Origin of the sequence: Roseinatronobacter bogoriensis DSM 18756, from assembly GCF_004366635.1 — a bacterium.
In the GTDB taxonomy this organism is placed as follows: Bacteria; Pseudomonadota; Alphaproteobacteria; order Rhodobacterales; family Rhodobacteraceae; genus Roseinatronobacter; species Roseinatronobacter bogoriensis.
On record NZ_SORN01000009.1, the window covers coordinates 1 to 113,269 of the forward strand.

The window sequence follows — 113,269 nt, forward strand, 5'->3', positions numbered from 1 at the left end:
TTTTGGGTTCGCACTTTATCTGGTTCAGGTTCGCAGTTTGGGTGTGTGAAAACCAAGGTGCGCGCATGGTTCGCAGGGCTGATTTTTACTTGGTTCTAGATGACTTATTGGCCTGCTCGTGCGCTTGCACTGCGCCTAGGGCTTCAACCAGAAGAGCGTTTAATTCCGACTCCGTGAGGGTCCGGCCTTCGTCCTTCAGTGCATGCAGGATTTTTCCGCTGACTTCTACAACCTGTTCTGAATCAGGGTAGGCGCATAAATGGTCAAAAAGGCGCTGAAGTGTCACCTTCCGAGATTCCTCAATTGGCGCCGGGTACCTCTCTTCCAGCGCCCACACAATCTCTTGCGATAGGCTTCGGCGATTCCTATCCGCACTCGCTTCAACCCGTGTCTTCAGGCCAGCGGGCAACATCAGTTTAAACTGAACCAGTGCATCTGCTTTCATGGTTATAATTTGGACAAAATTTGTCCTTGACGCTATGGACATTTTATGTCCATTGTTAGGGACACAAAATGTCCGTGGGGATTGTATGAATAAGCCGATTCAATTCAAGCTTCTGCTGCCAGTCGATGTGAAAAAGTGGCTGGAGCAGCAAGCAACGAAGAATGTTCGGTCCCAAGGGGCTGAAATCGTCGCGCGCCTTCGTGATGAAATGGAGCGCGACAAAACCGAGATCGCCAAACCGTAAAGAGGTCTACCAAATGAAAAAGCCAATGAATAACCCCCAGACGGGGGGCGGTGAAGAATTGCCGCAAACAATGAACCTTCTAGAATTTTCACGAGTTGTGATGGCGTCAGAAAACATCACAGAGCAAGAATATATCGATCTTATGCGGCGAGTGTTGCCGCTGCACGAGTTGCCAAAACTTAATCGGGAAGAGGTTCGGAACTTCGCAGGTGCCGCATGTTGGCTCTATGATCTGTCGATACTTTTGAGTGAGCGCATCGAGCGCGAAGAACATGGCGTCGCTAATTCCCATCTTGGCAGTCCCTGTGTCCCTGGAGGGCATTTCTTTGTCGATAATATTCTGACACGCGCCGGTGATGAGCCTGATTTCTCGCTTCTCGACAGACTCTCTCGGGGGACAATCCAGTGAAACACCAGATCAAGAATTTCGAGTCCGGAACTGAAAAAAACCAGCCGATCGATCCTGTCGCGGCCGCCTATGCCGACTGGCTGCAGGCCCGCAAAGACTGGCGCGATATGATCAATATCGAAGGCGGTGAAGACTTCAGTCATCCGTTGCAGCTTGAAGCTCAGGGCCGCGAGGATGCAGCCGCTGACATCATGCTACAAGAAAAGCCTGTCTCGATGATGGGATTCGCGGGTCTGGCAGCGTTGGCCTGGTGTTTCAACGCGCCGGGTGAACCGAAACCGGAAGAACTTCCGGAATTGGCGCAATCGGTGGATTGCGGGCCCATTCTGGCGATCTGGCGGGCCTGTACTGGCAAAGACGGCTTCCCAGAGACTTGACATATAATTTTGACAAGCTCCTAATGTGATCAACTGATCATATTTGAGGGTTGAATCATGAGAATTGGCGGTGCCTTGGCCTTGAGCGGCATGGAGCGCGGACGGCTCACCACTTTGCTGACACGGCAGCAGGTACCTTTCGCAGTGTCATCCAGTGGCAGCGGGATCAAACACCGCCAGTTCACAGTATCCGAGGCCCTTTCTTTGCGCTTGATGGTGATGGTGGGGGCCGACCGCGACTTTTCAGGCCTTGGCCCGAGTGACTCGGCACGGCTGATCGCAAATGCGCTAGGCAAGGCCCGCGAGAAGTATGGGGCAGGGATCGAGGCCGTGATCACAAACCCATCTGTCTGGATAGGTGGCATGGAGTTTCGAGGGGAAACCAGATGCGGCGAGGTCGAGACTTGGTTCGAATGGTTTGCAGGGCCGCTTCACTCGATCGAAACCTGGTGCGGCAATTGCCTTGAGCCATGGAACGAAACTTACAGGCGCGCGAGCCCAGTGCGGATTCTTGCGCTGGTGAACCTTACAGCGGCTGCCGAGTATGTGATCGAGCGCGCCCAAGATATGGAAATTCCGATAAATGAGTGAAAAGCGCGTCTCAGTTCGCTTTGCCGCCCAAGGTGGGGGCCAGGTTCGCGCCGAATTCAAGGGTGTGGGTGATTCCGGCACGCGAGAGTTCAAGCGGATCGAGGACCAGGCAGACGCTACTGGTCGCGTTCTGACCCGCGTCATGGGCATTCTGGCCACTGCGGTCAGTGTGCGCGAGCTGGTGCGCTATGCCGATACCTGGACTGATCTGCGATCGCGCGTGGATCTGGCCACAGGCAGCCAAGAGGCTGGCGCGGCGGTCATGGACCGGCTGGCCGAAATGGCGCGCCGCACCTATTCCGACTTGGCGCAGACCACAGAGGCTTTTCTCGCAAACGCAACGGCGCTGGGTGAGTTGGGAATGTCAACTCGCCAGCAGCTGGACTTTACCGAAGCGCTGAATAACGCAATCGTTGTTTCTGGGGCCCGGCAAGAAAGGGCAGCCCAGATCAGTAACGCGCTGTCGCAAGCAATGGCGCTGGGCGCGCTGCGCGGGCAGCAGCTGAACACCGTAATTCAGAACGGCGGGCGGGTTGCCGAGTTGCTTGCTGCGGAGTTGGGGGTAAATGTGAACCAACTGCGCGAAGTTGGGGCGCAGGGGCTGATTACGGGAAATGTCATCAACAGGGCGCTTGTCGGCAATCTCGAGCTATTGCGCGAGGAAGCAGAATCGATGCCGGCGACCATCGGTGATGCCTTTGTTCTGATGGGGAACATGGCCTTGCAACTGGTGGGGCAATTCAATGAGACTACCCGCGCCAGTGCGGTTGTCGCTGACACGCTGATCTTCCTAGGCGATCAGATGGCGCGCCTGGTTACATACGCGGGAACGCTGGCAGCCTTCATGGGGGGGCGATATGTCGCGTCATTCGTTGCCGCGAGGGTGGCCATGATTGCTGCGACGGGTGCGCTAGAAACTTTCAGGCTGGCTTTGGTGCGCTTCTTGCCGGTTGCGGTAATCGTGGGTGTGGGGGAGCTGGTCGCACGTCTCACCGGGCTTACTGGACGGGCCGCCGAGGCGCGCCGTGCGATCGATGATCTGAACATATCGCTGGGCAATGAGTTGCGCGCCCTCGACCTGCTGAATCCAGCAATGGGCCTTGCAACTCAAATGTCGGTGGATCAGGCGGTCGCAAAGCTGCGCGAAACAAAAGCCAGACACGAAAACATTGTCGCTATCATGGCAGAGCAGCGCGCTCTCGCCCAAAGCACCGCCGAATATGGCGCGATCGCGCGCGAGATCAGCGGTGTGATGACAAGAATCGGTGCCCTGCAGAACACCGGCCGAGATGGCGGGATCTTCGCGCCGCAAGCCAATAGGGCAGATATCGAATTCTGGAACAAAGAGCTCACTCGACTGGCAGAGCTGCGCGGTGATCTCTTGCAGTCGCCAGAGCAGACAGAAGCACTGCGCGAAGCTGAAAGTCAGATCAGGCGCATTGAAGATGCGATCGCAAACGCTCGCGATGGCGTGGTTACCTTCGGCGAAGGGTTCGGCCCGGTCATCGATGGCGCAATTGGTGTGACCGGTGCATTGAGGCGAGTCGGAGAGGCCGCGACGGGCGCAGGGAATACAAACACAAACGCGGCAGAAAAGGTGCTAGAGGGTTGGGCTGCGGTCACAGCGCAGCTTGACGAATATGCAAAGGCTTCGGCGGATTGGGGCAAGGGCATTGGGGATGCGCTGACCGGCGCGTTCACTTCGGCTGAAAACGCCTTTGCCGACTTTGTGACGACAGGAAAGGCAGATTTTACCAGCCTTGCCAACTCGATCCTTGCCGATCTGGCGCGGATCGCGGCACGCCAGTTCATTCTCGGCCCGATTGCCAATGCGCTGAGCGGCGCGCTGGGCGGGCTTGGGGGCGCGCCACTGAATGCCATGGGCAGCGGGCCTCTCGCCAGTTTCGATGGTGGTGGGCACACAGGCTTTGGCGCGCGCTCGGGCGGGCTGGATGGGCGCGGCGGGTTTCTGGCGGTCATGCATCCCAATGAAACGGTGATTGACCACACTAAGGGGCAGAGAGGCGCGGGTGAGCCTGTGCAGGTCGTGGTCCGCGTTCTGCCTTCAGGAGAGTTTGACGCCCGCGTTGAAAACACTGCGCGCGCTGTCGTGCGGGTCGAGACGCCGGGCATGATTGGTGGTGCCTTCAAGCGCGCGAGAGAGCAGCGGGGGTTTGATTGATGCCGGTCAATTGGCACTTAGCCGCAAGATCGCTCACGGGGCTCGTGTCTTCAGAAAGGCTGCCTTGGGCGGCAGGCGGGAACCCGTTGCACTGGCAGAGCGGCGAGGTGTCCGGCGCGGCTTACGGGCAGAGGATCATGTGAAAGGAAAACGAACCATGAAATCACCTATGGTCACGCGCGCGGCCAGCATCGCGAGAAGTGATGACAAGCAGCGCACAGTCGATGTGGTCTGGACTACTGGCGCACGCGTGGCGCGCTATTCCTGGGCGCGGGATGAAGAGTTTGACGAGGAGCTTGTGGTCGAGCCATCGGCACTTCGCCTCGAGCGGCTGAATTCTGGCGCACCATTCCTCGACACCCATCGCAGTTATGGCCTTGATTCAATTCTGGGGGTGGTGGTGGAAGGGTCTGTCCGGATCGAGGGCGGCAAAGGTTACGCGACCATCCGGCTTTCTGATCGCGAAGAGGTCGAGCCGATCTGGCGCGACATGCAAGCCGGGATCATTCGAAATGTATCTGTCGGATACAAGGTCCACAAATACGAGCGAACCGCGAAGGCCGATCGCAAGGATGGCGGCAAACGGGCGCTTTACCGGGCTATCGAGTGGGAACCCATGGAGATTTCGGCAGTCGCAATCGGCGCCGATGCAGGCGCGCAGTTGCGCGAAGAGGCAAACACCGGCGTTGGGCCGGTGATCATCGAGAAAGGACGAAAAATGCCAGACGGCACGAAGACGCCCAGCGCGGGCGATGAGAAGCAGATTCGGGCGCTCTTCACCCGGAACGGCTTCGAGAGTGAGGCACAGGCCGCGATCGAGCGCGGCATGAGCGTAGAAGATGCGCGCGAGCACCTGCAGGAGCTGCAGGCAACCCGCGATGCCGAATTCGGGCCGGTGAGCGAGCCTGACCTGTCTGGTATGCAGCGCGGGGGTGCGAGCATGGCAGAGGCGATGCAGGCGGCGCTGGTCCATCGGCACAGCCAAAACACAACGCTTCCCCAAGAGGCGCAGCGCTTCGCAGAAATGACCGTACCGGAGCTCGCTGTCGAGTGGTGCCGATCGATGGGAATCAACTATCGCGGCGGGAACGCAGGCGCGATCGATGCAGCGATGCAGACGCGCGGTGCAGTGGGTTACCACTCCACCAGCGATTTCCCCTCGATCCTGTCCGGTGCGATGGGCCTTCTTGTCCTCGACCAGTATCAGGTGGCGCGGTCAGCGGTTATGCAGGCCAGCAGGGAACGCACATTCGATGATTTTCGCGAAGTCACAGGCGCGCGCATCTCAGGTTCAGTCGAATTCGACAAAGTCCTCGAGTCAGGTGAATACAAGTATGGCCAGGTGAAAGATGGCGGCGAAAAGATCAAGCTGGCCACCTATGGCAAGATCCTTGCTGTCACCCGCCAAGCACTGATCAACGACAGTGCGGGCGCTTTTGAACGCTTGCCCCAGATCATCGGGACCGGCGCGGCCGAGACAGAAGGGAACCTTCTGGCGGGCATGTTTGCTGAAAACAGCGGCGCTGGGCCTGTCCTGTCGGATGACAACCCGGTTTTTCATGAAAGCCGCGACAACATCGGCACCGCGGCAGCGATCGACACGGCGAGTCTGTCAGAGGGCTTTGTTAAACTTCGGCGGCAGCGCGGCCTGGGCGGCGAGGTGTTGGCGATCACACCCACTTTCCTGATCGTGGCACCTGAAAAGGAAACCGAGGCCCTGCAGGCCGTTGCGGACCTGTACGCGGCAAGCAGCGAAGATGTGAATGTCTTCGCACGGCGGCTGCAAGTCCTGGTCGAGCCCCGGTTCGAGGATCCGCTGCGCTGGTATCTGGCAGCGGCACCAGGTCGCCCGGAATCGCTGGTCCATGGCTATCTGCGCGGGCAGCGCGGGCCACAGATCACCACCCGCGTGGGGTTCGAGGTCGATGGCATGGAAATCAAAGGCAGCATGGATTTTGCCACAGGCTTCATGGATTGGCGCGGCTGGATCATGAATCCGGGCGCAACTGCAGACTGATTTCACGTCAATTCGGCGGCGTGGAGGGCCCAGCAGGCGGTGGCTTAAAACACCTGCAACAGCGGCTTGTTTCCTCTTTCAAGTGACGCTGGGCGCGGATGGCCGCGCCTGAGAATTGTCGGCTGGTCAGCTTTGGGCTGGCCAGCCGGGAAAACGACCGAGGTGGACAATGGACAATTCCGCAAAAGCGCTCACAGCTGATATCAAAGAAGCTGCAGCCGAGCTTGGCGTGCCTGAAGGCGCGTTGCGGCGCGTTGCAGCTGATCACGGTTTCCTGCTCAAGTTTGGCAGGAATCATCGGATCGCTCGCGCGGATTACGAAGGAATTATTTCAGCATGCCGCGACCAAAAAAAGGCGCGCGCCTCACACAGCGCACGGACGGAAGATTTTACATCAGAGACTCGGACGGCACCCAGATTGCATGCCGCACACGCGACCGCCGAGCGGCTGAAATCGCTCTCGCGAAATACATCGCGCAACGCGGCAGGCCAGCTGGTCCAGCTCCAGCAGCAGAAATGACCGTTGCGGCAGTACTGGACTATTATGGGGCCGAGCATGCGCCGCACGTGGCGGACCCTGCGCGCATCGGGCACACGATCGACGCACTTCTCGCTTTCTGGGCTGACCTTCCAGTTTCGACGATCACCGGTGAGACCTGCAGGCGCTATGCGCGCAGCAGGTTCAAGAAATCGACGGGCGGTGCTGACCCTGTGCCGGTGGCTGTCGGCACAGTGCGGCGTGAGCTGGCAACCCTGCAGGCAGCGCTGAACCACTGCGCACGCGAGGGCTATCTTCTTGGCGCACCGAAAGTCACCCTTCCACCCAAGCCGGGACCGCGCGAGAGATGGCTGACGCGCAAGGAGGTCGCGCGCCTTCTTCGGGCAGCATGGCGCAACCCTCGCGCGCACCATCTGGCGCGCTTCATCCTGATCTCGATCTACACCGGCACCCGAAAGTCGGCAGTCCTCAATTTGCGCTGGTCGGCGCATGTGTCAGGGGGCTGGATAGATCTGGAACACGAGATCATGCACCGGGCTGCAGAGGGGACCCGGCGCACGAAGAAACGACAACCCCCTGCTAAATTGCCGAGGCGGCTTCAGGCGCACCTGAAGCGCTGGGTGCGAGACGATGCGCGCTTTGTCGTGACCGATGGCGGGCAGGGCGTGGGCAGCATCCGCACGGCTTGGGCAACGGCCTGTGCTGCAGCTGGTCTCGAGGGGATCACCCCGCATGTTCTACGCCATACAGCTATCACCTGGGCGATGCAGCGCGGCGCGAACAAGTGGGACGCCGCATCATTTTTCGGCGTCAGCCTGGACACGCTCGAGCGGGTCTATGGGCACCACCACGAAGATCATCAGAAATCGGCCATCGCGGCCATGGATAGGAGGCGATAATGCACCGTAGTGCAGAAACAGGCGCACGAGCAGGCGCGAAACTGCGAACTTTTCAGGGGTTTTTCGGGAACAGAGGCCGAATTTCACTTCCTGCAAGGTCTTCGGGAGGCAGGGGCCGGAGGTTCGAATCCTCTCACTCCGACCAATTCAAGAAACGAATATTCCCCAAAAGGGTGCACGAGACCGCTCAGCGCAGTCGGGTGGAACTTCTGCGCGGCTGATTGGGTGTCGAGCGATGACGGAAGTGTTAGAAAAACGAAGGTCAGGTGACGGGGGGGCAGCCGGCGCCAGCCAAACGGGGACGGCTGAACCCTTCACTGCTGGCGCAGGTCTTGAAATTACGACTTTGTGTCGCCGTCGCGGCCAAGGATAATCTCGCGCGAGGCAGAGGAGAATTCACGGCTCCAGACGACCCATGCGGTCACCGCAACGCCAACCAGCAAGACCAAAGCCCCACCGAGCCAGGCCAAAGCGCAAAGCGCAAAATACATCGAGCGCAAGCCTGCATTGAAATTCATGGCGGCGCGCCCGTTCAGTTTCCCGGCCTTCAGGGCGAGTGGCATAGATTGCGGATTGTCAGGATCATCCGGCACAGCGCCCATCACGACCGAACAGTATCCGAACACGCGATTGGACCAGACAAATTTCAGGAATGCATTGCCCAGCATGAACAGCGACAGAAGCAGTTTCGTCTGAAGCACCGCAGCGCTGGCCTCAAGACTGGTCAGGCGCATTGCGATCCCGCCCAACAGGTCCACATTCCCGATCATTGCCAACAGCCCGCCCATTGCCAAAAGGCATGTGGAGGCAAAAAACGATGTGCTCTGCCTGAGACTCATCATGATCTGTGAATCGAAGATGCGCGGCTGGCGGGTTACCATGACCTCCATCCACTGCAACCGGTAGGCAGACATCAAAACGGTCACCGACGGGCGCGCAGCAGAAGGATGACCAATGCGCCAACCAAGCCATAGCCAGGTCGCAAAAAAGACAGCGACCGCAAAAGCATCGAGCCAGTCCAAGCCATGTGTCGCGTTAAGCAAGTTCATGATCTTACATACGCCAGGTCGCATTGGATGATCTATACCCTATCGCAGACGCCATCAGTTTTCCGGCATATGGACAGATACATCCCATGATGTGTCGTTATCATTCCTGCGAAAGGGTCGCACCATCAAACCGTGGGATCAAACACTAGAGCGTGTTGCGCTCAATCAGTTTCATACCCTGCGGCCTTGAAGAAATTACAGCACTCCTGCGCGGTGAAGTCGTCGCAGACATTCCATGAGACCCACCATACCTTGTCAAGGCCCAAGGCGGTTATGAAGGTCCGGGTGCTCCAGTGACCGAAAGGCTTATCGTCGATCAGCAATGCGCCCTTTGCAGACCAGCCTGTGGTGTTGGTTATGTTCGTTTTCAGAGAAGTCTCGTCGATTAACCCTATGCGTGACAGCATGTTACGCATGAAGGACTAGCGACGCATGACCCTGCTATGGCGGACCTTGCGAACCTCAAGCCGCTTCTGTTCAATGGCTCGCGCCATGCTGCATCCCCGTATCTTCCATGCAATCAATGAATTACCGATCAGCGCTCATGGGAAGCCTGAACCGGATACGCCGAAACGCACTTTAGGAGATTTCAGTTTCATGACATCGTCCCAAGTGCGCTGCTGCTGTATCGCCTTGAGTTTCTTGCGATAGGCGCGCAACTCGGTCAGATCCAGATCTGCCACAGGTGTTGTTTCTACCCACTCTGTTGCGGCCAGCTGCCGTTCGACAAGTATCTCAGCAAAGTTGGGCGCGGTCATGATAGCTTTCTTGATGCTTCTTCCCAAACGCGCAGGGCTTACGGAGGATCCGGCGCAGGAGATCATTCTTGGATGCCGCAGTTTGTTAACTGTTTAACGCGTCGGCAGACCGCTATACTCCGCCAAGAAGCAAAAATGCAAACTTTCTGGCGGCATTCAGGTCGTTTCCTTTTCACAAATAGCTTGGAAACCAGAACGCAGACCAGCCATGCAATTCCCTATATCGCCTTTCGCAACACTGTGCGGCGGGCTACGGTATAGCATGGCCCGGGTCAGACCCGGTTCCAAAGAATGGAATGAAACCGGAATTGCACAGATGTCTGACCAGAAACGCTACGATGAAATTGCACAGCAACTTCCGCCCTTTGGGCAGATCTTCGGGTTGCGGGTTTTGCAAGCGCATCCCGATTGCCTGCGTGCCGAACTTCTTGTGACCGAGGCGCTTAGCAACCGCAACGGCGTGTTGCATGGCGGTGCGATCATGGGCTTGGCAGATAATCTGGGCGGGACAGCAACCTTTCTGAATCTGGCCGAAGGGCAAGGCACGACGACGATCGAAAGCAAGACCAATTTTCTGCGCTCTGTCGCAATTGGAGAGACGCTGACAACCGAAACAACCCCGCTGCATCGCGGGCGCAGAACCCATGTCTGGCAAACACGGCTGATCCGCAGCGACGGCAAACTGGCCGCAGTTGTGACCCAGACCCAGATGATCCTGAACGCGTCAGGTTGATATTTGCCTGACGAAATCAAACTCGTGTTCGCCGCCTCACACAAGATACCGTGTGACTGCGGGGGGGGGCGTTGCGGACATTGGATGTTAGCGCGAAGCCGCGCAGCGTCGGGCCGCGGTGCGGCGATACAAGATTCGATCTGTAGCGCTTTATGCTGGCCAAATTCGCAAAAGATCAAAGCTATGCGCTGGTGGCAGCCAAATCGCCGTGGCGCAGGAACCATTCGTCAGGTGGCGAACACTAGCCTGGTGTGAAGCAGGAATATTCCAGGGATCAACTCTGGTCAGGCGCGCATTGTTTACCTAAGCAAAAAATTCATGGCCTTGCTGGATTGCTACATCATCAGCCCGGTGATGCGATCCGATTGGAGAGATTCCGCCGACACAAAAAGGTGAAGGCTTGCCCCTCTGGGATGGTCCGCGCGTCTGGAATAGAGCGCCGGAGGAATGAAACGATCCCGGAGTTCTACATGCCTCTCGACGACCAGCGCCCCGCCATTGACAGGCGCGCATTTCTGTTTGGTGCTTCAGCCGCCGCAACCTGCCTGACCGCAAGCCCCGGCCTGGCTTTGCCATTCCTGCGCAGATCCAGTCCAGAACCGGCTGGCGCGCCGCGCAGCCTGATGATGATCCATCAGCAATCAGAGGAAGTGTTCAACGAGGTCTATTTTGATGGCAATATCTACGATCTGGATGCGCTGAAGCGCTTCGCGCATTTCGCCCGCGATCTGCGCACCAATGAGGTGGGCGAAATGAACCCCCATCTTCTTGATCTGGCATCCGAAATCCAGCAACATGCCGGGGCTGACGCGCCATTGATCCTTACTCATGGCTTTCGGTCATCCTCGCGCAATGTCCGGGGTGGTGCCGCGAATTCGCACCATTTGCATGGGCAGGCCCTCGATATCGCGCATTACAGCCTGAGCATAGGCGCATTGCATCAACATGCCGCGAAAATTGGTCGTGGCGGGCTTGGGCGATATTCCACCTTCATTCATATCGACATTGGTGAAACGCGCCGTTGGTGAAGTCGTCCGCGCCTTTCCCCATGCGCGAGCATGAACAGCCAGAATTCTGGGGTCAGGGGTACAAAATGCCGCGGACAGGCATCAATATGCCGCTGTGCGGCGTGTCGCTTTCACCAGCTTGGGCATGTTGGCTTTACTCAACATAGCCCCAAGGTCGCGCCTGATGTCAAATGATCCGCTGATGCAGCCCTACCGCCTGAAACACCTGACCCTGCGCAACCGGATCATGACCACCGCGCATGAGCCCGCCTACCCCGAAGACGGCATGCCCAAAGACCGGTACCGCGCCTATCACGAGATCCGCGCAAAGGCCGGGGTGGCGCTGACAATGACAGCCGGATCAGCCGCCGTTTCGCGCAACTCACCGCCCGTGTTTAACAACATCCTCGCCTATAAGGATGAGGTTGTTCCCTGGATCAGACGCCTGACGGATGCCTGCCACGAACATGGCTGCGCAGTCATGATCCAGCTGACCCATCTGGGCCGGCGCACCCATTGGGCAAAAGGTGACTGGCTAAGCGCCGTTAGCCCCAGCCACCAGCGCGAAGCCGCGCACCGTGCCTTTCCCAAGCAGTTGGAAGACTGGGATATTGCGCGCATCATCACCGATTATGCCGATGCTGCGGAACGCATGAAGGCTGGCGGCATGGACGGGATCGAGTTGCAGGCCTACGGCCATCTGATGGACCAGTTCTGGTCGCCCCTGACCAACACGCTGGACGGCCCCTATGGGGGCGATCTGGACAACCGCCTGCGGTTCACATGGGATGTGCTGGACGCGATCCGCGCGCGCGTGGGCGATGAATTCATCATAGGCATCCGCTATACCGCCGATGAAACGCTTGAAGGCGGCATCTCGGTCGCTGAAGGGCTGGAAATCTCTCGCAGGCTGGCGGATAGCGGCAAGGTCGATTTCCTGAATGTCATTCGCGGCCATATCGATACCGATGCAGGCCTGACCGATGTGATTCCGGTGCAGGGCATGGCTTCTGCCCCGCATCTGGATTTCGCAGGCACGATCCGGCGCGAAACAGGTATGCCCACCTTTCACGCCGCGCGCATTCCCGATGTGGCAACCGCGCGCCATGCCGTTAGTTCCGGCTTGCTGGACATGGTGGGGATGACTCGTGCGCATATGGCCGACCCGATGATTGTGCAAAAAATCATCGAAGGGCGCGAGCACGACATCCGCCCCTGTGTCGGCGCGAATTACTGCCTTGACCGGATTTATGCCGCCGGTGACGCACTCTGCCTTCACAACCCCGCCACGGGCCGCGAATTGACCATGCCGCACGAAGTGACGCCCGCATCTGTCCGCAAGAAGGTGGTGATTGTCGGCGCCGGTCCGGCAGGGGTGGAAGCCGCACGCGTGGCCGCCGAGCGCGGGCATGATGTGACCGTGTTCGAGGCCCAGCCAGACCCTGGCGGACAGATCCGTCTGACCGCGCAAAGCCCGCGCCGCCGAGAGATGATCGGAATCATCGACTGGCGTATGGCGCAATGTGCCGCGCGCGATGTGGTGTTTCACTTCAACACCTATGCAGAGGCAGAGGATGTCATCGCCCTGAACCCCGATGTCGTTATCATCGCCACTGGCGGCCTGCCCCATACCGAAGTATGCGCCACCGGCAATGCGTATGTTGTCAGTTCATGGGATATAATCGCAGGCGATGTGAAACCGGGCACGCGCGTGCTGGTCTATGATGATGCGGGCGACCATGCTGGCCTGCAGGCCGCAGAGATTATCGCCAAGTCAGGCGCGCATGTCGAAATCATGACCCCGGACCGCAGCTTCGCCCCCGATGTAATGGCGATGAATCTGGTGCCCTATATGCGCAGCCTGCAAGCGCTGGATACCCGGTTCACCGTCACCTACCGGCTGCACGATGTAGAGAAATCCGGCAATATGCTGACGGCGGTGATTGGCACGGATTATTCCAACCATCTGGAACGGCGCGACTTCGATCAAGTCGTGGTCAATCACGGCACCCTGCCAATGGATGAGTTGTATTTCGAGTTAAAGCCGCAATCGCGCAACCTTGGTGCGCTGGATCAGGATGCTTTTGTCGAGGGTCGCCCCCAGCCCGATGGCCCGAATGCAGAGGGCCGCTTTTCCCTCTACCGCATTGGCGACGCTGTCGCCGCCCGCAATACACATGCCGCAATCTATGACGCGTTGCGGCTGCTCAAAGATATCTGAACCCCACCCCTCGCAAGGTCTACACCCATGATCAGCAATTCCGACCTTCTTTATCTGCTCATGTCCCGCAAACCGTGGCATTCGTTGCCGCAACCTTTCTATAACGATCCTGACGTTTATCAGGCCGATCTGCGCAACATCTGGCAAAGGGACTGGATCTTCGCCGCGCCCAGCGCTGAATTGCCGAAAACCGGCAGCTATATCACGCTGGAAATTGGCGAAGCATCGGTGATCATCGTGCGCGGTGCAGACCGCATCATCCGCGCGTTTCACAATTCATGCCGCCATCGCGGCAGCCGGATATGTGCAGCGCATAAGGGCACAGCGCCAAAGCTGGTCTGCCCCTATCATCAATGGACTTATGATCTGGATGGCAAGCTGCTGTGGGCGCGGGAAATGGGCGATGATTTCGACCCGTCCGCGCATGGCTTGGGCCTTGTCCACTGCCGCGAGATTTCGGGCATGGTCTATATCTGTCTGGCTGAAGATGCGCCTGATACCAGCGCACTGGAAACACAGGCCGCACGCTATTTGGGGCCACATGACGTGGCGAATCTGAAGGTTGCGCATCAATCCAGCATCATTGAGCAGGCAAACTGGAAGCTGGTGCTGGAAAACAACCGCGAATGCTATCACTGCTCTGGCTCGCACCCTTCGCTATGCGTCACATTCCCGGATGACCCGAACCTTGTGGGGGCCGATGACAGCACGACCAGCAATATGGGCCGCGCCCATGTGGACCGCTGCGAAGCCGCCGGCTTGCCTTCGAAATACGTGATCGACCCGTCCGAACGGTGGCGTTTCGTGCGCATTCCGTTTCTTGGGCAAGGTGTCAGCTATACACTGGATGGAAAGGCGGCAGTCAGCAAGCGTATTGGCAGCGTGCCTTTCGACAATGCCGGATCATGCCTGTTCTTCCACTACCCCAACACATGGAATCACTTTCTGTCAGACCATGTACTGACCTTCCGCGTACTGCCCATCGGCCCACAACAAACGCAGGTCACAACCACATGGCTGGTCCACAAGGATGCCGAAGAAGGGCGCGATTATGACCTGAAGCGCCTCACCGAAGTCTGGATCAACACCAATGACGAGGACCGCCGGATCGTCGAGGAAAACCAGCGCGGGATCAATTCGCCCGCCTATCTGCCCGGCCCCTACAGCAAGGCGCAGGAAGGTGGCGTGAACCAGTTTGTCGACTGGTATTGCCGCACGATGCACACGGCCCTAATGGGCCCGGCCCGGATCGCGGCGGAGTAAATCGAAATGATTCCTATGCCCACCAAGGATAGCCCGGTCTGGCGCGACAGCGAAGACCTGGAATGCGTGGCCGTCCTGCCAGAAGCGCCGGGTGTAAAGACCTTTGTTTTTCGTCCACCCTCGGGGGCCATGTTTGTCTATCGCGCGGGGCAGTTCCTGACGCTGGACCTGCCTCTGCCCAGCGGCAATGTGCAGCGCACTTTCACGATTTCATCTTCACCCGTGACGGCAGCTTATGTCAGCATAACAGCCAAGGTGCAGCCCGACTCGATCGGGACGCGCTGGATGCACGAACATCTGCAAGCCGGAATGCGATTGCGCGCTTTCGGGCCTGCTGGCTTGTTTCACCTGCCCCCCCAACCTGACGGCAAATATCTGTTCATCTCGGCCGGGTCAGGCGTTACGCCCATGATGTCGATGGCGACAACGCTGTTTGAACGCGGCGAAGACCCCGATATCTGTTTTATCCAATGCGCGCGCAGGCCCAGTGACCTGATTTTCCGGCGCAGGCTGGAATATATGGCCTCGCGCGTGGCCGGGCTGGGGCTGCATTTCGTGGTCAGCAAGCCTGAACCCTATGAAGTCTGGACGGGCTATCGCGGGCAGTTCAACCAATTGATGCTGGGGCTGATGTGCAATGACTATCTGGAACGCGATGTCTATTGCTGCGGTCCGGAAGGGTTCATGACCTCTGTCCGAGAGATCCTTATCTCTCTGGGCTATGATATGGAGCGCTATCATCAGGAATCCTTCCACGCCCCAGCCGAAAGCGTGGCCGAGATCAAGGAATTTGATGACCCTGTTCCTGATGAGGGTGCCGATGCAGAGATTGTCTTTGCCCGTTCGGGGCTATCGGTCCCATGCACCGAAGCTGACACCGTCATGCAGATGGCCCGCGCCAATGGTTTGCCTGTCGCTTCTGGCTGCAATTTCGGGCTGTGTGGCACCTGCAAGATCCGCAAAATTTCGGGCGAGGTGCATATGGTGCATAACGGCGGCATTTCGGACGAAGATATCGAGGATGGCTATATTCTTGCCTGCTGTTCCAAACCGATAGGCCGGGTCGAGGTCGAAGCCTGATCACCCGCGATCAGCCGGGGACCGGGGCAGGTATGAGCGCTTGACCCTGCTGAAGGAATGAAATCACCTCCCCCTCCGGCAGCTTTGATGCGAACTGCACGCCGCAAAAGTGTTTGTTACACCAGACAACCTTTGCCTCAATGGTCGTGCGCCCCAATGTAAGGAAAGATTGCGCGCCCACCTTCACACCTGTCGCTCCAAGCGACAGGCGACACCCTTCGGCGTTGATATCAGTTATTCGAACCGGCAATTCCGGCCCACTGTCTTGGCACAAGACTGCGGGAATATCACAGTTGTATCGGCGCAAGCGTCGGCGGTTGCGCCGATCAGCCCTTCCCGCCCACCAGACAATTCCCCCAAGCAGAAACAACCCACCGGCGAAGACCGCAAACACCATCCACGAACCAGATGCCTGAACCGCCCATACCTTGATAGTTGGAAAACGAACCGAGTTCTGTTGCGCCGCGCTTTGCCCAGCGGTTTTTGCGGTCAGTCCGATATCTGCGTCAGATATACCTGCGCTTTCCAGACACGCGCCATAGGCTTGTTGCAATGGGTCGCTATCACTGAAGATCAGATCTGCCAAATCTGTGTCATTGTCGCGCAACGCCAATGCGCTCAGCCGGATCTGTGTTGGACTTAATCCAAGGGTTTCGCCGTGTCGTTCAATGCGGCGGGCCATGGCATCGCGCGCATCAAGGTCCATGTCCGATATCTGTTCATCCAACGACAGAACATGCGCAAACGCCGCACAATCCAGCATACTGACTTCGGCGCGCAAGGGCATCAATTGCAGGCACAGTATTGCGACAGTTACGAAAATACGGATCCAGAAACGCAAAGGCCGGAATTCAGCTAACCTGTATTGTGGCCTGATGCACATCACCAAATCTCGTCATTCTCTCTCGCCACAAAGATTCAAGAAAGTGTATTTCACCCAAATGTGACTACCCTAGATCACCGATCAGTCTTTCTTTTGCGTAAACAGACACACAGGAGTTAAAGGAATGCGGGATGATTAGAACACTTGCGGCATTGGTGTTGATATTGGCGGGGCTACCCGCGACAGCCCAGCAAACCGAAACAGCATTGGTTGCCGGCGGGTGTTTCTGGTGCGTGGAATCCGACTTCCGGCGGGTGCAGGGGGTGACCGATGTCCGCGTTGGTTTCGCTGGCGGCACGACACCTGACCCCACCTATGATGATGTGGCACGCGGGCGCACCGATCATCTGGAAGTGGCCCTGATCACCTATGACACAAGCCAGATAGATTACGACCAGATCCTGCATCTGTTCCTCAGATCCGTCGATGTTCTGGATGATGGCGGGCAGTTCTGTGACAGGGGCGCGCATTACGCGACAGCAATCTTTGCAACGCCTGACCAGATGGCACAAGCACAGGCCGCAATAAACGCGGCAGAGGCAGAGCTTGGGCAAAGCATTGTCACACCTGTGCGCGAAGCAGCCCCATTTTACGAAGCGGATGAGTTTCACCAGAATTATGCCAATTCCACAGAGCGCACCCTGACCCGTTTCGGATGGGTCGAACGCCGCGTTGCCTATAAAGGTTACCGCGAGGGGTGCGGGCGTGACCGGCGCGTGCGCGAACTTTGGGGTTCATCCGCCGCGTTCGTGAATTAAGTGTCGCAACCTTGGCATTTCTTATGTGACGACATGGCCTGCAGGATGAGGATAAGCAGGTTAGTTATGCGGGACAAAGGGGACATAGACGTGCGTGGAATCGAGGCCGAAGGCCGCCGCGACTCAAAGGGCCGCCCCCACGGCACGGCGATGCGCGGCTTATCACAAACATCCGCTATCTCGTCTCAGGTCGTCAGAACAAGCCTCTCGATTTCGGCGCGCCTTGGCATTGCGGCAGAAGTGCCGGGCCGTGAAACCTGAATAGCCGCCGCCGCCGCCGCAAACTGCATCGCTTCATCCGGCGCAGCGCCCATCGAGAAGCTGGCCGCCAATGCACCCGTAAAACAATCACCCGCCCCGGTCGTGTCCACGACAGTGGTGGGCAGTGCGGGCACAAAAATATCTGGCGTGCCGCGTGCATGCCAGCTTGCCCCCTCTGCCCCGCGCGTAATGACAACCGCCTCAACCGGCAGATCCTCGAATGGCACATCAAGTGCTGCGCGCAGCTGGGCGGCCTCGACAGCGTTCATTACCAATGTATTGACATATGGAAGAACGGCCCTCACCGCCGCGATCTCGAATGGCGCTGCGGAATAGATAACCTCCATTCCCCGCCCCATCGCTGCCTCGGCAATCTCTGCCTGAAAGGCCGTCTCATTCTGCAACAACAGTATATCGGCCAGATCCACCTGCTCCATTGCTGCAAGGATCGGCTCCAAGGCCATTTTCCGGTTGGCACCCGCCTCTATGATGATCGAATTCTCACCGTTTTGGTCCAGCATGATCACCGCATGTCCGGTCGCCCCGTCAACCCGTTGGATATAGTCGCAATTCACCCCTTCGGCCAACAGTGCGGCCAAGGCGCGGTCGCCATCCGCCCCAATGGCCCCCAGATGGCGCACAGATGCACCCGCCCGCGCTGCCGCGACGGATTGATTGGCCCCCTTGCCACCCAGTTCAACCCGATAGCCGGATGCAGCCAGTGTCTCACCTGGCGCGGGTAAATGGCCAAGATTGTAAAAATGGTCAATATTGATAGAACCAAAGCACCAGACAGTCACAGCAACCCCTTTCAGACAATCTCGCAAGCGGCCATGACAGCCATGTTGACAATGTCATTCACTGTCGAACCTGTCGAGCAGATCTGGATCGGCTTCGGGACACCTGCAAGGATCGGGCCAATCACCGTTGCACCGGCCATTTCCTGCATCAGCTTCACCGAAATAGAGGCCGAATGCCGCGCCGGAACAACCAGCACATTGGCAGGCCCGGACAGCCGCGAGAACGGGTAATGTGCCGCTGCAGCCGGGTTCAGCGCCACATCCACAGTCATTTCCCCTTCATACTCGAAATCCACGCCCCGCGCGTCGAGGATATCGGGCGCAAGATGCATCTTCTCGGACCGCTCTGATACCGGGTAGCCAAAGGTCGAAAAACTGACAAAGGCCACACGCGGCTCCAACCCCAGATGCCGCGCGACGGAGGCGGCGCGCGTTGCAATATCTGCAAGATCCGTGTCGCTTGGCCATTCATGCACCAGCGTATCGGCAATCAGCACGATCCGCCCGTTATGCAACAGTGCTGTCACCCCGGCCACGCCATCCTTGGCGCGCGCATCGAATACATGGTTGATTAGCCCAAGAACATGCGCCGATTTGCGCGTCGCCCCGGTGACCAGCGCATCCCCATGCCCATGCGCCAGCATCAATGCCGCAAAGACATGACGATTGCGCGCGGCCAGCCGGTGGACATCCTTCATGTCATGCCCCTGACGTTGCAAGCGCTCATAGAGGAAGGTTTTATATGCCTCCAGATGGCGCGTGTTGCCCGCATTGACGACCGAGAGTTCGCGCACGGCATCGCCAAGGCCCGCAGCCTCCAGCTTGGCGCGCACATCATCTTCGCGCCCGACAACCAGCGCCTGCCCGTATCCGCCGCGCTGGTAATTGACCGCTGCGCGCAAGACGCGCTCGTCATCGCCTTCGGCAAAGATCATGCGCGACTGCTTCTGCTTGGCGCGCGCATGGATGGATTGCAAGATACTTGCGGTCGGGTCCATCCGCGCTTTCAGTGCCTGAATATAGCCGTCCATGTCGATAATGGGACGGCGCGCCACACCAGTATCCATGCCGGCCTTTGCCACCGCTGGCGGAATGGTATGGATCAGACGCGGATCAAACGGCGTGGGGATAATGTAGTCACGCCCGAAACTCAGCTTGCGCCCATAGGCCATAGCCACTTCATCAGGCACATCTTCTCGCGCCAGCTCTGCCAACGCGCGCGCGCAAGCGATCTTCATCTCGTCATTGATCGCGCGCGCATTGATATCCAGCGCCCCGCGAAACAAATACGGAAAACCAAGGACATTGTTCACCTGATTGGGATAATCACTGCGCCCTGTCGCCACAATCGCATCAGCACGCACCGCTTGTGCCTCCTCCGGAGTGATCTCGGGGTCAGGGTTCGCCATGGCGAAAATTACCGGGTTATCGGCCATGCTGGCCACCATCGCAGATGTGACAGCACCTTTGGCCGAAACACCCAGAAACACATCCGCCCCCACCATCGCATCTTCCAGCGTGCGCGCATCCGTACGTGCGGCATGGGCGGATTTCCACTGGTTCATCCCCTCGGTCCGGCCCTGCCAGATCACACCCTTGGTGTCGCACATCAGGCAGTTGTCGTGTTTCGCACCCATCGACTTGATCAGTTCCAGACAGGCAATACCCGCCGCCCCTGCCCCGTTCAGAACAATCCGACACTCCTCAATGCGCTTGCCCGACAATTCCAGCGCATTGATCAGCCCCGCCGCACAGATCACCGCTGTGCCGTGCTGGTCATCATGGAATACCGGAATATCCATGATCTCCTTCAACCGGCTTTCAATAATAAAACATTCCGGTGCCTTGATATCTTCCAGATTTATCCCGCCAAAGGTCGGCCCCATCAGCCGCACGGCTTGAATAATCTCTTCAGGGTCTTCGGTGTCCAGCAATATGTCGATCGCATTCACATCGGCAAAGCGCTTGAACAGCACCGCCTTGCCTTCCATCACTGGCTTGGATGCCAGCGCGCCAAGATTGCCCATACCCAGAATGGCTGTCCCGTTCGAGACCACAGCGACCATATTGCCCTTGGCCGTGTAATCATACGCCGCCTGCGGGTCATCCGCGATGGCCTGCACCGGAACCGCCACACCAGGGCTATAGGCCAGCGACAGATCGGCCTGCGTCGCCATCGGCTTGGAGGCTGAAATCGCGTATTTCCCGGGTATCGGCAAATGGTGGTAGGCAAGTGCTTCTTCGGTGGTAAATTTGTTGCGGGACATCGCGCGCCTCCTCCTGAATTGCACTGTCATATCGGTTGCTGCGCGTCTCCACAACAAAGCGCCGCGCCTGTTACCGCCAACAACCTACCCATTTTCTTGCGAGAAATACTCTCAGGGGGTGAATTGAGGCGTAGCCGAAAGAGGGGGCGCGAGCGCCCCCTTCCCCCCGCTCTCTGCTTTCGTTACCAATCAGGTGAAATCACGACCCTAGCCAAAGGACACTCGCGGTGAGCACTGTCACCCCAATGATGGCCCAATATCTCGAGGTGAAAGCCCAGCATCCAGACGCGTTGCTGTTCTACCGCATGGGCGATTTCTACGAATTGTTCTTTGACGATGCCGTCGCCGCTGCCGCCGCGCTGGACATTGCCCTGACCAAACGCGGCAAGCATCTTGATGACGATATCCCCATGTGCGGGGTGCCCCATCACGCCGCCGAAGGCTATCTTCTGACGCTGATCCGCAAAGGGTTCCGCGTGGCCATTGCCGAGCAGATGGAAACCCCCGAACAGGCCAGAAAGCGCGGCCATAAATCGGTTGTAAACCGCGATGTGGTGCGGCTTGTCACCCCCGGCACACTGACCGAGGACACGCTTCTGGATGCGCGCCGCCACAATTTTCTTGCTGCCTTCGCCGAGCTGCGCGACGAAGGCGCGCTGGCCTGGGCCGATATCTCCACTGGTCAGATACGCGTCATGCCCTGCACCCGTACACGCCTTGGGCCGGAACTTGCCCGCTTGGCCCCGCGTGAATTGCTGGTCACCGATACCCGCGCAGAAGCGATCCGCCCTGTTGCCGAAGATATGGGCACCGCTCTGACAGGGCTGGCGCCCTCCAGCTTTGACAGTCAGGCCGCCGAGGCGCGGCTTTGCAAGCTATACAAGGTGCAGTCTCTGGACGGTTTCGGGCAATTCACGCGGGCCGAGCGCGCGGCCCTTGGGGCGCTGGTCGATTATCTGGACCTGACCCAGCGCGGCAAGCTTCCATTGCTGCAGGCCCCCGCCCGCGATACCGCCGAGGAACTGGTCCAGATCGACGCAGCCACGCGGCGCAATCTGGAACTGACACAATCACTCTCCGGCACCCGCGAAGGCGCGCTGCTTCACGCGATTGACCGCACGGTGACCGCGGCAGGCGCACGACTTCTGGAACGCCGCCTTGCCTCGCCCTCGCGCAGGCTGGACACGATCATGGAACGTCAGGCCGCCGTGACTTTCCTGCATGGAAATAGCCGACTGCGCGGCGATTTGCGCGCCGCGCTGAAAGAAGTCCCCGATCTTGACCGCGCATTGTCGCGCCTGTCACTGGATAGGGCGGGGCCGCGTGATCTGGGCGCGATCCGAAACGCAATTGCGCAAGCGCTGGACATCGCCGCCCTTCTGGACCAGCAAGAGGGGCCACCCCTGATGCACAATGCGGCTCAGGCATTGCAAGGCCATGACGCGTTGCTTGACCTGCTGGACACGGCGCTCATCGCCGCGCCCCCACTTCTGGCGCGCGATGGGGGTTTTATCGCACCCAGCCATGACCCGGACTTGGACGAGGCCCGCAAGCTGCGCGACGAAGGACGCAGCGTAATTGCCCAGATGCAGGCTGATTACGCACAGGATACCGGCATCACATCGCTCAAGATCAAGCACAACAATGTGCTGGGGTATTTTATCGAGGTGACCGCCACCCATGCAGAGCGGATGCTGTCAGAGCCGCTCTCGACCCGCTACATTCACCGCCAGACAACGGCCAATCAGGTGCGCTTCACCACAGTTGATCTGTCCGAAATGGAAACCCGCATCCTGAATGCCGGGGCACGCGCGCTTGAGATCGAGAAGCGGTTGTTTGTCGAATTGCGCGATGCAATTTTGGCACGGGCAGCGGAACTGGCACAGACCGCGCGCGCGCTGGCCGAAATCGATCTGGCTGCCGGGCTGGCCGACATTGCGCAGGCGGCTGACTGGTGCGCGCCAAAGCTGGATCAGACCCGCAGCTTCAGCATCACCGGCGGCCGTCACCCTGTTGTGGAGGCCGCCCTTGCCAAAACAGGCGACCCGTTCATTGCAAATGATTGCGACCTTGGTGCGGAAAACACTGCCGCGATCTGGCTGCTGACCGGGCCAAATATGGCCGGTAAATCGACCTTTCTGCGCCAGAATGCCGTGATTGCCATTCTGGCGCAGATGGGCGCATGGGTTCCGGCGAAAGCTGCGCATATCGGGCTGGTCAGTCAGGTTTTCAGTCGCGTGGGGGCCAGTGACGATCTGGCGCGCGGGCGGTCCACCTTCATGGTGGAAATGGTCGAGACGGCCGCAATCCTCAATCAGGCGGATGACCGCGCTCTGGTGATCCTCGATGAAATCGGTCGCGGAACCGCGACATATGACGGTCTGTCCATCGCATGGGCCACACTGGAACACCTGCATGATGTCAATCGCGCACGCGCGCTTTTTGCAACCCATTACCATGAGATGAGCGCGCTGGCCGGGCGTCTGGAAGGCGTTGAAAACGCAACCGTGACCGTCAAGGAATGGGAAGGCGAGGTGATCTTTCTGCACGAAGTCAAGCGCGGGGCGGCAGATCGCAGCTATGGGGTTCAGGTGGCGCGGTTGGCAGGGTTGCCTGATACGGTCATCGCCCGCGCACGCGAAGTCCTCAGCGCGCTGGAACAGGGAGAGGCAGGCACCAAGCCCAAGGCGCTGATTGATGATCTTCCGCTATTCTCTGCCGCGCGTGCGCCTGCACCGGCCACACCCCAGACGCCACCTGCACTGGAAAAACTGGCACAGATCAACCCGGATGAACTCAGCCCGAGAGAGGCGCTGGATCTGATCTATGAACTGCGGGCCTTGGCCAAGCGCTGATCTTCACTTGCAATACACAGAAACGCCGCGCCGCGTCAGCGCGCATTTCGGTTCGTAAACGGCCACAAAAAAGGGGGGCAGACCTGCCCCCCTCTCATAACACTCCTTCAACCGCCTAATTTGCGGGCGTGGAAGACACACCAACATGCGCAGGGCGCAGCAGTTGATCATGCAGCATGAACCCTTCGGCCATGACCTGAATGATCTGGCCTGCCTTGAAATCGGGTACAGGCGCTTCGAACATGGCCTGATGTGAATGCGGGTCAAACATCTCGCCCACTTCGGGGCTGATGCGCTGCACCCCATGCTTGCCCAGAATATTGGTCAATTCGCGCAAGGTCAGCTCGACCCCTTCAACCAGGCCGGGGGCCGCGGCGCGTGTCTCTTCGGTCACCGCACCCAATGCGCGGGTCAGGTTGTCATAGACCGGCAACATGTCGCGCGCGATCTTGGAACCACCATATAGCTGTGCATCGCGGCGGTCTTTTTCGGCGCGCTTGCGGCTGTTTTCAGCATCCGCCAACGCCCGGATCATCCGGTCGCGCATTTCGTCACGCTGTGCAACAAGCGTGTCAATCTCAGCTTCCAGCGCAGTGATCGGGTCTTGCTGTGCCTCTGTTTCATCCTGCACATCAAGGCTGGCATCGTTTTGCATATGTGGGTCTTCTTCGGGGCTTGGCTTTGCGTCGGCCATCATCTTCCCTTTTCCTTCGTTACTCTGTGCGCCGGTCCGTCAACATCCGGCCAACAAGCTGCGCTGTATAATCAACAATCGGTACGATCCGTCCGTAATTCAACCGCGTCGGCCCAATAACGCCGACAGCACCGATGATCTTGCGTTCTGCGTTCATATAAGGGGAAACCACCAAAGTTGAACCCGTCAGCGAAAAAAGTCGGTTCTCTGCACCGATAAAGATGCGAACGCCCTCGCCCTGCTCTGTCAATTCAAGAAATTCCGTGATGTCACGCTTTCTTTCCAGATCATCAAACAAGGTTCGGATCCGCTCGATATCTTCAGCAGGCGCCCCTTCGTCAAGCAGATTCGCACGGCCCCGAACAATCAGCCGCTCCTGCAACTCGCCTTCGCTTTCCCAAACGGCCAGACCTTGTTCCACCAATGTGGCGGCCAAAGCATCAATTTCACGCCTGTTGCGCGCAATCTCGGACCGGAACCGCTCCAGTAGCGACGAAACAGTTGCGCCATCAATCAAGGAATTCAGGTAGTTTGCCGCCTCGCGCATGGCAGAGGGCGTCATGCCCCTCGGCGGGGTGAAGATTCTGTTTTCAACGTGTCCATCAGCAAAAACCAGAACCACAAGCGCCCGGTCCGCGCTGAGAGAGACAAATTCAATATGCCGGATCGCGGCTTCGTGCTTTGGCGACAGCACCAGCGACGCGCCTTGCGTAATCCCACTCAGCGCCCCGCCAACCTGTTCCAGCAAGCCAGAGACATCGCGCTCATTGCTGCCAAGGGTCGAGTCAAGCTTCTCACGGTCACGCTGGTCAAGCGGCGAAACTTCCAGCAAGGAATCCACGAACAGGCGCAACCCCAGATTTGTCGGAACACGCCCGGCAGAAATATGCGGACTGTCCAGAAGCCCAAGATATTCAAGATCCTGCATGACATTTCGGACAGTCGCGGCAGACACCTTCTCGCTCATGTCGCGGGTCAATGTACGCGACCCGACAGGCTGACCGGAATTCAGATACCCTTCGACCACGCGGCGAAACACCTCGCGAGAGCGGGAATTCATTTCGTCTAGCAACTGTTGTGCATCGGGTGTGTTCCGCATTCAATACTCCAGCGGGGTGGACTTGTCCCCTTCGCCCAGAGCACTTGAAAACGGCACCAGTTTCAAGGGCAATCAGGCTTGCATCCGCCCTGTTCAGACCTGTATCGAGGCACAGAACCCAAACAAGGATATCCCATGCGCCCGTCAGGAAGAAATTTAGACAGTATTCGCACGATTTCAATCGAACCGGATGTTACCAAGCACGCCGAAGGGTCGTGCATGATCTCGATGGGCGATACCAAGGTATTGTGCACCGCATCGCTCGAAGATCGCACACCGCCATTCCTGCGCAATACCGGGTTGGGCTGGGTCACGGCGGAATACGGCATGTTACCACGCTCCACCAATACGCGGATGCGGCGCGAGGCTGCATCGGGTAAGCAGCAGGGTCGAACAGTGGAAATTCAACGCCTGATCGGGCGTGCATTGCGCGCCTGTGTCGATCGCTCGGCCTTGGGTGAACGGCAGATCACGATTGACTGCGATGTGATTCAGGCCGATGGCGGCACGCGCTGCGCCGCAATTACCGGGGGCTGGGTGGCCTTGCGTCTGGCTGTGAACAAACTGCTGAAGGCAGGGGATGTGGTGTCTGACCCGATTACCGATCATCTGGCGGCCGTGTCTTGCGGCATTTACGCGGGCCAGCCTGTTCTGGATCTGGATTACGCCGAAGACAGCACCGCCGGTGTAGACGGAAATTTCATCCTGCTTGGCACGGGTCGCCTGGTCGAAGTCCAGATGAGCGCCGAAGGTGCCACCTTCTCTCGCATGGAAATGGACCAGCTTCTGAACCTTGCTGAAAAAGGGGTCAGCGAGTTGGTCGCCGCCCAGAAGGCTGCCGTTGCATGAGGCGGTTTGACGGGAAAACCCTTCTTGTTGCGACGCATAATGCGGGAAAACTGGAAGAGTTTCGCCAGATCATGGCGCCTTTGGGAATTAAGGTCACCTCTGCTGCCGAACATGACCTGCCAGAACCGGTGGAAACCGAAGATAATTTTATCGGAAACGCGCGCATCAAGGCGCATGCCGCAGCCACAGCAACAGGCCTGCCGGCACTTGCAGATGATTCTGGGCTGGAAGTCGCCGCCCTGAACGGCGCTCCGGGTGTCTATACAGCCGATTGGGCGGAAACCCCGACCGGCCGGGACTTCGCAATGGCGATGGAAAAGACCCACGCCAAACTGACCGAGCGTTCTGCCCCGCAGCCTTGGGATGCGCGGTTTTGCTGCACATTGGTTCTGGCTTGGCCGGATGGACATGACGAAGTCTTCGAAGGCTATGCCAACGGGCAGCTTGTCTGGCCCATCCGCGGCCTGGTGGGTCATGGCTATGACCCCATGTTCCAACCAGCGGGTGATACGCGCACATTCGCGGAAATGAGTGCAGATGAAAAGAACGCCCTCTCTCATCGTGGTGCAGCAATCAAAGCATTGTTAAAGGGCTGCTTTGAATGACCCCATTTTCTTGCTCTAAATACTCGCGGGGGTCCGGGGGCGGCAGCCCCCGGCGCTTTGGCTGAAAAGGAACCAGCATGAAACGTATCTCTACAGGCTCTCCGTTTGAAAAAACCCTTGGCTATAGCCGCGCTGTCGTCAAAGGCGAATGGTGCTTTGTATCCGGCGTCACCGGCTATGATTACGCCACAATGACCATGCCCGACAACGTCGCGGATCAGGCACGGAACTGCTTTGCGACGATCGCCAATGCGCTCGCCGAGGGCGGTTTTTCCATGCAAGATATCGTGCGCGTACAATATACATTGACCGTTGCCAGCTTGCTCGAAGCGGTCACCCCGGCCCTTGGCGAGGCCATGGGCGAAATTCGTCCTGCCGCCACCATTGTCATCGCTGGACTGATCAAACCTGAAATGCTGATCGAGATCGAGGTCACAGCATTCAAGGGGGCGTGATGGATGACTGGCAGAATGGCGGGTTTGGCCTCTATATCCATTGGCCATTCTGCCAGTCCAAATGCCCTTATTGCGACTTCAACAGCCATGTTGCGACATCGATCGATCAGGATGCATGGGCGCGGGCGTATTTAGCCGAAATTGACCGCGTGGCAGAAGAAACCAAGGGGCGGTTGCTGAATACCGTGTTTTTCGGTGGTGGCACACCCTCATTGATGAAACCCGAGCTTGTCGCCACATTGCTGGACCGGATCGGCGCATCGTGGACCCGCGCCAATGACTTCGAGGTGACATTGGAGGCCAACCCCAGCTCTGTCGAAGCGGGGCGCTTCCGGGGCTTTTCCGAAGCTGGGGTGAACCGGATTTCAATGGGCATTCAGGCGTTGAATGACGCTGATCTACGCCGCCTGGGGCGTCTGCACAGCGCCACAGAGGCCAGAGCGGCATTTGACATCGCACGAGACCAGTTCAGCCGCGTCAGCTTTGACCTGATCTATGCGCGGCAGTTTCAGACCTTGCAGGACTGGCAATCTGAACTGCAAGAAGCGCTCTCGATGGCAGTCGATCACCTCTCGCTCTATCAATTGACGATAGAACAAGGCACGGTTTTTGGCGCGCGCCATGCCAAGGGTGGTTTATCTGGCCTGCCCGATGACGATATTTCGGCTGATATGTATCTGGTGACACAAGATATATGCGCGAAATACGGAATGTCCGCTTATGAGATTTCCAACCATGCAAGGCCAGAGGCCCAGTCGCGCCATAACCTGATTTATTGGCGCTACGGGGATTATGCCGGAATAGGGCCCGGTGCCCATGGACGGTTAACCCAGCAGGGCAAACGTTTCGCCACACATACCCCGCTGTCCCCACAAATCTGGCTGGATCAGGTAGAACGCGTTGGTCACGGAGAGCAAACACGAGAGGTAATCCCCTCGCCTGAGCAGGCGCTGGAATACCTCATGATGAGTCTGCGCCTGACAGAAGGCAGTGATCTACAAAGATACCAAGCGCTTGCGGGGGCTCCACTTGAAGTTTCCCGCATCACCAGCCTTGTAGATCAGGGCTTTTTGTTGCGCCAGGACGGAAAGATCATGGCAACAGAACAAGGACGGCCGGTGTTAAACGCCGTATTGCGAGAGTTGATTACCTGACCGGATTACCCAGAATCCCGCAAAGCCGGTCCAGCTGCTCCATGTTCTGGAAACTGATGGTTACTTTGCCTTTGCCGCCAGCATAATCCAAGTCTACCGACATCCCCAGATTTGCCGAAAGGTCATTTTCCAACGCCCGAGTATCGGCATCTTTAGGCAAGCTCTTTGACTTTTTCTTCTTGCTTGTGCTTGGCGCTGAATTCGACAGGCTTTCGGTCTGGCGAACAGACAATCCCTCCAGCACCACCTTTCGCGCCAGCATTGCCGGATCTTCGGCGGTAATCAATGCCCGAGCGTGGCCTGCTGTCAGCTTCCCTTCTCGCAGCAATGCCTGAACCTCATCAGGCAAGTTTAGCAAACGCATGAGGTTGGCAATATGCGAGCGGCTTTTGCCCATCGCCTGCGAAAGCTGTTCCTGCGTATGGCCAAAACGTTCAATAAGGGCACGATACCCCATCGCCTCTTCCACAGGGTTCAGATCAGCGCGCTGGATATTCTCGATGATACCGACTTCCAGAACCTCGGTGTCAGTGAATTCTCTAACAATTACAGGGACTTCGTGAACCTGAGCACGCTGCGCGGCGCGCCAGCGACGTTCGCCCGCAACGATTTCGAAAACATCACCCTTAGGGCGCACGATCAGAGGCTGTATGACGCCCTTTTCACGGATAGACACAGACAATTCCGCAAGCGCGGTATCGTCAAAATGACGGCGCGGCTGGTCAGGATTGGCGACAAGCTTTTCGATCGGCAGGTTCTGCTCTCGCCCGCGCTCGTAGCCCGCGCTATCTGTCGATTCAACCGATACCTCGGCCATCAAGGCCGACAAGCCCCGCCCCAGACCTCTGCGTTCGGTCTTGCGATCTGTCATTGTGCCGCTCCCTCGGGCTGAAGTTTACTATGTTTTACAAGCAGCTCTGTTGCGAGGTTGCGATATGCAATCGCACCTTTCGATGTCGAATCGTAACTCAATACCGGGAGGGCATAAGATGGCGCTTCGCTCAGACGAACATTTCGGGGAATCATCGTGCGCAGAACCAGGTCACCAAGATTGGCCCGTGCATCCGCTTCAACCTGCTGCGCGAGATTGTTGCGGCGGTCGAACATTGTCAGCAAGATGCCCTCAATCCGCAGCCCTGCATTGGCAGTTTCGCGCAACTCTCGCACCGTCAGCATGAGTTGTGACAACCCTTCAAGCGCGAAGAATTCTGCCTGCAAAGGCACCAGAACCGACTGTGCCGCGACCATTGCGTTGATCGTCAAAAGATTCAGCGATGGCGGGCAATCAACCAGAATGTAGTCATATTTTGCATCCTTGACGTGCGGATGACGCAAAGCATCGTGCAGCAAAAAGCTACGACGTGCGCGCGACATCAACTCTATATCTGCCGAAGAAAGATCCGTTGTTGCCGGGATGACCGACAAATTCTCGTGCTGCGTTGTTATGATTATCTCGGACGGGTTGATCTCTGAAAACAGGAAATCATACGTTGTGTACTTCCGGGCGGAAACCTCAAGCCCCAACCCTGTCGAGGCATTTCCCTGCGGGTCAAGATCAACCAACAGGGTCTTCTGACCACGCTCAGCCAAGGCTGCCGCAAGGTTGATCGCTGAAGTTGTCTTGCCAACGCCACCTTTTTGATTCGCGATAGCGATTGTGCGGGTGGTCGTCATATCAGACACGTTTTAGATCCTTTAAAATAAGCAGTTTTGCCAGCGGGTCGGTCTGACTGTCGATTATGGCAATGTCAAATTGCCACTCTAACCGAACCGCCGCAAGCTCTTCGTTGTAATTTCTGCCTTTCGGAAGCAAGGCAACGCCACCTTTAGCGAGATGTCGCGCAACAAGAGGCAACAACTGTGGTAAAGATGCAAGGGCACGTGCTGAAACCACATCTGCCGCTTGTGGTTCTGTCGCTTCGACACGCGATGTCAGAACTCGTGCATTCAGACCAAACTCGCGTATTGCTGTCGTCAGAAAAGCCGCTTTTCTGGCGTCACTCTCGATCAGAGTGAACACCCGCTCAGGTGAAAACTCTTGCGACAGGATTGCGCAGACCAGCCCTGGCAGCCCCCCGCCAGAACCCAGATCAACCCAGCTTACCGCGTTCTCAGGTGCATGTATGAAAAGCTGTGCTGAGTCGACAATATGCCTGTCCCAGAAATCCGGAAGCGTGGATGCTGCAACAAGGTTTATCTTGGCATTCCACTTTTCAAGGAGGGCTGCATAGCCCTGAAGACCATCCATTGTTTCACGTGAAACATGCAGTCCGCAAAGTTCGTTCGCTGTCATGCTGACGCGCGGTCCTTGCGTTGCTGGATACGCGAGAGCAACAGCACCAAGGCTGCGGGCGTCATTCCATCTATGCGTGAAGCCTGAGCAAGCGTCTCTGGTCGTACCCGCGAAAGCTTACTTGAAAGCTCATGCGACAACCCACTTACCTTTGTGAAATCAAAGCCTTCTGGAAAACGCCGCTCCTCATCTGCTTGCAACGCCTTGATCTGCGCATCCTGACGATCAAGATATGTGTCATACACCATCTCTTTCTCGATCTGGCGCTTTGTTGCGTCATTGATGCTGGTTAGTTCGGGTGCAAGCCGCTCCAAAGCTGCAAAATCAAAACCCTGCAAGCCAAGCAATGTCAGCGCGTTGCGCCGGGTTCCATCCTCTGACACTTTATGCCCAAAGCGGTTTAGCTGACTTGGGGTAAAACTGAACGCGCGCAACTGGTCTTTCGCACTTTCCAGTTTTTCCAGCTTTTCATCGAAAATGCGCTGTCGGGCTGACGTAATACAGCCCATCGCAACACCCTGCGGGGTCAGACGCTGGTCTGCATTGTCGGCCCGCAACGATAGCCTGTATTCCGCGCGCGATGTGAACATACGATACGGCTCTGTCACGCCATTCAAAGTCAGATCATCGATCATAACCCCGATGTACGATGACGCCCGGCTAAAAGTTACGGCATCTCTTTCCTGGGCATAAAGCGCGGCATTCAAACCCGCCACCAAGCCTTGGGCCGCGGCCTCTTCATAGCCAGTCGTGCCGTTAATCTGCCCAGCAAGATAAAACCCCTGTAAATCCTTCAACCGAAGGGACAAGGTTAATGCGCGCGGGTCTAGATAGTCATATTCAATCGCATATCCGGGTTGAAGAATGCGGACGGATTCCAGCCCGTCAATCGTCCGGACATATTCCTCCTGAACCTCTGCCGGTAAGGATGTGGATATCCCGTTGGGATACACGGTATCATCGTTCAGGCCTTCTGGTTCCAGAAAAACCTGATGCGATGATTTATCGGCAAAGCGGGTTATCTTGTCTTCGATAGACGGGCAGTAGCGAGGGCCAACCCCCTCGATATGACCGCCATACATGGCAGAGCGCGCAATATTCGCGCGCACGATTTCATGTGTTCGCGCATTCGTGTGGGTAATGGCGCAGGGGACTTGTTGCGCGGAAACTTCGTTTGTGAGAAAAGATAGAAACACTGGTGTGTCATCACCAGGTTGTTTTTCCAGCTTCTCCCAGTCGATCGTCTTGCCGTCCAGACGAGGCGGCGTTCCTGTCTTGAGCCGACCTATTGGCAGACCCAAACCCCTAAGCTGTTGCGCCAGAACGCTTGACGCGGCATTGCCCATTCTTCCAGCAGGAAAACTCTCATCACCGATGAAAACCCGGCCACCCAGAAACGTGCCGGTCGTCAGCACCACCGCGCGTGCGTTTACTTCTGTGTCACCGTTAAGCTGCACCCCGGTGACGCTTGTCCCAAGCTGCAAAAGAGCGGTAACTTCAGCCTCGATCACCTCTAACCCCGGCGCTTTCAGCACCTCGCGCGCGATTATCTGGCGATAGCGCTTTCGGTCGGCCTGCACACGTGGCCCCTGAACTGCTGGGCCTTTGGACCTGTTAAGTAGCCTATATTGAATCGCTGCGTAGTCGCCCGCGCGGCCCATAATGCCATCGAGCGCATCAATCTCTCGGACCAGATGCCCTTTCCCCAAACCGCCTATAGCCGGGTTGCAGGACATAACCCCAAGATCATCTTTCTTGAAAGTAATGAGCGCCGTTGCTGCCCCCATGCGCGCAGAAGCCAACGCTGCCTCTACACCAGCATGTCCACCACCAACAATTATCACGTCGTAATGTTTCACGTGAAACACTCCTACTTCCCGATACAAAACGAGGCAAAGATATCGCCCAGCAGATCCTCGACATCTACCTTACCGATCAGGCTATCCAGCGCTGTCATCGCTTGCCGAATATCTGCCGCCACCAATTCAGCGATATAACCCTGGTCGCGCAGTTTTTCAATCGCACTGTCAAGCGCTGCCTTGGCTGATTGCATCGCAACCAGATGCCTATGACGAACACTCAGGCCATCTCGCGCTGTCAACTTCGAGAGCCGCTGAGTGATCTGGTTTAGCAGGTCATCCAACCCGACTCCTGTAATTCCCGATACCCCACCCGCGACCGCGTATTTGTCTGCCTTGCTGAAAGTGACTATATCCAAAGGGTTGGCATCTACTGGTGGTGGTATTCCAGGCCCATCACACAATATAATGTTAAAATCAGTAGTCGCAGCGCGTTTCTGTCCGCGCGCGATACCAATGCTCTCTATTTCCTCTGCGGTTTCTCTCAATCCCGCTGTATCAAGAAGGGTGACAGCATATCCGCCGATATCCATGCGCAATTCAATCACGTCGCGCGTTGTTCCTGCAATGTCAGAGGTAATCGCCGCCTCTCTGCCAGCAAGAGCATTCAACAATGTGGATTTTCCCGCATTCACAGACCCAATCAGCGCAATCTCGAATCCGCTCTGAACCCGTTCCCGTGCCGCCTGCCCCGCTATCTCTGTTTCAAGCTGCGAATGAACGGCAAGCAGTTCGGCCAAAATCATATCATCAAAGTTACCTACATCTTCTTCTACAAAATCAATCGATGTCTCAACCAGTGCCGCCGCCTTGACCAAATGGCTACGCCACCCCTCAACCAGCCTGCCCAAGGCACCATCCAGCACTTTCATAGCCTGCCGACGCTGGCTTTCTGTCTCGGCCTCCAGCAGGTCACTCAACGCCTCTACCTGGGTCAGATCAAGCACGCCGTTATCTAACGCGCGGCGCGTGAACTCCCCCGGCTCTGCCATGCGCAACCCGTGTTCATGCGCCAAGCAGTTTTCCAGCGCCGCAATCGTCGCGACACTGCCGTGTGTCATGATCTCTACAACATGCTCGCCAGTGAAGCTTGCGCCGCGATCAAAAGCGACAACCAGCGCCGAATCTAGCAGCGCGCCATCGGCGCGCCGCAGTTTCCGCAGCGACATGCGGCGCATCTCAGGCAATCTTCCAGCCAGTTTTTCAAGAACGCCATGCGCATCCGGACCCGATAGCCTGATAACGGCAACACCCGATTTTCCACGGGCCGAGGCCAGTGCAAAAATCGTGTCCATATCAGGAATTCATCGAATCGAAGAAATCGCTGTTTGTCTTGGTCTGTTTCAGCTTCGAGATCAGGAATTCGATAGCATCTGTAGTGCCCATCGGGTTCAGGATGCGGCGCAAGACAAAGGTCTTTTGCAGATCGTTCTTCTCGATCAGCAAATCTTCCTTCCGAGTGCCGGATTTTAGGATATCCATAGCCGGGAACACGCGCTTATCCGCGACCTTACGATCCAACACGATCTCGCTGTTGCCGGTGCCTTTGAATTCTTCAAAGATCACTTCATCCATACGCGACCCGGTGTCGATAAGGGCCGTCGCAATAATGCTTAGCGAACCGCCTTCTTCAATATTCCGGGCGGCGCCGAAAAAGCGCTTCGGGCGTTGCAACGCATTTGCATCCACCCCCCCGGTCAACACCTTGCCAGAGCTTGGCACCACTGTGTTGAAGGCACGGCCCAGACGTGTAATCGAGTCCAGCAAGATAACGACATCGCGCTTATGCTCGACAAGGCGTTTTGCCTTTTCGATCACCATTTCAGCCACTGCGACATGTCGTGTTGCCGGTTCATCAAAGGTCGAGGCGATAACCTCGCCCTTGACCGAACGCTGCATGTCAGTGACTTCCTCTGGCCGTTCATCGATCAGCAGAACGATCAGGTAGCATTCCGGGTGATTTTTTGCGATGCTATGCGCAATATTCTGCAATAACACGGTCTTACCCGTGCGCGGCGGCGCCACGATCAAGGCGCGCTGCCCTTTGCCCAGCGGAGAGACAATGTCGATAATCCGCGCAGACCGATCCTTTGTCGCCGGATCGTCGGTTTCCATCCACAAACGCTGGTCAGGATAAAGCGGTGTCAGGTTATCGAAGTGAACCTTGTGGCGGGCGCGTTCCGGGTCATCAAAATTGATACGTGTCACCTTGGTGATCGCGAAGTAACGCTCGTTCTCGGCCGGGGCCTGAATGACCCCTTCGATCGTATCGCCCGTGCGCAGCGAATACTGGCGGATCACATCGGGGGAGACGTAAATATCGTCAGGACCTGGCAGATAGTTCGCTTCTGGTGCACGCAGAAAGCCAAAACCGTCCTGCAACACCTCCAGCACACCTTCGCCAGAAATGGTCCAGCCTTCCTCTGCGCGTTCTTTCAGGATTGAGAACATCATCTCGCCCTTGCGCATGGAGGGCGCGTTCTCGATATCCAGCTCTTCGGCCATAGCCAGAAGCTCGGCAGGGCTTTTGACCTTCAGGTCTGCCAGATTCAGCGTTTCTTCGCTTTCTGGACGGTCTTCGATTACCATATCAGACATTTTTGCACCCTACTTGCCCGCACCAAGTGCAGGAGATCTGGTCATTGCTTCGAATGAAACACATCCCGCCGGACGGCAGGTGTCCCATTCGTTTATAAAAATAAGGTGCCAGAGTCAATCCGACTTCAGAATTTCACCACGACTGACAGAACGATCACCACCATCATCACAGTCGGGACTTCGTTCATCATCCGGTAATTGCGCCCGGTAAGTGAATTTGCCCCTTCTGCAAAGATCCGACGGCGCCGCGCACACCACATGTGAAACCATGTCATGCCGATCAAGCCGATGAATTTACTCCAGGGCCAGACGGATGACCAGTCAACCACACCAGGAATGGACACCATCATAAGCCCGGTAACCCATGCAACGATCATGGCAGGGTTCATGATGACCCGAAGCAGCTTTTCTTCCATTGTCTGGAAAACAGCATCCATCTTCGCACCTTCAGACCGTTCAACATGGTAGACGAATAATCTGGGAAGATAGAACAACCCTGCCATCCAGCTGATCACAGCCATGATGTGCAGTGCCTTGATCCAGAAGTAGAAGTCACTCAGCATTTTAGCCTCTTCACTGTTCGGCTATTACTTAAATAAAAAAGATAGAGAAGGGAATGATGTAGTAGTAAGGGCTGTGGATATGGGGATAAGTTTTCCATTCACAGAGTTATCCACAGATGCTCTCGGTTGAAATAATAGCTTTGATAAAAATATCTCATTTTATATCATAGACTTAGTTTGGAACGAATCGCGAAAAGATGTCAATCTCTGTTTGGCTTTAGCATTTTTGCACAGCAGGGCGGTGCTGACTTATCCCGTGTGGACAATTCGCCAGGAAGGCTTGCGATATTGACCGCGACATGCCAGCACTCTTCTGGCGTGGGGATATCCCATCAGATAGCAACCGTTTATCACTCTGCTTGATCACAAGGTTATCCACATGGCGCTTGTCCTGGCTTCAGGTTCGGAAATCAGACGCATGATGCTGGAACAGGCTGGCTTCTCGCCAGAGGTAAGTGTCGCGCACGTGGATGAAACAGCGATTATCGCGGCATTGATCGCAGAGAAAGCCAGTCCACGAGATATTGCCGACACTCTCGCCGAAGCCAAGGCACGCAAGATTTCAGGCAAGATTCCGGGACGGCTGGTGTTGGGCTGTGATCAGGTGCTCGCCCATAAGGGCGCGATCTTTGAGAAGCCTTTGACCATTGAAAGTGCGCGTGATCAGTTGCGTTTGCTTCGTGGTGGCACGCATCAGCTTTTGTCGGCGGCGGTGCTGTACGTGGACCACGAACCCGTCTGGCGGCATGTTGGTGTTGCGCGACTGACGATGCGGAATTTTTCCGATACCTATCTGGAGGGGTATCTGGCCCGCAACTGGCCGGCCATTGGCACTTCTGTCGGTGGGTACAAGTTGGAGGAAGAGGGTGTGCGGCTGTTTGCGCAGATTCAGGGCGATTATTTCACTATTCTTGGGCTGCCCTTGCTGGAATTGTTGAATTATCTGGCCTTGCGAGGAGAAATTGAAGGATGAGCAAGATTCCATTGGCCGGCGTCATCGGCTGCCCTGTCGCGCATAGCCGCTCGCCTGTTTTGCATGGTACTTGGTTGCGTCAATATGGGCTGAAGGGGCATTATGTGCCGCTGCATGTTGAAAAAGACGATTTGCCGCAAGTTCTGCGCGCGCTTCCGCAAATGGGGTTTGTAGGGGTCAACGTTACCATCCCCCACAAAGAAGCGGCATTGGCATTGGCTGATATAGTATCTCCAATGGCACGCGCTATTGGTGCCGCCAATACGCTGACTTTTGAAGAAGGTCAGATTCGTGCTGATAATACAGACGGTTACGGGTTTCTTCAAAACTTGCGCGAGGGTGCTCAGGATTGGCAGCCGACCAACGGCCCCGCGCTTGTCCTCGGTGCGGGAGGTGCTGCGCGCGCTGTAATTGTGGCCTTGGCAGATGCAGGGGTGCCCCAGATCTGGCTGAGCAATCGCACTCGAACCCGTGCAGAAACGCTACAGGCTGAAATTTCTGCACCTATTACACTCATTGATTGGGCAGACTGGACGCAAGCTGCGCAGGATGCGGCATTGATTATCAACACCACCTCTCTGGGTATGGCTGGCCAGCCCGCGCTGGACCTTGCCGATGGCCTGTTCAATTCCGGATCAGTGGTCACAGATCTGGTCTATACACCGCTGGAAACCGAGTTCTTGCGACAGGCGCAGAAAAGCGGCTGCGTCACCGTTGATGGGTTGGGCATGTTGTTGCATCAGGCCGCGCCGGGGTTTGAGCGTTGGTTTGGACATAAGCCAGAAGTAACCGAAGCCTTGCGTGCTGCGGTTCTGGGCAAATGAAGCGCCCTTACCGCCTTGGGCTGACCGGCTCTATCGGGATGGGGAAAAGCACCACGGCCGGGTTTTTCCGGGATATGGGCGCGCCTGTCTGGGATGCCGATGCGGCTGTTCATCGTCTATATGCCAAAGGTGGCGCGGCAGTTGCCCCGGTGGGGGCGCTTTGCCCGGAAGCCGTAATTGATGGGGCGGTAGACCGCACCGTCCTGAAAGACTGGATAGCGGCAGACAAATCCGCGCTGCCGCAGCTTGAATCGGTCGTCCACCCACTTGTAGCACAAGACCGGGAAGCCTTTGTCGCAAAAGTGAAAGGGCCGTTGGTGGTGCTGGACATTCCGCTGTTGTTCGAAACGGGGGCACAGGTTGACGGGGTTCTTGTCGTGACAGCGCCCGAAGCCGTGCAGCGCGCCCGCGTGCTGTCACGACCGGGAATGGATGAGCAGCAATTTGACTCGATCCTGGCGCGGCAGATGCCGGATGCCGAAAAACGCGCCCGTGCAGATTTTGTGATACAGACCACAGATATGGACACTGCACGAGATGAAGTTACAAAGCTCGTGGCAAGACTGGAGGCAGAACATGCGTGAACTGGTGCTGGATACTGAAACCACAGGGTTTGAGCCCAGCGAGGGACATCGCATTGTCGAGATCGGTATTGTCGAACTGGTCAATCTTATGCCGACAGGCAGGACGTACCATCAATATATCAACCCGAAACGGCCAATGCCGACCGAGGCCTTTGAGGTGCATGGGCTTGGTGATGACTTTTTGCGTGACAAGCCCCTGTTCGAAGAGATTGTTGATGCATTTCTGGAGTTTGTCGCTGGTGACAGGCTGGTTATTCATAACGCGGCTTTTGATATGAAATTCCTGAATGCCGAACTGGAATGGTCAGGTCGACCGGTGCTGCCATTTGATCGCGCCTTTGACACGCTGACTCTTGCGCGCAAGAAGTTTCCGGGCTCTCCGGCGTCGCTGGATGCGCTATGCCGTCGATTTTCCATTGATAACTCGGCCCGCTCAAAACACGGCGCGCTGCTTGATAGTGAAATTCTGGCTGAAGTGTATCTGGAACTGGCTGGCGGACAGCAGCCGGATTTCGGGCTGTCATCGCAGCCCGCGCAGGGCAGTGTCAGCGCACAACAGCGCGCGGCCCCATTGCCGCGCAGGCCGCGCCAATTGCCATCGCGCCTGACCGAAGCAGAAGCGCAGGCACATGCGGCATTTGTTGCAGCACTTGGCGAAGAGGCTGTCTGGAAGAAATACCACAGCACATGAAAAAGCCCCCGGCAAAGGGGGCTTGATCGGTAACGGAATAAGCAGCCTCAGTTGGCAACCGGCGCATCGCCTTTTTGTGCCTGAAGCGCTGCCTGGCGCTGCAATTCCTGTTTGTAAAGTGCAAGGAAATCAACAGTATCCAGATTCAGTGGCGGAAAGCCCCCATCGCGGGTGACGTCCGAGATGATGCGGCGCGCGAAGGGGAAGATCATGCGCGGGCATTCGATAAGAAGGAATGGGTGCAGTTGTTCTTGCGGCACGCCTTCGATCTGGAACAGGCCGACATAATCAAGCTCGATGATGAACAAGGTCTGCCCGTCTGATTTGTTCTTTGACGTGATCTTGAACTTCGTGCCGATTTCGTACTGGTTTTCGGTTTCGCGCTTGTTGGCGTCGAGGCTGACTTGCACCTGAATGTCGGGCTGGACGTTCGAGCCTTGCAGCTTCTTCTGTGCCGCCACATTCTCGAAGGACAGATCACGCATGAACTGTGCAAGGATGCGCATGTTCACTTTCGGGGGTGTTGCAGCCGCGGGCTGGGTTCCATTACCCTTTGGGTCGGTTTCAGTCATAAAAAATGCTCCTTACATATGTTCATCTGTGCGTCTTGACTGGCGCAGCTTGTAGCAGTGCGCCCGGTTCGGCTCAATCCCGCTTTTCCTGATCGTCCAGCCGCCGGTTTGTCGGGATGTCCGTGTCGGGGCGGTGTTCAAACTCACCCTCGATAATCACTGTTTCCTCGCGGCGATGCGCGGCACGCAGATTCTTGAACAACTGCGTCAGGACAAGCGTCCGCACCGGGGGCAAAAGCAGCAGGAAACCGACAAGATCAGTGAAGAACCCCGGCAACACAAACAGCACAGCACCAATCATGCGAATGGCGGAATGGGCCATCGGGCTGGCGGGGCTGGCATCGCGGTCCAATGCTGCGCGCACGTCATGCGCATTGCGGTGCGGTTCCAGTCTGATCAGAACCAGCCCTATCGCAGCGGTTGCAAAAATCTCGGCCAGTGTCCCGATCACACCGAGTTGTGCGCCAATCTGCACAAATAAGGCGATTTCAAGGATAGGAATGGCCAGAAAAACCAGTAAAATCCACATTACTTCGTCCTTCTCGCAGGTGACATGGTCGCATGTGGTGGACTTGACCCGCAACCCACCTTACATAGGCATGGCACCCGCCATACCAACCCTTGGCCGAGGAAACAATGGAACCTGCCGTGATCCAGCTACTTATTCTTGCCGGAATAGCTGTCTTTTTGATTTTGCGTTTGCGATCCGTCTTGGGATCGCGGGATGGCTTTGAACAAAAACCTTTGCCGCGACAGGGGTCTGAACCTGATGCCGTTGGCAAACCTCGCTTCGAAGTGATCGAAGGTGGCCCCGATACCGATATCACAGATCATGTGCCAGAAGGGTCTGATATGGCCAAGGCGCTGGCGAGGATGAAGTCGGTTGACCCAGATTTCAGCGTTGATGAATTCTTGCAAGGCGCGCGTGGGGCATATGAAATGATCCTTATGGCGTTTGAATCATCGGATCTTGACCCGATCCTGCCATTCTTGTCGCGCGATGTGTTCAACAGCTTCGACGAAGTTGTTCAGCTGCGCGAGAATGAAGGCTTGCGGGTGGACGCCACATTCGTTGGCTTGCGCGAGTTGAGCATTGTTGATGCCGTGTTCGATGAAGCCACCAAGGAAGGCGAGATCACGATCAAGTTCATTGGTGAACTGACATCGGTGGTGCGTAAGGCCGATAGCGGCGAAGTCATCGAGGGCGATCCGAACGAGATCAAGCGTCAGAAAGACGTGTGGACATTTGCCCGCGATATGAGCTCGGACAGCCCCAACTGGAAGTTGGTGGCAACTGGCGAATGAACCGCCGTCGGCGAGGGTTATCGCCGGAAGATCAGGAACTCTGGGGCCGCGTGGTGCAAACTGCGCGGCCTTTGAAATCTGACTACAAGCCGGCACCGCAGCCAGAGCCTGCGCCCAACCCGGTACCACCAAAAAAGCCCGCCTTGCGCGCAACGCCAGAGATGGCGCGCGGCAGTTTTCGCCCTACGCCGTCCCGGCCGCCCCCTGGCCACGATTTGGCGCACCCCTTATCTGAGGCGCTGGCGAAAGTGCCAGTGCGCATGGACAAACGGAAATTCCAGCGCCTGAGCCGGGGAAAGCTAGACCCGGAAGCGCGGATCGACCTGCATGGCATGACCCTTGCACAAGCGCATGGTGCGTTGAATGGGTTCATCTTGCGTGCGCAGGCGCAGGGGTTGCGGCTGGTTCTGGTGATTACGGGAAAAGGGAAAACCGTAAGCGACGATGGCCCCATTCCGCGCAGACAGGGGGCGCTGAAGCATGATGTGCCGCAATGGCTGCGCATGGCGCCTTTGAATGGCTGTGTGCTTGAGATACGCGAGGCACATGCCCGTCACGGTGGCAGCGGCGCGTATTATGTGTATCTGCGCAAAACGCGCGCGTAGCGGCTTTGTGCGCGGGGGCGTCGCCCACCCGCCCACCCGCTTGCCCCCGCGCACAAAGCCGCTTTGGTCCAGCGGCGGGGTTTGAGTATTTTCAGCAAGAAAATGTACAAGGCTTGGCAAAGCACAAGTTTTGCGCCAAACGGACACAAGAAGAGGGCAGGGTACATGGGTTTCAGTTTCAAGATTTCTGCGCGTGACGGGCGTGCGCGAACAGGCGCGATTTCGACACCGCGCGGCGACATACGGACCCCCGCTTTCATGCCAGTGGGAACGGCAGCTACGGTCAAGGCCATGATGCCGGAGTCTGTGCGCGAAACAGGCGCCGATATTCTGCTGGGCAACACCTATCATCTGATGCTGCGCCCCACATCCGAGCGGATTGCAGCGCTTGGCGGTTTGCACAAATTCATGAACTGGGATCGCCCGATCCTGACGGACTCAGGCGGCTTTCAGGTCATGTCGCTTGCATCATTGCGCAAGCTGACGGAAGAGGGGGTCCGCTTTTCCAGCCATATAGACGGGTCGCGCCATTTGCTGACGCCAGAGCGGTCGATGGAAATACAGCGCCTGCTCGGGTCTGATATCGTCATGTCCTTTGATGAATGCACCCCCTGGCCTGCCGATGAGAAAACGGCGCGTGCGTCGATGGAATTGTCGATGCGCTGGGCGAAAAGGTCGCGCGATGCCTTTGGGGACCGCCCCGGTCATGCCTTGTTCGGAATACAACAGGGTTCTGTCTACCCTGATCAGAGGGCCGAAAGTGCCGAAAAGCTGCGCGCGATTGGTTTTGATGGTTATGCAATCGGTGGTCTGGCTGTGGGCGAGGGGCAGGAGCTGATGTTTCAGGTTCTGGATTATGCGCCGGGCCAGCTGCCAGATGACAAGCCGCGTTATCTGATGGGCGTGGGCAAACCGGATGATATTGTGGGTGCAGTCCAGCGTGGTGTTGACATGTTTGACTGTGTGCTTCCGTCACGTTCCGGGCGGACAGGGCAGGGCTGGACCGCGCACGGCCCGGTTAATTTGCGCAATGCCCGTCACCGTGACGATCCGCGCCCTCTGGAAGAGGGGTGTTCCTGTCCGGCCTGCCGAAATTACAGCCGCGCCTATCTTCATCATGTGATCAAGAGCGATGAGATCATCGGCTCCATGTTGTTGACCTGGCATAACCTGACCTATTACCAGCGCCTTATGCAGGGGTTGCGCGATGCGATCGCCGCTGGCACGCTTGAACAGTTTGTGGCCCGTTTCCATGCGGAACGCGAACAGGGCGACATTGACCCCGCAAACTAGATTGAAGGAAGCCAAATGGCCGCTGACATGCTCTCGACAGTGATCAAGCCGATCCACAAGGAAGGCTACAAATTCATTGGTATCTTTGCTGCGGTGACAGTCTTGCTGTTCCTGTTATGGCAGCCATTAGGTTGGATAGGCGTCGTGCTGACGGTCTGGTGCTACTATTTCTTTCGTGACCCGGATCGCCAGACCCCCATACGCGATGGTTTGCTTGTCAGCCCCGCCGATGGCGTCATCTCATTGATCGAGCCTGCTGTCCCCCCGGCTGAGCTTGAGATGGGGGAACAGGCATTGACCCGTGTTTCGGTGTTCATGAACGTGTTCAACTGCCATGTGAATCGCGCACCGATTGGGGGCAAGATTGCCAAGATCGCCTACCGACCCGGCAAGTTCCTCAATGCTTCTCTGGACAAGGCAAGTGCTGATAATGAACGCAATTCACTTGCAATCGAGATGCCCGATGGCCGCAAGATTGCCGTTGTCCAGATCGCTGGTCTGGTTGCACGGCGCATATTGTGTGAAGTCAAGGAAGGGCAGGCGCTTGCGACAGGTGAAAGATTTGGCATGATCCGGTTTGGCTCTCGGGTCGACGTCTATCTGCCGGAAGGGGTCGAGCCGATGGTTGCCCTGGGCCAGACAATGATCTCGGCAGAGACGGTCATTGCAGACCTGAGCATCGCAGAGCCACGCCGCTTGGCCGAGGTCCGCTAGACATGACGCGAGAGCGTTTGCCCCTTTTGCAGCTTGTGCCCAATCTCGTGACCATTTTGGGAATGTGTGCCGGGCTGAGTGCCATTCGCTTCACTTTTGACGAAAGATATGAACTGGCCGCAGCACTGATCATATTCGCGGCGGTTATGGATGGGTTTGACGGTATCCTTGCGCGCAAACTCAACGCGGCAAGCTCCTTCGGGGCAGAGCTGGACAGCTTCGCAGATTTTGTCAGCTTCGGGGTCGCTCCGGGCATATTGGTATTTGGCTATGCTCTTGCTGGGCCAATGGCCGGTGTAGGTTGGATTTTCGTTCTGGTCTTTGCGGTCTGTGCCTGCCTCCGGCTTGCCCGGTTCAATATTTCGCGCGCCGCGCCAGACGGAACGACGCAGCGCCATTTTGTCGGCGTTCCGGCCCCTGCCGGGGCCATGTTGGGGCTTTTGCCGGTCTATCTGGGCTTGTCCGACTTGCTCGATCCGTCCCAAGCGCCGGTTTTGGTCGCTTTGTATCTGGCAGGAATCGGCTTGCTGATGGTGTCTCGCCTTCCGACCCCATCACTCAAGGCAGTGCGGATTGCGCGGGAAAATGCGATCTGGATTCTGATCGGTATGACAGCATTCATCGGGTTTCTGTTTTTACGTACATGGATCACGTTGGTGGTTGCCGATATCGCCTATCTTGCTGTTCTGGGCTGGCTTGCGTGGCAACGAAAGCGCGGCAAGCAAAGGACCTGATTTTTGTGTCAGCATCGTTGATTTTTGCAGCTTTGTGCTTGACGCCGGAATACGGATTGCCTAAACGGCCCGTATCGCGCGGTTGTAGCTCAGTTGGTTAGAGTACCGGCCTGTCACGCCGGGGGTCGCGGGTTCGAGCCCCGTCAACCGCGCCACTACAAAAACCCCCGTCTGATGACGGGGGTTTTGTTTTTCAGGACAACGACATCATGCGATTGTCCTTTTGCGAAGCCTCTGGTCGTGACACCCTTGCAAGGGCCGAACAACAAAGATTGAACCTGCCATGAAACGATCTCAGATCAATTCAATCCTGGCTGAAGCAAATGCCTTCTTTCGCAAACATGGCGTGTCTCTCCCTCCTTTTGCCCATCTCTCGCCAGATGCCTTGAAGGCATATGATCACAGCCTGATTGCCCAACGGCGTTTGGGCTGGGATGTAACAGATTATGGTATGGCTGATTTTGCCCGCCTTGGGCTGGTCTTGTTCACACTGCGCAATGGCACGATGGAAGACCTGCAAACAGGCCGGGGCATGGTCTATGCAGAGAAACTGCTAATCAGTCGCCTGTCGCAGATCAGCCCAATGCATCGGCATGTGCTGAAAACCGAAGACATTATCAACCGCGCAGGCGGCACGCTTGTGTTACAGCTTTTCGCATCGACACCAGATGGCAGCCGTGATCCGCAAGCACCCGTCAGTGTTGTGTGTGACGGGATCGTGCGCAGGGTTCCGGCGGGCGGCAAACTTAAACTATCCCCGGGTGAGAGTGTCACCCTGCGCCCCGGAGATTGGCACGCTTTCTGGGCCGAAGATGAAGACTGCCTTGTGGGAGAGGTCAGTACCGTCAATGATGACGAAACCGACAACATCTTCAACCCGGTTCTACCGCGCTTTGCAAGGATCGAAGAAGATGTGAAACCATTTCGCCTTCTGGTCAGCGATTATCAACATTTTCTTGCCTGAAATACTCGCGGGGGAACCCGGCCATCAGGCCGGGTGGGGGCGGCAGCCCCCTGAAGAAAAATCTTGCGAAGCTCATTTCAGTCATCGGCTGGACTTTGGCCTGCGCAACGCCACATTTCCCGATATGCGAAACGACTCCATCATCTCTGCACGTGCTGTCCCACAACGCGCCATTGCGCGCAATCTGCGGATGGGCGGCGTTGCAGGTGGCATCCTGGGGTCAACACTTGGGGTTTTGACTGCTGATTTGTTGCGCGGGCGCAGGCCTGATCTTGCGCAGGCGGCACTGACCCCGGCAAATGCGCTGCGCCTTGCGGGCGGGCTGGGGCATTTGCGGGGCGCTGCTATGAAGCTGGGGCAGATGATGTCCATGGAGAATGGCTTTGCGCTGCCGCCCGAACTGGCTGCAATTCTGGGCCAGTTGCAGGCAAATGCGCCAGCTATGCCGCCAAAACAGCTTAAATCCGTCCTCAGTTCCGAATGGGGCCCGGACTGGCACAAGCAGTTTGCGCGTTTTGATGTGCAGCCGATTGCTGCAGCCTCGATCGGGCAGGTGCATCGGGCGCAGTTGCGCGACGGCAGTGATTTGGCGGTCAAGGTGCAGTTTCCCGGTGTGGCCGAAAGCATAGACAGCGACATTGCCACTTTGGGCAGACTGATGCGCCTGCCCGGTGTCTTGCCAAAGGGGATGGAGATCGCATCCTTGCTGGAACAAGCCCGCGCCCAGTTGCATGAGGAGGCGGATTACACCCGCGAAGCCGTCGCTCTGGAGGGTTTCGGGGCATCTATGCAGGGCGATGACGCCTTCATTGTTCCGCGCTTCCACGCGCGTCACAGCACTTCGCGCATTCTGGCGATGGATTTTGTGGAAAGCACCCCGATAGAAGCTTTGGCCACCGCGCCTGAGGAGGACCGTAACCTTGCGGTGTCTCGGCTCATAACTCTGGTGCTGCGAGAGATCTTTGATTTTGGGTTCATGCAGACGGACCCGAATTTTGCCAATTACCGGCTGGCCCCGAATGGGCGCATAGTTTTGCTTGATTTTGGTGCAACGCGTCGGATCGCGCCGGAAGTCGCCATGCAATACCAAACGCTACTACGGGCTTTTCTGGCGCAGGATCGGCCTGCCATCTGGCAGCAGATGCTCTCGTTGGGTTATTTTTCCCCCGACCAACCCGAAGCGCGGCAGGCGCTGATTGTTGATCTGGCCATTCAGGCCAGCGCACCCTTGCGGCAGGATACACCTTATGATTTCGCGCGCAGCACCCTGATAGAGGATCTGGCGCTGGCCGGCGCCGAACTGGGTGCCGAGCGAGAGTTCTGGCATGTTCCGCCAGCAGACCTGTTGTTCATGCATCGCAAGATTGGCGGCATGTTTCTTCTTGCCCAGCGTTTGCGGGCGAATGTGGCGCTGCGCCCCTTGCTGGAGGGTTGGGCCTGAGAACACCGGGCATTTGTTTGCCCGGTGTCAGCGCGATCTGATCCGCTATTCAGCAGCCTTGAGCGGGGTTTCAGGCGGTAGCGGGTCACCCAGTTGCAGGGGCAACTGCTTCTCCTGGGGTTCCGGGGGCGAATCCCAGATCAGCTCTGCCCCACGTATCGTGCGCAGCTTGCGTTCCAATGCGTGGTCCCGACGCGCGATTGAATCTTGCGCAGAGAATATTCGCACCAGTCCGAAAGCCCCGCGATACGCCCCTTTTTCGACCCAGACGCGGAGTGCCAGTAGCGCGGGCGTCAGCAATAGCGTCAGCACTGTCGCCACACCCAGGCCGAAGACAACGGCCGTGGCCAGCTGCTTCCACCACAGCGCGGTCGGGTTGTCGATGGAATAACCACCATTGGCAAAGTCTATGGACAGCCCCAGCATCATTGGCGTCAGCCCCGCCATGGTTGTCGTGGTGGTCATCAGAACCGGGCGAATGCGCGCCTCGACCGTGCGGATGATCGCTTCGATCCTAGGCATGATCTTGGCATAATTCTGGTAGGTGTCGATCAGGACAATGTTGTTGTTCACCACAATCCCGGCCAGCGCCACGATGCCCGTCCCGGTCATGATGACAGAGAATGTCTGGTCCATGACCAGCATCCCGATCAGCACCCCGGCAGAAGACAATACAACGGCTAGTAGGACCAGTACCGAGTTGTAGAAGCTGTTGAACTGCGTCAGCAGGATCACGAACATCAGCCCAAGGGCCGCGCTGAAGGCGACTGTCAGGAATTGCGTGCTTTCTTCCTGATCCTGTTGTTCACCCGTCCATTCCCATCCGATCGAGTCAGGAAGCGGGTTTTCGCTTTCCAGCCAGGTGGTCAGTGTCTCAATCCGCTCTGTGGCTGTGATTGGCACCTGCCGCCAGCCATTGCGCTCTATCTCGGCAAGGGTCTCGCGCACGCGCTGATATTCGGCAGTGCCCGTTTCATGTTCGCGGGGGACGATCTCTGTGCGTGTCAGCACGCGTATTGTCTGGCCGTCACGATCCGCGATCCGCACAAGCCCGGAACGGACATCTGCCAGCACGTCGTAATAACGTTGCTGGTTTACCCGATCGATCTGACCGCGCGAGGCGACAGTCTCGCTGGTGATGAAGTTCGACAGCGGAACCAGCCCGAAATTGGTCTGCACACGCAATGTGTCCAGCGTTGAGAGAAGGCGGTCCCCTTCAGGCAGGCGCACACGAATATCAATTTCCTCTTCCGAGGTGTCGACCCGCATCGTGTCCAGCAACAAGCCGCGCGTTACCAGTTGTACCATGCCGCCAATGGTTGCCACATCTGCACCGAAACGGCCTGCCATTTCTGTATCGACATTGATCTGCCAATCAATGCCCGGCACGGGGCGCGAATCTTCCAGATCAAACAGACCGGGTGTTTCGGCAAAGCGGTCGCGCACAATCTCGACAGCCGTTTCAAGTTCGGCAAAGTTGTCGCCGGTCAGGCGCAGATGCACAGGCTTGGCCCCGGCCGGGCCGCCAGACGCGATCAGGAATTCGGTATATATCCCCGGAAGCTGTGCAAACTGGCTTTCAAGCCGGTCAAGAATGGCCTGTCCTGTCAGATGTGGTTGTCCCTGACGGTCGCGCCAATGTGCCAGCTCGAACTGAATCTGGCCTATTGCATCGCGGGGCGGGCCTTGGCCTGCGGTATTAGTATTCAGGCCGCCATCGCCCGCAAAGGCAAAAACAGACGAGATTCCATCCTCTGCAAGGGCGATCTCTTCGACCTGCCGCACCAGATTGTCTTTCTGTGTCAGCGAAAGATTGCCGCGCGCGCGCACAAAGATAATGCCCTGCTCTGGCTCTGTCTCGACAAAGAATTCTACCCCGCGGTTGTTTTCGCCGTAGTACTGAAACACACCCATGACAAAGGCGGCGACAGCCACAATCAGAACGACCGGCATGATCGGGTTCCCGACAAAGAGTTTGGCAACATAGCCAGCCGGGGAATAGTGGCGTTCGGCCCTTATCTTCTTGGGTTTTTTCTGTGGTGTTATGGCTGCGAAACTGGTGGAAATGCACATTGCAGACAGCGCCATCAACACTGCCCCCGGCAACATCTGTCCAAGTGATTGTGCCGCTTGGGTGCCCCCTGTCAGCAGGCCGGGGTTCAACAGCATCAACCCGCCCAGAAGCAGACCAGCAACAGACGCCGCTGCCAGTGTCAGGCGGATAGCGAATGGCAGCTTGCGCAGGGCCTCTGTGACATAGCTCAGTTTACGCGCGATGCGCCCTGTGATTCCGCCCAGCACCGGCAGGAAGATCAGTGCGACAACAAGCGAAGCCGTCAGAACGAAGATCAGCGTGACAGGCAGCAGCCCCATGAATTCGCCCGCGACACCAGGCCAGAACAGCATAGGCAGAAAGGCACAAAGCGTCGTTGCTGTGGAAGCGATGACGGGCCAGAACATGCGCTTGGCGGCCTTGACATAGGCTTCCATCGGGCCGTCCCCTTCGGCCAGCCGCTTGTCGGCATATTCCGTGACCACGACCGCGCCATCTACCAGCACACCCACCGCCAGAATAAGCCCGAACATCACGATATTCGACACCGCGACATCCATCAGTCCCAGCAAGATGAAACACAGCAGGAAGGATGTCGGGATCGCCAAACCGACCAGCAGCGCAGAGCGCGCGCCAAGCGCGGCCAGCACCACGATCATCACCAGCGCGATAGCGGTCATGACCGAGCCTTCGAGCTGGGTCACCATCTCACCGGTCTGGATCGAGGTATCCAGCGCCGGGGTGATACGGATAGCGGCCTGCAATTCTTCCGGCCAGGATGCGCGCTCTGCCTCGATCGCTTCGCGCACCTGAGCAGTGGAATCGATGGCGTTAAAGCCCTTGCGCTTGACCACCTGAATGGCAAGGTTCGTCTCTCCGTTGAAGCGGGCAGTCCCTTCGCGGTCGGCAAATGTCTGTCTGATCTCTGCCAGATCGCCCAAGGTCACGACGGAATCGCCATTCACCTTGATCGGCAGGCGGTAAATATCTTCAGGACTGTTGAAGCTGGAAGGGACAGTGACAGAAAAAGCGCCAAGGTCGGTTTCAACCTCGCCCGCGGCGACCAGTTGATTGTTCTGCGTTACAACGCGGATCAATTCACCTGCCGTCACATTATAGGCTTCCAGACGCAGCGGGTCGATCAGCACTTCGACCATCTCGTCGCGCGACCCGGCGATTTCCGCCTCAAGAACCGAATCCAGCCCCTCTATGCGCGATTGCAGATCGCGGGTGGCGCGCAGAAGCGTGCGTTCTGAAACATCGCCAGAAACAGCCACAATGATGATCGGGAACTGCGAGAAGTTGATCTCGGATATGGTGTAATTCTGCGCCCCTTCAGGAAATTTGCCTTCCGCTCGGCCCATCGCATCGCGGATATCGGCCATGGTGGCGGTTTTGTCCCAGCCGAATTCAAACTCCAGCACGGCTGCGGCAAACCCGTCCGCCGAGAAAGCGCTGAGGGTTTTCAGCCCGTCAAGGTCGGACAATTCCGATTCCATCGGCTTGACCAGCATCGTTTCGCCATCGACCGCCGAAATGCCGGGAAAGGGAACAGTGATGATGACCGCGGGAACCTCGATATCGGGTTCACCCTCTTTTGGAAGCGAGATATAGGCAGCCGTTCCTGCCACCAGCACCATCACCAGCAGCGCCAGCACCATGCGCGCGTGGTTGGCGGCCCATGTGACGATTCCGATCATTGCGGCGCCTGTGCGTTATCATCCCATGTCACATGCACCCGTGCCCCTTCGCGGGTGAATTCCTGACCGACGGTGATTGCGCCAATTTCGTCCGGCAGCCCAGCCAGCCAGATGCCATCGCTACTGTCCCGCAAAATCTGGGCGGGGGCGAAGCTGACCAGCCCATCGTCATCTACCAGACGCAACCCCAATTCGCCTGCATCATTCAGTGTCAGGGCGGAACTTGGCAAAAGGTGACCAGTTTGTTCCTGAGCCTGAATAATGATGTCGGCGCTTTGTCCGTCACGTATGCTGCCCTCAGGGTTGGGGATCGTGACATCCACCCGGAAAGTGCGCGTTTGCGCATCGGCGGAGCGCGCAATAAAGCTGACAGTGCCCATAACCTCGCGACCAGAGGCCAGCCGTGCGGCGGCTGGTGCGCCCGTTTCCAGCAGGTCAACCTGCGCTTCTGTTGCAAAGCCGACCAGCTTGATCGGGTCCATCTGGATCAGTGTTGCGCATAAAGCGCCGGGTTGCAGCAGGCTGCCCAGCTCTGCCGTGTCGGTTTCCAACAACCCGTCAAAGGGCGCGTGCATGACAAGCCTTGCCATTTCCTCCACGGCGCGATCGACGCCGGCTTGTGCCGCTTGCAGGGCAGCGCGGGCATTGGCCAGCCTTACGTCGGTTGAAAACCCGCTTTCCGACAGGCCGGATGCTGCGCGGAAATTGATTTCAGCCTCAGCCAAGCGCGCCTGCGCTTCATCCAGTGCTGCCTTGCGCACGCCGGGTGCGACTTCACACAGTCTGTCGCCTGCCTTTACGCTTGCGCCACGACGCAACGGGTCTGATGTGACCAGACCCGAGGTTTCGGAGCGAATCTCGACCTGACGCTGCGCTTCGGTCCTGCCCCGCAGGACAACGGTGCTGGCGACTGGCTGGGCGATAGAACGCTGCGCAAGAACACGCACACGCGTTGCTTCTTGCGCGTCGGTATCAGTGTGCTCCTGAACCTCATCACCAAGGACACCGGCGAATCCCAGAAGGGCTTCGCGTTCCATGATGGAAAGATACAGCACGATGGTTACGAAAAGCGCTGTAACCAGTGGAAAAACGCGCATGTTGGCGACTCCGGTGGGCTTTTGGGTGAAAGTAACTTATCTACGCTAAACTGACCAGTTCAGATTAATTTCGCAGTTGCAGAAAAATACGTGGTCATATGTGCCGTTTCCCCACGGTTTTTACAAGGTCCTGACAGGCTGAGGCGATTCTATGCTTGCAGGGCTTGGCAATAAGCGGTGCTTCGCGGTATGAGAGGCGTAGTTTTTGGCAGAGGTGGCGCGTGAGCAATCCCGACAGTTTTCTAAACGAGGTGACAGAAGAACTGCGCCGCGACCGAATGATGGGCTATCTGCGCAAGTATGGCTGGATAGCTATTCTTGCGGTTCTGCTTATCGTCGGCGGCACAGGCTGGAACGAGTGGCGCAAGGCCACAGAACGGGCCAATGCCGAAGCCTTTGGCGATGCCGTATTGGCAGCGCTTGAGAATAATGACCCGTCAGCGCGCGTCAACGCACTTGCGCAGATTGAGACAACAGGCGCGCAGGCGGGTATGATCCAGTTGCTCAGTGCCGGTGAATTGATCGAGACAGATCGCGCAGCCGCTCTTGCGGCGCTGTCGGCGGCTTCGGAAGATACGGCGCTTCCAGACGCATACCGTCAGCTTGCAGCACTCAAATGGGTCATAGCAGGCGGCACTGACATTCCGATAGCAGAGCGTGAAATGATTTTGGCGGGCCTGACGCAGCCGGGTCAGCCACTGCGCCCGATGGCGCTGGAGCAAACGGCGCTTTTGCAACTTGAGCAGGGAAATCCTGAAACAGCCATTGAAATCATGACTGACTTGTTGTCTCAATCAGATGTATCTGACACGTTGCGTCGCCGGGTGACGCAGCTTGTGGTCGCGTTGGGCGGCGAAGTTGCGCCTCGCTGAGGTGCTTCCCGCCAGTATGATGTATAGTCTAACAAATCCCGAATGTTGCGGGCTGGAGCGATAGGAGCAAATGGTGAAACTCTGGACCTGCGCAAGCCTTCTGGCGATTGCCACATTCGTATCTGCCTGCAACCGCGAATTCATTCTGGAAGGCGAGCGTTTTCCCTTGCGCGCGCCCTTTTCAGAGACTGCGGGTGAAGCCCCGGAAAACCGCGCATTGCCCATATCATTGCCGGCCAGCGCGACGAATGCAGAATGGACGCATCGGCTTGGTTCCCCATCGACGCGCATTGCGCATCCGGCACTTGGCGGCACATTGCAGCAGGTTTGGTCAGTCCCTATTGGCCAGGGTGACGGGCGGCGGCACCGGATTACAGCCGAACCGGTTTCAAGTGGTGGGCTGATCTATACCCTCGACAGCCGCGCGCAGGTGACAGCGGTGACGACCAATGGCGAAGTGGCCTGGACCCGTGACCTGACCCCCGGTTTCACGCGCAGCGCAGATTCGGCTTCTGGCGGTGGTTTGGCGATTGCTGATGGAAAGCTGTTTGTCACTTCGGCCTTTGGGATGCTGTGGGCGCTGGACCTCGCAACAGGGGCGGAAGTCTGGTCCAAACGCTTTGACGCACCGCTTACAGCCGCCCCAACGATTGTGGGCGGCGTGGCTTATGTTGTTGCCAGTAACAGCACAGGTTGGGCGCTGGATGCGTCGACCGGTCAGACCGACTGGCAGATTTCAGGCGCGCCTTCGCCCTCGGCGATGGTGGGCGGCGCGGCCCCGGCAGTTGCCGGTGATTTGGTCCTGTTCCCCACATCGGGTGGCGAGTTGATCGCGGCACGCCGTGATACCGGGCAGATCATGTGGCGCCGTGCGGTGGCGGGCACGCGAATCGGGATGGCCTATGCCTCGGTTACCGATGTGACGGGCGACCCGATTGTGCAGGGCGATGTCGTATATGTCGGCAATCAGTCGGGCCGGATCATGGCATTGAACCGCAGTGACGGGCGCATCATCTGGACAGCGGATGAGGCCGCTTACGGCCCTGTCTGGCCGGTTGGCGGGTCAGTGTTCCTGATGTCGGATCGCAACCGGTTGATCAGACTGGATGCCAGCACAGGTGAATTCATTTGGGGCGAGGCTTTGCCGTTGTTCACCCAGACACGCGAGCGCCGCCGCGCAGAGGTATTCCCGCATTATGGCCCGGTTTTGGCAGGCGGGCGCTTGGTTGTCGGGTCCGGAGATGGGGTGTTGCGCAGTTTTGACCCCGTATCTGGCGCGCTTGTCTCAGAAACAGAGCTGCGCTCCGGCGCAGCCATCGCGCCGATCGTTGTGGGTGGAACGCTGTATGTCGTGTCCCGCGATGGTCGGTTGACGGCCTATCGTTAAGGGCCATTATCAGGTATTGGAACTGCATGGCCCCTGAGTGGGGCCATGTTTGCGTTCAGGAGCATGAAGAGAAATGAGTTTCACCCTGGCCATTGTCGGCCGCCCGAATGTCGGTAAATCGACCTTGTTCAACCGTTTGGTGGGCAAGCGTCTGGCGCTGGTGGATGACCAGCCCGGCGTCACGCGCGACCTGCGCGAAGGTGATGCGCGGTTGGGCGATCTGCGCTTTACCGTGATCGACACAGCCGGGCTGGAAGAAGTCACTGACGAAAGTCTGCAAGGCCGGATGCGGCGGCTGACAGAACGCGCGGTCGACATGGCAGATATCTGTCTGTTTCTGGTAGATGCCCGCACTGGCATTACCCCCACCGACGAAATGTTCGCCGAGATTTTGCGCAAACGCGCAGATCACGTCATTCTTGGCGCCAACAAGGCCGAGGGGCGCGCGGGTGAGGCGGGCGTGCTGGATGCCTATGCGCTTGGGCTGGGTGAGCCGCTGCGCCTCTCTGCCGAACATGGCGAGGGGATGGATGAACTGTATCACATCCTGCGCCCCATCGCTGATGAATTTGCCGAACGCGCTGCGGTAGACGCCCCCGAAACTGACCTTGATGTCAGCGAAGACGCGCCTGAGGATTTCACCCCAAGCGCGAAACGCCCGTTGCAGGTCGCTGTTATTGGTCGTCCCAATGCGGGGAAATCCACGCTGATCAACACCATTCTGGGCGAAGACCGGCTTTTGACTGGCCCAGAGGCCGGGATCACACGCGATTCGATTTCCGTTTCGCTGAACTGGATGGGCACACCCACGCGGATTTTTGACACGGCAGGCATGCGCAAGAAGGCGCGTGTGACTGACAAGGTCGAGAAACTCTCGGTTGCTGATGGCCTGCGCGCTGTGCGCTTTGCCGAGGTGGTTGTGGTGCTGCTGGATGCGGCGATCCCCTTTGAACAGCAGGATCTGCGTATTGCCGATTTCGCCGAGACTGAAGGGCGCGCCGTGGTCATCGCGGTGAATAAATGGGATATCGAAGAGAACAAGCAGGAAAAGCTGAAAGCGCTGCGCGCGGGCTTTGAAAAGCTGCTGCCGCAATTGCGCGGTGCGCCTCTGGTTACCGTTTCCGCCATGACCGGCAAAGGGCTGGACAGATTGCACGCTGCGGTCCTACGCGCACATGAAGTCTGGAATCGTCGCATCTCGACCGCCAAACTGAATACATGGCTGGGCGCTATGGTCGAGGCACACCCACCCCCCGCGCCGGGCGGAAAGCGCATCAAGCTGCGCTATGCGACGCAGGCCAAGACGCGCCCCCCCGGTTTTGTGATCATGTGTTCCAACCCCGAAGAATTGCCCGCCAGTTACACGCGCTATCTGGTGAACGGCTTGCGGGACCATTTTGACATGCCCGGAACCCCGATCCGAATGTTCATGCGGTCGCAAGCAGAAAAGAACCCCTTCAAGGGCCGGAAGAAGGCACCACCATCCAAGCTTCGCAAGCACCTTCAGGGCCGCAAGCCGGACTGAACCATGCGCCATTGCAGCGGTCACATGCGTGAATGCTGCAATGGCGACTTGGCATTTAGCGGTTTTCAGCTTGGCATCGCGCGTTTAAACTAACGCTTGGATGTGGTCGGAGTAAGCAGCGTGAACAAATCCATTCTTGCCCGTCTGGAAGCGCAGGGCCTTCGTATGACAGACCAGCGCCGCACGATCGCGCGCGTTATAGAATCTGCCGAAGGTCACCCAGATGTCGAAGAATTGCATGCCCGCGCCAATGCGCTGGATGCGCGCATTTCGCTGGCGACCGTCTACCGCACGGTGAAATTGTTGGAAGAGACAGGCATTCTGGACCGGTTGGAATTTGGCGACGGGCGTGCGCGGTTCGAAGACAGCGAACGCGCGCATCACGATCATCTGATAGACATGGACACGGGCGAAGTCATCGAGTTCTGCGACCCCGAGATCGAAGCGCTACAGGAAAAAATCGCGCGACGTCTGGGCTATCGGCTGGAAGGGCACAGGCTGGAATTGCTGGGGCGCAAGCTGAAATAGGGCCGCAACCGGCTACGATCTGTGACCCGGTCATATCAGTCATCTTCTATCAGGCGGACCAGACAAAGACGCACCGATATAAGCGCGTAGTGACGCGGGTGGGTTGTCAAGAAGATGCGCGGTTTCAAACGGGCCTTCAGCAACCCCATCGGCCACCAGAATTGTCTGATCCGCTATTGCACGCGCATCGCTGATATCATGTGTCACCATCAGCAATGTCGCGCCCGTCTCGGAACAGATATCGGCCACGAGTTGCAGCATTTCAGCCTTTAGCGCCGGGCCAAGCGCCGAGAATGGTTCATCCAGCAGGACAAGGGGCTTGCGCTGCAACACCACGCGCGCCAGTGCAACGCGGCTTTGTTGCCCACCAGATAATTGGGCGGGACGGCGCGCTTCATACCCGCTCAGCCCGACCCGATCCAGCGCCGCCATGACCTGAGCGCGCTCTGTCTTGGTCAGGCGCAGCGAAGGGCGCAAGCCAAGCGCCACATTGTCAAACGCCGACAGATGCGGAAACAGGTTGTTGTCCTGAAACAGAACGGAAATTGGGCGCAAAGCAGGGCTTTGCCCCGAGATATCGGCATTTGCCCAGATGATGCGCCCTTCGGCCAAGGGTACGAAACCGGCAATGGCCCCAAGCAGCGTGGACTTTCCGGCCCCCGATGGCCCGATCACAGCGACACGCGCGCCCGCCGTGATCTGCAACGCGGCGCAAAGCAGGAAGTCGTCCTGCCGGATTGTCACGGCGTCAAGCGTCAGCAAATCGGCGCCCCCATGCGTCAAATAACCAGAATAGTGCAAGGCTGGACCCTAGCAGAACCAGCGCTGTACCGGCTGCATCGTCCAGCCGGTAGGCGGTCATCAGGCGATAAAGCTGCATGGGCAGGGTTGCGCCTTCGCGTTCTGCAAACAGCATGATCACACCCAGATCGCCCATCGACAAGGCTGCTGTCAGACCGGCAGCGAAACCCAAAGAACGGCGTAGGCGTGGCAGGGTCACGATGCGCAGTCGCACCCAACCATGTAGTCCAAGGCTGTCTGCCAGCCTGCCTTGACTCACCACCACCTCGCGCAGGCCGGGCAGGATAAGCCGCAGGGCAAAAGGCAGCGCCATCCCGGCATTTACAAGCATTGTCACGACCAGCGCGAAATCGCGCGGGTTGCCAAATGGACGGATCAGCAGATACAGCCCTGTTCCGATTACAAGCGGCGAGGCTGCAAGCGCGGCCAGTCCCAGCCATTCCAGCATTGCACCGCGCCCCGGCCCGACCGCTATCACGGCATGGGCCAATGCCAGTGTCATGGCCAAGGTCACACCGGTTGCGCCCAGCGCCACCAGAAGTGACCTGCCCGCCGCCTGCCAGACCTCTGGTGGTAGCCCTGCGACATGTGGCAACCCGCGCAAGGCAACAAGTGCCAGTGGCACCAGCAGAAACAATGCCCCCGCGACAATCAGTGCACCATCCCACAGACGCAGGCTCAAGGTGCCGGTATCAAATCGCTGTACCGGCCGGTCCATTCCGCTACCAAGACCGGATGGCAAGGACACCCGCCATGCCAAAAGCCCCGCGCAGGCGCACAGCCCGAATTGAACCAATGCCAGCATCGCGGCCCGGCCCATATCGAAATCAAACCGGAATGCCTGATATATCGCCAGTTCTACGGTCGTCGCGCGCGGGCCGCCGCCCATTGTCAGCGCAACGGAAAAGCTGGTCAGGCAGATCAGGAAAATGACCAGAAACGCCCCCGGTACCAATTCGCGCAGCATCGGCCATTCCAACTGGCGGAAGTTTTCGCGCGGACCAAAGCCAAGCGTTGCCCCAAGGCGGAACCGTTCGGCTGGAATCGTGGCCCAGCCTTGCAACAGAATGCGCGTGGCCAGCGGCAGATTGTAGAAGACATGCGCCAGAACCACGCCTTGCAGGCCAAAGATGTTCAGTCGACCGAAGCCCAGCCCCTCCAGCCCCTGATTGACCAGCCCGGCGCGCCCGAATACGGCCAGCAAGCCCAGCACCGCCACCAGTGTCGGCAGGATGAAGGGCGCGCCCATCAGCATGATCAGCGCACCGCGCCCAATGAAGCGTCGGCGCGCAAGTGCACGTGCAATCGGGATGGCCAGCAAGACCGACAAAGCCGCAGACCATAGCGCTTGTATCAGGGTAAAGCGCACAGCCGCCCAATCTGCACCGCGCAAGGCAGTCAGCCCTTCGGCGCGCCATGCCACGGCCCCCAGCGCACCGAAATTCAGCACGATCAGCCATGCCGCAACGCCCCCGCCTGCCAAGAGGACAAGAAGGCGCGCGGTCAGGGCCGGGTCGCGTGTCACCGAGTCATGCCCTCCAGCCAATGGGCCAATGCAGGAGAGCGGCGCGCATCGGCCTCATCCTCGGACAGGAAGATTGCAGTTTCGGGCAGGGGAAGGTCGCGGAACACCTCGGGCCATTCGTCGCGCGGAAGGGCCGAAGGGTAGGACCAGTTTGCCGTTGCGATCATCTGCTGAAACTCGTCCGACAGAATATAGGCCATGAAATCACGCGCCAGATCAGGCTGTGCAGCCCCGGCCAGCACACCCGCCGCTTCGGCGATGAAATAATGACCCTCCTCAAAGATTGCCGCAGCCTTGGTGTCATCATCTTCGGCCATGATGTGATAGGCGGGCGATGTGGTATAGCTGAGCACCATGTCAGCCTCGCCATTGGTGAACATGCCATAGGCTTCTGACCAACCCGCTGTGACCGTAACCGTCTTGGCCGCAAGGTTTTCCCAGATGGCTTGCGCGTCATCGCCATAAAGCTGGTCAACCCAAAGCAATAGCGCCAGCCCCGCCCCTGAAGAACGCGGGTCTTGCCAGATCAGCGAAATGTCATCGCGTTCGACCAGTTCGGCAAAGCTGCCGGGTGGTGTTTCCAGCCGCGTGGTGTCATAGACAAAGGCAACATGGGACCAGTTGAATGGAATGAAGATGTCATCTGCCCATTCAACTGGCAGGCTAAGGCAAGTTAAATCCTGCTGATGGTCCGTGAACAGGCCGGTATCGCGCGCGCGCAGCAGTTCATCTGTGCCAAGCCCAATGATCACATCGCCTTCCAGACGCGCGCCGTCCAGCATCAGGCGGGGCAGAACATCGCCCGTGCGAAATTCAACTGTGCAATCACACTGTGCCTCGAACCCCTCTTTGATCGCAGGTCCTGGCCCCCAACTGGACCCGAAATAATCCGGGGCAAGTACGGTCAGCGTATCGGCCTGCGCAGCCCCCGCAAGGGTCATTGCGGCGATGGTCACATAAAGGGGACGTGTCATCTCATTTCTCCATCTCTCTTGCGACAGGCGAAGAATGACACGGGCATATCGCCCGAACCTTCCCTCCGCCGGTCCGAACCGGTTCAGGTTCAACGGGTTCGCAAATACGCATCTCAGCCCTGTTCAGGCACCCCGAGGTGACCAGACAGGTAATCGCTTTCTCACGTCCCTACAAGAGCAGTGCTTGAGCATGGCGCACCTTGCCGCTAAGTGTTTGCCCCAAAGGAGTGCCTGCGCATGAGCTTCAACACATTTGGTCATCTGTTCCGTGTTACCACATGGGGCGAAAGCCACGGGCCGGCCCTTGGGGCCACGGTCGATGGGTGCCCACCCGGTGTGACGCTCGATGCGGGCATGATCCAGCACTGGCTGGACCGGCGCAAACCCGGCCAAAGCCGCCACACGACGCAGCGGCGCGAACCTGACACTGTGGAAATCCTGTCCGGGGTGTATGAAGGGCGCACGACCGGCACGCCGATTCAGCTGATGATCCGCAATGTGGACCAGCGCTCCAAGGATTACGGCAATATTCTTGAGACTTTTCGGCCCGGACATGCCGATATCACCTATTTCCAGAAATACGGGCTGCGTGACCCGCGCGGCGGTGGACGATCCTCTGCGCGCGAGACGGCCGCGCGCGTTGCCGCAGGTGGGATTGCGCGTGAGGTTCTGAAAACCCTTGCGCCGAATGTCACGATCACCGGCTATATGGTGCAGATGGGGCCACACCAGATTGACCGCGCCCGCTTTGATCTGGCGGAGATCGCGCGCAACCCGTTCTGGGTGCCTGATGCGCTGGCGGCCAAGGAATGGGCCGATGCGCTGGACCAGATCCGCAAGGATGGCAATTCGGTCGGTGCCATGATCGAGGTGGTGGCGTCAGGCGTGCCAGCGGGTCTGGGTGCGCCGATCTATTCGAAACTGGATACAGAGCTTGCGGCTGCGATGATGTCGATCAATGCGGTCAAGGGCGTCGAGATTGGCGCAGGTATGGCGGCTGCCAGCCTGACGGGCGTTGAAAATGCCGATGAAATCGAGATGGGCGCTGACGGCCCGCGCTACCGCAGCAACAAGGCGGGCGGCATTCTGGGTGGCATTTCAACCGGGCAGGAGGTTGTTGTTCGTTTTGCGATCAAGCCTACATCATCCATCCACACTCCGCGCGACTCGATCACGCGCGACGGTCAGCCCACAGAAGTGGTGACCAAGGGCCGCCATGACCCCTGTGTTGGCATTCGTGCTGTCCCTGTTGGAGAGGCGATGATGGCCTGTGTCTTGCTGGATCAGATCCTGCTGCACCGGGCGCAGACAGGGGCAACCGGACCAGTGGTCCAGATTGGGCAGGGCGCGGCGGATTAGTGCGGCATCGCACGTGTCGGGCTGCCTTGCCATATCTGAACCGGGATCAAAGCCGCGCAGCGTCGGGTCGCGGTGCGTTTCTTTTCTGTCCACAACACCCCCCGAACTGTTATCGGGTCGCTTCTGTCAAGTGACACGCATCAATGCGTCTGTGGGCGCTGCGTTGGCGGTAGAAAAGCACGCGCGGCGTCAAGGCCCGCCAAGGTCATCTGGGTCGCGTCATGCAGGGAAACGGGCACTGACAGCCGTGCACAAGCATCGGCATAGGTCTTGGCCAGACCCTCGGTCCCAATGATCGCCACCTGCTGGCCCAACCAATAGGGTTTTGAGGCCGCTAGTTCTGCGCCGATCAGCAATCCGGACAAGCGCGCGCGGGCGAAGGCCGGGTCTTGCTGTTGCAACACAGAGTGCGCGCGGATCGAAAACAGACGCGCCATAAGCCGCTCTGGTCGTTCGATGCTCTCATCCAGACCTTGTGTAAATCCGGCAGCGTCCCAGCCCGCGACCGAGTGGCGCAGGATTGAATGGTCGGACAAAAGCTCAAACAACTCTCCGGTAAGAAATGTCTGGAAACTGACCACTTCGCCCGCGCTGATATGCGCCCATGTGCTATGGGTGCCGGGCAGGCAGATCACACCGTCCCAGCCGGGGTTCTGTTGCAGAAAGCCCGCGATCTTGGTCTCCGCACCGCGCATCAAATCTGGTGGCGTATTCTGCTGCAAACCCGGCACAATATGCAGTGACACGCGCAAGTCGCGTATCTCGGCCTGCACCAGTGCGCTGCCCAACGGTGTAGCGGGTACAGAACGGTTTTTTACGCCGAACCAGTCCTTCGGTCCCGCCAGCATTCCGCAGACGATTATGGGTGTGACCTGTCCTTTGGGCAGCCAGGTTTCAATCAGTGCCAGCAAGGCGGGTTCCAGATCTGACCGCGAAAGCTGGTCCATGCCCTGATCTGATTGCGCGGCATGAATAACAGTCTGTCCGCCAAGCCCCCAGACACGCAGGTGCGATTGGCCCCAATCCGCTGCTATCCAGTCGAGTTGTGTCATCTGCTCACCATTTTCGCTGTTTGTTTGTGGGGATTTCGGTCAACCCCGATGAAAACGCACTGGCTGTACGCTGGTCAGGTATCACGGTTTCGAGGATTGGTTGCAACGGTACCCATTGCCCGTCGAAGCACGCCCCCCGATTGGTCAAGTGCAGCGTTCGCTTGCACAGGGCTTTCCCCAAGGGCAACAAGAACGGCAGGCTTGATGCGCCAATCGGCTTGCTCAAGGGCGGCTTGCGCCACATGGTCCGAAACCCCTGCAATTCGCGCAACCATGTCGCGGGCGCGGGCGCGCAGTTTCGCGTTCTGGGGGCGCATATCGACCATCAGCCCGTCATGCACATGCCCTAAACGCACCATGATCTGCGTAGACAGCATATTCAGCACAACCTTTTGCGCAGTGCCTGCCTTCATCCGGGTAGAGCCTGCGACGACTTCGGCGCCTGTTTCCACTAAGACTGCGTAACGTGCGGCCCTTAGCAATGCGGTGTCCGGGTTGCAGGCGATGCCGAGAGTCAAGGCACCTGCGGCACCTGCGGCTTCCAGTGCGGCGACGGTGAAAGGGGTGCGCCCGCTGGCAGCAAGACCGATCACCAGATCATTTGGCGACAATTCAGCCGCTGCTACCTGCGCGCGCGCAGACGCGGTGTCATCTTCGGCACCCTCAACGCTTTGCATAAGGGCCTTTGGCCCGCCTGCAATCAAGTAAACTGTTCGCGTGTCGGGCCAGTTGAATGTGGGGCCAAGTTCTGTGCCATCCTGCACCGCGATGCGGATAGATGTGCCCGCCCCGACATAGACCAGACGCCCGCCCGCCCTCAGTCCGGGCAATGCCCCTTCGACCGCCTCGGCTAGTACAGGCAGCGCAGGACGAATGCTTTCGACTGCCGCAAGCTGGCTTTCCCATATGGCGGCAAGCGCGGTCTGGCTGTCCCAACTGTCAAGCATGCGGTAGCGTGGGTCAGCGAGTTCTGTCATCGGGATGGCCTTTGTACTTCATGGAACGCGCTGTGTATGTGTCGCTTGTCTGACCTTATCAAGCCCCGCCCTGCTTGGAAATCGGCCCGACGCAACCGGGCTATCCCTCAATGTGCAAAAACACCTTTTCATCCGTGTTTTTTTTGGCATGTGTGATGGCCAAGGGGGAAAGATGCGGATTTATATCGGGCTGGATGGTGGTGGGTCTGGCTGCCGCGCGCAGGTTGAGTTGGCAGATGGGCGCAGGGGCGCGGTTCTGACCGGTGGCCCGGCGAATGTCGCCACTGACTTTGATGGCGCATTGCGCGCGGTATCGGACCTGCTGGGGCGGTGCATTGCGCAGGCAGACACTCACGCGCGGCTTCAGCCCATCATCGCGCTGGGCCTTGCAGGCGCGACAGAGTCCGGGGCAATCGCGCAGATCAAGGCGCGCTTGCCGTACCCAGATCTGGAGATCGTCGGTGACATCGAGATTGCGTTGATGGGGGCATTTCCACGATCCGATGGGATCGTGATGGCTGTCGGCACGGGGTCTGTCGTGGCGCGGAAAGCGGCGGGTACTGTACAGCGCCTCGGCGGTTATGGTTTGGTGCTTGGCGATAACGGAAGCGGCGCATGGATCGGGCGAGAGGCGCTTCGACATAGCCTGTTGGCACATGATGGTCTGGCCGAGTCTGGCAGTTTGACCGATCTTGTCTGGGCGCGATACGGCTCAGTGCAGAAAATGATCGGCTTTGCCGCAACAGCGCGCCCTGCCGATTTCGCAGCCCTTGCCCCGCTTGTGCTGGAACAGGCGCAAGCGCATTGTCCGGTTGCCGGGGCAATTCTGGATGCGTCATCCCGCTATCTGCGCGGTGTAATCCGGCAATTGCAGGCAGGTCACCCCGATTTGCCGGTGGCCGCGCTGGGTGGCTTGGGGCCTGCCCTGCTGGCGCGTATGATAGGGCAAGGCAGTGCGGATTTGCACTGCACAGAGCCAGCGGGAACACCCCTCGACGGCGCTTTATGGTATGCGCGTCGGTGTGAACAGAGGAAGTTGCCATGACCCTTGTGCTGAAAGCTGCGCAGGTTTTTGACGGCACGCAAATGCACGCGCATGCGCATGTTGTGCTGGACAGCCGGGGGCGGGTTGCCGCGCTTTTGAGCGATGCGGCAGATATCCCCGATGATGCCGATGTGCAGGATTTGGGCAATGTTGTGCTGGCACCGGGCATGGTTGATGTGCAGGTGAACGGTGGCGCGGGCGAGATGGTCGGCGCGCTGACCGATGTGGCGCAGCTTGGTCGTATTTGTGCCGCGCATACTGCACTTGGGGCCAGTGCCATATTGCCCACATTGATCACAAACACGCCAGAGGTAACGCGTCAGGTCATTGATGCTGGCCGCGCCGCTGCGCGTGAGGGGGTCAAGGGTTTTGCGGGGTTGCACTTGGAGGGGCCACATCTGGACCCCGCCCGCAAGGGTGCCCATGATGCGCAACTGATCCGCCCGATGCAGGACCGCGATCTGTCAGAATTGCTGTCCGCGGCCCAAGACCTGCCTGCCTTGATGGTCACCCTTGCACCCGAAGCCGTGACGCTGGACCAGATCAGTCAGCTTGCGCGCGCAGGTGTGATTGTCAGCCTTGGGCATACGGGGTGCAGTGCATCAGATGCGCAGCGCGCATATGATGCCGGCGCGCGCTGTGTCACGCATCTTTACAATGCCATGAGTGGAATGCAGGCCCGCGCGCCGGGGCTCATCGGGGCGGCACTGACAACAGGGTTGCAGGCCGGGATCATTGGCGATGGTGTGCATGTTGCGGCCGAACCCTTGCTGGTGGCATTGGCAATGAAAACCCCTGACGGGGTGTTTCTGGTCAGCGACGCGATGGCCGTAGCGGGCACTGACTTGCAAGCGTTCAATCTGGATGGGCGGCGGGTCATACGTACAAATGGCCGACTTACGCTTGAGGATGGAACGCTTGCGGGCGCGGATGTCAGTTTGCCGCAATCTGTGGCGCATCTGGTTGGGCTTGGTGTTGCGATTGAGCGTGCTTTTGCGATGGCCACACGCATTCCCGCGGATATTATCAATGCCAGCGATCGCGGCAGGATCAGTGTTGGCGCACGGGCTGATTTCACCGTTCTGAAACCCGATTTGTCAGTGCACTCTATCTGGCAGGGGGGCGAGGTTTTCTGGCGACACTAACGCTATTACAGGTGCAACGGCGGCTTGGATCTGCCGCCGTTGCATTATGTCGAAGGTCGTCGCGAAAACCTGTTAGTCTGCGTCCATAGCTTCGGTATCGGTGATCAGACCAGCTTCGCGTGCCGCGTCATATTCTTCCTCAGACACCTCGCCGTCGCCATCAGTGTCGATCAGGAAAAAGGCTTCTGGTGTGACCTCTGGATGGGCATCCATGAAGGATTCCATGCTCAGGGGGAAGTCATGCTCTGCGTCATGGTCATGCGTGTCAGCCAAGGCCGGTACAGCAGTCAGTGCAAAGAAGCTTGCGACCAGTGCGATATGCTTTTTCATCTTTCATCTCCTCGATATGTTCTAAGGGTGTTTGCAGCTGCACAGATGAAACGGATGATCGGAACCGCTGGTTCCTTGCCGGTACCGGCGCAAGCAAAACACCGCTTGTCTTGATCTGCGCGCAGGACTTGCGGTGTGCGAAATTATGGTTCTTGTCGCCTTTCGCGCGAAAGTCATCATTTCGCCAAAATGCATTTTTACGCTGCGTATCAGACGCGGTGTGAAGATTGGCACGCGTTTTCTGAAGCGATGGAAGAAAGGAAAAATCATGTATCTGCTTCGTCGATCAGGGTCAGAGTCAGGACTTCACGCGTTCAGGGCATGGACTGACCAAGCGATGAATTGTCCGTTTTCAGAAAACACTAAGTTAAAATCCAACGATCAGGTTCCTATATGACGCCCATCGGTGAAAAATCGCTCAAGAATTTTACGCGCGTAGACTTTTTGTTCTTTCAATGATAATTAAGAAAGCCTTGGTAGTGAATGAACGTTGCTATACTTACCCCCCGCAATTACCCCCTGCCCCAATAAGTTAAGAGCTTGCAATGCACGTGATCCGTTTCTTAATCATAATGCTGGCGAGTGCGCTTGCTATGGGCGTATTTATCCGCATGTCGGGCGGGTCTTGGGGTCAGACGGCTGCGATGGTTGTCGGTACAATGGTGTTTCTCCAGTTCCTGTACCTGACATTAATTTTTTATCTCACATGGCACAGATCGCAGCGAAAGTCGCAACCTGTTCGAGATAGCCGAAACGCGATAACGCGCAGCGGTGCTTGATCGCGCTCAGATCAGCATTTCTCATTCTTTTGTATTTGAGTTCCAGACGTAGTTTGAAGTCCTTGGACAAAACCGGCGTTGCGGTTTTGATCCCGATAATTCTCGAACAACCGGCGGACAAAACGAAAATAAGAACCTGGCCCTTTTCGTGCGATTTTTCGCAATCGGGCGGTGGTATTTGGTTGGATCATAGATCGGGTTTCCATACAAAGCACCGGCTTTCCAGAAGCGTTTGCAATATCTTTGGCCTGCCATGCGCAGCTTTCAATGAATAAACCGGAGTCGATGCTCTTATAGAAATTTCCCTTGAAGTGCCCGATCCCCCCATTTGCTTTGCGTTCTGCGTTGCTATCGGCTGGGTGCATGATCAGTTTGTCATAGGTAATGCCGTGCTTGTGTAGCCATGTTTCGGTCACGGCGCGGTATTTTTCCAGTCTGCCAGTGACAAGCCAGCCAATGCGCGATGTTGGCAGGTAAAGTGGCTCTGCCGAGTGTAGAAAGCGCGCATAGCGTTCTGCTTCGTCATCCTCCTCTAGGGTGCAGTCCCTGCACAAGACACCGTCGATATCGACGCACCATTGATTGATCGCACTGTGATGCATGACATTCCATGCAAAGAAATGCCGCAAGACCGGAACGGTTTTTCCATAAAAATCAACAAGTGGCGCGCCGGTGGGTGTGGCATAGATAACGGCAATCTGAATCCTGTGGGGCAGCGCCCGGCGTTCCAGTTCGGCGCGGATCTCGCGCATTTGCGCACCAGTCCCGACGCTGTCATCGACGATCAACACCTTTAGCGGCGTTTCATCGGTTTCAGAAACCGATTTCCGCAACTTGCGATGGCCCGAAGCGATCAGCCGCCCGTCAAACAACCCTTCGAGATCGGTCACAGGCAGGTTCAGATGAAGCGCAATCATACTGGCGGGCACCAATCCGCTGCGCGGCACTGCAACAATCAGATCAAGATCACGTGGCAAGTTCGGCAACATGCGAACAACATCGGCTTCAAGATCGGCGTAGCTTTTGAATTCCATGAAAATCTCTCGGGCTAGATGGTAGCGGTGCGTTTGGTCTGAGGGGTGCGCCTGGCAGGGCGAAGTTGTGGCAATTCACGCGCGGCCCGAAGGCCGTAAACCAGCGATGCAAGCGTCATGACAGAGAGGGCATGAAACTCGAAGAAAACCGGCACTTCGACCAATGACAGGACAAGCACGAAACACAGTGCCATGAAGCAGAACATCGCGGGCGCCCCGCTTGCGTGCAAAAGCCAACGGCTGCAAAGCACAAAGGCAGGCGCAAGCAGGCTGAGTTGCAGCAGCACCCCGATCAGTCCGATTTCGACTGCATTTGACAGATACAGATTGTGAAAATTGAACCCCGATTTGGAACCGATGTGAAACTCTGCCCAGATGGATTCTGCGATTGCATTGCCTTCGACCCAGAAAGCGCTGTAGCCACTGCCCAGAAAGGGCGACCGCGCAATCTGGTCTATTGCCACCATCCACAGATCAGTTCTGCCTGTAAGCGACGGGTCCTTGCCCGTCACCTCGAACACAAAGTTCATGATCATGTCACTCAGTGCGAGTGCGACCAGCACGCCCGCAATCGCAAGGGTCCAAAGCCACTTTATGCGCTGCGTTCTGCGTGCAGGTGGTAGTTTATGAGAACGTATGATGACCAGTGCAACAGCCAGCACGAAAAGCGAGGCAATGGCCGCCCCGGCAGATTCTGCCATGATGATCTGAGGGATGCCCATAAGCACGCCGCCAAACCCGGCCAGCCGCCATGCCTTGGTCTGGCTGGCATCCATGACCAGCGCAAAGGAACACAGGGTCAGCGCGACCATTGTGAAGGCATAATAGTTCTTGCTGTCGAAAATGCCGATCCAGATGCCATCGGCCCGTGTGTCGCCAATCAGCAGGCTGGCGATGCCAGCAGTTGCCAGTGCAATAAAGAGGATGCGAAGAAACACAATGGGCGACAGGCGCTGCGCCAGGGTGACTGCGACCATGAATGTCACAAGAAGCTGTATGCCATGCCGAAGCGATAGATGCGGATGCTCTGACCACAGAACGCTAAGGATACACCACAGCGGGAACAGCCAGACCCACCAGTATTCGCGCACCTCGCGCAAGGTCAGGTCCAACCGCCGCGCCAATAGTAGAACGCCGGTCAACAGAAAAATCAGCACACCGTTGCGCCCCAGATGGGAAACGAACACCAGCGAGGTCAGACTTGCCAGACCAAGCAGCGCGTTCGGGCACAGGTTTATTACCCGCGTCCTGCGCGCTTTGCGTGTGGCCTGCCATTGTGCGTAATCCATGTCAGTCTTCCGCAAGTGCACACAGGACAGAACCAGCACTCAGGCAAGCCTTTCGGGCTGCCCGGTGGTTATCCGTCTGTCTGGATGGTTGTCGAGGCGCGAAATGCCCCATGTCAGAGTTCAGTTTTTCGGTTTGCAAGAGATCAGACCAGTTATTCGGTTGTCCTTTGAGAAAACGGGCGGTCTCGGCGGGACAGACCAGTTTACCATCACCCGACCCTGCCCATGCAATGGGCACCTCAGGCAGAGAGTGCTCACGCATGTTTCGACGCATAGACGTCATAGTAATTCCCTGTTTCATCAAGCCTTGTGTAATCTCTCAGGCTGGTCATGTTGGTTTTACTCAGCGTGATCCCGAGGATTTTCTTGTACAGGACCGGGTCCATCGACAGTGTTTTCTGTAGCAGGCCGATTGGCATGCGCCCCCATTCAACGACCATTACAAGCCCGTCTATCGCGGGCAGAAGGGCCCTTGCATCCGACACAGGGCCAAGCGGTGCCAAATCTACGATTGTCAGGGCATAGCGGCTGCGCGCTTCATCCAGCATGTCGCGGAACCTTGAGGAATACAGGCTGTCACCAGCATGGGCATCATCGGGTGAGAAACCTGACGACATGAAATGCAAACCGGTCGAGGTTTCCTTGCGGATGGCGTTGTGCATGGCAGCCGTGCCTTGCAACACATCCCGAAGACCGACCCCCTCGGATTGTCCAAGGCGCTGACTCATGCCTGAGGTGCGCACATCGCCATCCACCAGCAATACAGAACTGCCAGAAACTGCGGTCAGGGCAGCAAGGTTCTTGGCCAGCGTTGTCTTGCCCTCTCCCGGTCGCAAGGACACGATGCCAAGAACATAACCGGATTTGCCAAGGGCCGATGTCTCGCACGCGTTGCGGATGTTGCGCAGCGTTTCGGTATAATGCGATCTTGGGTGCTTCAGTGCGGGAAACGGGTATCTGAACGGGTCGGGCTGTTGGCAAGTGCCAGATTTGCGCAAGCGATTGTATCTTGGCAAAACAGGGCGTGCTTTGGCTTCCTGTGGCTCTGGCAGGGCCTTGACCTCGTTCAGTGTCAGCATTGGAAGGTAGCCAAGGAAGGGCCGGCCACTTGCGTCATAAAGCGCATCACTGGTGCGAATGACCTTCTCGCGCCCGTCGCGCAGCACGGACAGCCCGCCGCCCACCATCGTTCCCATGAGAAGCATGAAACCCATGATAATGGTCTTGCGCGGTGCGACCGGCTTTTCCGGCACGTCTGAAACTGAAAGTACGCGCACATTGGCGACAGGGAATGTCTGGGTTTGTTCCAGGTCTTTCATGCGCATCAGATAGGTTTCGTTCAGTGCGTCCAGAATCCCGGCTTGCCGTTCAAGCGACTGCAATTCGACCCGCGCAGTCGCAAGTTGCAGGTTTTCATTTGAAAAATCCTCGATGCTGGCGCGCAGCATCTCGACCTCTGCCTCCTTGACGCGGGCGGCGTTGCGCGTCGTTTCATACAGGCTGGCGATCTCGCGCTGCAATGTGCTGCCTTCGCGTTCAATCTGGGCGCGCAACCGAATGGCCGCCGAATGCCCGGGGCCCTGCCGCCGCTCAACGTCGTCAAGGCTTTGTTGCAGGTCCAGAAGCCTTTGTTGACCAGCGGCAAACTCCGCAGCCGGAACACGCACTCCGGCCGCGCCGGAGCGGACAAATTCTATCGGATCAAGTTCGCTCAGTTCGGCATAGACGGTTTTCAGCGCGCGGATTTGCGCCAGTTCCACGGTTGCCGCAGCCAGATCAGAATTCAGTTGAGAGATGGTCTGCACGCGGATCGACTCTCCCGCTACAGTGAGCAGCCCGCTTCGCGCGCGAAACTCTTCTGCTTTCAACGCGGCCTGTGCAGAATTTTCCTGAATCACCATAAGCCTGTCATGCAGCCAGTCCAGCACACTGCTGGAGGCCTCTACGTTTCCGATAAGCTGATCGGCCAGAAATGCCTGGCCATAGGCATTCACGACCTCTGCTGCGAATTGTGGATTGTTGGATGTGTAGCGGATCGAGAATACAGAACTGCGCCCCTCTCTTCTGACTTCGATCCCTTGGCGCAGGGTATCTGCCGCTGACATACGTGCAAGCTGCTCGGCCGTGTCAGGGTCGATCTGGGTCGGGGCGCCCTGCTCTGCCGGTAGCAGACCAAGGATCAGACCGCGCATAGTCTCGATGCCCTGTCGCGCCAATGACGACTCGCTTGACAACACTTCAGGGCGGGCATGCAGGTCCAGTGCGTCAACAACCGCCAGCGCGAGTTTCTGCGATTCCAGAACTTTGCGGGCGCTGTCGAGTGTAATCTCGTTCTGGGCAAGTGTTGCCGGTCGGTTGAAATTCTGCGCGCTACCGGCAAACTCTTCAATGATCATGACCTCGGTCGCGGCAAGATAGGATCTTGGGCTTGTCTGGACATGGACCGCGCCAATTCCAACCGCAATCAGAACCGACAGGAACATGATGCGCTTGTTTCGGCGCATGGCTGCGAAGATTGCGGCGAAATCCAGTTGCGGGCCAGTTTTGTCCTGACTTGGGGCAGGTAACATTGCAGGGTCACTATCGTTAAAATGTACAATCATATTGCTCACCGTTTCCCTATTTCTGTTCCTGCAACCAGCGATTGGCCAAAGCCGCGCGCAAACCACACCAAGAGCTGCGCCAGACCTCGCGCCAGAATCCGAAGGACCAGCTCATCTGCATGACGGCTGCCGCGATGCCGCAAAATGCGATATCTGGCGCACGACAGCGCAGCGCTTTCACCAAACCAAGCACCAGACAAAGTGCAAACCACATGACCAGCGGAATCGCAGCCTGCGGTGTGATGACGGAAAAGACAGAGAGGCCCGCGACAGGCGCAAGTCCCATCAAGACAAAATGACGTCTTTCAAGGCTGCCCGGATGCTTGAGGGCAGTCGCAAACCGGCCCGCGCCAAAATTCAGATATTGGCGCGACAGCTTGCCCAATGTGTCGCGGGGGAAATAGGCGATGCCGGTCGCCGCGGTCAGCCAGATACGGTAACCTGCCTTGCGCAGCCTCTGGTCAAGTTCTGCATCCTCATTGTGGCTGAAACCTTCGTCATAGCCGCCAACAGTACAGAAGGCCGACATCTGCATCAGTGCGTGGTGGCCATGATCGACGAACCGCCCCTCTCCACCATTGCGATGAACGGAACCGCCATTGCCAAAAACCGCGTTTTGCGCGGCGGCGATATTGCGCTGGATCAGCCCTTGCCCTTTCGCGGTCATCTTGACGGTGACACTTTCGGCCCCCGTTCGACGTGCCTCGTCCAGCAAGACTTCGCAATAATCCTCGGGGTAGGCTGCATGTGCGTCGACGCGGATGAACCAGTCTGCTTGGTCGCGGAAATGCTTGGCGGCAAGGTTGATCGCCGCAGCTTGCAGACGCTTCGGGTTATGCAGCAGCACAATAGCCGGAAAGCGTGCGGCTTGTTGGCGCACAAGCTCTACCGTTCCGTCATCAGAGCCGCCATCGACCACGGCTATCTGCGCCCCAAGCCGCCGCGCACCGGGTTCAAGGCTGCGCAGAACAGGGATGATATGGGCGGCTTCGTTCAGTGTCGGAACGATAATCACAACCCTGCTGGGTTTATCGTCCGACGATAATGTGGTGCGATTATCTTTCGTATCGGGTGCGGTCATGAGTGCGCCTCGGCTATTTGTTGGTGCAAGGCGGCGGATTTGCGTAGCTGATCGACCAGCCAGACGCAGTCTTGGTGGGTTGTCTTCCAGTTTGCCATGTCGCGAGAGGTCAGTTCCGCGCGAAGCGCTTCCAGTTGCGCGGGGCCGGTTTGGTCCAGCAGGGCTGTAATGGCTTGGGGTTCCAGACTTGGGACGATTAGCCCCAGTTTGTGACGCTGAAGATAACGCGCCGTTTCTGTTCCCTTTAGTGCCAGTGGAATTGCACCATGCGCGCAGCTTTCATACAGGCGGTTCGGCAGCAACCAATCTGAATTCGCCCCCGCGTCAAACCTGTCAACCAGCCACGCAATATCCGTTTCGCCATAGATATGGGGCAGGTCATCTGGGTAGCTGTAAGGCCCGTGAAACTCTATATTTGGATTGTCGCGCACAGTCTGGTGAAAATCCGGGAGTGCATCCAGCGCAGGTTTGCCGCGCAGCACCAGCCGCACACGGCCCGCGGCTTGTTTGCACATCTCATCCAGGCAACGTAGCGAGGCGGCACAACGCAAGATGCCGAACCAACCGATGGTGAGGGTGTTCCCAGTGCGTGCCGGATGTTTGGGCGGCAGCGGTTCATCTGGTGCCCAGACCTTGTTCTCGACCACAAGCGGCGCAGTCTCGATTTGACCGTAGCGGCTGAAATATTCTGTAACAAAGCGGGGTGATGACGTGATCACCCCCGTCACCCTGCGGCACATGCTGCGCTCGATGAACCGCAGGCATTTCGCAAAGACCCCGTTGCCCAGCATCAGACGATGCACATCGAGCACTTCATAAAACACCTTTGGCCGTTCTTCTGGGGAAATTCGTGCTTGGACCCGCAAGGCAAGCGGCAGCATTTCAAGGTTTCGCGCCAAGATCACGTCGGGCACCGCCCCATGCACTTCCTTCGCGCCACCCAAGAGCAGGCGCAATGTGCTGAAGGCCCGGTGTATGAACTTGCCGGGATAAGTGCGGCCAAGCACAGTGGCAGGTCTGGACAGGGGCTGCGCCCCCCGGCGCATACCGGCTACATCGACGCTGGCACCGCCCGCCTCTAGCATATTGACACGCCGCCATGTTGCTGCGTCATCAAGGTCCGAGACAAGATACAGGATCTTCATGTCATGCCCCTTCGGCACAGATGCCAAAAGACTGTGTCGTCGCGCCGTGACCGCCCGTTGCATGCAGGGTCAGCTTCTCGCCACCCGCACTGAACAGCTGGGCAGTCTTGAAAGCCGGCACCAGACCCAAAGCAAATTGGCCCGCGCGGCCATATGCGAGGATGTCCAGATCATGATTGTCTGACAGTGCCGCCAACTCTGCCCAGATGCGCGCGGCTGAGGGCGTGTAGCCGGTGCCCGGTGCATCGGGAACATGGATGATTGTGTAATCGGGATAGTCGGCTTGCCGAACATGACCCCGGGCACACAGCACGATCTTCTTGCACTGACGCGTTGTCGAGGGTTTGCGTCTGCTGCGGCGTCCTCGCTCTATCAGACTTTGTATCAGCAGCGGCGCACAGCGCGGATGACGCATCATCTGTGACATCGCGGAAACTGTGTCACGCGCTTTCAGGGCTTCGACCAAACGAATGTATTTCAGCTGTAATTCATGGTGCTTCACGCGGTTTTCAACCGCCCTCCTCAGGGGTTCGCGGGTCCGCGGAAGTGTGTTGAGCAAGGCACTTTGCGCAGCAATCATCTTGCGCAGGCTTGTTTCATCAAAGCGGTATGAAACGGACCCAGCGTGGCGGCGATACAGATACATCGCATCCGGGATCAGGGTGAAGCGCGCATTTGCAAGTAGAAGGCGCAGGTAAAGATCGTGATCCTCGTCAATGCGCAGCCCTTCATCATAGCGCAAGTCGCCCAAAGCGGCCTTGCGGATAAGCGGTTTCAGATAACCAAGCTGAATGTTCTTGCACCCATCCAGATTGCCCGACACAAGCGCAGCGGCGTCAATTTCTTTGGGGTGTTTCAGGCGTAGATCCTGCAACAGGGTTTTGTGGTTTTGGCTGGCACCGTCGCCGAAATGGATCAGATCATCTGCGACAAGGTCTGCTTCCAGTGTGACGGCGCAATGCAAAAGGCGCGACAGCCGTTCGGGGTGGATGATGTCATCGGCATCGACGATCGCAACCCAGTCGCCTGTTGCCATGTTCAGCGCGCGGTTGCGCGCCGTTGCAGGCCCACAGGCGGCAGTTTCAGATTCGATCAGCCGGACCCGACGATCCTGCGCCATAGTGGCGCGGACGATAGAGCAGCTTTCGTCGCTAGAGCCATCGTCACTGACGATCAGCTCAAGGTTATGATGCGTCTGTTCAAGCACGGATCGAATGGCGGGAGTGATATGGGCCTCGCCATTGAAATTGGCCATGATGACCGAAATCCGCTGGTGGTCCGCGATGGTGTCGCCTGCAACCTCGTTCGTCACTTTCGGGTCAGTCATGTGCTTTACCCTCCCTAAAAGTCTGTTTTAAAGTGTTTATTTCGTGACCAGAGAGGCTGAACGCAGTCAGAAGATAGGCTGCGCTGCCCGCCAAGACCTGAAGTAACAACACAAGTACCGGGTTTTGTTCCGACAGAAGTAACGGCATCAGCAGAATTGCGCCTGCCATTGCCGCCGTGGCGAAAAGCGGTGTCGCAAGCACGCCAAGATATTGCGCAGCCGAAACACCGGTCAGTTTGCGGGCAATGATGAAACATCCGGGAATGACGGCGAGATTGGCCAAGACAATGCCCAGCATGACCGCTTCCAGCCCCTGCCTGACCAGTGCGACGATGGCGATTACCACAAGCGCGTAGCGCAGCAGTTCAAACGCAAACCAGATATCCGCACGCCCCAACCCGTTTGCCAGCGATGATACGGCAACCCGTAATCCACCAAGGAACCCGATGACGGCAAATGCTTGGACTGCGGGGATGGCGGGCTGCCAATGGCTGCCAAGCGCAAGCGGAATGACACTTTCGGCCAGCAGGAACAGTCCGCCAAAAAGCGCAAAGGCCAGCAGCGTCGAGACGCGCATCGCGTTTTGAAATGCCGGGATGTGTTGGTCCGGGCGTGTCTGGATAGACGCGAAGAAAACCGTGCAGACCGGATACAGCGCTTGTGCGCTAAGGCCGGACAGAAGTTCGGTCAGCCGTTTGCCCATAAAGTAAAGGCCCAGCATCGCCGGTCCAGCCAGAAGGCCCAGAATGAGCTGGTCAAGATTGATGACATGCAAGCTGTGATTGCCCGATGAAAAAATGCCGAACCGCCACAAGTCGCGCAGCGCGTCCCTGCGCAATTGCAGTTTCGGACGCCAGTTTGCAGCCCAGATCAGGATCACAAGCGACACGAGAGAGGTCACGACCGGCGCCATCGCCAGTGCCCACAGCCCATAACCGTTAAGCGCCATCGCAACGCAGACGAGCCCGCCAATACTGTTGCCGATGGCCGTGCGTGCGGCGATATATTTGAACTGCATTTGTCGGATGACCAAGGCCTGAGGCACGACCGCGGCAAGGTCGAACACCAGTTTCAGCCCGATAAAGGGCAACAGTGACGCAAGAATGGGTTGGCTGCTAAGCTCTGCGACCACGCCGGACAGCATCACGATCAGGGCATACAAAACCACGCCCGCCGCCATGCAAAGCCAGAATACAGTGTCCAGATGTTCTTCGCGGATCTGTGCACGCTGGATTAGGGCCTCGCCAAAGGCGCTGGGCGCGGCGCAGCCGATGAAGGTAATAACAGAGATGGCAAGCGCCACGGTTCCGAATACCTCGGGCCCAAGCAGCCGCGATGTGATGACGAACACCATCGCAGCAATCAGCATGGCTGACCCGGAATTCAGCGCCGACCAGCCAAACCCGAAGATTGCCTTCTGACCCCGTGCCCTGGAGGCCAACGCGCAGACCTCTCGCGTGTCGGATACGCGGGTATTGGCGCTTGAGGTCGAGGCTTGCAGGTTCATATTGCGGTTTGGCCTTTGCGTAGATGGGTTTGCGGGGGTGCCGCTGTCATTTTTCTGCACTCCTGCCGGGCTCAGACTGATCTGTGGCGCGATGTCACGGCCAAGAGTCCGGCGTATGATTTCAGATCACGCATCCGCTGGCTGCGACACGGAAGCGTTGGCTTCGTGCCTGAGTGCCTTGGCTGCGCATTGCGTCAGGTCAGTAAGACCCCTTGCGCCCCATCACGACGGCGACGGTTTTCAAGATCAGCCAGATATCCAGCCCCAACGACTGGTGGGTGACGTAATAACGATCCAGCGCGACACGCCTTTCATAGGACAGATCGCTTCGGCCGCTGACTTGCCACAAGCCCGTCAGACCGGGCCGGCTGCGCAGGTAGTGCCGCCGTGACGACGCGTATTTCTGCAATTCGACAGATGGGACCGGGCGCGGCCCGACAACGCTCATGTCGCCTGCAAATATGTTGAAAAGCTGCGGCAACTCATCAATGCTGGTTTTGCGCAGAAGCTGGCCCAAAGGGGTGACCCTGGGGTCATCTCGAACCTTGCGAAAAGTCTGCCATTCGCGCATCGCGGCTGAATTTCTGGCCAGATGACGCTGCAACTCTGCGTCAGAATCTGGCTTCATGCTGCGGAATTTCAGGCAGGTGAAAGACCTGCCATTATAACCAACGCGGGTGTGTCCAAAAAACGCAGGGCCACCATCAGACAGCCGGATCATCAGCGCCACGCCAATCATGAGCGGTGACAGGATGATGAGCGCGCAAGACGCAAATACAAGATCGAACAACCGCTTGATATGCCCCCCGCATGGCGGAGTTTCCGGCATATGCACACGAGTACCCGAGTGGAAAACACTCACGGAATCTCTTTGCATGTCGATCTTCTCGTATCTCATGGTTTGCTATCCAATGTTGCTCAAGCGCATTATGCGCTGTGACGAAATGGCGCCGCATTCCCGTTAACCTTGTTTAGCAAAATCTCTTTAGTTTGAGAAAATGTAATTTTTTTCATGCATAAAAGCTAAGGCAATGAAATATCACAAATAATTAGAGAGTCGATTGTGAGAAATAGTTTGTTGCATGATTGGAAACGCCACTTTTTCGTCTGAAATCTGTCAATTTCTTCTAATCCACAGGGGATTCGTATCTGATTTATAAAGAAAATTCACACTGATGATCTTGATCAGTAAAGTTACTGGAACTTGACGAATTCTGAGGTGTTTGCCGGTTTAGTGTTACTGAGTGGGCCAATTTATATGCGTTTCGTGTCATTTCCAAAACATAAAAAATGCAACCTATAAGGGAAATATTAAGTAATATTACGCCCTAAAATTGAAGATTATTTTAGAAACTCCATCAATTAGCTATGAAACTTGGATCAGGTCGCCTGATTTGAACTCTGGTAGTCACTTGTCCTGCTGGTGCAACCACGACCATACACGCTGCGGTGTCAAAGGCATCTCAACCGAGCGTACGCCGCTATCCCAAAGCGCATCAAGGGCCGCGTTGGACAATGCCGCCAGCGCCCCCACAGTTCCTGCCTCGCCGCATCCTTTTATCCCCAGCGGGTTTCCGGTTGAGGGAATGGGAACGCTTTCAAAACTGATCATGGGGAAATCTTTGGCGCGGGGCATGGCGTAATCCATGAAACTGCCGCTTTGCAATTGGCCCTGGTCATCGAATACCACCTCTTCCAGAACCGCCTGACCATATCCTTGCGCCACACCGCCATGCACCTGACCTTGCGCCAGCGCTGGGTTCATCAGATTGCCGAAATCATCGACCGCAAGAAACCGATCAAGACGAAGCGCGCCTGTCTCGGGGTCTATCTCGACCTCGCACAGATGCGCGCCATTGGGATAGGACCGCCCCGCCAGCTTGACCCGCCGTTCATGCCGCAGCAACTCTGTCGCACCGCGCTTGCGGGCCAGATCTGCCGCCTCGATCAGAGTCAGGCGCTGGTTCGATCCGGGCGTGGAAAAAATGCCATCGTCGAAATTGACCGGCCCTGCGCCAATTTCTTCTTCCAGAAACTGGCTGAACGCCTCGACCATCTGTTCGACAGTGCCATGTGTGGCTGTGGTTTGCACAGTGACAGAGCGCGACCCGCCTGTGCCGCCGCCCTTGGCAATCAGGTCGCTGTCGCCCTGCGCGATGTCTATCAAGCCTTCATCCAGCCCTGTCAGCCCAGCCAGATAGCGCGCATAGACCGTTTCGTGCCCCTGACCGTTCGATTGCGTTCCGACATAGAGCTTTACTCGACCTTCGGGCGTGAACTCTACTGTGGCGCCTTCGGTGTCATCGCCCAGTATAGCCTCGATATAATAACTCAGGCCAAGACCGCGCAACTTGCCACGCGCAGCGCTTTCGGCCTTGCGCGCCGGAAAGCCAGCCACATCGCCAAGCTCTTTTGCGCGGTTCAACAGGCGGGTGAAATCGCCCACATCATAGGTTTCGCCTGCCGGGGTCTGATAGGGAAAGCTGTCTGCCCGAATGAAGTTGCGCGCGCGCAGGTCGAACGGGGACAGCCCCAATTCACGCGCGGCCATATCAATGGTGCGCTCGATCAGGGTAATCGCTTCTGGCCGACCTGCGCCGCGATATGCATCGACCGGCGTTGTGTTTGTGTAGATGCCCTGCACATGCAGATGCGCGGTTGGAATGTCATAGACCCCGGTGAACACCTTGGAAAACAGCGCGGTCTGAATGTTCTGGCCGAATTGCGAATTATAGGCCCCCAGATTGAACCGTGACTCCACGCGGTAGCCGATGATGCGGTGGTCGGCGTCAAAGGCCATTTCGGCAGTGCTGGTCAGATCGCGCGCGCCGTTATCTGACGCGATAGATTCACCCCGTTCGGCGACCCAGCTGACCGCACAACCCAAAGCCCGCGCAACGCCTGCTAGCGCCAGATGTTCGGGATAGACCATGACCTTCATCCCGAATCCGCCACCCACATCGGGCGTGGTGACATGCACCTGTTCAGGGTCCAGGTTCAGCGTTTTGGCCAATTCGCGCTTCATGGTCCAAACGCCTTGGCCGTTGAAGGCAAAATGAAGCCGCGTGCCATCCCATTCGGCCAGCGCGGCGCGGGGTTCCAGACTGGCGGCGGTAACGCGGTTTTGTCGCACGGTCAGGCGGGTGATATGCGCGGCATTCTCAAAAGCGGCCTGTGTCGCGGCCTCATCGCCTAAGTCCCAGTCCAGCGCGACATTGTCGGGCGCTTCCGGGTGCAGGGTTGGCCCGCCGGGTTCGAGGGCAAGTGTGACGGGCAGTTCTTCGAAATCCAACTCTATGGCTTCTATTGCGTCCATTGCCTGTGCTTGTGTTTGGGCGACAACAAGCGCGACAGGCTCGCCTATATGGCGCATAATGCCATCTGCAAGGATCGGGCGTTTCGGGGCCGCACCCTTGCCACCGCGCCGGTCCGGCAATGATACACCCAGAACAGACCCGGTTATTCCAGCAGCATCCAGATCGCGGGCCGTCCATATCGCGCATACCCCGGGCATGTCCCGCGCGGCGCTGACATCGAGGGTGGTGATCCGGGCGTGGGCAGCAGGGGCACGCAGAAACACGCCATGCAGCGAATCCGCTGGCAGGATATCGGCCAGATACTGGCCCTTGCCTGTCAGAAAGCGGATATCCTCGCGGCGGGTGCCGCCTTGCGACTTGCCGAATGCTTGCAAAGCCTTGTCCCTTTCATTGCCAATCCGTGCCACAGGATAGCGGCCCGGTGCATGGGGACAAGGGAAAGCGTTTGCCGCAAAAGACTATTTTGGCACGGTTGTTGATTGTGCATTTTGCAATGCCCCCTGCATGATGCGCGCCGCATCTTCCCACTGCGGCAGCCGCGCCCCAATCACTGCGCTTTGCGCGCCATATGACTGGCGCAGCGCCTCATCTTGCAACAGGGTTGCCAGTGATTTGGCAAATGCATCTGCGTTGTCGGGGGGCACCAATATGCCGCTGCTCGGTGGCACGGTTTGCGGGACCGCGCCCACAGCGCAAGACAGGACAGGCAGTCCGTAAAGCTGCGCCTCGCTTAGGACCATGCCGTACCCTTCATACCGGGTTGCCAGTGCAAAAATGCTGGCTTGCTGGTAAAGCTGGTCCAGGTCTTCGGGGGGAATAACGCCGGTGAAGCGAACGCGTCCCTCCAGCCCCAGCCGCGCGCATTGGTGTAAAAGCCTGTCCTGAACGTCAGCCTCGTGGACCATGCCGACAATTACGGCCTGCCAGTCCAGATGCGCCACCTGTGCCAAGGCATCCAGCAGAATGTCGTGCCCTTTGCGTTGGCAGATTATTCCGACGGACAGGATAAGCGGCGGGCAGGCTTTGGGTGTGGCGCGCAAGGTGGGGCGGTCGAACCCCGGCAGCGCAATCGAGATGCTGGCTGCGGGGACGCCGAAATCCCGAACCAGAATATCGCGGGTGTGGGGTGAGGGGACAACCACATGCGCGGCATGGCGTAGATTGGCCGCCTCGCGTTCGAGAAGTTCAGCAGCCCGTTCGGGGGTAAGGCCCGCTTCCAACCCAAGCGGGTGATGTAGCATTGCGATGATGGGGCGGTTTTGCGCAGCCAGAACGGCCGTGTCCATTGCCCCGAAAACCAGCCCGTCCAGAATAAGCGGCATGCCCTTTGGCAATGCGGCAAGTTTCTCGACCAGATCGTTCTCTGCCTCGGGTGTTGGGTGGGGCCAAGAGGTCATCAGTTCGATATGACGGGTGGGCTGGCCCAGCGCGTTCAGGCTTTCCAGCATCCGGCGTTCATAGATATATCCGCCCGTGCGGGTCTGGATATTGCCGGGAATGGCAAAAGCGGCCTCTGGTCGCATGGGTTGGTTCCTTCAGTTTCGTAATTGTTCCGGGGCCACGCGGACCAGCACGGCACGTTCAACCATGCTGACCAGCCCATAACCGATGCACGCGCCCAGTGTGACCACAACAATGGCAGACCACAGAAGATTGTAATCCGAGGTTGAAGCGGTCAGCGCCATGAGCGCCCCCAGCCCGCGCCCTGTTGCCAGCCATTCAGCAACTGTTATTGCCAGAATTGCCGCAGGTACCGACAGGCGCGCAGCCGCGAAAAAAGCAGGCAGCATTGCTGGTATTTGCGCATACCACAAGCGCGTGACAGGATTGGTGGCATAAAGGCGCATGACATCCAGAACCTGTCCCGGAGTCTGCCGCAACCCTTGCAGGCAAGCCACAAGCGCCGGGAAAAAGGTCATCACAGCGACAATCGTGATCGTTCCTGCCGCACCGCGCCCCAACGCGAGAACAATAAGTGGTGCGGTGGTGACAATCGGAACCGAGCGTAGCGCGATCGCCACAGGCAAAACCCCGCTGCCAAGCGCGGGTGCGAGGGTCAGAGCCAGCGCGCCGGCAACCCCCAGTGCGAGGCCAGCCAGGTAGCCCGGAATCAGGTATTCCAGACTGGCAGAGGTCGCGGCCCAGAGCACGGCGCGGTTTGCCTGCGCTGTTGGCGCGGTGACCAGATAGCGCCAGACATCATCCGGGCGTTTTGCGAAAAAGCGATTGAGCGCGAATATCTCCATCAAGGCCCACCACAGCGCGATGACCAGCGCGGCTGTCAACGCAACGAGCATGACAATGCGAAATACGCGCGCCGACACCAATTGCGCTGAGGGTTCTGGTTTCACGGCCATCAGCATCTCGGGCTGCGTATCGGCCTTCGTCCTTGTGATACGACCTATCGCACCATAGGCCAGCATCGACACAGCCGCTGCGATCAGGGCAATGGCCCATGTGGCCTCTACGTCCAGTCCGCGCATGGCGCGTAGCGCGAGAACGCCTATGCCGCGATCTGCACCTGTGAACTCGCCCACCATCGCGCCAAGGAAAGCCGCTGGCGCCGCGATCTGCAAACCCGCCAGAAGATAGGGCAGCGATGCCATGACCCGCACTTGCACAAACACGGTCCAGGCCCCACGCCCATACAGGCGGATCAGGTCAAACCAGCTTGCAGGGGCCGCGCGCAGCCCGACCAGTAGTGGAATGAATGTGGTGTAATACACCGCCAATGCGGCCAGCGTGATCTGTGGCCCCGGCCCTGGCCCATAGAGGACGCGCAAAATCGGCCCTGTCGCCACAAGCGGCAGGCAGAACACGACAAGGGCCAGCGCTGCAACCAGCATCCGGGTTTGTGGAACCAGCGCCACAATCAGCGCCAACCCGATTGCCGCCAGATTGCCCGCGACGAACCCCCAGGCCGCATTTTGAAACGTGACCCAAAGCGCACGGCTTAGCAGGCCATAATTCTGCAAGATGTGCTGCACTACTTCTACAGGCCCGGCCAGCATGTAGCGGCCTGCCAGTCCCATCGCGGCCAGCTGCCACAGGGCCAGTGTGACCAGCATGGCCGCCATCTGTCGAAATACTGGTTCAGGGACGAAGGGCAGGCGAAGAGCAGGGGTCATTGCGCGGCCCAAGGCTGCGCGTGTGCGGCGTGGTCCGACCAGCCTTGCGCCAGAGCGGCATTGACCTGTTCTACCAGTGCGCCTTGCAGCGCCGTGTCGCTGCGCGCTTCGGCAGGGATGGCAATGTCCCCGACAACCCGCGCGGGGCGGCTGGAAAAGACCAGCACGCGGTCTGCCAGTGCAACGGCTTCGCGTACCGAATGCGTGACCATCAACGCTGTGGTGCCGCTGGCCTGCCACAGGGGGGGCAGTTCAAGGTTCAACCTTGCGCGGGTCAATTCGTCCACAGCGCCGAATGGTTCGTCCAGCAACAACACGCGCGGCTGCGTGATCAGACAGCGCGCAATAGCGACCCGTTGGCGCATGCCGCCCGACAATTCGGCGGGGCGCGCATCTTCAAACCCTGACAGACCCACACGCGCGATTATGTCTTCGACCGCAGCCGTATCGCCGGGCAGTCGCGCCAATTTGCGCGCAAGGGCGACATTGCCACGCACCGACCGCCACGGCAGAAGCGAGGCATCCTGAAACGCCATTGCAAGCGCGCCTTGGCGCTGCATGTCTTGCGGGGTCTGGCCACCAAGTAAAATCTGGCCCGCGCTGGGCTGCTCCAACCCTGCTATCATACGCAGCACTGTAGATTTGCCACAGCCCGATGGGCCAACCAGTGCAGTCATTTGGCCGGCGGCGAATGACAGCGAGAGTGGCGCGACAGCTTCCAGCAACGTCGCTCCCTTGCCAAAATTCTTGGCAAGATCGGTGCAGCGGATTTCTGGGCCGGTCCGGGTCATGGCAGGGCTAGCCATGAACCTCTTCTAGGATTGATCTGTCCCACAACTCTGGCTCTACCGGCATATCGAGCAAAGCCAATGTCTCGATATTGCGGGCGACTGTTTCTTCGGTGAACCAGCCAAAGCCTTGCGCATCGGTCAGGTCCGAGAACATGAGCGGCACTTGACGCCGCGCTTGTTCGATTTGCGTAGGGCGGTCCAGCCCTGCATCAGGAAAACGCGCCAAGGTCAGGTCGGTGGCGGCGTCCAGGTCTTCGCGGTAGGCATTCCACCCTGCAACCTCGCCTGCCATCAGGGCAACCAGTTCTGCACGGCGGTTGGCAATACTGTCTTCAGTTGCGATATATGTCTGTGAATGCAGCGTATAGCCGAAATCCGCCATCAACATGGTCACGCTGTCTATGCCGCGCACGAACATGGCAACCGGCAGATCAGTTGACCAGCACAACAGGCAATCCACCTCTCCTGCGACGAGGGGCGCTGCATCATATTGTGTCGGGATGACCTCGATCGCGTCGATATCGACATTGTTCAATGTTGCAAGCGTTCTTAGCACTGGCATATTTGCAAGGGGCATCCCGATGCGCTTGCCTTCAAGGTCTTGGGGTGTGTTGACCGGGTTATCGGGAAGCGATGCGATTGCGAATGGATTGTTCTGCATGGCCACGCCTATAATGCGGAACGGCGCGCCTTGCTGCACTGCCGCCGCAGTATAATCAGCAGCAGAGATACCCACCAATGCGGTCCCTGTCACAACAGGTGGTTCTACCGGGGCGTTCGGTCCACCAGCATCCAGCCGCACAGACAAACCACGGCTTTCCCAAAAGCCGCGCTCATCCGCAATATAGCTGCCCGCGAATTGTACCGAATGAAGCCAGGAGAGTTGCAAGGCAACCTGATTTTGTTGCGCCATAAGCCCGCGTGAACCCAAGGCATAGGCCCCGACGCCACCAAGCCCCATTGCCAGCAAATGCCGACGCGAAAGATCAAATTGGGTCATGTGTGTTTACTCCCATGTTTTTGGAAAGAGTCGGTTCGATAAACAGGTTGCTGGCGCAGTTCATGATACGCTCGTATCCCAAACGTTTTGTCGGCCGCGACCCTTTACAGGTGGTTTCTCCTTTTGCAGTGCCCAGTCATGTAAATTGCTACCGGCATTCTGACGCTTCAATGCGCGCAACTAGTCGAGAACTAGATTTTAGCTTGTGTCAGCGGTATTTCCAGACCTTCAGTCCTTGGCCTTGCGATAGATTTCTGTCGCGTTGAACATATTTTTGTACTGGAAAGTCGTTTTGACGGCCGGTCAAATGCTTCCGAAATGACCGTCGCCGGGCCTAAATGGTGCGGGCCTGCCCACGCTGAGAGAAACACATACCAAAGCAAACCTGTCAGCGCAGGACGTTTTGCAATTTGGAATGTGAATTATCACTGATTTGAGGCAACCAATTGCAGATGTGCCTTGGAGGATTGCTTGGCCTTTGATTGCCACATTATATCATGAATTTCGCGTGTCTTCGGATGATATAGCACAGGTGCATGCAGCAAGATTTCCTGAACGGCCCCGGCATCGAAAGCTTTGCAAGCCGCCCAGATTTCATTGAGCAGAGCCTCAAGTTTGGCTGGCGACATAGAGAATTCAGAAGCCGTCAGAATGCGCGGGTGCGCAGTAGGTTGTGGGTTGCCTGCGATAAGCAATTCTTCATGAAGTTTCTCTCCATGACCCAGCCCAATAATCTGGATAGCAATATCGCCGGTTTCCGCATCTGTCTGGGACGCCTCGCTCTGAAGGTAAGGAACCATGCCATGCAATCTGATCATGGATTTCGCCAAATCCAATATGCGTACAGGTTGTCCCATATCCAGAACAAAAACGTCGCCGCCGCGCGCCATCGCGCCTGCCTGAATGACAAGCTGCGCAGCTTCTGAAATAGTCATGAAATAGCGCGTGACATCAGGGTGTGTGACCGTCACCGGGCCACCATGTTCGATCTGGGCGCGAAACCGCGGAATAACCGAACCCGAAGAGCCAAGAACATTCCCGAAGCGCACTATCGAGAACGTGCATGTATCCTGCGTCTGCGCCAGCGCCTGACAGATCAGTTCGGCAATGCGTTTAGTTGCACCCATGATATTTGTCGGACGCACGGTCTTGTCGGTTGAAACCAGAGTGAAGTTTTCAACACCGCATTCTGCGGCGGCTTCGGCGACAACTTTGGTTCCGAATATATTGTTGTGGACCCCCTCGATCAGGTTCTCTTCCACCAGCAACACATGTTTATATGCGGCGGCGTGAAAAATCGTCTGTATCTTGAACTGGTGCATGATTTCGCGCATGCGGCCCGGATTCTGGATGGACCCCATCACCGGCACAATATGCGTTGATTTTGTGTCCAAGCTGTCGCGCAGTTCGGTCGTGATCGAATATAAGGCATATTCAGATACATCCAGCAAGATCAGTGCTGCTGGTTTATGGGCGACAATCAGGCGACAAAGCTCTGATCCGATCGTGCCCCCCGCACCAGTCACCAGAACAACCTTGCCGGTGATATTCTGCTTCATAAGTTCGGGCTTAGGGGGAACAGGATCACGTCCAAGCAGATCTTCCGGCATGATCGGGCGCAGATCTGTAAAGCGCGCTTGACCGGAGACAAGATCCCCCATGGCCGGAATGGTCTTGACTTCGACCCCAAGTGTTTCCAGGCGCGAAACAACCCTGCTGCGACGCCGTCTGTTCAGGCTTGGGATCGCCAAAAGAATCTCTCGAATACCCCAGCGCGCGGTGATCGTGCGCAGATCAGACGCAGGGTGCACCGGAACGCCATTGATTGTGGAACCGTGCAGGCGCAGATCATCGTCCACAAAGGCAACGGCCCGGTATTCCATGCCAAGGTTCAGCGCGGCAACCAATTGTTGGCCTGCATGGCCTGCACCGTATACGACCACGGGTTTGCGGTCTTGCAATGATGGCTTGCGAATATGCGCTCTGATCCAGAAACGCATTCCGCTGACGGATAGCAGGACAAGCATGGCATGGATCAGCACCAAGCCGACAGGAATTTGCACGCCAAGTGCAATACTCAAGCCGATCATGGTCATCGCCCCTGCGGCTACGCCAAGGATGATGATGGGCATTACAGCGCCGGTGATGTAGCGCAACACTGCCCGATACAGGCCCAAGATGTTGAAGATGCCAAGAATGACCGGGATTGTGGGCAGAAATGCGCCCCATACCCAGGGGTTTGACAAAAGAGACAAGCCTTCGTCACGAAGAATGACTGCAAGCAGGAATGACGCGATGATCAATCCTGTATCGCAGATCAGTTGCACGTTGCGCTTGCCTGCGCGGGTCAACCTTCTCGTATCCAGAAAGGACTTCGCCGTGCGTTGATCCCGAAATAAAAATGATATTCGGGAAACAAGTTTCTCAATGACGCCAGTTACCATAAAAGACCGCTTTCAATAATGCGGGTACAGGGTGATTTCAAAAAGGACTCGAACAAAATTTCTGCAGAATTCGAACATGTCTTGAGCATACAACCACAGATAGCCAAAATAGTCTGGTTTTACAACGCTCTCAAGATGCAAGATGACGGCTTTCGTCGGCATGTTGCAAAAAAAGCCACCATGCAAGGAAATTAAGCGCCGTGCAGTTTGATTGCGCGATGAAGACAAGCTGTGCCTGCTTGACATTTTAGCTGACGCAGGGGCATCTGCGACAGGCTGACGGCGCTGGTGGTCAGTCAGGCGACCGAAAGGGCAGTTATGTCAAATACGTTCCGGCGGCCTGAAGGGCGGCCTCTTGTCTACGGTCATCGCGGCGCGCGCGGTGTGTTGCCGGAAAACACGCAGGAAGGTTTCAGCTACCTACGCGCGATCGGTGTCGCCGGGGTTGAGATTGATGTTCAGAATACCGCTGATGGTGTGCCCGTTGTCATCCATGACCCCCTTATTCCGATGCAACTGGCCCGGGATGAGGCTGGAAACTGGCTCGATGCTCCGGGGCCGAAGATCATTGAAATGAGCGCCGAGGAGTTGCGCCGCTATGATGTCGGGCGGCTGCGCCCGGACCATGCCTATGGCACACGCTACCCCGACCAGCGTGCGCGCGACGGGGCCCGCGTGCCCCTTTTGTCAGAGTTTCTGGAATGGGCCGTCAAAGACCCTGCGTTATACATCAATATCGAAATCAAATCCTTCGCCCATCGTGATGATCTGGGTGATCCGCCACGGATCTTGGCAAAGACTGTTCTTGACGCACTTGCGCATCAGCGGATCCAGCAGCCTTGCGTGATTTCGTCTTTTGACTGGCGGGTGCTTGGCGCAGTGCGCGCGTTTGCGCCCGAGGTCGCGCGCGGGTATCTAAGTTATGAGCAACCGGGCGAAGAGTGCACGATCTTCGATGGCTCCCCCTGGATGGATGGCTTGCGCCTGTCGGATCATTCAGGCAGCCTGCCGCGCCTTATTGCGGCACAGGGTGCGCAGTGCTGGTGCCCGTATTTCCGCGATCTGACCCCCGAACGTCTGGCGCAAGCGCATGATCTTGGTCTTGCGGTGAATGTCTGGACCGTGAATGAGGTAGCAGACATGATTGCAATGACGGAAATGGGTGTCGATGGCGTGATTACCGACTACCCCGAACGCATGTTACAACTGTTGGGTCCCGAACCTGCATAGTTCGTTTGCCAGCCGGCCTACAGCTTGACGCTATGCCCATGCTGGCTAGATCTTCATATGCGCGGATGGAGTAAGCAGATGACACTCACAATCCTGGACGGGGGTATGGGGCAGGAGCTGGTGCGTCGCGCAGGGCGCGCAACGCCACTGTGGTCAACGCAAGCCTTGTTGGATGCCCCCGATCTTGTGCGCGCGGTCCATCAGGATTTCTTCGCGGCGGGTGCCGAAGTCGCGACAGCAGATACTTATGCCCTATTGCCCGACAGACTCGTTGCTTTCGGTTTGCAGGACCGGCTTGAGGAACTGACCGAAACCGCCTGCCGCATTGCCGCTGAAACGCGCGATGAAGCTGGGCACGGGCTGGTGGCCGGTTCGCTTGGGCCGCTTGGGTTTTCCTACAGGCCGGACCTTGCCCCACCGCCCGAGCAGGCGGCAGAGATTTACGCGCATATAGCTGCACTGCAATCGCGTATCGTGGATGTGTTGTTGCTGGAAACAATGTCTTCGATTGATCAGGCACGCGGCGGGCTGATGGGTGCGAAAACAGCCGGTAAGCCGGTTTGGCTGGCACTGAGTGTCAGCGACGCAGATGGAACGCGCCTTCGTTCGGGTGAAAACCTGTCAGACATTGCGCCTCTTGTCGCAGAATTCCTGCCAGAGCGTGTTCTTCTGAACTGCGCGCGCCCCGAGGCCGTATCGCAGGGCCTGCCTATTATTGCGCAGCTTGGCATACCTTTTGGGGCCTATGCAAATGGGTTCACGCAGATCGACCCGCGATTTAATACCATCGGCGCAACAACCGATCTTCTGACAACCCGAGAGGATATCGGCCCTGATCGGTATGCGGATTTTGCCGAAGACTGGGTGAAAGCAGGTGCCGCGATTGTAGGTGGATGTTGTGAAATTGGCCCTGAACATATTGCCACGTTGACCCGTCGCCTGAAACCTGATGCGCGGGCGTTGAATGTGGCTCCGTTGGATGCCTGAGCGCAAAGGGCCGTGGCCGGGCATCTGCCCGGTTCTGTCTGTTGGAAGCAAATCGGAATGGCTGAAATGACCCAACCTTTTCTTGTTCTTGGTGCGACTTCTGGGATTGGCAAGCTTGCGATGCACGAAGCCCTGCGCCGGGGACACAGCGTGCGCGCCTTTGCACGCGGCGCGGATAAGCTGGATCAGGCCACCCATCTGGAACGGTGGCGGGGCGATGCGCTGAATACCGATGACATTGGCGCTGCATTGCAAGGGGTCGGTTGCGTGATTTATGCGCTGGGCATTACAGAGCGTCTGTCCATGTTGTGGGAAGAAGAAACCTTGTTTTCGCGATCGACTGCGCTGCTTCTGGAGCAGATGAAGCACGCGGGGGTGCACCGGCTGGTCGCAGTGACCGGATTTGGCGCAGGCCGCAGCCGCGCTGCGATGAGCAGCATCGAAAAGCTGGGCCACGGTGCTATTCTTGGCCGGGTTTACGCTGACAAGTCCCGGCAGGAAGAACTGATCACGCAAAGTGATCTGGACTGGACAATCGCACGCCCTGTCATTCTGACAAATCGCCCTGCCTCGGGCGCGACGCGGGTCCTGAGCGATCCTGCAACTTGGCGGAACGGTCTTATTTCGCGCGCAGATGTCGCTGTATATCTGATTGATGCGGTCGAAAAAGGGCTGAACATTCGTGAAGATGTGGTCCTGACCCGGTAGGGGGGTATCTCTGCGCACCCTGGATCTCGGAGCAATGCAGACCATCGGGTGTTCATTCTACTGTTCGCCGCCTGACATAAGATACCCGATGACTGCTTCGAGGGCGTTGCGGAGGGTGGTTGGTTTCGACAAGCCGTGCAGCGTCGGGCCGCGGTGCGGCGCTCCACGGTTGAATCTGTAGCACTTTATTCTGGCCAAATCCGCGCAAGACCAGATCGTTGCGCTGGTGGCAGCCAAATCGCCGTGCCGAGGGGGCGGCCCGGCGATGCACGGCGGCCTTCGGCCTTTGTTCCGTGCAGAGAACAATCGAGCGGCGGGATAGTCCCGCATATCCGCCTCTCGTGAAAGCATCGCATAGGGCGCAGGAACCATGCGTCAGGTGGGGAAGACTACCGGTGACCTGATGTGTATTTGGCGCAAGGCTCTTGCGTCAATGGTATGATGGCTGGCGCGGTGTGAGCGTGGCATGGACGGGTTTTTGTGCCTGAGCAGCGGCTGGGGTAAAGCCGCAATCAAACACCACGTCTGACCCCAGAGAGAAGGCGCGCATCTGTGGGCGAAGTGCGTTTGACAGATATTCGCTGGGCGAAGGCATGGTCAGACCTTGCGGCCCGCCGCCGATCAGCAGCGGCGCTATTGCAACTTGCAAGCGGGTCAGCAACTGCGCCTCCAGAAACCGGGCGATGGTGATGCCGCCGCCCTCGATCAACAGCGAGTGCAGACCCTCGTCACGCAACCTTGCAGAAATCTCGGCAGGGTCCAGTTGCCCCTTTTTGGGGGCAAGGCGGATGACCTGCACACCGCGCGCGCGGGGCCGTTCTGTCGCCTGAATAACAAAACGTCGCGTGCCATCGTCGCGCAGGACAGGTGCATCATCGGGCAAGCGGCCTTGCGGGTCGATGATGATCCGGGCGGGGTTTTGGCCGTCACATAGCCGGACCGTCAGGCGGGAGGAGTCGTGCAATGCCGTGCGCACCCCGATCACCACACCGTCAACAAGCGCACGCATCCGGTGCAAATGGGCCAGCCCGTCTGGACCCGATACATCGCGGGCATCGCCCGTGACTGTGGCAATGCGACCGTCAAGCGATTGGCCAATTTGGCCAACTGTGACTGGCCCCAGATCGCGCCGTGCAAGCGGGCCATAGAGGTCCAGCGCGGCGCGTTCGCCTTTGTCCCAGCTCCCGCAACAGGCGCAGGCGCGCCCCTGCCTGATGTCCAGAATCCGTGCCCAGACCCGCGGTGTCACGTCAACGAATAGCATGGACGACCTCGTTATGCGTTCTTTTGGGGATGGCCAGAATATCCAAATGGCCGATAACACACTGCGTGTTGCTTGCAGCGTCATGCCGCTTCTGGCCCCAATCCTCGGCGCAAGAACTGCCGGCCGATGCCGCCGCCTGCGCGATGCCGCTTGTCAGCGCTTGTTGCAGATCGGTCATTTTGGGGCCAAGCTGCCAGGGGCTTTGGGCCTGTTGCACGATAAAACCCGCTGCGCTGAACACCTGTGTCGCGCGCGCTGCCGCCTTTGGCCCAAGGGCTGGCCCAAGGCCTTTGTCGGATTGCTGGTGGTGGTTGAACGCGTCTGTAATCGCGCGGTCATCCGGGTCGTCCGGAGCCCAGCGCATCACGCCGTCATAGCTAAGCGCTGCATAGAATGGGGTACGCAGTCGGGCGGCAAGCGCGTGTATCCATCCTTCTGAAACAAGGTCCAGCAGGGCCGAAGCGGTGACCAGTGTCGCGCCATCCAGTGGCAAGCTGTCGATTGCGGCAAGATCTGCCTTGACCACTTCTGTATACTGGTCCGACCCGGCAGCCACATGCGCCAGCAGGTCCGGGTCATTATCCACGAAACGCCAACGCGCGCCCTTGGGCAAATGCTGCGCCATTGCGCGCCGGGTCGCACCGGTGCCACAGCCAAGATCGACAATCAGCGGCTCTGGCCCGGCGAGCTTGGCCGCGTGGCGCAAGAGCGCCGCATCTCGCGCCGCCAGATCAGCGGGTTCGCGCAGCGCAAGCCAGTCGGCGGAAAACCCCATCCCTCAGATGTCCCCTTCATACCATGCGCGGGCGGTGTGGCTTTCATGCAGGGTTATGCGCAACCGCAGCACACGGCCTGCATCCGACAACTGGCCTGCGCGCACGCGGGTTGCCATCTGCTCGAATATATGGTGGCACAAAAACTCGGTGGTGGTGAACTTGCCCTCGAATTCGGGCACCTCATCAAGGTTCTTGTAGCGCAAGGGTGCCAGAACCTGTGCCAGCGCATCGGTCGCAAGACCGATATCCACAACAAGGCCGTGCTGGTCGATGCTTTCGGTCATGAAGGCAGCATCGACAGTAAATGTCGCGCCGTGCATTCCCTGAGCAGGGCCAAACACGGGCGAGGGCAGGGAATGGGCAATCATGATATGGTCGCGAACTTCGACAGCGAACATCTGGTTCTCCTTGATTATGGGGCGTAGCGGATGCGGTGGCACAATGTGGCGGGATCAGACAGGATCGCGCCATAATGCGCGGGCAGGTCGGTAAACTTTGTTTCGCCGGTAATCAGCGCGTCCAGCGCGGGATCACACAGCAATTCCAGCGCTTTTGCCATGCGGCGTGCATAGCTCCACCTGACCGCGCGGTGGGATGGAAGCGCGCCAACTTGAGAGCTGATGACCCTCAATCGACGGCTGTGGAATGCGCCACCAAGCGGGACTGGTGTTATACCTGCCCCATACCAACTGCCCTCGACCACACGCGCCTCCCGTCCGGCGCAGTCGATCGCAAGCGCAAGACCCTCTGCGCTAGCAGAGAGGTGGATGACCACATCACATTCGCGCGGTGCATGGGTGGGCTGCGCAAACTGACAGCCAAACGCTTGCGCAATGGCGCGGCGCTCCGGGTTCAGGTCTACAAGCGTCACATCCGCGCCCGGCAGGCGTGCGGCCAGATACCCGACCAGCAGACCCACGACACCAGCACCGATGACCGCGACTCTGTCGCCAGCGCTTGCACCACTATCCCAAAGGATATTCAGCGCCGTCTCCATGTTGGCTGCAAGCACGGCGCGATGGGGCGGCAAAGTGTCGGGCAACAGGTTCAGCGCAGAATCAGGAAGCCGGAAGCGCGACTGGTGCGGATGCAGCGCAAAAACGGTTTGTCCTGCAAGCGATCCTTCCAGCACGCGGCCCACAGCGCAATAGCCGTATTTCACCGGGAACGGGAAATCTCCTTCCTGCGCAGGCGCGCGCATCCGGGTCTGCTCGGAGGCTGGCACGCGCCCTTCGAACACCAGCCGTTCGGTGCCCCGGCTGATACCGGAATACAGCATCTCGACCAGCGTGCCTTCGCCCTCGGCGCAGGGGCGCAAATCGGCCTGTCCGGGGCCAAGACACCAGAGAGCAAGATCAGTCATTCCAGATCGTCTCCGGGATAGGTCATCGGATTGGGGAAGGTGTTCGACACTGCGCAAGCCGTGCGCATGGAAGCAGACGCTTGCAGCGCCCTTCGCCGGGCTGTTACCGCCCTGGATCCGTCCGAAACATATGGCGATTGCAGCATAATGCTCCCGAATTTGCCAAGCGTGATTGGATGTAGCCCGGTATAGTCCAAGGCAAGTCAGTCGCGCGGCACTGCGGTGCATCCGTGGCATTGGCTGGGGATGCGCCCGCGCTATCTGTCAACAAAACCGCAAGAAAGGTTGACCAGATGGACCGTTGGCTGGGCCTTGCCAGATCATTGATTATTTATCACAATCCTGCGACCATACGCGGGTGGCGCAGGTTTTACGGGCAAATCCTGTGTGAGGGGGATGTGGTATTCGATGTTGGCGCACATGTGGGCACACGCGCGCGCGCCATGCGAAAGGCCGGGGCCAAGGTCATCGCGCTGGAGCCGCAATCGCTATTCGCAAGCTATCTGCGCCTGACCTTACCAAAGGATATCACCTTGCTTGAATCTGCTGTCGGCGGGTCTGATGCTGTTGCAGAGATGGCTGTCTCTTCGCGCCATCCCACTGTGTCGTCGATGCAGTCGAAATTTGTTGCTGGTGCTGCCACTGCGCCGGGGTTTGATCATGTGCAATGGGACAGCGTGCAGCGTGTCCAGATGGTCACGCTGGATGGGCTGATCCAGCGCTATGGCCTGCCAAGCTATATCAAGATAGATGTTGAGGGGTTTGAGCTGGAAGTGTTGTCCGGCCTGTCGCGTCCGGTGCCGATGCTATCGGTGGAGTTCTTGCCGGGATTTCCTGACCTGAGCTTTGCGGTGCTGGACCGGATAGAGGAATTGGGCCGCTACAAGTTCAACCCTGTGGTTGGTGAGGATGCAAAGTTCCTCTGGCCCGAATGGCGCAATGGTGCCGCCATGCGTGAATGGCTGGCCGGACTGCCTGCCGATGCTGTTTCCGGCGATATATTTGCGCGCGTTGTTCAGGACTGAACTGGCCTACTGACCGCGCAGGCAGGTGGCGAATGCAGGAAATAGTGCTGGGGTGGCGGCGATCACCGTGCCGGTCTGCTCTGGGCGCTCGGTGCTGGTCCAGCCTTCGACCTGCGCGCCTGCTTCGCGCAACAATACAAGGCCCGCGGCGATATCCCAGTGCTGCAAGCGTCGCTCCCAGAACCCGTCAAGCCGCCCGGCGGCGACATACGCCAAATCCAGCGATGCCGCGCCCATCCGCCGCACACCAGCGCAGTGCGGCATCAATCGCGCGATATCGGCTGCGTGGTCGTCGATATGGTCCATACCCCCGAACGGAATGCCTGTTCCAAACAACGCAGGTGGCAGGCTGTCGGTATTGGCCACGCTGATGGGCTGGCCGTTCAGGGTGGACCCTGCACCGCGCTGTGCCGCGAATGTTTCTTGCCGAACCGGGTCATGCACCACGCCCAGCGTGAGTTCGCCCGCGTCTTCCAAGGCGACCGACACGGCCCAATGCCCTATTCCGCGCAGAAAATTGGTGGTGCCGTCCAAAGGGTCCACAACCCACCGGCGCGCGCCGGAACCCGCAGTGCCAGTTTCCTCGCCCAGCCAGCTATCGTTCGGGCGCGCAAGCGCAAAGCCCTGGCGCAAATGCTCTTCGGCGGCGCGGTCGGCCTGTGACACAAAATCACCCGCGCGTTTTGTTGTAACGTCAAGCTGCCCACGCTTTGACCAGTGCTTGCACAAGATTTCGCCTGCTTCGTGTGCAAGGCGTAATGCCAGTGTCAGGTCGTCTTCGTGCATTTGTTCTCGCTCCGCCTGTCGCTATGAGGTTGCGTTGCAGATGGTGCTTTCAGGCGCGATGGCCAGCCTTGCGAGCTACGATAAAGGGGTTTTGAGGGTATGCGCCGAAAATGCGCTGCTCCACAATCTCAAAACCCGCATCCTGCAGGGTTTGCTGCAATTGTGCGACGCCAAGCTGTGTGGCCACGGGGAACAATCCGATCATCCGAAGCACGGGAAAGAGCGCGCGCACCCACAGCTTTACGTCAGAAAAGCACCATGTCTTGCAAATCAGCGCCCCATCCGGTGACAGGGTATCATGAATGCGCCGCAGCAATGCTGGCATATCCTCGACCAGATGCAGCACATTGAAGGCGCAAATTGCGTCAAACGGGCCATGATCCAGCGCTTCTTGAGCAGCTTCTACCCTGAAATCCACCGCATCCGCACCGGGCTTTGCTTGTGCGATCCGCACCATTTCGGCAGAGAAGTCGGTGGCTAGAAAATGTGCGACTTTTGGCGCAAGAGCAATTGCAGTGCCGCCTGTACCGCACCCGATTTCCAGAACGCGGTCACTCGGGCGCAGGTGCGACGCAGTCGCAGCCAACATCGCCTCATAGGCTGCGACATCCTTGAGCGGGCGTGCGGCATAGCGCTGGGCGATCCTGTCCCAGAAGCGGCGATTCTTGTCCTGTGGCATGCCTTGTCCTTGGGGCTGCGTTGCATGAAGCGCGACTTCGCCCGGACCAAACCCAGCCCTGTTGATTGCGGGCAAAGACGCTCGGCTACATATGTGCATCTGCTGCCCCGCAAGTTTGTTTCAGGTGTCTTTTGTCAGTCTGTACGCGAAACTGGAGCTGCGCCAAGATGTCGATACAGAGAAACGCCACGCTTGTCCCTGTGACGTGAGCGCGCGTGTCGTCGTGTTGCCTGTGCCTGCAACTGGCAAGGCTGAAACAGGCTGTAATGCAGTGTCTCACGCCCCGATAAATAGACCTTTGCCCGGCAAAGAACCCGCGGATCAAGGAAAAAGTGGTGTATCTTGCACCGTGACGGTGATCGTGCCAACCGCCTAGGTCTAATCGGAAGCCACCATCTTGGCAGGTTCAAACGGGCCTTTGTCCGGTGCGACCACACGCCAGCGCGTCACTTATCATCTAGCGCCTCGACCGCTCCTTTTCCGCGACTGTCTGTCGCGAGTGAGGATTTGGGAATCGCAGCATTCGCGCGGCGCTCTTCTGTCTTGCGTTTACTTACAAACGCAAAGACAGCCACGGCACCCAATGTGAAAAGTGACAGTAATGCGATCAGGGGAAGCGTCTCCATAACAAGCTCCTTTGGCATGAACATCTGACCTACCCAATGCCTGAACGCCGCGACAGTTCCCCTTCAGGCCGAATATGACGCAAGCTTGAGCTACAGATTCTTGCCAAGAATGGTGCGCCAGTCATGTTGCGGATCAAAGCCCAGCAACGCCTTTGCTTTTATGTTGGTATAGAATGTCTCGTATCTGTCCATTTCCCGCGTCATCGGGACATCGGAATAATATTCGTCCACAAGCTGCGCTGTGGTGCGGTCAACGGAATGCGTGTCGTTGGCGGCGTTGAAGATTTCAAATCCCAAACCGTTCACATGCAGGCAACGGTCCACCAGATGCCCCAGATCGCGCGCGTCGATATAGGCAAAGAAATTGCGCCGCCGCACTGACGGGTCTTTCATAAAGCCGGGGAAAAGTCTGGCGTAATCGTCTGGCTCCATGACATTGTTGATCCGCAGGCCATAGATATCCGCGCCGCTCCGGCGTTGGAAACACTGCGCGGTTGCTTCATTCACCACCTTGGACATGGCATAGCTGTCTTCGGGCACGGTTGGGTGCTTTTCGTCCAGTGGCAGATAGTCGGGCTTGCGCAAACCATCTGCGAAACACACGCCATATGTCGTCTCGGATGACGCGAAGATGATCTTGCGCACCCCGAATTTCAGGGCCGCATCTATCACGTTATAGGTTCCGATCGTGTTGATGCGGAAGCACTCATTGTCGCTTTTCAACAAGATACGTGGCACGGCAGCAAAATGAACCACCGCATCAAACCGAGGCACACCTGTGCCGGGTTCCAGTTCGTCAAACCCCGCATAGCTGGACATGACATCGAACATCTGGCCTGCATCCGTGATGTCAGCGATCCGGTTATCGACACCTTCCAATGTCAAAGGCTGAAGGTCCACATTCAGGACACGGTGCCCTTTTTGCAGCAGATGAGCGACAGCGTGCCGCCCGGCTTTTCCTGACCCGCCAGTAAACAAGATCCGCATTGCATCCTCCCTTCACGAGTTGGAAACACCTATCAACGCATTTGGGAAAGGTCGACCACTCCGTTGTTGCGGCATGATCGCTATTTTGCAGGCGACGATTGTGGCAGATGACGGAACACACCCCATGCAGAGACGATCAGGATAATACCCAAGCCGATCTTGAGGGTTTGCGAGGGAAAGACCCCAAGCGCCAACGCGCCAAGGATGGCACCAAGGACCGATCCTGCGCATAGTGGCACCAAAGTCGTGCGCCAGACATGGGCAGTGCGCAGCACGGAATCCGGCCCGAAATGGCGTGACAGGCCCACCAGAATGGTCGGGATGCTGACCAGCACGGACATGGAGCCTGCAAGCTTCACATCAGCGCCGAAAATCAGGATGAATATGGGAATGATCAATTCACCCCCTGCCACGCCCAAGAGCGATGACACCAGCCCGACCCCCACACCGCACGCCGCAGCGACAACAAATGTGACCAGTGGGTCGTCGCTTATCAGCCTTGAAGGGGCTGCTACGAATACCCCTTCGATGATTAGCACAAAGCCTAAAACCACAAGCAAGATCAGGATCAGACGGCCAAGCACCCTGTCGGATACCTGGCGCAGCCAACCCGCGCCGACCCATGCGGCGGACATCGACCCTGCCAACATGCCAAGGATCGCAGGAATATGCGGCGCAATATCGGGCAGGGGCACTGTTGCCGCACGGAAGGGAAAGGCAGCGGCAAGCACAACAAGGCTGGCAACAAGGTTCACTGCAACCGCATCTCGGGCTGAAAAGCGCAACACACCCACCAAAGCGGGCAGGCGGAATTCCGCACCGCCCAGACCGATCAGACCACCTGCGTACCCAACTGCCGCGCCAATCCCGAAGGACAGGGTCGGACGGGCGGGGCGCGTCATTGTGTTCGCTCTTTCATGCTTCCTGTGCCGATATCTTCCGGGGCTACCGCGACAGATTTTATGATCGCGTGGCAGGGCTGGCCGATGGCCAGACCCATAGCCTGTGCTGATCGGCGGGTGATGCGGGCACTCAGCCGTTCTTGCCCAAGCGCTAGCGTGACCATAGCGCCGGGACCATCGCCCAGCCGGATATCGGCTATCGTCCCGTGCAGGATATTTAGGGCAGATAGCCCCTTTGGTGCATCGCGCGACAGCATCACCTCTTGCGCGGCAATGCGCACCCGGATTGTCGTGCCGTGTAGGTCAGCGATGCGTGGCAACCACAGCGCGCCTGTGGCGGTCGACAGCTCGGTCAGGCCATCGGCATGGTGTGCCACAACCCGCGCTTCCAGAACCGAGGCGGCACCGCGCACGCCAACTGCGGCCACATCGCCCAGAACATCTGCCGGAGTGCCACAGGCGGCGACGCGCCCGTCCTTTAGGGCGACAACCGTCGTGGCCAGACGCGCAACTTCCGCCGATGAATGGCTGACATAGAGGATCGGCACCGACACTTCATCGCGCAGCCGTTCGAAATAGGGCAATATCTCGGCCTTTCTGGCCTCATCCAGCGCGGCAAGCGGTTCATCCGCAAGGATCAGCTTTGGCGCAGACAAAAGCGCACGACCGATGGCAACGCGTTGCTTCTCTCCGCCTGACAATGCGCCGGGGCGTCGGGTTAGCAGTGGTCCGATGCCCAGCAACTCTACCACATGGTCAAAGCTTTCGTCTTGTGAACCGCGCGGCGCGAACCACCGTCCGTAAAGCAGGTTCTGGCGCACGCTCAGATGCGGGAACAGCCGCCCTTCCTGAAAGATATAACCAAGGCGGCGCTTATGTGGGGCAAGGTTCCTGCGTGATTGCGTGTCCAGCAATACCCAGTCATCCGCGACAATTCTGCCCTTGTCCGGGCGCAAAAGCCCTGCAACGGCATTGACCAGCGTGGTCTTGCCCGAACCGGATGGACCAAACAGAACCGTGACACCCTTTGGTGCGTCAAAGGCCACATCCAGCGTGAAACCCTTGAAGTGGTGGCTGAGTGCAACCTGCAAGGTCATGACCCGCCCACCAGTCTGGCCACGCGCCGCGCCACAAATTCCGATACCAGCAAGGCTGACATGGCGATGACAATCGCTACGATGACCAGACGACCGGCTGCTTCTTCGCCGCCGGGAACCTGCAAAAACGCGTAGATCGCCGAGGGGATGGTCTGCGTCTGCCCGGGAATATTTGACACGAATGTAATCGTCGCGCCGAATTCGCCCATCGCCTTGGCAAAGGCAAGGATCGCGCCTGCAATAACGCCCGGCAGGATCAGCGGCAGTGTGACCGTGACGAAGACCCAAAGCCGCGATGCACCAAGAGTGCTGGCGGCGGCTTCCAGTTTGGGGTCAACAGCTTCGATTGCCAGCCGGATGGCGCGCACCATCAGCGGAAAGGCCATGACGGCTGCGGCCACGGCGGCCCCTGTCCAACGAAAAGACAGGATTATCCCGAACCATGCTTCAAGCACCTGCCCTGCGCTGCCCCGCCGCCCGAAGGTGACAAGTAACAGATACCCGGTGACAACTGGCGGCAGAATCAGTGGCAGATGCACAAGCCCGTTCAGCACCTGCTTGCCCCAGAAATCCCACCGGGCCAGCACATAGGCCACGAATATGCCCAGCGGCAGGCTGACCAGAGTGGCCCAGAAGGACACCCGGATTGACAGTCGCACCGCTTGCCATTCGGCAGGGCCAAGCCAGTTTGCCCAGTCAGCCCCCATCATTCCAGCACGCTGAACCCATATCTTTCCCATATGTCGCGGGCGGTTTCAGATGTCAGGAATTCCAGAAATTCTGCTGCAACGGGGCTGGTTGACTGCGCCGTGATCGCGGCCGGATAAACGATCGGATCATGGCTGCCTTCAGGGAAAACACCGATGATGCTGACCGTGTCAGAGGCCATTGCGTCGGTCGCATAGACAATGCCCAAGGGCGCTTCGTTCTGCGCAACAAAGGCAAAGGCCGAGCGGACATTGTCGGATTGTGCGACCAGCGGTTCCACGCTTTCCCAGAGCCCGAGCGAGGTCAGCGCCGCCTTGCCATAAATGCCCGCCGGAACCGCATCGACCAGCGCCATGGCAAGCCGTTCGTTGCCCAGCATACCAGCAAGATCAAGTGTCTCGTCTATCGTGAGGGCCGCGGCTTCGTTGCCATTCGCGACCAGAACAAGTGTATTGCCAAGAATGTCGCGCCGCGTGCCTGCGCGCAAATCACCGGAAGCGTCCAGCGCATCCATCCAGTCTGTGCTGGCCGAGATGAAAATATCTGCGGGCGCGCCCAGTTGAATCTGGCGTGACAGGGCTGATGAGCCCGCAAAGGAAAAGGTCGCGTTATGGCCTGTTTCGGTTTCCCACGCATCCGCCAGCGCGGTGCCGGCATCGGTCAGGCTGGATGTCGCAAACACTGTCAGATGATCGGCCAGACCATAGGCCGGTGCAGTGATGCACAGAACCGAAAGCGCAGTGGCCGCTGGTCTGAGAGAGAAGGAAAGCGGCATCGCGCCTCTCACTGATATGTTCTACGAAACATATCGCAGAAAGACCGTTGATGGGGCAAGCGTTATTTTTAGACGGGAATATCCCTTTGCCTGAAAACGGGCGCTATACCGCCGGAACGGCCAGCGCATCGGCGAAATGTCGCATGGCGCTTTCGGGCTGATAATCACAAGCAAATAGAGGCAAAGTGATCTGAAACCCGCCCGCGCAAGTATCACTATCACAAATTGCAACACGCTTAAATCAACGCCACATGTGATAAAATGTACGTGTTAAGAAAATTGCAGCCTGTGCGCGACAGGAATATGGGCTAAGCTTTCGCAAATAATGTGGCCTGGCCGGGAAAAAGAATGACCTATTGGATTAGACTTGGCGCAATATGCTTTGGATTGCTGATTGTCAGCCTGATTGGTTGGGCGGTTTTCCTGCCTGCATCGCATCCCATGCTGGAAAGGGCAGGCTTGCTTGCGCCCATGCGCGCCGTTGGATTGCCCATCCCAGAGGCCAGCAACGGCGCGGGCGGCGGTGGCCCCCCATTTGGCAGGGGGGGTGAGATACAGGTGGTTGCACAAGAGGTTGCGAATGCCGACGCTGATAGCCGTCTAGTGGCCATTGGGACAGCGCGCCCCTTGCGTGGTGTGACCTTGACCTCCGAAGTGGCTGGAACGTTGGAGAATGTTGCCGTTTCTTCCGGGGACTGGGTCGAGGCGGGCAGCCTGATCGCCGAATTGACAGTCGAGGCACAGCAACTCGCCCTTGCCCGTGCGGAACTGGCGCTGCGCGATGCGCAGGCGCGTGTCGACCGTGTTGCGCAACTGCGCGACAGCGGGTCAGCCACGCAGGTGCAGATTGATGAAGCAGAGCTGGCCCTGAACCGCGCGACGCTGGATCTGCGCGATGCCGAATTCGAATTGCGCCGCCGCCAAATCACAGCGCCGATTTCAGGCTGGATCGGCCTGATCGCGTTGGAACCTGGCAATCAGGTCACGACAAGCACAGAACTTGCCAGACTGGATGACCGCAGCAAATTGCTGATTGATTTCGACGTACCGGAACGGTTTGTCGGGTTAGTCGGGGTGGGCGATGCGCTGCAAGCCAACCCGCTGTCGCGCCCGGGAGAAATGTTGCAAGGCCAGGTGCGCGCAACTGATGCGCGGGTAGATCAGGGCAACAGATCCCTGCGCATTCAGGGCGAGATCGAGAACGAGGACGACCGCCTGCGCCCCGGAATGGCGTTTCGCGTGAGTGTTGAATTACCCGGCGAACCCTTGCCGCTGGTAGATCCGCTTGCCATTCAATGGGATCGTGACGGGGCCTTTGTCTGGGCGCTGGATGATGAAAGCAAGGCGCAACGCGTCCGCGTGGAAATCGTGCAGCGCCGCGATGATGCCGTGCTGGTGCGCGCCGATCTGCAAGCGGGACGGATTGTTGTGATCGAGGGCGTTCAGAACCTGCGCCCCGGCGCAGAAGTATCCCCCCGAGAGATTGTTCCTGCTCCACAGGGCGAAATTGTCGAAGACGCAACCATTCAAGCCAGCGGAAGCGCCGAACAATCCGAAACATCCCCAGATATCTGATGCGAGTATCGACATGACAGCGCCTGCCGACAACAGTTCCCAGACTGATACCGAAATGCGCGAAGTTGCCCGTTCTGGCATTGCGCTATTCGTGCGCCGTCCGATTCTGGCATTTGTTTTCAGCGCGTTGATCGTGATTGCCGGGTTGGCCGGTCTTTTTGCGGTAGAAGTGCGCGAGTTGCCTAATGTGGACCGCCCCGTGATTACGGTGACCACACAGTTCAGCGGTGCTGGTCCTGAAAGCATTGATCGCGAAGTGACCAGCCGGATCGAAGGGGCTGTCGGGCGGGTTGCAGGCGTTCAAAGCATTTCCTCAGAATCGCGTTTCGGGCGGTCGCGCGTTGTGGCCGAATTCAGCGATTCCACGGATATAGATGTTGCGGCGACCGATATTCGTGATGCGATTGGCCGTATCCGCAATGCCTTGCCCGATAATGTGCAGGAACCGCGCATCATCAAGGCAGACTCCGATTCTGACGCTGTCATGCGCATCAGTGTCACATCGAACGCCCGTTCGGTGCAGGATCTGACGCAACTTGTAGAAGAATTGGTCGAAGATCGCCTGATTTCCGCACCCGGCGTTGCTGATTTACAGGTGTTCGGCGCCAGAGAAGCGATTTTCCGTGTCGATATCGACATGCTGGAACTTGCTGCGCGGGGCCTGAGTATTGCGGATATTCGCGCTGCTTTGCGCAATGTCTCTTTCGACGTGCCGGCAGGTTCACTGTCCAATGACCGCCAGAGTATTCAGGTGCGCACAACCGCCAATGTGCAGACCCCGCAGGCGTTTGAATCGCTTGTTCTGCGTGGGGATGTCCGCCTTGGCGATGTGGCGGTGGTCACCCTTGGCCCGGCCCCCGGCGAGACGATTTTGCGCGCCAATGGCGAGACGGGCATCGGGCTGGGTATTATCCGGCAAGCGCAAAGCAACACGCTGGATATTTCAAGCAATGTCCGCGCCATCGTGGATGAATTGCAAGGTATTCTGCCAGAAGATGTGCGCATTTTCGTAACCTCGGATGAAGCCACTTTTGTCGGCGGTGCGATTGTTGAAGTCATGAAAACGCTTAGCATCGCGCTGCTGATTGTGATTGCCACGATTTATCTGTTTTTGCGCGATGCGCGGGCCACTTTCGTGCCCGCCGTAACGCTGCCAATTGCCCTCATCGGGACCGTGGCTGCGATTTATATCGTCGGCTTCTCGGTCAATATCCTGACGCTTCTTGCACTGGTTCTAGCCACGGGCATGGTTGTGGACGACGCTATCGTGGTGCTGGAAAACATCGTGCGGCGGCGGGGGCAAGGGTTGGGTACACGCGCTGCGGCGGTGCTGGGTACGCGGCAGGTGTTTTTTGCCGTTGTCACCACGACAGCCACATTGGCGGCGGTGTTTGTGCCCTTGTCATTTCTGCCCGGTCAGGCAGGCGGGTTGTTTCGGGAATTCGGCTTTACACTTGCGATGGCGGTGTTGTTGTCGTCAGTTGTCGCACTGACGCTTTGCCCCGTATTGGCCAGCCGTTTGCTGCGCGAAAGCGACACCAAGGCAGGCACCGGGCCGGTTGCCCGATTTGGCACATGGATGGCAGGGGTTTACGCCAAGGCCCTCGACCGTGCGTTAATGCAGCCCGTGGCGGTGATTGTGGCCGCGTTGCTATTTGCCGCATCGGGCTGGTTTGCAGCGCAGACCATTCCACAGGAACTGACCCCGCCCGAAGATCGGGGCGTGGCGCTGCTAAGTGTAACTGCGCCGCAAGGCGTGTCTATTGAATATACAGATGGCAAGGTCCGCGAGATTGAACAGATCATTGCCCCCCTTCGCGCTTCGGGAGAGGTGACAAACCTCTTCTCGATCGTTGGTATTGGCGGTGGCGATAACCGCGCTTTCATGGTCATGACCTTGGCCGATTGGGATCAGCGCGACCGCAGCCAGCAGGAAATCGTCGGCCAGATCAATGCAGGTTTGCGCAATGTCATCGGTGTTCGGGCCTTTGCCATACAGCCGAATTCCTTGCGCATACGCGGTGCGGGGCAGGGTCTGCGCTTTGCAATTCTGGGCAGCAATTACGACGACCTTGCCGACAATGCGCAGGTGCTGGTCGACCGGATGAACGAAGACCCGCGTTTCGGGCAGGTCCGGCTGGATTTCGAGACAACCCAGCCGCAGCTTTCCATTGAGGTTGACCGCGACCGCGCATCGGATCTGGGTGTGAACCTTGATGGGCTGGGTGAAGCGCTGCAAGCGATGTTGGATGGCAGCAGCGTGGGCAGTGTGTTCATCGACGACCGCAGTTTTGACATCCAGATGCTCTCGACCAGAACGCCGGTGCGCGACCCAAGCGATCTAGAGCAGAGTTTCGTCCGCACGGATGCAGGGCAGATCCTGCCAATTTCCAGCTTCATCAGCCTTGAAGAACGCGCGACCGCGCCGCAATTGACGCGCGAATCGCAGCAGCGCGCTGTGCAGGTCACGGCAAGCCTTGATCCGGGCTTCCCGCTGGGCACAGCACTGGCCGAGGCAGAGCGCCTTGCGGCTGAGATTCTGCCAGCCAATGAGCGCCTGCTTCCCTTGTCCGAGGCCGCCACACTTGATGAAACCTCGGGTGGCATTTTTCTGGTGTTTGGCTTTGCGGTGCTGATTGTGTTCCTTGTTCTGGCGGCACAGTTCGAAAGTTTCATTTCCGCGATTGTGGTCATGGTGACCGTGCCGCTGGGGCTGGCCTGTGCGGCCTTTGCCATGTTGTTTACCGGGGTCAGCCTGAATGTGTATTCGCAAATCGGGCTGGTGTTGCTGGTGGGGATCATGGCCAAGAACGGCATTCTGATCGTGGAATTTGCCAACCAGTTGCGCGATGAAGGGGCAGAGCTGCGCGATGCGATCCTGAATGCCTCAACCATACGTTTGCGCCCGGTAATGATGACGATGACCTCCACTGTTCTGGGGGGGTTGCCCCTTGTCATGTCCACCGGACCGGGGGCCGAGGCGCGCGAGGCGCTGGGCTGGGTTGTCGTTGGCGGGCTTGGGCTGGCAACCTTGGCGACGCTGTTCCTGACACCAGTGGCCTATCTGCTTCTGGCGCGTTACAGCAGCCCGCGCGCCGAAGGCCAGCGGCATCTGGAAAGCGAACTTGCACGCGCGGCGGGCAGCACGGCGATCTGAGCAAGGATGCAACGCGCAATAAACTCGTCTGCGACCCGGTGGCCCCCTTGTTGCCTGTGCGGGTTCTATCCTATCTCTGCGCTGATGATAAAAGGATTGCTTGCAAGTGCAGATTCGGTTTGACCACGGTCCTGATGGGCGCGCCGCATGGTTTGAAGGTGCGGATGATCTGATTGCGGCCCACGTCGCATCAGACGTTGAAGCAGCCTTTTTGCAAATGCAAAAGGCGCTCGAAGCCGGAAAATGGCTGGCGGGATACGCCGCCTATGAACTGGGCTACGCGCTGGAACCGCGGCTTCAAGCGCTCATGCCGCAGGACCGTATTCTGCCGCTATTGTGTTTCGGGGTCTATGACCGACCAACTGCTGCCGCGCCCCTCTCAGTTGGTCCTGCCGCGCTGCATGACCTGACACCGCGTTGGGATGGGGCGAGTTATGCGCGCGCTTTTGCGCGTTTGCATGACTGGATTGGCGCTGGCGATATCTATCAGGCCAATCTGACCTTTCCGATGGATGCGCGGGTCCAGGGAAGTTCGACCGCGCTTTATTCAGCGCTATCGGACCGGCAGAAAGTCGGCCACGGGGCGTTGGTTTTACAAGAAAATCTGCCTGATCTTCTATCACGTTCCCCCGAATTGTTCTTCCGCATCACGCAAAACGGCCAGATTGCCACGCGCCCGATGAAAGGCACCATGCCGCGCGGCGCGACCGCGCAGGAAGATGCAGACTTGCGCGCGCGACTTGCCAGCGACCCCAAGATTCAGGCCGAAAACCTGATGATCGTGGATTTGCTGCGTAATGATATCAGCCGCCTGTGCACCATCGGCAGCGTCAAGGTGCCAGAGTTATTCGCGGTCGAGACATATGCCACGGTTCACCAGATGACATCGCTGGTGACGGGACACTTGATGCCAACCCAGAAAGTGGGCGATGTCTTTCAGGCCCTGTTTCCATGCGGGTCAATTACCGGGGCACCAAAACTGCGCGCGATGGAGATTATTCGCGCGTTGGAACCCGCGCCGAGAGAAGCGTATTGCGGTGCCATTGGTTGGTTTGCCCCAGATGGCAGCGCCGATTTCAATGTGGCGATCCGCACGCTTATGGTTCAAGACGGGCGCGCTGTGCTGAATGTTGGCGGGGGTGTCGTCTGGGATTCCACCGCATCTGCCGAATATGAGGAAGCATTGTGGAAAGCACGCTACGCAAAAGCGTTCCACACGGAACCTGCCTGATCGAGACATTCGGCTGGTATCCCGGATTGCGTCACGCCGAATTGCACCTCGCGCGCATGGGCAGCGGTGCGAATGCGCTGGGCTTTCCATTCGATGTTGCACAGGCGCGGGCGAAAATGCACCAAGATAGCGCCAGCCCCCTGCGCTGCCGTATGACGCTGGACGCCCAAGGCAGATTGGATGTCACGACAGCACCACTTCCCATAGCGCCTTTGTTCTGGCGCGTTCGGGTCGCGTCAGAACGACTACGCTCTGACGATCCGTGGCTGGCGGTCAAATCAACCCAGCGGGAATTCTATGACCAGATGCGCGCCAGCTTGCCCGAGGATGTCGATGAATGGCTGTTCCTGAATGAGCGTGATGAACTGGCAGAGGGGACAATCACCAATCTGTTTCTGGTCATGCCCGACGGGCGCAAGCTGACACCGGCGCAGGAATGTGGCGTGTTGCCCGGTGTGTTGCGCGCGGCGCTGCTTGCAGATGGGTGGTCCGAGGCCTGCCTGAGCTTGGATGATCTGCACCGTGCAACACAGGTGTTCATGGGAAATGCCTTGCGCGGGCTGATCCCTGCTGAGGTGACGACGCCGTATCGGGGCTAAGGCATGAAAAACCACTCTGGCGCAGGTGTTTGACTTTTGCTGCGAAGAAAACAGGTCCATCGCCTGAAACACAGGATTGCAGAGTATGACCAGACATTCCCCGGACCCTGCCACAACCAGCGAGATCATTGAGATGGCGCTGAGCGATCATGTCAGTTTTGAGCAAATTCGTGCGCAGCACGGGCTTGGGCCGGATCAGGTCAAAATCCTCATGCGTCAAAGTCTGAAACCGGGAAGCTACCGCGCCTGGCGCAAACGGGTGCGCGCCTTCGGCACCCGGCGCGAGGTTTACAAGTGAATCCTGACCCTCACCCTTGGGCATCGGATCTGGCCGAGCTTCATGCACAAGTCTGGACGCGACTGGCGCGCGGGGTCCGCGTCCGTCGCGCAGCGGCGCGGCACCCCACGCTTGCAACTGTTTCGCCAGCAGGCATGCCGCAAGCAAGGACAGTGGTATTGCGCGCGGCCGACAGTATGTCGGCCACTGTGGACATTCACACGGATATCAACTCGACCAAAGTGACGGAGTTGCGCGCAAATCCCTTGGCTGCTCTGCATGTCTGGGATGGGACGGCGCATCTGCAATTGCGCCTTGAGGTCCGTGCGACAATCCTCACAGGAATGGATGTGGCCGAAATCTGGGCGCTGGTGCCAGAGACATCTCGCATCGCATATGGAAGCAACCCCGCGCCGGGGCAGCCGGTCACAGATGGGCTTGCCTATGTCAAACACCCTGACCCCGCATGCTTTGCGGTTCTGCGGCTGCATGTGCAGGCAATGGATGTGCTGCATCTTGGCCGCGACCATCGCCGCGCGCGGTTTGTTCGTGGGGATAATTGGGCAGGACAATGGCTGGCACCATGATCGCGCCTATGCGCGCTGCCCATTTCACTGCCAACACATAGCCGTCCGGTTGCGCAAAGCCCCCGCGCGTCTTAACTTATGTTCAGGATGCAGATATTTTGGACAGCACTCTTTCACCGGTCGCTCCTTCTGGGTGGCGTCTGGACAAGCTTGACCGGCGCAGAGGCCCTTGCGCTGGGGGGGTTGGTGACAGCCCTCGCTGTGTGGCTTAGCTTGCGCTTGTTGCCCGCGACGCATCCGCTGGTGTTGTGGCGCGCTGTGCGGCATATTCCACGCTTCATTGCCGGTTCGGTCGATGGTGGTGTCGATGTGGCGCGGCGCGCGTTTTCCCCGAATATGCGCCTGCGCCCCGGCTGGCTGGAGGTGCAAACCGATTTGCCGGATGGCGCGCGTGTCGTGTTGGGTGGAGAATTGTCGCTGATGCCCGGTACCTTGGCTGCGGGCAGTGAAGACGGAAAGCTGCTGGTGCATGTTTTGGACACAGATGCAGGCTTTGATAATGCCATTCCGCGCGAAGCCGAGGATATTGCCACGATCATTGGGCATAAGCCAAAGGCGCGTCCATGACACTGTGGTTGCATACCCTTGCCATTGCACTGCTTGTCAGTCTTGGGGGCGCGCTGTGGCGCGTCTGGCGCGGTCCGTCGCAGGCAGACCGGATGATGGCGGCGCAATTGATCGGAACAGGTGGGGTGGCCGTTCTGATGGTTCTGGCCGCCTTGCAGGACTGGGCGCTTCTGGTGGTGGCCTTTGCGCTGGCAACGCTTGCGGCCCTCGCGGCGGTGGGTTTCGTCAAGTCAGAAAGCCCAGACGGCGCGGGCGACCCGGAAGAAGCGCCGCCCGTCAAAAAGATGCGCGGGACAGGTCAAGACAGGGCGCAGAATGGCTGATATTGCAACCTATGTTTTGACCGGACTGGGGCTTGTGTTCTTTATCGCAGGCACAGTGGGGCTGATCCGTTTTCCTGACCAGTTCAGCCGCCTGCATGCGCTGACCAAGGGCGATAATCTGGGTCTTGGCTTTATCGCGCTGGGTGTCGCATTCCAGACAGAGACATGGGCACAAGTTGCCATGCTGCTGCTAATCTGGGGATTGGCGCTGCTGGCCGCCGGGACAGTGTCACAGCTTGTTGCCCGCGCGGCAGTGTCAGAATCACAAAAACCATGAGTCTTGTGCTGGATATGGCGCTTTGCGCCCTGATCCTCGGTGTCGGGCTGGCAACTGTCGCCGGTCATGGCGTTTTCCGCGCAGTTATTTTCTTTATCACCTATGGGCTGCTTCTGGCGATTGGATGGGCGCGTCTTGGTGCCTATGACGTGGCCCTTGCCGAAGCGGCGATCAGCGCAGGGCTGACGGGTGTGCTGCTGCTGGCGGCGCATGGGCGGTTGCGCCGGCTGCGCGCGGCTGAAGAGGCCCCCTTGCGACCCAACCTGCCTGCCGCGCTCGTCGCAACCGGAATAGCGCTTGCTTTGGGTTGGGCGTGGTTTGCGCTGCCAGACCCCACAGCGCCGGACCTGACCGCCGCGCTGCCGCAATCTGGTGTCGGCAACCCTGTCACGGCTGTGTTGCTGAATTTCCGGGCATGGGACACGTTGCTGGAAGCGATAATCCTACTGGCTGCGCTGATCGGGTTGTGGATGCTGGCGCGGGATCGTGCATGGGATAACCCTCTTGGGTTGCGGTATCACGCGCGCGCGGGTGGTGTGATGGCCAGTTTCGGGCGTGTTCTTCCCCCGATTGGCCTGATTTTCGGTATCTACCTTGTCTGGGCCGGGGCCGAGATGACGGGCGGTGCGTTTCAGGGGGGGACCGTGCTGGCAGCCGTGTGCCTTGTGTCTATCATGGCGGATGTCTTGCCTGCGCCGCGAATTGCGCAACCTGCATGGCGCCTAGCGCTTGTGTTCGGGCCGGGCGTGTTTTTGCTGTCGGGGGTTGCGGGTGCCGTTTTCGCGCAGGGGTTTCTGGCCCTGCCGCCTGAATTGGCAAAGCCCGCCATCGTTACGATTGAAGCGGCCTTGACCCTGTCCATCGCAGTCACGCTGGTCCTGCTGGTCATCGGCCCGCCGGATGAAGGGGGGCAGGACGCATGAATCTGACGGTCTTTGCGCTGACGGGGGCCGCCTTGGTTGGTCTTGGGGTCTATGGTCTGATCGCGCGCGTGCATATGCTGCGCCGGATCATGGCATTTAACCTGATCGGTTCCGGCCTGTTCCTGTTCTTTGGCGCGGCCGGGGCGCGTGGCGTTGGGCTGGACCCCATCCCGCAGGCGCTGATTATCACTGGCATTGTTGTTGCCCTTTCTGCCAGTGCACTGGCCGTTGGCCTTGTTGTGGCGCTTGCGCGCAGTTCCGGCACAGCCTGCCTGCCAGATGAAGCGGGTGACACGTGACTGCACTGATTTCCTGGCTTGTGTTGCCGCTATTTGCAGCATTGGCGGCGATTGCACTGCCTTCGCGTGCACGGTTGCCCGCTGCACTGCTGGGTGTCGGGCTGACAGTGGTGGCATCCATCTGGCTGACAATCGAAGTCTGGAATACGGGCGCTGTAACAGTATCGCTTGGCGGTTGGCGCCCGCCCATCGGTATTGCCTTGCGCGCGGATGGGCTGGGTGCGGCACTTGGGGTCATGACCGCGCTGGTGATGGTCGCCGTGGCGCTGGCTGCGCGGCATGAACTGGCCGCGAAGGTTGCCGGACCACGCATAGGTTTCGGGTTCTGGCCGCTGATGCTGCTGCTTTGGGCTGCGTTGAATGCGGTCTATGTCGCGCGCGATCTTTTCAACCTCTATGTCGGGTTGGAGTTGATCACCCTGACAGCCGTGGCGCTGGTGGCCATATCCGGCAAGGCTGCGGCAATCGCAGCCGCATTGCGCTATCTGCTGTTCGCGCTTGCAGGGTCGTTGCTGTATCTGGCCGGTGTGGTGCTGACCTATGCCGCGCATGGTACGCTTGACATTTCGCTGCTGGCCGCGCGGACAGTTGCGCCGGGTGATGCGCTTGCGCTGGGGCTGATGACAGCGGGGCTATTGGTCAAGACAGCGCTGTTTCCCTTCCATGTCTGGCTGCCCCCTGCCCATTCTGCGGCCCCTGCGCCTGCTTCGGCCCTGCTATCCGCGCTGGTGCCCAAGGCATCGCTGCTGATCCTGTTGCGGATTTGGTTCGAGGCAATGCCAGAGCTTGCCACCCCCATGACCCAGAGCGCCTTGGCAAGTCTGGGGGCGCTGGCGGTCATCTGGGGCGGTGTTCTGGCGCTGCTTCAGTCGCGGCTGAAACTGATCGTTGCCTATTCGACAGTTGCGCAACTGGGCTATATCTTTCTGGTGTTTCCATTGGCTGGTGGGGATGGCGCGGCACAGCCTTGGGCGGCAGGCGCATGGACGGGTGCAATCTTCCAGATGCTCGCCCACGGGCTGGCCAAGGCCGCCATGTTTCTGGCCGCAGGCATTTATATCGCGGCTATCGGCAGTGACAGGCTGGGCGATATGCGCGGGCTGGCGCGTGCCTTGCCGATGACGGGGTTCGCCTTTGCGCTTGCATCAATCACATTGCTTGGCTTGCCGCCCTCTGCCGGGTTCACGGCAAAATACTTGATGATGACGGCAGCCTTTGCATCCGGTCAATGGGCCTGGGCGCTTGTGCCGGCTGGCGGCGGTTTGTTGGCGGCGGCATATCTGTACCGCCCCCTGAGCGCGATTTTCGCGCGCGACACAGCATTAACGCCGCGCCCTATCCCTTGGGCCTGGCAGACAGTCCCACTTGTTCTGGCTGCGCTCTCGGTGGCTTTGGGTCTGCTATCGTCGATCCCGTTCGAATTCTTGCAGATCGGACGCCCTGAACAGGCGGCGGAGGGGTTATGACCACAACCCTGCCCCTATTGCTTCTGATGACTTCGCTTCTGCCCGCAGCGGTGACGTTCTTCCTCGCGCAGGACAGCCATATCCTGCGCAACACATTGCAACTTGGCGGCGCTGTTATAAAACTGGGCCTGATTGTCTGGATGTTGTTCGCAGTGGCGACAGGTGCCACTTATGAGGCAGAGTTTCCCCTGGCGCCTGGGCTTGTGATCCTGTTGCGGATCGACGCGCTGGCGCTGTTGTTCATTTCGCTATCAGGCGCGCTCTGGCTGCTGACGACGATCTATGCAATCGCTTATTTCGGCACCAAGGCGGAATTGTCACGCTTTTTCGGGTTCTTCAGCCTTTGCGTGGCGGCAACAACGGGTCTGGCCCTGTCCGGATCGCTGATATCGTTCTTCATCTTCTTCGAATTGCTGACACTCAGCACATGGCCTTTGGTTGCGCATAAGCAAAACAAACCCTCGCTGGCGGCGGCAAAGGTATATTTCACCTATGCGCTGCCCGGATCGGCGGCGTTGCTATGGGCGATCATCTGGCTGGAAAGCGCCACAGGCCCTGTACTGTTCACGGAACCCCCTGATCTGAGCGGGCTGGACCCCGCCGCGCTGCGCGCCATTTTTGCGCTGTTCATCATCGGTGTCGGGGTAAAGGCCGCGCTGGTGCCGCTGCATGGCTGGCTGCCAGCGGCAATGGCCGCACCTGCGCCGGTTTCTGCGCTGCTGCATGCGGTTGCTGTGGTCAAGGCGGGCGCGTTTGGGGTTGTGCGCATTGTCTATGATGTTTTCGGCGCAGAAAACATGACTGCGCTGGGGGTCGGTGTGCCGTTGGCGATTGTGGCGTCAGTGACAATTGTGTGGGGGTCTTTCCGGGCCTTGCAGCAAGATGAGATCAAGAAACGCCTTGCTTTTTCAACCGTGTCGCAGGTCAGCTATATTGTGCTGGGTGCGGCCCTCGCCAGCCCTTTGGCGATGATTGGCGGGCTTGTGCATCTGGTCCATCAGGGGCTTATGAAAATCACGCTTTTCTTCTGCGCAGGCATTTATGACGAGCGTGCGGGCATAAAGCGTATCGAGGGCTTGAACGGCATGGGCAAACAGATGCCCTGGACCTCGGCCTGTTTCAGCATTGGTGCAATGGGCATGATCGGATTGCCCCCGCTGGCGGGGTTTATCAGCAAGTTTTACCTTGGGCTTGGCGCGATGGAGGCCGGCGCGCCGTGGGTTCTGGCTGTGCTGCTGGCCTCGACCTTGCTGAATGCGGCCTATTTCCTGCCGTTGCTATACCGTCTGTGGTTCCTGCCCCGTGCCGAAGATGCGAGGGGCGATGAACGGGCATCCGGGCTGGTGTTGCCCGCTGTGGTCACGGCTGCGGCGACGCTGGGCGTCGGGCTGCTGGCTGCCAGCCCGATCAGCCCCTTGGGCTGGGCTACGCTGATTGTCACGCAGGGGTATGGGCCATGAGCATGATGTATTCTGGATCGCTTGCACCTTTTGCCGTTTTGATGTGGCCGTTATTGCTTGGCCTTGTGCCAATTGTCCCGCGCTGGCGCGCAAACGCCTTGCGGTTGCTGCCTTTCGCGCCTTTGCCTGCCCTTGGCTTTGCAATCGCGGGTGCGCCGGGCTCTGTCGAGATACCGGACCTATTGCTGGGTGTTCAGTTGGGCACCCGCCCGGACACGGCCTTGCTGCTGGGAATGACGGCCTTGGTATGGACTGTCGCAGGGTGGTATGCTGCCCAAGTCATGGAAAGGGGGCAGGCGGCGGGTCTTTTCGCTAGCTTCTGGTGTCTGACGC

108 protein-coding genes, 1 tRNA gene and 1 riboswitch (1 of these 110 cut by a window edge) are annotated in these 113,269 nt (G+C 58.2%); of the genes, 57 read left to right on the top strand and 52 right to left on the bottom strand.

All coding sequences use genetic code 11. The annotated features are described in order from the left end of the window. Window positions 1-85: 85 nt before the first annotated feature. Entirely contained in the window at window positions 86-445 is a 360-nt protein-coding gene (locus tag EV660_RS15385) for a hypothetical protein (RefSeq protein WP_100319063.1), read from the bottom strand. An 85-nt stretch (window positions 446-530) separates the two neighbouring features. On the opposite strand from EV660_RS15385, the gene EV660_RS15390 reads away from it, so the two are divergent. From EV660_RS15390 to EV660_RS15420, 8 genes are all read left to right on the top strand, one after another. Further along, on the top strand, window positions 531-689 hold the full coding sequence (locus EV660_RS15390; RefSeq protein WP_100319062.1) for an Arc family DNA-binding protein: 159 nt from the start codon (window positions 531-533) through the stop codon (window positions 687-689). Between the two features lie 13 nt (window positions 690-702). After that, window positions 703-1,098, top strand: a complete 396-nt coding sequence (locus tag EV660_RS15395; protein WP_100319061.1) for a hypothetical protein — start codon at window positions 703-705, stop codon at window positions 1,096-1,098. Continuing rightward, a complete protein-coding gene (locus tag EV660_RS15400; protein ID WP_071481190.1) occupies window positions 1,095-1,475 on the top strand; it encodes a hypothetical protein in 381 nt (126 codons plus the stop codon). Before EV660_RS15395 ends, EV660_RS15400 begins: the two co-directional genes overlap by 4 nt. Before the next feature lie 57 nt (window positions 1,476-1,532). Continuing rightward, window positions 1,533-2,066 (top strand): hypothetical protein, encoded by a 534-nt coding sequence (locus EV660_RS15405; RefSeq protein WP_071481189.1) that lies wholly within the window; start codon window positions 1,533-1,535, stop codon window positions 2,064-2,066. Continuing rightward, complete coding sequence (locus EV660_RS15410; protein WP_071481188.1) at window positions 2,059-4,248, top strand: tape measure protein; 2,190 nt, start codon at window positions 2,059-2,061, stop codon at window positions 4,246-4,248. Before EV660_RS15405 ends, EV660_RS15410 begins: the two co-directional genes overlap by 8 nt. 157 nt (window positions 4,249-4,405) lie before the next feature. Next, window positions 4,406-6,265, top strand: a complete 1,860-nt coding sequence (locus EV660_RS15415; RefSeq protein ID WP_134047598.1) for a prohead protease/major capsid protein fusion protein — start codon at window positions 4,406-4,408, stop codon at window positions 6,263-6,265. Between the two features lie 169 nt (window positions 6,266-6,434). After that, a complete protein-coding gene (locus EV660_RS18950; RefSeq protein ID WP_232727353.1) occupies window positions 6,435-6,785 on the top strand; it encodes a hypothetical protein in 351 nt (116 codons plus the stop codon). Then, window positions 6,782-7,663: a tyrosine-type recombinase/integrase gene (locus tag EV660_RS15420; protein ID WP_232727352.1), complete on the top strand. Its 882-nt coding sequence runs from the start codon at window positions 6,782-6,784 to the stop codon at window positions 7,661-7,663. Before EV660_RS18950 ends, EV660_RS15420 begins: the two co-directional genes overlap by 4 nt. A gap of 338 nt (window positions 7,664-8,001) precedes the next feature. Here the strand turns inward: EV660_RS15420 and EV660_RS15425 are convergent, their stop codons facing one another. The 3 genes from EV660_RS15425 to EV660_RS15435 all read right to left on the bottom strand — a co-directional run bounded on the left by EV660_RS15425 (window position 8,002) and on the right by EV660_RS15435 (window position 9,470). After that, entirely contained in the window at window positions 8,002-8,712 is a 711-nt protein-coding gene (locus EV660_RS15425; protein WP_071479944.1) for a DUF599 domain-containing protein, read from the bottom strand. A gap of 161 nt (window positions 8,713-8,873) precedes the next feature. After that, a complete protein-coding gene (locus tag EV660_RS15430) occupies window positions 8,874-9,128 on the bottom strand; it encodes a hypothetical protein (RefSeq protein WP_071479945.1) in 255 nt (84 codons plus the stop codon). A 126-nt stretch (window positions 9,129-9,254) separates the two neighbouring features. Then, complete coding sequence (locus tag EV660_RS15435) at window positions 9,255-9,470, bottom strand: hypothetical protein (RefSeq protein WP_071479946.1); 216 nt, start codon at window positions 9,468-9,470, stop codon at window positions 9,255-9,257. Window positions 9,471-9,786: 316 nt separating this feature from the next. On the opposite strand from EV660_RS15435, the gene EV660_RS15440 reads away from it, so the two are divergent. The 5 genes from EV660_RS15440 to EV660_RS15460 all read left to right on the top strand — a co-directional run bounded on the left by EV660_RS15440 (window position 9,787) and on the right by EV660_RS15460 (window position 15,774). After that, window positions 9,787-10,203 (top strand): PaaI family thioesterase, encoded by a 417-nt coding sequence (locus EV660_RS15440; RefSeq protein ID WP_071481931.1) that lies wholly within the window; start codon window positions 9,787-9,789, stop codon window positions 10,201-10,203. A gap of 413 nt (window positions 10,204-10,616) precedes the next feature. Continuing rightward, window positions 10,617-11,231: a YcbK family protein gene (locus EV660_RS15445; protein WP_084634728.1), complete on the top strand. Its 615-nt coding sequence runs from the start codon at window positions 10,617-10,619 to the stop codon at window positions 11,229-11,231. 163 nt (window positions 11,232-11,394) lie between these two features. After that, entirely contained in the window at window positions 11,395-13,431 is a 2,037-nt protein-coding gene (locus EV660_RS15450) for an NADH:flavin oxidoreductase (RefSeq protein WP_071479948.1), read from the top strand. A gap of 27 nt (window positions 13,432-13,458) precedes the next feature. Continuing rightward, window positions 13,459-14,694: an aromatic ring-hydroxylating oxygenase subunit alpha gene (locus tag EV660_RS15455; RefSeq protein ID WP_071479949.1), complete on the top strand. Its 1,236-nt coding sequence runs from the start codon at window positions 13,459-13,461 to the stop codon at window positions 14,692-14,694. Between the two features lie 6 nt (window positions 14,695-14,700). Next, the gene (locus tag EV660_RS15460; RefSeq protein ID WP_071479950.1) at window positions 14,701-15,774 is read left to right on the top strand and encodes an FAD-binding oxidoreductase; all 1,074 of its coding nucleotides are present in this window, start codon (window positions 14,701-14,703) and stop codon (window positions 15,772-15,774) included. Window positions 15,775-15,784: 10 nt separating this feature from the next. Here EV660_RS15460 and EV660_RS15465 read toward each other — a convergent pair whose 3' ends face one another. Further along, window positions 15,785-16,561, bottom strand: coding sequence for a PilZ domain-containing protein (locus EV660_RS15465; protein ID WP_071479951.1), 777 nt, complete (start codon window positions 16,559-16,561; stop codon window positions 15,785-15,787). A 227-nt stretch (window positions 16,562-16,788) separates the two neighbouring features. Here EV660_RS15465 and msrA point away from each other — a divergent pair, with 227 nt between their 5' ends. After that, on the top strand, window positions 16,789-17,415 hold the full coding sequence (gene msrA / locus EV660_RS15470) for a peptide-methionine (S)-S-oxide reductase MsrA (RefSeq protein ID WP_071479952.1): 627 nt from the start codon (window positions 16,789-16,791) through the stop codon (window positions 17,413-17,415). Window positions 17,416-17,600: 185 nt separating this feature from the next. Here msrA and EV660_RS15475 read toward each other — a convergent pair whose 3' ends face one another. Both EV660_RS15475 and EV660_RS15480 read right to left on the bottom strand, forming a co-directional pair. Further along, window positions 17,601-18,476, bottom strand: a complete 876-nt coding sequence (locus EV660_RS15475; protein WP_071479953.1) for a ribokinase — start codon at window positions 18,474-18,476, stop codon at window positions 17,601-17,603. 11 nt (window positions 18,477-18,487) lie between these two features. Then, window positions 18,488-20,743 carry an NADP-dependent malic enzyme gene (locus tag EV660_RS15480; protein ID WP_071479954.1) on the bottom strand — a complete coding sequence of 752 codons (2,256 nt, stop codon included), beginning with the start codon at window positions 20,741-20,743 and terminating at the stop codon, window positions 18,488-18,490. Window positions 20,744-20,988: 245 nt separating this feature from the next. Here EV660_RS15480 and mutS point away from each other — a divergent pair, with 245 nt between their 5' ends. Continuing rightward, window positions 20,989-23,598, top strand: coding sequence for a DNA mismatch repair protein MutS (gene mutS / locus EV660_RS15485; RefSeq protein WP_071479955.1), 2,610 nt, complete (start codon window positions 20,989-20,991; stop codon window positions 23,596-23,598). Between the two features lie 115 nt (window positions 23,599-23,713). Here mutS and EV660_RS15490 read toward each other — a convergent pair whose 3' ends face one another. Beyond that, window positions 23,714-24,292, bottom strand: coding sequence for a nucleotide exchange factor GrpE (locus EV660_RS15490; protein ID WP_071481932.1), 579 nt, complete (start codon window positions 24,290-24,292; stop codon window positions 23,714-23,716). 19 nt (window positions 24,293-24,311) lie between these two features. Further along, window positions 24,312-25,391 (bottom strand): heat-inducible transcriptional repressor HrcA, encoded by a 1,080-nt coding sequence (gene hrcA, locus EV660_RS15495; protein ID WP_071479956.1) that lies wholly within the window; start codon window positions 25,389-25,391, stop codon window positions 24,312-24,314. A gap of 135 nt (window positions 25,392-25,526) precedes the next feature. On the opposite strand from hrcA, the gene rph reads away from it, so the two are divergent. The 4 genes from rph to hemW all read left to right on the top strand — a co-directional run bounded on the left by rph (window position 25,527) and on the right by hemW (window position 28,454). Next, window positions 25,527-26,240: a ribonuclease PH gene (gene rph, locus EV660_RS15500; RefSeq protein WP_071479957.1), complete on the top strand. Its 714-nt coding sequence runs from the start codon at window positions 25,527-25,529 to the stop codon at window positions 26,238-26,240. Further along, a complete protein-coding gene (locus tag EV660_RS15505) occupies window positions 26,237-26,845 on the top strand; it encodes a non-canonical purine NTP pyrophosphatase (protein ID WP_071479958.1) in 609 nt (202 codons plus the stop codon). The genes rph and EV660_RS15505 overlap by 4 nt, the downstream gene beginning before the upstream one ends. A gap of 77 nt (window positions 26,846-26,922) precedes the next feature. Continuing rightward, window positions 26,923-27,300, top strand: coding sequence for a RidA family protein (locus tag EV660_RS15510; protein WP_071479959.1), 378 nt, complete (start codon window positions 26,923-26,925; stop codon window positions 27,298-27,300). Continuing rightward, a complete protein-coding gene (gene hemW / locus EV660_RS15515; RefSeq protein WP_071479960.1) occupies window positions 27,300-28,454 on the top strand; it encodes a radical SAM family heme chaperone HemW in 1,155 nt (384 codons plus the stop codon). The genes EV660_RS15510 and hemW overlap by 1 nt, the downstream gene beginning before the upstream one ends. Here hemW and EV660_RS15520 read toward each other — a convergent pair. The 7 genes from EV660_RS15520 to hemJ all read right to left on the bottom strand — a co-directional run bounded on the left by EV660_RS15520 (window position 28,447) and on the right by hemJ (window position 35,767). Continuing rightward, complete coding sequence (locus tag EV660_RS15520; RefSeq protein ID WP_071479961.1) at window positions 28,447-29,325, bottom strand: ParB/RepB/Spo0J family partition protein; 879 nt, start codon at window positions 29,323-29,325, stop codon at window positions 28,447-28,449. The genes hemW and EV660_RS15520 overlap by 8 nt on opposite strands. Beyond that, window positions 29,322-30,128: a ParA family protein gene (locus tag EV660_RS15525; RefSeq protein WP_100319059.1), complete on the bottom strand. Its 807-nt coding sequence runs from the start codon at window positions 30,126-30,128 to the stop codon at window positions 29,322-29,324. Before EV660_RS15525 ends, EV660_RS15520 begins: the two co-directional genes overlap by 4 nt. Window position 30,129: 1 nt before the next feature. After that, complete coding sequence (gene rsmG, locus EV660_RS15530; protein ID WP_071479963.1) at window positions 30,130-30,747, bottom strand: 16S rRNA (guanine(527)-N(7))-methyltransferase RsmG; 618 nt, start codon at window positions 30,745-30,747, stop codon at window positions 30,130-30,132. Beyond that, window positions 30,744-32,606, bottom strand: coding sequence for a tRNA uridine-5-carboxymethylaminomethyl(34) synthesis enzyme MnmG (gene mnmG, locus EV660_RS15535; protein WP_071481933.1), 1,863 nt, complete (start codon window positions 32,604-32,606; stop codon window positions 30,744-30,746). Before mnmG ends, rsmG begins: the two co-directional genes overlap by 4 nt. An 11-nt stretch (window positions 32,607-32,617) precedes the next feature. Then, entirely contained in the window at window positions 32,618-33,901 is a 1,284-nt protein-coding gene (gene mnmE, locus EV660_RS15540) for a tRNA uridine-5-carboxymethylaminomethyl(34) synthesis GTPase MnmE (protein WP_134014063.1), read from the bottom strand. A gap of 1 nt (window position 33,902) precedes the next feature. Continuing rightward, complete coding sequence (gene rho / locus EV660_RS15545; RefSeq protein ID WP_071481934.1) at window positions 33,903-35,195, bottom strand: transcription termination factor Rho; 1,293 nt, start codon at window positions 35,193-35,195, stop codon at window positions 33,903-33,905. Window positions 35,196-35,329: 134 nt separating this feature from the next. After that, window positions 35,330-35,767, bottom strand: coding sequence for a protoporphyrinogen oxidase HemJ (hemJ, locus tag EV660_RS15550; protein WP_184409764.1), 438 nt, complete (start codon window positions 35,765-35,767; stop codon window positions 35,330-35,332). Between the two features lie 379 nt (window positions 35,768-36,146). Here hemJ and EV660_RS15555 point away from each other — a divergent pair, with 379 nt between their 5' ends. Genes EV660_RS15555 through dnaQ form a run of 4 tightly spaced genes read left to right on the top strand, consistent with a single transcriptional unit; the run spans window position 36,147 to window position 38,839 of the window. Beyond that, window positions 36,147-36,740 (top strand): Maf family protein, encoded by a 594-nt coding sequence (locus EV660_RS15555; protein ID WP_071479964.1) that lies wholly within the window; start codon window positions 36,147-36,149, stop codon window positions 36,738-36,740. Further along, window positions 36,737-37,564, top strand: a complete 828-nt coding sequence (locus EV660_RS15560) for a shikimate dehydrogenase (protein ID WP_071479965.1) — start codon at window positions 36,737-36,739, stop codon at window positions 37,562-37,564. The genes EV660_RS15555 and EV660_RS15560 overlap by 4 nt, the downstream gene beginning before the upstream one ends. Further along, complete coding sequence (coaE, locus tag EV660_RS15565; RefSeq protein ID WP_071479966.1) at window positions 37,561-38,148, top strand: dephospho-CoA kinase; 588 nt, start codon at window positions 37,561-37,563, stop codon at window positions 38,146-38,148. The genes EV660_RS15560 and coaE overlap by 4 nt, the downstream gene beginning before the upstream one ends. Further along, on the top strand, window positions 38,141-38,839 hold the full coding sequence (gene dnaQ / locus EV660_RS15570; protein WP_071479967.1) for a DNA polymerase III subunit epsilon: 699 nt from the start codon (window positions 38,141-38,143) through the stop codon (window positions 38,837-38,839). Before coaE ends, dnaQ begins: the two co-directional genes overlap by 8 nt. 47 nt (window positions 38,840-38,886) lie before the next feature. Here dnaQ and secB read toward each other — a convergent pair whose 3' ends face one another. Beyond that, the gene (gene secB / locus EV660_RS15575) at window positions 38,887-39,411 is read right to left on the bottom strand and encodes a protein-export chaperone SecB (RefSeq protein WP_071479968.1); all 525 of its coding nucleotides are present in this window, start codon (window positions 39,409-39,411) and stop codon (window positions 38,887-38,889) included. Window positions 39,412-39,484: 73 nt separating this feature from the next. Beyond that, entirely contained in the window at window positions 39,485-39,940 is a 456-nt protein-coding gene (locus tag EV660_RS15580) for an FxsA family protein (RefSeq protein WP_071479969.1), read from the bottom strand. A gap of 107 nt (window positions 39,941-40,047) precedes the next feature. Here EV660_RS15580 and EV660_RS15585 point away from each other — a divergent pair, with 107 nt between their 5' ends. From EV660_RS15585 to EV660_RS15620, 8 genes are all read left to right on the top strand, one after another. After that, window positions 40,048-40,716 (top strand): Tim44/TimA family putative adaptor protein, encoded by a 669-nt coding sequence (locus tag EV660_RS15585; protein WP_071479970.1) that lies wholly within the window; start codon window positions 40,048-40,050, stop codon window positions 40,714-40,716. Window positions 40,717-40,976: 260 nt separating this feature from the next. Beyond that, a complete protein-coding gene (locus tag EV660_RS19070; protein ID WP_311638545.1) occupies window positions 40,977-41,321 on the top strand; it encodes a Smr/MutS family protein in 345 nt (114 codons plus the stop codon). Between the two features lie 165 nt (window positions 41,322-41,486). Continuing rightward, a complete protein-coding gene (gene tgt, locus EV660_RS15595; RefSeq protein ID WP_071479972.1) occupies window positions 41,487-42,614 on the top strand; it encodes a tRNA guanosine(34) transglycosylase Tgt in 1,128 nt (375 codons plus the stop codon). A gap of 15 nt (window positions 42,615-42,629) precedes the next feature. Further along, window positions 42,630-43,328 carry a phosphatidylserine decarboxylase gene (locus EV660_RS15600; RefSeq protein WP_071479973.1) on the top strand — a complete coding sequence of 233 codons (699 nt, stop codon included), beginning with the start codon at window positions 42,630-42,632 and terminating at the stop codon, window positions 43,326-43,328. Between the two features lie 2 nt (window positions 43,329-43,330). Beyond that, window positions 43,331-44,062, top strand: coding sequence for a CDP-diacylglycerol--serine O-phosphatidyltransferase (gene pssA / locus EV660_RS15605; protein ID WP_071479974.1), 732 nt, complete (start codon window positions 43,331-43,333; stop codon window positions 44,060-44,062). Between the two features lie 78 nt (window positions 44,063-44,140). Next, window positions 44,141-44,217 (top strand) — tRNA-Asp (locus EV660_RS15610). Between the two features lie 128 nt (window positions 44,218-44,345). After that, window positions 44,346-45,026: a D-lyxose/D-mannose family sugar isomerase gene (locus tag EV660_RS15615; protein WP_071479975.1), complete on the top strand. Its 681-nt coding sequence runs from the start codon at window positions 44,346-44,348 to the stop codon at window positions 45,024-45,026. Between the two features lie 124 nt (window positions 45,027-45,150). Further along, a complete protein-coding gene (locus tag EV660_RS15620; protein WP_071481936.1) occupies window positions 45,151-46,467 on the top strand; it encodes an ABC1 kinase family protein in 1,317 nt (438 codons plus the stop codon). Between the two features lie 45 nt (window positions 46,468-46,512). On the opposite strand, the gene EV660_RS15625 is transcribed toward EV660_RS15620, so the two are convergent. Both EV660_RS15625 and EV660_RS15630 read right to left on the bottom strand, forming a co-directional pair. Then, window positions 46,513-50,220 (bottom strand): efflux RND transporter permease subunit, encoded by a 3,708-nt coding sequence (locus EV660_RS15625; RefSeq protein WP_071479976.1) that lies wholly within the window; start codon window positions 50,218-50,220, stop codon window positions 46,513-46,515. Continuing rightward, window positions 50,217-51,317 (bottom strand): efflux RND transporter periplasmic adaptor subunit, encoded by a 1,101-nt coding sequence (locus EV660_RS15630; protein WP_071479977.1) that lies wholly within the window; start codon window positions 51,315-51,317, stop codon window positions 50,217-50,219. The genes EV660_RS15625 and EV660_RS15630 overlap by 4 nt, the downstream gene beginning before the upstream one ends. Window positions 51,318-51,538: 221 nt before the next feature. Between EV660_RS15630 and EV660_RS15635 the strand changes: the two genes are divergently transcribed. From EV660_RS15635 to EV660_RS15650, 4 genes are all read left to right on the top strand, one after another. After that, on the top strand, window positions 51,539-52,189 hold the full coding sequence (locus EV660_RS15635; protein ID WP_071479978.1) for a hypothetical protein: 651 nt from the start codon (window positions 51,539-51,541) through the stop codon (window positions 52,187-52,189). A gap of 70 nt (window positions 52,190-52,259) precedes the next feature. Further along, window positions 52,260-53,576 (top strand): outer membrane protein assembly factor BamB family protein, encoded by a 1,317-nt coding sequence (locus EV660_RS15640; protein WP_071479979.1) that lies wholly within the window; start codon window positions 52,260-52,262, stop codon window positions 53,574-53,576. 73 nt (window positions 53,577-53,649) lie between these two features. Beyond that, window positions 53,650-55,101 (top strand): ribosome biogenesis GTPase Der, encoded by a 1,452-nt coding sequence (der, locus tag EV660_RS15645; protein WP_071479980.1) that lies wholly within the window; start codon window positions 53,650-53,652, stop codon window positions 55,099-55,101. 165 nt (window positions 55,102-55,266) lie between these two features. Continuing rightward, entirely contained in the window at window positions 55,267-55,629 is a 363-nt protein-coding gene (locus EV660_RS15650) for a Fur family transcriptional regulator (RefSeq protein WP_071481937.1), read from the top strand. Window positions 55,630-55,668: 39 nt separating this feature from the next. Here the strand turns inward: EV660_RS15650 and EV660_RS15655 are convergent, their stop codons facing one another. Genes EV660_RS15655 through EV660_RS15665 form a run of 3 tightly spaced genes read right to left on the bottom strand, consistent with a single transcriptional unit; the run spans window position 55,669 to window position 58,929 of the window. Then, window positions 55,669-56,391 carry a thiamine ABC transporter ATP-binding protein gene (locus EV660_RS15655; protein ID WP_071481938.1) on the bottom strand — a complete coding sequence of 241 codons (723 nt, stop codon included), beginning with the start codon at window positions 56,389-56,391 and terminating at the stop codon, window positions 55,669-55,671. After that, complete coding sequence (locus EV660_RS15660) at window positions 56,378-57,955, bottom strand: thiamine/thiamine pyrophosphate ABC transporter permease ThiP (RefSeq protein WP_232727348.1); 1,578 nt, start codon at window positions 57,953-57,955, stop codon at window positions 56,378-56,380. Before EV660_RS15660 ends, EV660_RS15655 begins: the two co-directional genes overlap by 14 nt. Further along, on the bottom strand, window positions 57,952-58,929 hold the full coding sequence (locus EV660_RS15665; protein ID WP_071479981.1) for a thiamine ABC transporter substrate-binding protein: 978 nt from the start codon (window positions 58,927-58,929) through the stop codon (window positions 57,952-57,954). The genes EV660_RS15660 and EV660_RS15665 overlap by 4 nt, the downstream gene beginning before the upstream one ends. A gap of 43 nt (window positions 58,930-58,972) precedes the next feature. Then, window positions 58,973-59,074, bottom strand: a riboswitch (TPP riboswitch). A gap of 92 nt (window positions 59,075-59,166) precedes the next feature. On the opposite strand from EV660_RS15665, the gene aroC reads away from it, so the two are divergent. Then, window positions 59,167-60,288, top strand: coding sequence for a chorismate synthase (aroC, locus tag EV660_RS15670; protein ID WP_071479982.1), 1,122 nt, complete (start codon window positions 59,167-59,169; stop codon window positions 60,286-60,288). 140 nt (window positions 60,289-60,428) lie between these two features. Here the strand turns inward: aroC and EV660_RS15675 are convergent, their stop codons facing one another. Together EV660_RS15675 and EV660_RS15680 are read right to left on the bottom strand one after the other, a co-directional pair. Then, window positions 60,429-61,340 carry a 2-dehydro-3-deoxygalactonokinase gene (locus tag EV660_RS15675; protein WP_071479983.1) on the bottom strand — a complete coding sequence of 304 codons (912 nt, stop codon included), beginning with the start codon at window positions 61,338-61,340 and terminating at the stop codon, window positions 60,429-60,431. A 74-nt stretch (window positions 61,341-61,414) separates the two neighbouring features. Further along, window positions 61,415-62,317, bottom strand: coding sequence for an N-acetylmuramic acid 6-phosphate etherase (locus tag EV660_RS15680; protein ID WP_071479984.1), 903 nt, complete (start codon window positions 62,315-62,317; stop codon window positions 61,415-61,417). 172 nt (window positions 62,318-62,489) lie between these two features. Between EV660_RS15680 and EV660_RS15685 the strand changes: the two genes are divergently transcribed. After that, window positions 62,490-63,362 (top strand): glucosamine kinase nucleotide-binding domain-containing protein, encoded by an 873-nt coding sequence (locus tag EV660_RS15685; protein ID WP_157798891.1) that lies wholly within the window; start codon window positions 62,490-62,492, stop codon window positions 63,360-63,362. After that, entirely contained in the window at window positions 63,359-64,507 is a 1,149-nt protein-coding gene (nagA, locus tag EV660_RS15690) for an N-acetylglucosamine-6-phosphate deacetylase (RefSeq protein ID WP_071479986.1), read from the top strand. The genes EV660_RS15685 and nagA overlap by 4 nt, the downstream gene beginning before the upstream one ends. 72 nt (window positions 64,508-64,579) lie before the next feature. Here the strand turns inward: nagA and EV660_RS15695 are convergent, their stop codons facing one another. Continuing rightward, a complete protein-coding gene (locus EV660_RS15695; protein ID WP_071479987.1) occupies window positions 64,580-64,837 on the bottom strand; it encodes a hypothetical protein in 258 nt (85 codons plus the stop codon). Window positions 64,838-65,627: 790 nt separating this feature from the next. After that, window positions 65,628-66,533 carry a phosphoribosyltransferase gene (locus tag EV660_RS15700; RefSeq protein ID WP_232727395.1) on the bottom strand — a complete coding sequence of 302 codons (906 nt, stop codon included), beginning with the start codon at window positions 66,531-66,533 and terminating at the stop codon, window positions 65,628-65,630. Between EV660_RS15700 and EV660_RS18955 the strand changes: the two genes are divergently transcribed. Next, window positions 66,456-66,668: a hypothetical protein gene (locus EV660_RS18955; protein ID WP_244927332.1), complete on the top strand. Its 213-nt coding sequence runs from the start codon at window positions 66,456-66,458 to the stop codon at window positions 66,666-66,668. The genes EV660_RS15700 and EV660_RS18955 overlap by 78 nt on opposite strands. Here the strand turns inward: EV660_RS18955 and EV660_RS15705 are convergent. The 13 genes from EV660_RS15705 to EV660_RS15765 form a co-directional block, all read right to left on the bottom strand. Continuing rightward, on the bottom strand, window positions 66,665-67,939 hold the full coding sequence (locus EV660_RS15705) for an O-antigen ligase family protein (RefSeq protein ID WP_071479990.1): 1,275 nt from the start codon (window positions 67,937-67,939) through the stop codon (window positions 66,665-66,667). The two genes, EV660_RS18955 and EV660_RS15705, sit on opposite strands and share 4 nt — an antisense overlap. A 254-nt stretch (window positions 67,940-68,193) precedes the next feature. Continuing rightward, window positions 68,194-70,542: a GNVR domain-containing protein gene (locus EV660_RS15710; RefSeq protein WP_084634730.1), complete on the bottom strand. Its 2,349-nt coding sequence runs from the start codon at window positions 70,540-70,542 to the stop codon at window positions 68,194-68,196. A gap of 16 nt (window positions 70,543-70,558) precedes the next feature. Further along, on the bottom strand, window positions 70,559-71,623 hold the full coding sequence (locus EV660_RS15715; protein ID WP_071479992.1) for a glycosyltransferase family 2 protein: 1,065 nt from the start codon (window positions 71,621-71,623) through the stop codon (window positions 70,559-70,561). Continuing rightward, the gene (locus tag EV660_RS15720; RefSeq protein ID WP_071479993.1) at window positions 71,620-72,768 is read right to left on the bottom strand and encodes a glycosyltransferase family protein; all 1,149 of its coding nucleotides are present in this window, start codon (window positions 72,766-72,768) and stop codon (window positions 71,620-71,622) included. Before EV660_RS15720 ends, EV660_RS15715 begins: the two co-directional genes overlap by 4 nt. 1 nt (window position 72,769) lies before the next feature. Continuing rightward, window positions 72,770-74,095 carry a glycosyltransferase family 2 protein gene (locus EV660_RS15725; RefSeq protein WP_071479994.1) on the bottom strand — a complete coding sequence of 442 codons (1,326 nt, stop codon included), beginning with the start codon at window positions 74,093-74,095 and terminating at the stop codon, window positions 72,770-72,772. After that, window positions 74,088-75,602 carry a lipopolysaccharide biosynthesis protein gene (locus tag EV660_RS15730; RefSeq protein WP_071479995.1) on the bottom strand — a complete coding sequence of 505 codons (1,515 nt, stop codon included), beginning with the start codon at window positions 75,600-75,602 and terminating at the stop codon, window positions 74,088-74,090. Before EV660_RS15730 ends, EV660_RS15725 begins: the two co-directional genes overlap by 8 nt. Before the next feature lie 199 nt (window positions 75,603-75,801). Then, window positions 75,802-76,464 carry a sugar transferase gene (locus tag EV660_RS15735; protein ID WP_232727347.1) on the bottom strand — a complete coding sequence of 221 codons (663 nt, stop codon included), beginning with the start codon at window positions 76,462-76,464 and terminating at the stop codon, window positions 75,802-75,804. Between the two features lie 546 nt (window positions 76,465-77,010). Beyond that, window positions 77,011-79,293 (bottom strand): xanthine dehydrogenase family protein molybdopterin-binding subunit, encoded by a 2,283-nt coding sequence (locus EV660_RS15740; protein WP_071481941.1) that lies wholly within the window; start codon window positions 79,291-79,293, stop codon window positions 77,011-77,013. 84 nt (window positions 79,294-79,377) lie between these two features. Next, window positions 79,378-80,442, bottom strand: a complete 1,065-nt coding sequence (locus EV660_RS15745; protein ID WP_071479996.1) for a glycosyltransferase family 4 protein — start codon at window positions 80,440-80,442, stop codon at window positions 79,378-79,380. Window positions 80,443-80,454: 12 nt separating this feature from the next. Then, complete coding sequence (locus tag EV660_RS15750) at window positions 80,455-82,047, bottom strand: ABC transporter permease (RefSeq protein ID WP_184409765.1); 1,593 nt, start codon at window positions 82,045-82,047, stop codon at window positions 80,455-80,457. Further along, window positions 82,044-82,853 (bottom strand): ABC transporter ATP-binding protein, encoded by an 810-nt coding sequence (locus EV660_RS15755; RefSeq protein ID WP_232727346.1) that lies wholly within the window; start codon window positions 82,851-82,853, stop codon window positions 82,044-82,046. Before EV660_RS15755 ends, EV660_RS15750 begins: the two co-directional genes overlap by 4 nt. Next, window positions 82,846-83,838: an ABC transporter substrate-binding protein gene (locus EV660_RS15760; RefSeq protein WP_071479998.1), complete on the bottom strand. Its 993-nt coding sequence runs from the start codon at window positions 83,836-83,838 to the stop codon at window positions 82,846-82,848. Before EV660_RS15760 ends, EV660_RS15755 begins: the two co-directional genes overlap by 8 nt. A gap of 425 nt (window positions 83,839-84,263) precedes the next feature. Continuing rightward, window positions 84,264-86,189, bottom strand: a complete 1,926-nt coding sequence (locus tag EV660_RS15765; protein ID WP_246028980.1) for a polysaccharide biosynthesis protein — start codon at window positions 86,187-86,189, stop codon at window positions 84,264-84,266. Between the two features lie 411 nt (window positions 86,190-86,600). On the opposite strand from EV660_RS15765, the gene EV660_RS15770 reads away from it, so the two are divergent. The 3 genes from EV660_RS15770 to EV660_RS15780 all read left to right on the top strand — a co-directional run bounded on the left by EV660_RS15770 (window position 86,601) and on the right by EV660_RS15780 (window position 89,207). After that, window positions 86,601-87,512: a glycerophosphodiester phosphodiesterase family protein gene (locus EV660_RS15770; RefSeq protein ID WP_071481944.1), complete on the top strand. Its 912-nt coding sequence runs from the start codon at window positions 86,601-86,603 to the stop codon at window positions 87,510-87,512. 78 nt (window positions 87,513-87,590) lie between these two features. After that, window positions 87,591-88,499, top strand: coding sequence for a homocysteine S-methyltransferase family protein (locus EV660_RS15775; RefSeq protein ID WP_071479999.1), 909 nt, complete (start codon window positions 87,591-87,593; stop codon window positions 88,497-88,499). Between the two features lie 66 nt (window positions 88,500-88,565). Beyond that, on the top strand, window positions 88,566-89,207 hold the full coding sequence (locus tag EV660_RS15780; RefSeq protein WP_084635072.1) for an NAD(P)-dependent oxidoreductase: 642 nt from the start codon (window positions 88,566-88,568) through the stop codon (window positions 89,205-89,207). 430 nt (window positions 89,208-89,637) lie between these two features. On the opposite strand, the gene EV660_RS15785 is transcribed toward EV660_RS15780, so the two are convergent. From EV660_RS15785 to EV660_RS15800, 4 genes are read right to left on the bottom strand one after another with little or no spacing between them, the layout of a single operon-like run. After that, a complete protein-coding gene (locus EV660_RS15785) occupies window positions 89,638-90,471 on the bottom strand; it encodes a RibD family protein (RefSeq protein ID WP_071480001.1) in 834 nt (277 codons plus the stop codon). Then, window positions 90,458-91,246: a class I SAM-dependent methyltransferase gene (locus EV660_RS15790; RefSeq protein ID WP_071480002.1), complete on the bottom strand. Its 789-nt coding sequence runs from the start codon at window positions 91,244-91,246 to the stop codon at window positions 90,458-90,460. Before EV660_RS15790 ends, EV660_RS15785 begins: the two co-directional genes overlap by 14 nt. Window positions 91,247-91,249: 3 nt before the next feature. Beyond that, window positions 91,250-91,645, bottom strand: coding sequence for a 6-pyruvoyl trahydropterin synthase family protein (locus EV660_RS15795; RefSeq protein WP_071481945.1), 396 nt, complete (start codon window positions 91,643-91,645; stop codon window positions 91,250-91,252). Between the two features lie 14 nt (window positions 91,646-91,659). Then, window positions 91,660-92,610 (bottom strand): zinc-dependent alcohol dehydrogenase, encoded by a 951-nt coding sequence (locus EV660_RS15800; protein ID WP_071480003.1) that lies wholly within the window; start codon window positions 92,608-92,610, stop codon window positions 91,660-91,662. A 293-nt stretch (window positions 92,611-92,903) separates the two neighbouring features. On the opposite strand from EV660_RS15800, the gene EV660_RS15805 reads away from it, so the two are divergent. Then, window positions 92,904-93,635 carry an FkbM family methyltransferase gene (locus EV660_RS15805; protein WP_071481946.1) on the top strand — a complete coding sequence of 244 codons (732 nt, stop codon included), beginning with the start codon at window positions 92,904-92,906 and terminating at the stop codon, window positions 93,633-93,635. Window positions 93,636-93,641: 6 nt separating this feature from the next. Here EV660_RS15805 and EV660_RS15810 read toward each other — a convergent pair whose 3' ends face one another. From EV660_RS15810 to modA, 8 genes are all read right to left on the bottom strand, one after another. Then, window positions 93,642-94,421 carry an inositol monophosphatase family protein gene (locus tag EV660_RS15810; protein WP_071480004.1) on the bottom strand — a complete coding sequence of 260 codons (780 nt, stop codon included), beginning with the start codon at window positions 94,419-94,421 and terminating at the stop codon, window positions 93,642-93,644. A 49-nt stretch (window positions 94,422-94,470) separates the two neighbouring features. After that, window positions 94,471-95,100, bottom strand: a complete 630-nt coding sequence (locus tag EV660_RS15815; RefSeq protein ID WP_071481947.1) for a class I SAM-dependent methyltransferase — start codon at window positions 95,098-95,100, stop codon at window positions 94,471-94,473. 446 nt (window positions 95,101-95,546) lie between these two features. Further along, a complete protein-coding gene (locus tag EV660_RS15820) occupies window positions 95,547-95,726 on the bottom strand; it encodes a hypothetical protein (protein ID WP_100319228.1) in 180 nt (59 codons plus the stop codon). A 90-nt stretch (window positions 95,727-95,816) separates the two neighbouring features. Further along, window positions 95,817-96,713 carry an NAD-dependent epimerase/dehydratase family protein gene (locus tag EV660_RS15825; protein WP_071480006.1) on the bottom strand — a complete coding sequence of 299 codons (897 nt, stop codon included), beginning with the start codon at window positions 96,711-96,713 and terminating at the stop codon, window positions 95,817-95,819. Window positions 96,714-96,793: 80 nt separating this feature from the next. Beyond that, window positions 96,794-97,615: a sulfite exporter TauE/SafE family protein gene (locus EV660_RS15830; protein WP_071480007.1), complete on the bottom strand. Its 822-nt coding sequence runs from the start codon at window positions 97,613-97,615 to the stop codon at window positions 96,794-96,796. Continuing rightward, window positions 97,612-98,712 carry a molybdenum ABC transporter ATP-binding protein gene (gene modC / locus EV660_RS15835; protein ID WP_071480008.1) on the bottom strand — a complete coding sequence of 367 codons (1,101 nt, stop codon included), beginning with the start codon at window positions 98,710-98,712 and terminating at the stop codon, window positions 97,612-97,614. The genes EV660_RS15830 and modC overlap by 4 nt, the downstream gene beginning before the upstream one ends. After that, window positions 98,709-99,419 (bottom strand): molybdate ABC transporter permease subunit, encoded by a 711-nt coding sequence (gene modB, locus EV660_RS15840; RefSeq protein ID WP_071481948.1) that lies wholly within the window; start codon window positions 99,417-99,419, stop codon window positions 98,709-98,711. Before modB ends, modC begins: the two co-directional genes overlap by 4 nt. Further along, window positions 99,419-100,195, bottom strand: coding sequence for a molybdate ABC transporter substrate-binding protein (modA, locus tag EV660_RS15845; RefSeq protein WP_071480009.1), 777 nt, complete (start codon window positions 100,193-100,195; stop codon window positions 99,419-99,421). Before modA ends, modB begins: the two co-directional genes overlap by 1 nt. 348 nt (window positions 100,196-100,543) lie before the next feature. Here modA and EV660_RS15850 point away from each other — a divergent pair, with 348 nt between their 5' ends. The 14 genes from EV660_RS15850 to EV660_RS15915 all read left to right on the top strand — a co-directional run. Then, complete coding sequence (locus EV660_RS15850; RefSeq protein ID WP_071480010.1) at window positions 100,544-101,770, top strand: efflux RND transporter periplasmic adaptor subunit; 1,227 nt, start codon at window positions 100,544-100,546, stop codon at window positions 101,768-101,770. A gap of 13 nt (window positions 101,771-101,783) precedes the next feature. After that, a complete protein-coding gene (locus tag EV660_RS15855) occupies window positions 101,784-104,927 on the top strand; it encodes an efflux RND transporter permease subunit (protein ID WP_071480011.1) in 3,144 nt (1,047 codons plus the stop codon). A gap of 106 nt (window positions 104,928-105,033) precedes the next feature. Further along, a complete protein-coding gene (locus EV660_RS15860; protein WP_071480012.1) occupies window positions 105,034-106,158 on the top strand; it encodes an aminodeoxychorismate synthase component I in 1,125 nt (374 codons plus the stop codon). Then, window positions 106,113-106,757, top strand: coding sequence for an aminotransferase class IV family protein (locus EV660_RS15865; protein WP_071480013.1), 645 nt, complete (start codon window positions 106,113-106,115; stop codon window positions 106,755-106,757). Before EV660_RS15860 ends, EV660_RS15865 begins: the two co-directional genes overlap by 46 nt. Before the next feature lie 85 nt (window positions 106,758-106,842). Further along, on the top strand, window positions 106,843-107,055 hold the full coding sequence (locus EV660_RS15870) for a DUF2805 domain-containing protein (protein ID WP_071480014.1): 213 nt from the start codon (window positions 106,843-106,845) through the stop codon (window positions 107,053-107,055). Further along, entirely contained in the window at window positions 107,052-107,621 is a 570-nt protein-coding gene (locus EV660_RS15875) for a pyridoxamine 5'-phosphate oxidase family protein (RefSeq protein ID WP_071480015.1), read from the top strand. The genes EV660_RS15870 and EV660_RS15875 overlap by 4 nt, the downstream gene beginning before the upstream one ends. Window positions 107,622-107,708: 87 nt before the next feature. Beyond that, complete coding sequence (locus tag EV660_RS15880) at window positions 107,709-108,188, top strand: Na+/H+ antiporter subunit E (protein WP_157798890.1); 480 nt, start codon at window positions 107,709-107,711, stop codon at window positions 108,186-108,188. Then, window positions 108,185-108,511, top strand: a complete 327-nt coding sequence (locus EV660_RS15885) for an MrpF/PhaF family protein (RefSeq protein WP_071480017.1) — start codon at window positions 108,185-108,187, stop codon at window positions 108,509-108,511. Before EV660_RS15880 ends, EV660_RS15885 begins: the two co-directional genes overlap by 4 nt. Then, the gene (locus EV660_RS15890) at window positions 108,504-108,788 is read left to right on the top strand and encodes a cation:proton antiporter (RefSeq protein WP_071480018.1); all 285 of its coding nucleotides are present in this window, start codon (window positions 108,504-108,506) and stop codon (window positions 108,786-108,788) included. Before EV660_RS15885 ends, EV660_RS15890 begins: the two co-directional genes overlap by 8 nt. After that, window positions 108,785-109,711: a hydrogenase subunit MbhD domain-containing protein gene (locus tag EV660_RS15895; protein ID WP_168800325.1), complete on the top strand. Its 927-nt coding sequence runs from the start codon at window positions 108,785-108,787 to the stop codon at window positions 109,709-109,711. The genes EV660_RS15890 and EV660_RS15895 overlap by 4 nt, the downstream gene beginning before the upstream one ends. Next, the gene (locus EV660_RS15900) at window positions 109,708-110,010 is read left to right on the top strand and encodes an NADH-quinone oxidoreductase subunit K (RefSeq protein WP_071480019.1); all 303 of its coding nucleotides are present in this window, start codon (window positions 109,708-109,710) and stop codon (window positions 110,008-110,010) included. The genes EV660_RS15895 and EV660_RS15900 overlap by 4 nt, the downstream gene beginning before the upstream one ends. Further along, on the top strand, window positions 110,007-111,476 hold the full coding sequence (locus tag EV660_RS15905; RefSeq protein WP_071480020.1) for a complex I subunit 5 family protein: 1,470 nt from the start codon (window positions 110,007-110,009) through the stop codon (window positions 111,474-111,476). The genes EV660_RS15900 and EV660_RS15905 overlap by 4 nt, the downstream gene beginning before the upstream one ends. Further along, window positions 111,473-112,936 (top strand): complex I subunit 5 family protein, encoded by a 1,464-nt coding sequence (locus tag EV660_RS15910; RefSeq protein ID WP_071480021.1) that lies wholly within the window; start codon window positions 111,473-111,475, stop codon window positions 112,934-112,936. Before EV660_RS15905 ends, EV660_RS15910 begins: the two co-directional genes overlap by 4 nt. Beyond that, window positions 112,933-113,269, top strand: the beginning of a protein-coding gene (locus EV660_RS15915; RefSeq protein ID WP_084634737.1) for a complex I subunit 5 family protein. 1,313 nt of this gene lie beyond the right edge of the window; the window shows 337 of its 1,650 coding nt (coding positions 1-337); the start codon lies at window positions 112,933-112,935; the stop codon falls past the right edge of the window. Before EV660_RS15910 ends, EV660_RS15915 begins: the two co-directional genes overlap by 4 nt.

Excerpts from the sequence above, each read along its gene's own strand:
- EV660_RS15385 (WP_100319063.1), bottom strand. The coding sequence starts at position 445 with ATGAAAGCAGATGCACTGGTTCAGTTTAAACTGATGTTGCCCGCTGGC.
- EV660_RS15390 (WP_100319062.1), top strand. The coding sequence starts at position 531 with ATGAATAAGCCGATTCAATTCAAGCTTCTGCTGCCAGTCGATGTGAAA.
- EV660_RS15395 (WP_100319061.1), top strand. The coding sequence starts at position 703 with ATGAAAAAGCCAATGAATAACCCCCAGACGGGGGGCGGTGAAGAATTG.
- EV660_RS15405 (WP_071481189.1), top strand. The coding sequence starts at position 1,533 with ATGAGAATTGGCGGTGCCTTGGCCTTGAGCGGCATGGAGCGCGGACGG.
- EV660_RS15410 (WP_071481188.1), top strand. The coding sequence starts at position 2,059 with ATGAGTGAAAAGCGCGTCTCAGTTCGCTTTGCCGCCCAAGGTGGGGGC.
- EV660_RS15415 (WP_134047598.1), top strand. The coding sequence starts at position 4,406 with ATGAAATCACCTATGGTCACGCGCGCGGCCAGCATCGCGAGAAGTGAT.
- EV660_RS18950 (WP_232727353.1), top strand. The coding sequence starts at position 6,435 with ATGGACAATTCCGCAAAAGCGCTCACAGCTGATATCAAAGAAGCTGCA.
- EV660_RS15420 (WP_232727352.1), top strand. The coding sequence starts at position 6,782 with ATGACCGTTGCGGCAGTACTGGACTATTATGGGGCCGAGCATGCGCCG.
- EV660_RS15425 (WP_071479944.1), bottom strand. The coding sequence starts at position 8,712 with ATGAACTTGCTTAACGCGACACATGGCTTGGACTGGCTCGATGCTTTT.
- EV660_RS15430 (WP_071479945.1), bottom strand. The coding sequence starts at position 9,128 with ATGCGTAACATGCTGTCACGCATAGGGTTAATCGACGAGACTTCTCTG.
- EV660_RS15435 (WP_071479946.1), bottom strand. The coding sequence starts at position 9,470 with ATGACCGCGCCCAACTTTGCTGAGATACTTGTCGAACGGCAGCTGGCC.
- EV660_RS15440 (WP_071481931.1), top strand. The coding sequence starts at position 9,787 with ATGTCTGACCAGAAACGCTACGATGAAATTGCACAGCAACTTCCGCCC.
- EV660_RS15445 (WP_084634728.1), top strand. The coding sequence starts at position 10,617 with ATGGTCCGCGCGTCTGGAATAGAGCGCCGGAGGAATGAAACGATCCCG.
- EV660_RS15450 (WP_071479948.1), top strand. The coding sequence starts at position 11,395 with ATGTCAAATGATCCGCTGATGCAGCCCTACCGCCTGAAACACCTGACC.
- EV660_RS15455 (WP_071479949.1), top strand. The coding sequence starts at position 13,459 with ATGATCAGCAATTCCGACCTTCTTTATCTGCTCATGTCCCGCAAACCG.
- EV660_RS15460 (WP_071479950.1), top strand. The coding sequence starts at position 14,701 with ATGATTCCTATGCCCACCAAGGATAGCCCGGTCTGGCGCGACAGCGAA.
- EV660_RS15465 (WP_071479951.1), bottom strand. The coding sequence starts at position 16,561 with ATGCCCTTGCGCGCCGAAGTCAGTATGCTGGATTGTGCGGCGTTTGCG.
- msrA (WP_071479952.1), top strand. The coding sequence starts at position 16,789 with ATGATTAGAACACTTGCGGCATTGGTGTTGATATTGGCGGGGCTACCC.
- EV660_RS15480 (WP_071479954.1), bottom strand. The coding sequence starts at position 20,743 with ATGTCCCGCAACAAATTTACCACCGAAGAAGCACTTGCCTACCACCAT.
- mutS (WP_071479955.1), top strand. The coding sequence starts at position 20,989 with ATGATGGCCCAATATCTCGAGGTGAAAGCCCAGCATCCAGACGCGTTG.
- EV660_RS15490 (WP_071481932.1), bottom strand. The coding sequence starts at position 24,292 with ATGGCCGACGCAAAGCCAAGCCCCGAAGAAGACCCACATATGCAAAAC.
- hrcA (WP_071479956.1), bottom strand. The coding sequence starts at position 25,391 with ATGCGGAACACACCCGATGCACAACAGTTGCTAGACGAAATGAATTCC.
- rph (WP_071479957.1), top strand. The coding sequence starts at position 25,527 with ATGCGCCCGTCAGGAAGAAATTTAGACAGTATTCGCACGATTTCAATC.
- EV660_RS15505 (WP_071479958.1), top strand. The coding sequence starts at position 26,237 with ATGAGGCGGTTTGACGGGAAAACCCTTCTTGTTGCGACGCATAATGCG.
- EV660_RS15510 (WP_071479959.1), top strand. The coding sequence starts at position 26,923 with ATGAAACGTATCTCTACAGGCTCTCCGTTTGAAAAAACCCTTGGCTAT.
- hemW (WP_071479960.1), top strand. The coding sequence starts at position 27,300 with ATGGATGACTGGCAGAATGGCGGGTTTGGCCTCTATATCCATTGGCCA.
- EV660_RS15520 (WP_071479961.1), bottom strand. The coding sequence starts at position 29,325 with ATGACAGATCGCAAGACCGAACGCAGAGGTCTGGGGCGGGGCTTGTCG.
- EV660_RS15525 (WP_100319059.1), bottom strand. The coding sequence starts at position 30,128 with ATGACGACCACCCGCACAATCGCTATCGCGAATCAAAAAGGTGGCGTT.
- rsmG (WP_071479963.1), bottom strand. The coding sequence starts at position 30,747 with ATGACAGCGAACGAACTTTGCGGACTGCATGTTTCACGTGAAACAATG.
- mnmE (WP_134014063.1), bottom strand. The coding sequence starts at position 33,901 with ATGGACACGATTTTTGCACTGGCCTCGGCCCGTGGAAAATCGGGTGTT.
- rho (WP_071481934.1), bottom strand. The coding sequence starts at position 35,195 with ATGGTAATCGAAGACCGTCCAGAAAGCGAAGAAACGCTGAATCTGGCA.
- hemJ (WP_184409764.1), bottom strand. The coding sequence starts at position 35,767 with ATGCTGAGTGACTTCTACTTCTGGATCAAGGCACTGCACATCATGGCT.
- EV660_RS15555 (WP_071479964.1), top strand. The coding sequence starts at position 36,147 with ATGGCGCTTGTCCTGGCTTCAGGTTCGGAAATCAGACGCATGATGCTG.
- EV660_RS15560 (WP_071479965.1), top strand. The coding sequence starts at position 36,737 with ATGAGCAAGATTCCATTGGCCGGCGTCATCGGCTGCCCTGTCGCGCAT.
- coaE (WP_071479966.1), top strand. The coding sequence starts at position 37,561 with ATGAAGCGCCCTTACCGCCTTGGGCTGACCGGCTCTATCGGGATGGGG.
- dnaQ (WP_071479967.1), top strand. The coding sequence starts at position 38,141 with ATGCGTGAACTGGTGCTGGATACTGAAACCACAGGGTTTGAGCCCAGC.
- secB (WP_071479968.1), bottom strand. The coding sequence starts at position 39,411 with ATGACTGAAACCGACCCAAAGGGTAATGGAACCCAGCCCGCGGCTGCA.
- EV660_RS15580 (WP_071479969.1), bottom strand. The coding sequence starts at position 39,940 with ATGTGGATTTTACTGGTTTTTCTGGCCATTCCTATCCTTGAAATCGCC.
- EV660_RS15585 (WP_071479970.1), top strand. The coding sequence starts at position 40,048 with ATGGAACCTGCCGTGATCCAGCTACTTATTCTTGCCGGAATAGCTGTC.
- EV660_RS19070 (WP_311638545.1), top strand. The coding sequence starts at position 40,977 with ATGGACAAACGGAAATTCCAGCGCCTGAGCCGGGGAAAGCTAGACCCG.
- tgt (WP_071479972.1), top strand. The coding sequence starts at position 41,487 with ATGGGTTTCAGTTTCAAGATTTCTGCGCGTGACGGGCGTGCGCGAACA.
- EV660_RS15600 (WP_071479973.1), top strand. The coding sequence starts at position 42,630 with ATGGCCGCTGACATGCTCTCGACAGTGATCAAGCCGATCCACAAGGAA.
- pssA (WP_071479974.1), top strand. The coding sequence starts at position 43,331 with ATGACGCGAGAGCGTTTGCCCCTTTTGCAGCTTGTGCCCAATCTCGTG.
- EV660_RS15615 (WP_071479975.1), top strand. The coding sequence starts at position 44,346 with ATGAAACGATCTCAGATCAATTCAATCCTGGCTGAAGCAAATGCCTTC.
- EV660_RS15620 (WP_071481936.1), top strand. The coding sequence starts at position 45,151 with ATGCGAAACGACTCCATCATCTCTGCACGTGCTGTCCCACAACGCGCC.
- EV660_RS15625 (WP_071479976.1), bottom strand. The coding sequence starts at position 50,220 with ATGATCGGAATCGTCACATGGGCCGCCAACCACGCGCGCATGGTGCTG.
- EV660_RS15630 (WP_071479977.1), bottom strand. The coding sequence starts at position 51,317 with ATGCGCGTTTTTCCACTGGTTACAGCGCTTTTCGTAACCATCGTGCTG.
- EV660_RS15640 (WP_071479979.1), top strand. The coding sequence starts at position 52,260 with ATGGTGAAACTCTGGACCTGCGCAAGCCTTCTGGCGATTGCCACATTC.
- der (WP_071479980.1), top strand. The coding sequence starts at position 53,650 with ATGAGTTTCACCCTGGCCATTGTCGGCCGCCCGAATGTCGGTAAATCG.
- EV660_RS15650 (WP_071481937.1), top strand. The coding sequence starts at position 55,267 with ATGACAGACCAGCGCCGCACGATCGCGCGCGTTATAGAATCTGCCGAA.
- EV660_RS15665 (WP_071479981.1), bottom strand. The coding sequence starts at position 58,929 with ATGACACGTCCCCTTTATGTGACCATCGCCGCAATGACCCTTGCGGGG.
- aroC (WP_071479982.1), top strand. The coding sequence starts at position 59,167 with ATGAGCTTCAACACATTTGGTCATCTGTTCCGTGTTACCACATGGGGC.
- EV660_RS15675 (WP_071479983.1), bottom strand. The coding sequence starts at position 61,340 with ATGACACAACTCGACTGGATAGCAGCGGATTGGGGCCAATCGCACCTG.
- EV660_RS15680 (WP_071479984.1), bottom strand. The coding sequence starts at position 62,317 with ATGACAGAACTCGCTGACCCACGCTACCGCATGCTTGACAGTTGGGAC.
- EV660_RS15685 (WP_157798891.1), top strand. The coding sequence starts at position 62,490 with ATGCGGATTTATATCGGGCTGGATGGTGGTGGGTCTGGCTGCCGCGCG.
- nagA (WP_071479986.1), top strand. The coding sequence starts at position 63,359 with ATGACCCTTGTGCTGAAAGCTGCGCAGGTTTTTGACGGCACGCAAATG.
- EV660_RS15695 (WP_071479987.1), bottom strand. The coding sequence starts at position 64,837 with ATGAAAAAGCATATCGCACTGGTCGCAAGCTTCTTTGCACTGACTGCT.
- EV660_RS18955 (WP_244927332.1), top strand. The coding sequence starts at position 66,456 with ATGGCCCGAAGCGATCAGCCGCCCGTCAAACAACCCTTCGAGATCGGT.
- EV660_RS15700 (WP_232727395.1), bottom strand. The coding sequence starts at position 66,533 with ATGATTGCGCTTCATCTGAACCTGCCTGTGACCGATCTCGAAGGGTTG.
- EV660_RS15705 (WP_071479990.1), bottom strand. The coding sequence starts at position 67,939 with ATGGATTACGCACAATGGCAGGCCACACGCAAAGCGCGCAGGACGCGG.
- EV660_RS15710 (WP_084634730.1), bottom strand. The coding sequence starts at position 70,542 with ATGATTGTACATTTTAACGATAGTGACCCTGCAATGTTACCTGCCCCA.
- EV660_RS15715 (WP_071479992.1), bottom strand. The coding sequence starts at position 71,623 with ATGACCGCACCCGATACGAAAGATAATCGCACCACATTATCGTCGGAC.
- EV660_RS15720 (WP_071479993.1), bottom strand. The coding sequence starts at position 72,768 with ATGAAGATCCTGTATCTTGTCTCGGACCTTGATGACGCAGCAACATGG.
- EV660_RS15725 (WP_071479994.1), bottom strand. The coding sequence starts at position 74,095 with ATGACTGACCCGAAAGTGACGAACGAGGTTGCAGGCGACACCATCGCG.
- EV660_RS15730 (WP_071479995.1), bottom strand. The coding sequence starts at position 75,602 with ATGAACCTGCAAGCCTCGACCTCAAGCGCCAATACCCGCGTATCCGAC.
- EV660_RS15745 (WP_071479996.1), bottom strand. The coding sequence starts at position 80,442 with ATGCGACCAGAGGCCGCTTTTGCCATTCCCGGCAATATCCAGACCCGC.
- EV660_RS15750 (WP_184409765.1), bottom strand. The coding sequence starts at position 82,047 with ATGACCCCTGCTCTTCGCCTGCCCTTCGTCCCTGAACCAGTATTTCGA.
- EV660_RS15755 (WP_232727346.1), bottom strand. The coding sequence starts at position 82,853 with ATGGCTAGCCCTGCCATGACCCGGACCGGCCCAGAAATCCGCTGCACC.
- EV660_RS15760 (WP_071479998.1), bottom strand. The coding sequence starts at position 83,838 with ATGACCCAATTTGATCTTTCGCGTCGGCATTTGCTGGCAATGGGGCTT.
- EV660_RS15770 (WP_071481944.1), top strand. The coding sequence starts at position 86,601 with ATGTCAAATACGTTCCGGCGGCCTGAAGGGCGGCCTCTTGTCTACGGT.
- EV660_RS15775 (WP_071479999.1), top strand. The coding sequence starts at position 87,591 with ATGACACTCACAATCCTGGACGGGGGTATGGGGCAGGAGCTGGTGCGT.
- EV660_RS15780 (WP_084635072.1), top strand. The coding sequence starts at position 88,566 with ATGACCCAACCTTTTCTTGTTCTTGGTGCGACTTCTGGGATTGGCAAG.
- EV660_RS15785 (WP_071480001.1), bottom strand. The coding sequence starts at position 90,471 with ATGCTATTCGTTGACGTGACACCGCGGGTCTGGGCACGGATTCTGGAC.
- EV660_RS15790 (WP_071480002.1), bottom strand. The coding sequence starts at position 91,246 with ATGGGGTTTTCCGCCGACTGGCTTGCGCTGCGCGAACCCGCTGATCTG.
- EV660_RS15795 (WP_071481945.1), bottom strand. The coding sequence starts at position 91,645 with ATGTTCGCTGTCGAAGTTCGCGACCATATCATGATTGCCCATTCCCTG.
- EV660_RS15800 (WP_071480003.1), bottom strand. The coding sequence starts at position 92,610 with ATGACTGATCTTGCTCTCTGGTGTCTTGGCCCCGGACAGGCCGATTTG.
- EV660_RS15805 (WP_071481946.1), top strand. The coding sequence starts at position 92,904 with ATGGACCGTTGGCTGGGCCTTGCCAGATCATTGATTATTTATCACAAT.
- EV660_RS15810 (WP_071480004.1), bottom strand. The coding sequence starts at position 94,421 with ATGCACGAAGACGACCTGACACTGGCATTACGCCTTGCACACGAAGCA.
- EV660_RS15815 (WP_071481947.1), bottom strand. The coding sequence starts at position 95,100 with ATGCCACAGGACAAGAATCGCCGCTTCTGGGACAGGATCGCCCAGCGC.
- EV660_RS15820 (WP_100319228.1), bottom strand. The coding sequence starts at position 95,726 with ATGGAGACGCTTCCCCTGATCGCATTACTGTCACTTTTCACATTGGGT.
- EV660_RS15825 (WP_071480006.1), bottom strand. The coding sequence starts at position 96,713 with ATGCGGATCTTGTTTACTGGCGGGTCAGGAAAAGCCGGGCGGCACGCT.
- EV660_RS15830 (WP_071480007.1), bottom strand. The coding sequence starts at position 97,615 with ATGACGCGCCCCGCCCGTCCGACCCTGTCCTTCGGGATTGGCGCGGCA.
- modC (WP_071480008.1), bottom strand. The coding sequence starts at position 98,712 with ATGACCTTGCAGGTTGCACTCAGCCACCACTTCAAGGGTTTCACGCTG.
- modB (WP_071481948.1), bottom strand. The coding sequence starts at position 99,419 with ATGGGGGCTGACTGGGCAAACTGGCTTGGCCCTGCCGAATGGCAAGCG.
- modA (WP_071480009.1), bottom strand. The coding sequence starts at position 100,195 with ATGCCGCTTTCCTTCTCTCTCAGACCAGCGGCCACTGCGCTTTCGGTT.
- EV660_RS15850 (WP_071480010.1), top strand. The coding sequence starts at position 100,544 with ATGACCTATTGGATTAGACTTGGCGCAATATGCTTTGGATTGCTGATT.
- EV660_RS15855 (WP_071480011.1), top strand. The coding sequence starts at position 101,784 with ATGACAGCGCCTGCCGACAACAGTTCCCAGACTGATACCGAAATGCGC.
- EV660_RS15870 (WP_071480014.1), top strand. The coding sequence starts at position 106,843 with ATGACCAGACATTCCCCGGACCCTGCCACAACCAGCGAGATCATTGAG.
- EV660_RS15880 (WP_157798890.1), top strand. The coding sequence starts at position 107,709 with ATGCAGATATTTTGGACAGCACTCTTTCACCGGTCGCTCCTTCTGGGT.
- EV660_RS15885 (WP_071480017.1), top strand. The coding sequence starts at position 108,185 with ATGACACTGTGGTTGCATACCCTTGCCATTGCACTGCTTGTCAGTCTT.
- EV660_RS15890 (WP_071480018.1), top strand. The coding sequence starts at position 108,504 with ATGGCTGATATTGCAACCTATGTTTTGACCGGACTGGGGCTTGTGTTC.
- EV660_RS15895 (WP_168800325.1), top strand. The coding sequence starts at position 108,785 with ATGAGTCTTGTGCTGGATATGGCGCTTTGCGCCCTGATCCTCGGTGTC.
- EV660_RS15900 (WP_071480019.1), top strand. The coding sequence starts at position 109,708 with ATGAATCTGACGGTCTTTGCGCTGACGGGGGCCGCCTTGGTTGGTCTT.
- EV660_RS15910 (WP_071480021.1), top strand. The coding sequence starts at position 111,473 with ATGACCACAACCCTGCCCCTATTGCTTCTGATGACTTCGCTTCTGCCC.